Annotated in this window: 96 protein-coding genes and 4 pseudogenes (1 of these 100 only partly in view); 56 read left to right on the top strand and 44 right to left on the bottom strand. The window is 73.0% G+C overall.

Annotated features, from left to right (window positions below):
- A protein-coding gene (locus ABT023_RS05020) for a M1 family metallopeptidase (protein WP_502890593.1) crosses the window boundary here: on the top strand, nt 1-6 show its 3' end. 1,458 nt of this gene lie to the left of the window's left edge; the window shows 6 of its 1,464 coding nt (coding positions 1,459-1,464); its start codon lies beyond the left edge, outside the window; it ends in the stop codon at nt 4-6.
- Between the two features lie 49 nt (nt 7-55).
- On the opposite strand, the gene ABT023_RS05015 is transcribed toward ABT023_RS05020, so the two are convergent.
- Nucleotides 56-1,174, bottom strand: coding sequence for an LCP family protein (locus ABT023_RS05015; protein WP_350881825.1), 1,119 nt, complete (start codon nt 1,172-1,174; stop codon nt 56-58).
- A 138-nt stretch (nt 1,175-1,312) separates the two neighbouring features.
- Between ABT023_RS05015 and ABT023_RS05010 the strand changes: the two genes are divergently transcribed.
- A complete protein-coding gene (locus ABT023_RS05010; RefSeq protein ID WP_350881823.1) occupies nt 1,313-3,010 on the top strand; it encodes an FAD-dependent oxidoreductase in 1,698 nt (565 codons plus the stop codon).
- Nucleotides 3,011-3,130: 120 nt separating this feature from the next.
- Nucleotides 3,131-4,687, top strand: a complete 1,557-nt coding sequence (gene guaA / locus ABT023_RS05005; protein ID WP_350881821.1) for a glutamine-hydrolyzing GMP synthase — start codon at nt 3,131-3,133, stop codon at nt 4,685-4,687.
- Between the two features lie 7 nt (nt 4,688-4,694).
- Here guaA and ABT023_RS05000 read toward each other — a convergent pair whose 3' ends face one another.
- The gene (locus tag ABT023_RS05000; RefSeq protein ID WP_350881819.1) at nt 4,695-5,066 is read right to left on the bottom strand and encodes a PspC domain-containing protein; all 372 of its coding nucleotides are present in this window, start codon (nt 5,064-5,066) and stop codon (nt 4,695-4,697) included.
- A 144-nt stretch (nt 5,067-5,210) separates the two neighbouring features.
- Here ABT023_RS05000 and ABT023_RS04995 point away from each other — a divergent pair, with 144 nt between their 5' ends.
- The 3 genes from ABT023_RS04995 to ABT023_RS04985 all read left to right on the top strand — a co-directional run bounded on the left by ABT023_RS04995 (nt 5,211) and on the right by ABT023_RS04985 (nt 8,455).
- Entirely contained in the window at nt 5,211-6,158 is a 948-nt protein-coding gene (locus ABT023_RS04995) for an NUDIX domain-containing protein (protein ID WP_350881817.1), read from the top strand.
- Nucleotides 6,159-6,284: 126 nt separating this feature from the next.
- Complete coding sequence (locus ABT023_RS04990; protein ID WP_350881815.1) at nt 6,285-7,190, top strand: NUDIX hydrolase; 906 nt, start codon at nt 6,285-6,287, stop codon at nt 7,188-7,190.
- A gap of 344 nt (nt 7,191-7,534) precedes the next feature.
- The gene (locus tag ABT023_RS04985) at nt 7,535-8,455 is read left to right on the top strand and encodes a CDP-alcohol phosphatidyltransferase family protein (RefSeq protein WP_350881813.1); all 921 of its coding nucleotides are present in this window, start codon (nt 7,535-7,537) and stop codon (nt 8,453-8,455) included.
- Nucleotides 8,456-8,517: 62 nt separating this feature from the next.
- Here the strand turns inward: ABT023_RS04985 and ABT023_RS04980 are convergent, their stop codons facing one another.
- The 3 genes and pseudogenes from ABT023_RS04980 to ABT023_RS04970 all read right to left on the bottom strand — a co-directional run bounded on the left by ABT023_RS04980 (nt 8,518) and on the right by ABT023_RS04970 (nt 12,372).
- Nucleotides 8,518-9,771 carry a phosphatidylserine decarboxylase gene (locus ABT023_RS04980; RefSeq protein WP_350881811.1) on the bottom strand — a complete coding sequence of 418 codons (1,254 nt, stop codon included), beginning with the start codon at nt 9,769-9,771 and terminating at the stop codon, nt 8,518-8,520.
- A gap of 583 nt (nt 9,772-10,354) precedes the next feature.
- Nucleotides 10,355-10,537 (bottom strand): annotated as a pseudogene (locus ABT023_RS04975) (hypothetical protein); the annotation flags it as partial.
- Complete coding sequence (locus ABT023_RS04970; protein WP_350881809.1) at nt 10,534-12,372, bottom strand: PspC domain-containing protein; 1,839 nt, start codon at nt 12,370-12,372, stop codon at nt 10,534-10,536. The gene ABT023_RS04970 and the pseudogene ABT023_RS04975, both read right to left, overlap by 4 nt.
- Nucleotides 12,373-12,565: 193 nt before the next feature.
- On the opposite strand from ABT023_RS04970, the gene ABT023_RS04965 reads away from it, so the two are divergent.
- Together ABT023_RS04965 and ABT023_RS04960 are read left to right on the top strand one after the other, a co-directional pair.
- Complete coding sequence (locus tag ABT023_RS04965) at nt 12,566-13,804, top strand: PspC domain-containing protein (RefSeq protein WP_350881807.1); 1,239 nt, start codon at nt 12,566-12,568, stop codon at nt 13,802-13,804.
- Nucleotides 13,805-13,806: 2 nt separating this feature from the next.
- On the top strand, nt 13,807-14,487 hold the full coding sequence (locus ABT023_RS04960; protein ID WP_350882108.1) for a response regulator: 681 nt from the start codon (nt 13,807-13,809) through the stop codon (nt 14,485-14,487).
- A gap of 21 nt (nt 14,488-14,508) precedes the next feature.
- On the opposite strand, the gene ABT023_RS04955 is transcribed toward ABT023_RS04960, so the two are convergent.
- A complete protein-coding gene (locus ABT023_RS04955; RefSeq protein WP_350881805.1) occupies nt 14,509-15,243 on the bottom strand; it encodes a PIG-L deacetylase family protein in 735 nt (244 codons plus the stop codon).
- Nucleotides 15,244-15,678: 435 nt separating this feature from the next.
- Here ABT023_RS04955 and ABT023_RS04950 point away from each other — a divergent pair, with 435 nt between their 5' ends.
- From ABT023_RS04950 to ABT023_RS04930, 5 genes are all read left to right on the top strand, one after another.
- The gene (locus tag ABT023_RS04950) at nt 15,679-17,319 is read left to right on the top strand and encodes a peptide ABC transporter substrate-binding protein (protein WP_350881803.1); all 1,641 of its coding nucleotides are present in this window, start codon (nt 15,679-15,681) and stop codon (nt 17,317-17,319) included.
- Between the two features lie 148 nt (nt 17,320-17,467).
- Nucleotides 17,468-18,394 (top strand): ABC transporter permease, encoded by a 927-nt coding sequence (locus ABT023_RS04945; RefSeq protein WP_350881801.1) that lies wholly within the window; start codon nt 17,468-17,470, stop codon nt 18,392-18,394.
- Nucleotides 18,395-18,469: 75 nt separating this feature from the next.
- Nucleotides 18,470-19,453 (top strand): ABC transporter permease, encoded by a 984-nt coding sequence (locus tag ABT023_RS04940; protein ID WP_350881799.1) that lies wholly within the window; start codon nt 18,470-18,472, stop codon nt 19,451-19,453.
- 26 nt (nt 19,454-19,479) lie between these two features.
- Nucleotides 19,480-20,508 carry an ABC transporter ATP-binding protein gene (locus tag ABT023_RS04935; protein ID WP_350882106.1) on the top strand — a complete coding sequence of 343 codons (1,029 nt, stop codon included), beginning with the start codon at nt 19,480-19,482 and terminating at the stop codon, nt 20,506-20,508.
- Nucleotides 20,501-21,514 (top strand): ABC transporter ATP-binding protein, encoded by a 1,014-nt coding sequence (locus tag ABT023_RS04930; protein ID WP_350881797.1) that lies wholly within the window; start codon nt 20,501-20,503, stop codon nt 21,512-21,514. Before ABT023_RS04935 ends, ABT023_RS04930 begins: the two co-directional genes overlap by 8 nt.
- A 216-nt stretch (nt 21,515-21,730) precedes the next feature.
- Here the strand turns inward: ABT023_RS04930 and ABT023_RS04925 are convergent, their stop codons facing one another.
- A complete protein-coding gene (locus ABT023_RS04925; RefSeq protein WP_502890592.1) occupies nt 21,731-22,108 on the bottom strand; it encodes a chorismate mutase in 378 nt (125 codons plus the stop codon).
- Nucleotides 22,109-22,400: 292 nt separating this feature from the next.
- Nucleotides 22,401-24,251, bottom strand: coding sequence for a bifunctional metallophosphatase/5'-nucleotidase (locus ABT023_RS04920; RefSeq protein ID WP_350881793.1), 1,851 nt, complete (start codon nt 24,249-24,251; stop codon nt 22,401-22,403).
- Nucleotides 24,252-24,445: 194 nt separating this feature from the next.
- Here ABT023_RS04920 and pcrA point away from each other — a divergent pair, with 194 nt between their 5' ends.
- Nucleotides 24,446-26,836 carry a DNA helicase PcrA gene (gene pcrA / locus ABT023_RS04915; RefSeq protein ID WP_350881791.1) on the top strand — a complete coding sequence of 797 codons (2,391 nt, stop codon included), beginning with the start codon at nt 24,446-24,448 and terminating at the stop codon, nt 26,834-26,836.
- A gap of 123 nt (nt 26,837-26,959) precedes the next feature.
- Here the strand turns inward: pcrA and ABT023_RS04910 are convergent, their stop codons facing one another.
- A complete protein-coding gene (locus ABT023_RS04910; protein WP_502890591.1) occupies nt 26,960-27,751 on the bottom strand; it encodes a M23 family metallopeptidase in 792 nt (263 codons plus the stop codon).
- Nucleotides 27,752-28,025: 274 nt separating this feature from the next.
- Nucleotides 28,026-28,739 carry a M23 family metallopeptidase gene (locus tag ABT023_RS04905; RefSeq protein ID WP_350881789.1) on the bottom strand — a complete coding sequence of 238 codons (714 nt, stop codon included), beginning with the start codon at nt 28,737-28,739 and terminating at the stop codon, nt 28,026-28,028.
- Between the two features lie 390 nt (nt 28,740-29,129).
- Between ABT023_RS04905 and icmB the strand changes: the two genes are divergently transcribed.
- The 3 genes from icmB to sucD all read left to right on the top strand — a co-directional run bounded on the left by icmB (nt 29,130) and on the right by sucD (nt 32,091).
- Nucleotides 29,130-29,534 (top strand): coenzyme B12-dependent isobutyryl CoA mutase small subunit, encoded by a 405-nt coding sequence (gene icmB / locus ABT023_RS04900; RefSeq protein WP_161685713.1) that lies wholly within the window; start codon nt 29,130-29,132, stop codon nt 29,532-29,534.
- A gap of 488 nt (nt 29,535-30,022) precedes the next feature.
- Entirely contained in the window at nt 30,023-31,201 is a 1,179-nt protein-coding gene (gene sucC, locus ABT023_RS04895) for an ADP-forming succinate--CoA ligase subunit beta (RefSeq protein WP_350881785.1), read from the top strand.
- A gap of 2 nt (nt 31,202-31,203) precedes the next feature.
- Complete coding sequence (gene sucD, locus ABT023_RS04890) at nt 31,204-32,091, top strand: succinate--CoA ligase subunit alpha (protein ID WP_350881783.1); 888 nt, start codon at nt 31,204-31,206, stop codon at nt 32,089-32,091.
- Nucleotides 32,092-32,148: 57 nt separating this feature from the next.
- On the opposite strand, the gene ABT023_RS04885 is transcribed toward sucD, so the two are convergent.
- The gene (locus ABT023_RS04885) at nt 32,149-32,409 is read right to left on the bottom strand and encodes a DUF4190 domain-containing protein (protein WP_350881781.1); all 261 of its coding nucleotides are present in this window, start codon (nt 32,407-32,409) and stop codon (nt 32,149-32,151) included.
- A 203-nt stretch (nt 32,410-32,612) separates the two neighbouring features.
- On the opposite strand from ABT023_RS04885, the gene ABT023_RS04880 reads away from it, so the two are divergent.
- Nucleotides 32,613-33,905: a cell division protein PerM gene (locus ABT023_RS04880; RefSeq protein WP_350881779.1), complete on the top strand. Its 1,293-nt coding sequence runs from the start codon at nt 32,613-32,615 to the stop codon at nt 33,903-33,905.
- A 54-nt stretch (nt 33,906-33,959) separates the two neighbouring features.
- Here ABT023_RS04880 and ABT023_RS04875 read toward each other — a convergent pair whose 3' ends face one another.
- Nucleotides 33,960-34,574, bottom strand: a complete 615-nt coding sequence (locus tag ABT023_RS04875) for a DUF4190 domain-containing protein (RefSeq protein ID WP_350881777.1) — start codon at nt 34,572-34,574, stop codon at nt 33,960-33,962.
- Nucleotides 34,575-34,603: 29 nt separating this feature from the next.
- Nucleotides 34,604-34,906, bottom strand: coding sequence for a CD225/dispanin family protein (locus ABT023_RS04870; protein ID WP_350881775.1), 303 nt, complete (start codon nt 34,904-34,906; stop codon nt 34,604-34,606).
- A 225-nt stretch (nt 34,907-35,131) separates the two neighbouring features.
- Between ABT023_RS04870 and purN the strand changes: the two genes are divergently transcribed.
- Nucleotides 35,132-35,752, top strand: a complete 621-nt coding sequence (gene purN, locus ABT023_RS04865; protein ID WP_350881773.1) for a phosphoribosylglycinamide formyltransferase — start codon at nt 35,132-35,134, stop codon at nt 35,750-35,752.
- The gene (gene purH / locus ABT023_RS04860) at nt 35,749-37,320 is read left to right on the top strand and encodes a bifunctional phosphoribosylaminoimidazolecarboxamide formyltransferase/IMP cyclohydrolase (protein WP_350881771.1); all 1,572 of its coding nucleotides are present in this window, start codon (nt 35,749-35,751) and stop codon (nt 37,318-37,320) included. Before purN ends, purH begins: the two co-directional genes overlap by 4 nt.
- 35 nt (nt 37,321-37,355) lie before the next feature.
- On the opposite strand, the gene ABT023_RS04855 is transcribed toward purH, so the two are convergent.
- The 5 genes from ABT023_RS04855 to ABT023_RS04835 form a co-directional block, all read right to left on the bottom strand.
- Nucleotides 37,356-38,387 carry an ABC transporter ATP-binding protein gene (locus ABT023_RS04855; RefSeq protein WP_350881769.1) on the bottom strand — a complete coding sequence of 344 codons (1,032 nt, stop codon included), beginning with the start codon at nt 38,385-38,387 and terminating at the stop codon, nt 37,356-37,358.
- Nucleotides 38,371-39,408, bottom strand: a complete 1,038-nt coding sequence (locus tag ABT023_RS04850) for an ABC transporter ATP-binding protein (RefSeq protein ID WP_350881768.1) — start codon at nt 39,406-39,408, stop codon at nt 38,371-38,373. The genes ABT023_RS04855 and ABT023_RS04850 overlap by 17 nt, the downstream gene beginning before the upstream one ends.
- A gap of 7 nt (nt 39,409-39,415) precedes the next feature.
- Complete coding sequence (locus tag ABT023_RS04845; protein ID WP_350881766.1) at nt 39,416-40,372, bottom strand: ABC transporter permease; 957 nt, start codon at nt 40,370-40,372, stop codon at nt 39,416-39,418.
- A gap of 36 nt (nt 40,373-40,408) precedes the next feature.
- On the bottom strand, nt 40,409-41,347 hold the full coding sequence (locus ABT023_RS04840; protein ID WP_350881764.1) for an ABC transporter permease: 939 nt from the start codon (nt 41,345-41,347) through the stop codon (nt 40,409-40,411).
- Nucleotides 41,348-41,429: 82 nt separating this feature from the next.
- On the bottom strand, nt 41,430-43,034 hold the full coding sequence (locus tag ABT023_RS04835; protein WP_350881762.1) for a peptide ABC transporter substrate-binding protein: 1,605 nt from the start codon (nt 43,032-43,034) through the stop codon (nt 41,430-41,432).
- 467 nt (nt 43,035-43,501) lie between these two features.
- Between ABT023_RS04835 and ABT023_RS04830 the strand changes: the two genes are divergently transcribed.
- Together ABT023_RS04830 and mdh are read left to right on the top strand one after the other, a co-directional pair.
- Nucleotides 43,502-44,362 carry a bifunctional methylenetetrahydrofolate dehydrogenase/methenyltetrahydrofolate cyclohydrolase gene (locus ABT023_RS04830; protein WP_350881760.1) on the top strand — a complete coding sequence of 287 codons (861 nt, stop codon included), beginning with the start codon at nt 43,502-43,504 and terminating at the stop codon, nt 44,360-44,362.
- A gap of 147 nt (nt 44,363-44,509) precedes the next feature.
- Nucleotides 44,510-45,460, top strand: a complete 951-nt coding sequence (mdh, locus tag ABT023_RS04825; protein WP_350881758.1) for a malate dehydrogenase — start codon at nt 44,510-44,512, stop codon at nt 45,458-45,460.
- Nucleotides 45,461-45,539: 79 nt separating this feature from the next.
- On the opposite strand, the gene ABT023_RS04820 is transcribed toward mdh, so the two are convergent.
- Nucleotides 45,540-46,361: an MBL fold metallo-hydrolase gene (locus tag ABT023_RS04820; RefSeq protein ID WP_350881756.1), complete on the bottom strand. Its 822-nt coding sequence runs from the start codon at nt 46,359-46,361 to the stop codon at nt 45,540-45,542.
- A gap of 136 nt (nt 46,362-46,497) precedes the next feature.
- On the opposite strand from ABT023_RS04820, the gene ABT023_RS04815 reads away from it, so the two are divergent.
- Nucleotides 46,498-47,715, top strand: coding sequence for an NADP-dependent isocitrate dehydrogenase (locus ABT023_RS04815; protein ID WP_350881755.1), 1,218 nt, complete (start codon nt 46,498-46,500; stop codon nt 47,713-47,715).
- A gap of 320 nt (nt 47,716-48,035) precedes the next feature.
- Here ABT023_RS04815 and galT read toward each other — a convergent pair whose 3' ends face one another.
- Entirely contained in the window at nt 48,036-49,112 is a 1,077-nt protein-coding gene (gene galT / locus ABT023_RS04810; protein WP_350881753.1) for a galactose-1-phosphate uridylyltransferase, read from the bottom strand.
- A 35-nt stretch (nt 49,113-49,147) separates the two neighbouring features.
- Nucleotides 49,148-50,677 (bottom strand): adenylyl-sulfate kinase, encoded by a 1,530-nt coding sequence (gene cysC / locus ABT023_RS04805; protein ID WP_350881751.1) that lies wholly within the window; start codon nt 50,675-50,677, stop codon nt 49,148-49,150.
- 301 nt (nt 50,678-50,978) lie between these two features.
- Here cysC and ABT023_RS04800 point away from each other — a divergent pair, with 301 nt between their 5' ends.
- From ABT023_RS04800 to ABT023_RS04785, 4 genes are all read left to right on the top strand, one after another.
- Nucleotides 50,979-51,902: a polyphosphate polymerase domain-containing protein gene (locus tag ABT023_RS04800; protein WP_350881749.1), complete on the top strand. Its 924-nt coding sequence runs from the start codon at nt 50,979-50,981 to the stop codon at nt 51,900-51,902.
- A 6-nt stretch (nt 51,903-51,908) separates the two neighbouring features.
- The gene (locus ABT023_RS04795) at nt 51,909-52,586 is read left to right on the top strand and encodes a DUF4956 domain-containing protein (protein WP_350881747.1); all 678 of its coding nucleotides are present in this window, start codon (nt 51,909-51,911) and stop codon (nt 52,584-52,586) included.
- Nucleotides 52,586-54,247, top strand: a complete 1,662-nt coding sequence (locus ABT023_RS04790; protein WP_350881745.1) for a CotH kinase family protein — start codon at nt 52,586-52,588, stop codon at nt 54,245-54,247. The genes ABT023_RS04795 and ABT023_RS04790 overlap by 1 nt, the downstream gene beginning before the upstream one ends.
- Before the next feature lie 218 nt (nt 54,248-54,465).
- Nucleotides 54,466-55,110 carry a hypothetical protein gene (locus ABT023_RS04785; protein ID WP_350881743.1) on the top strand — a complete coding sequence of 215 codons (645 nt, stop codon included), beginning with the start codon at nt 54,466-54,468 and terminating at the stop codon, nt 55,108-55,110.
- Between the two features lie 354 nt (nt 55,111-55,464).
- Here ABT023_RS04785 and ABT023_RS04775 read toward each other — a convergent pair whose 3' ends face one another.
- The 5 genes and pseudogenes from ABT023_RS04775 to ABT023_RS04760 all read right to left on the bottom strand — a co-directional run.
- Complete coding sequence (locus tag ABT023_RS04775) at nt 55,465-57,297, bottom strand: ABC transporter ATP-binding protein (protein ID WP_350882102.1); 1,833 nt, start codon at nt 57,295-57,297, stop codon at nt 55,465-55,467.
- Nucleotides 57,298-57,446: 149 nt separating this feature from the next.
- Entirely contained in the window at nt 57,447-59,318 is a 1,872-nt protein-coding gene (locus tag ABT023_RS04770; protein ID WP_350881741.1) for an ABC transporter ATP-binding protein, read from the bottom strand.
- Between the two features lie 116 nt (nt 59,319-59,434).
- A complete protein-coding gene (locus ABT023_RS04765; RefSeq protein ID WP_350881739.1) occupies nt 59,435-59,947 on the bottom strand; it encodes a methylated-DNA--[protein]-cysteine S-methyltransferase in 513 nt (170 codons plus the stop codon).
- Nucleotides 59,944-60,312, bottom strand: a pseudogene (locus tag ABT023_RS29060) (DNA-3-methyladenine glycosylase family protein); the annotation flags it as partial. The pseudogene ABT023_RS29060 and the gene ABT023_RS04765, both read right to left, overlap by 4 nt.
- An 87-nt stretch (nt 60,313-60,399) precedes the next feature.
- Nucleotides 60,400-61,422: pseudogene (locus ABT023_RS04760) on the bottom strand (bifunctional transcriptional activator/DNA repair enzyme AdaA); the annotation flags it as partial.
- A gap of 221 nt (nt 61,423-61,643) precedes the next feature.
- Between ABT023_RS04760 and ABT023_RS04755 the strand changes: the two are divergent.
- The 5 genes and pseudogenes from ABT023_RS04755 to ABT023_RS04735 all read left to right on the top strand — a co-directional run.
- Nucleotides 61,644-62,054 (top strand): annotated as a pseudogene (locus tag ABT023_RS04755) (hypothetical protein); the annotation flags it as partial.
- A 180-nt stretch (nt 62,055-62,234) separates the two neighbouring features.
- On the top strand, nt 62,235-62,969 hold the full coding sequence (locus ABT023_RS04750; RefSeq protein WP_350881735.1) for a Type 1 glutamine amidotransferase-like domain-containing protein: 735 nt from the start codon (nt 62,235-62,237) through the stop codon (nt 62,967-62,969).
- Between the two features lie 39 nt (nt 62,970-63,008).
- The gene (gene ychF, locus ABT023_RS04745; RefSeq protein ID WP_350881733.1) at nt 63,009-64,094 is read left to right on the top strand and encodes a redox-regulated ATPase YchF; all 1,086 of its coding nucleotides are present in this window, start codon (nt 63,009-63,011) and stop codon (nt 64,092-64,094) included.
- A gap of 433 nt (nt 64,095-64,527) precedes the next feature.
- Nucleotides 64,528-65,154, top strand: coding sequence for a histidine phosphatase family protein (locus ABT023_RS04740; protein WP_350881731.1), 627 nt, complete (start codon nt 64,528-64,530; stop codon nt 65,152-65,154).
- A gap of 7 nt (nt 65,155-65,161) precedes the next feature.
- The gene (locus ABT023_RS04735; RefSeq protein ID WP_350881729.1) at nt 65,162-66,058 is read left to right on the top strand and encodes an alpha/beta hydrolase; all 897 of its coding nucleotides are present in this window, start codon (nt 65,162-65,164) and stop codon (nt 66,056-66,058) included.
- Between the two features lie 321 nt (nt 66,059-66,379).
- On the opposite strand, the gene ABT023_RS04730 is transcribed toward ABT023_RS04735, so the two are convergent.
- Entirely contained in the window at nt 66,380-67,099 is a 720-nt protein-coding gene (locus ABT023_RS04730) for a SanA/YdcF family protein (protein WP_350881727.1), read from the bottom strand.
- A 107-nt stretch (nt 67,100-67,206) separates the two neighbouring features.
- On the opposite strand from ABT023_RS04730, the gene ABT023_RS04725 reads away from it, so the two are divergent.
- A complete protein-coding gene (locus tag ABT023_RS04725; protein ID WP_350881725.1) occupies nt 67,207-67,818 on the top strand; it encodes a hypothetical protein in 612 nt (203 codons plus the stop codon).
- A gap of 31 nt (nt 67,819-67,849) precedes the next feature.
- Here the strand turns inward: ABT023_RS04725 and ABT023_RS04720 are convergent, their stop codons facing one another.
- The gene (locus ABT023_RS04720) at nt 67,850-68,263 is read right to left on the bottom strand and encodes a GntR family transcriptional regulator (protein ID WP_350881723.1); all 414 of its coding nucleotides are present in this window, start codon (nt 68,261-68,263) and stop codon (nt 67,850-67,852) included.
- Nucleotides 68,264-68,500: 237 nt separating this feature from the next.
- Between ABT023_RS04720 and ABT023_RS04715 the strand changes: the two genes are divergently transcribed.
- Together ABT023_RS04715 and ABT023_RS04710 are read left to right on the top strand one after the other, a co-directional pair.
- The gene (locus tag ABT023_RS04715) at nt 68,501-68,731 is read left to right on the top strand and encodes a DivIVA domain-containing protein (RefSeq protein ID WP_350881721.1); all 231 of its coding nucleotides are present in this window, start codon (nt 68,501-68,503) and stop codon (nt 68,729-68,731) included.
- Nucleotides 68,731-68,988, top strand: a complete 258-nt coding sequence (locus ABT023_RS04710) for a hypothetical protein (RefSeq protein WP_350881719.1) — start codon at nt 68,731-68,733, stop codon at nt 68,986-68,988. The genes ABT023_RS04715 and ABT023_RS04710 overlap by 1 nt, the downstream gene beginning before the upstream one ends.
- A 93-nt stretch (nt 68,989-69,081) precedes the next feature.
- Here the strand turns inward: ABT023_RS04710 and ABT023_RS04705 are convergent, their stop codons facing one another.
- The 4 genes from ABT023_RS04705 to ABT023_RS04690 form a co-directional block, all read right to left on the bottom strand.
- Nucleotides 69,082-69,291 (bottom strand): hypothetical protein, encoded by a 210-nt coding sequence (locus ABT023_RS04705; protein ID WP_350881717.1) that lies wholly within the window; start codon nt 69,289-69,291, stop codon nt 69,082-69,084.
- Nucleotides 69,292-70,319: 1,028 nt separating this feature from the next.
- On the bottom strand, nt 70,320-70,682 hold the full coding sequence (locus ABT023_RS04700) for a PH domain-containing protein (RefSeq protein ID WP_350881715.1): 363 nt from the start codon (nt 70,680-70,682) through the stop codon (nt 70,320-70,322).
- Between the two features lie 127 nt (nt 70,683-70,809).
- Complete coding sequence (locus tag ABT023_RS04695) at nt 70,810-71,544, bottom strand: class I SAM-dependent DNA methyltransferase (RefSeq protein ID WP_350881713.1); 735 nt, start codon at nt 71,542-71,544, stop codon at nt 70,810-70,812.
- Nucleotides 71,545-71,630: 86 nt separating this feature from the next.
- Nucleotides 71,631-71,939, bottom strand: coding sequence for a 4a-hydroxytetrahydrobiopterin dehydratase (locus tag ABT023_RS04690; protein ID WP_350881711.1), 309 nt, complete (start codon nt 71,937-71,939; stop codon nt 71,631-71,633).
- Between the two features lie 183 nt (nt 71,940-72,122).
- On the opposite strand from ABT023_RS04690, the gene ABT023_RS04685 reads away from it, so the two are divergent.
- Nucleotides 72,123-72,563 carry a (deoxy)nucleoside triphosphate pyrophosphohydrolase gene (locus ABT023_RS04685; protein ID WP_350881709.1) on the top strand — a complete coding sequence of 147 codons (441 nt, stop codon included), beginning with the start codon at nt 72,123-72,125 and terminating at the stop codon, nt 72,561-72,563.
- 79 nt (nt 72,564-72,642) lie between these two features.
- On the opposite strand, the gene ABT023_RS04680 is transcribed toward ABT023_RS04685, so the two are convergent.
- From ABT023_RS04680 to ABT023_RS04655, 6 genes are all read right to left on the bottom strand, one after another.
- Entirely contained in the window at nt 72,643-73,707 is a 1,065-nt protein-coding gene (locus ABT023_RS04680; protein WP_350881707.1) for a succinate dehydrogenase/fumarate reductase iron-sulfur subunit, read from the bottom strand.
- Nucleotides 73,707-75,638, bottom strand: a complete 1,932-nt coding sequence (locus tag ABT023_RS04675; protein ID WP_350881705.1) for a fumarate reductase/succinate dehydrogenase flavoprotein subunit — start codon at nt 75,636-75,638, stop codon at nt 73,707-73,709. Before ABT023_RS04675 ends, ABT023_RS04680 begins: the two co-directional genes overlap by 1 nt.
- A gap of 10 nt (nt 75,639-75,648) precedes the next feature.
- Nucleotides 75,649-76,455, bottom strand: a complete 807-nt coding sequence (gene sdhC / locus ABT023_RS04670; RefSeq protein WP_350881703.1) for a succinate dehydrogenase subunit SdhC — start codon at nt 76,453-76,455, stop codon at nt 75,649-75,651.
- A 285-nt stretch (nt 76,456-76,740) separates the two neighbouring features.
- Nucleotides 76,741-78,228 carry a TldD/PmbA family protein gene (locus ABT023_RS04665; RefSeq protein ID WP_350881701.1) on the bottom strand — a complete coding sequence of 496 codons (1,488 nt, stop codon included), beginning with the start codon at nt 78,226-78,228 and terminating at the stop codon, nt 76,741-76,743.
- A gap of 156 nt (nt 78,229-78,384) precedes the next feature.
- Nucleotides 78,385-79,821 carry a TldD/PmbA family protein gene (locus ABT023_RS04660; RefSeq protein WP_350881699.1) on the bottom strand — a complete coding sequence of 479 codons (1,437 nt, stop codon included), beginning with the start codon at nt 79,819-79,821 and terminating at the stop codon, nt 78,385-78,387.
- Nucleotides 79,822-79,853: 32 nt separating this feature from the next.
- Nucleotides 79,854-80,402, bottom strand: a complete 549-nt coding sequence (locus ABT023_RS04655; protein WP_350881697.1) for a Uma2 family endonuclease — start codon at nt 80,400-80,402, stop codon at nt 79,854-79,856.
- A 277-nt stretch (nt 80,403-80,679) separates the two neighbouring features.
- Here ABT023_RS04655 and ABT023_RS04650 point away from each other — a divergent pair, with 277 nt between their 5' ends.
- The 5 genes from ABT023_RS04650 to ABT023_RS04630 all read left to right on the top strand — a co-directional run bounded on the left by ABT023_RS04650 (nt 80,680) and on the right by ABT023_RS04630 (nt 86,794).
- Complete coding sequence (locus ABT023_RS04650; RefSeq protein ID WP_350882100.1) at nt 80,680-81,732, top strand: ABC transporter ATP-binding protein; 1,053 nt, start codon at nt 80,680-80,682, stop codon at nt 81,730-81,732.
- Nucleotides 81,733-81,900: 168 nt separating this feature from the next.
- The gene (locus ABT023_RS04645) at nt 81,901-82,905 is read left to right on the top strand and encodes an ABC transporter ATP-binding protein (protein ID WP_502890589.1); all 1,005 of its coding nucleotides are present in this window, start codon (nt 81,901-81,903) and stop codon (nt 82,903-82,905) included.
- On the top strand, nt 82,902-83,921 hold the full coding sequence (locus ABT023_RS04640; RefSeq protein ID WP_350881693.1) for an ABC transporter permease: 1,020 nt from the start codon (nt 82,902-82,904) through the stop codon (nt 83,919-83,921). Before ABT023_RS04645 ends, ABT023_RS04640 begins: the two co-directional genes overlap by 4 nt.
- A gap of 9 nt (nt 83,922-83,930) precedes the next feature.
- Nucleotides 83,931-84,917: an ABC transporter permease gene (locus ABT023_RS04635; protein ID WP_350881691.1), complete on the top strand. Its 987-nt coding sequence runs from the start codon at nt 83,931-83,933 to the stop codon at nt 84,915-84,917.
- Between the two features lie 134 nt (nt 84,918-85,051).
- Entirely contained in the window at nt 85,052-86,794 is a 1,743-nt protein-coding gene (locus tag ABT023_RS04630; protein ID WP_350881689.1) for an ABC transporter substrate-binding protein, read from the top strand.
- Between the two features lie 69 nt (nt 86,795-86,863).
- Here ABT023_RS04630 and ABT023_RS04625 read toward each other — a convergent pair whose 3' ends face one another.
- Nucleotides 86,864-89,008 carry a S9 family peptidase gene (locus ABT023_RS04625; protein WP_350881687.1) on the bottom strand — a complete coding sequence of 715 codons (2,145 nt, stop codon included), beginning with the start codon at nt 89,006-89,008 and terminating at the stop codon, nt 86,864-86,866.
- Between the two features lie 87 nt (nt 89,009-89,095).
- Between ABT023_RS04625 and mshB the strand changes: the two genes are divergently transcribed.
- From mshB to ABT023_RS04610, 3 genes are all read left to right on the top strand, one after another.
- Nucleotides 89,096-90,025 carry an N-acetyl-1-D-myo-inositol-2-amino-2-deoxy-alpha-D-glucopyranoside deacetylase gene (gene mshB, locus ABT023_RS04620; RefSeq protein WP_350881685.1) on the top strand — a complete coding sequence of 310 codons (930 nt, stop codon included), beginning with the start codon at nt 89,096-89,098 and terminating at the stop codon, nt 90,023-90,025.
- A gap of 17 nt (nt 90,026-90,042) precedes the next feature.
- Nucleotides 90,043-90,483 (top strand): hypothetical protein, encoded by a 441-nt coding sequence (locus tag ABT023_RS04615; RefSeq protein WP_350881683.1) that lies wholly within the window; start codon nt 90,043-90,045, stop codon nt 90,481-90,483.
- A 150-nt stretch (nt 90,484-90,633) separates the two neighbouring features.
- Nucleotides 90,634-91,029, top strand: a complete 396-nt coding sequence (locus tag ABT023_RS04610) for a hypothetical protein (protein ID WP_502890597.1) — start codon at nt 90,634-90,636, stop codon at nt 91,027-91,029.
- A 33-nt stretch (nt 91,030-91,062) separates the two neighbouring features.
- On the opposite strand, the gene ABT023_RS04605 is transcribed toward ABT023_RS04610, so the two are convergent.
- The gene (locus ABT023_RS04605; RefSeq protein ID WP_350881679.1) at nt 91,063-92,010 is read right to left on the bottom strand and encodes a GNAT family N-acetyltransferase; all 948 of its coding nucleotides are present in this window, start codon (nt 92,008-92,010) and stop codon (nt 91,063-91,065) included.
- A 79-nt stretch (nt 92,011-92,089) separates the two neighbouring features.
- Between ABT023_RS04605 and fdxA the strand changes: the two genes are divergently transcribed.
- Together fdxA and dapC are read left to right on the top strand one after the other, a co-directional pair.
- Nucleotides 92,090-92,416, top strand: a complete 327-nt coding sequence (gene fdxA / locus ABT023_RS04600) for a ferredoxin (RefSeq protein WP_350881677.1) — start codon at nt 92,090-92,092, stop codon at nt 92,414-92,416.
- Nucleotides 92,413-93,528, top strand: a complete 1,116-nt coding sequence (gene dapC / locus ABT023_RS04595) for a succinyldiaminopimelate transaminase (RefSeq protein ID WP_350882098.1) — start codon at nt 92,413-92,415, stop codon at nt 93,526-93,528. The genes fdxA and dapC overlap by 4 nt, the downstream gene beginning before the upstream one ends.
- Before the next feature lie 48 nt (nt 93,529-93,576).
- Here the strand turns inward: dapC and ABT023_RS04590 are convergent, their stop codons facing one another.
- A complete protein-coding gene (locus tag ABT023_RS04590) occupies nt 93,577-95,448 on the bottom strand; it encodes a M48 family metallopeptidase (protein ID WP_350881675.1) in 1,872 nt (623 codons plus the stop codon).
- Nucleotides 95,449-95,661: 213 nt separating this feature from the next.
- Between ABT023_RS04590 and ABT023_RS04585 the strand changes: the two genes are divergently transcribed.
- From ABT023_RS04585 to ABT023_RS04575, 3 genes are all read left to right on the top strand, one after another.
- Nucleotides 95,662-96,681 carry a prephenate dehydrogenase gene (locus tag ABT023_RS04585; RefSeq protein ID WP_350881673.1) on the top strand — a complete coding sequence of 340 codons (1,020 nt, stop codon included), beginning with the start codon at nt 95,662-95,664 and terminating at the stop codon, nt 96,679-96,681.
- Between the two features lie 94 nt (nt 96,682-96,775).
- Entirely contained in the window at nt 96,776-97,420 is a 645-nt protein-coding gene (locus ABT023_RS04580; protein ID WP_350881671.1) for an SIMPL domain-containing protein, read from the top strand.
- Nucleotides 97,420-98,064 (top strand): nucleoside/nucleotide kinase family protein, encoded by a 645-nt coding sequence (locus tag ABT023_RS04575; RefSeq protein WP_350881669.1) that lies wholly within the window; start codon nt 97,420-97,422, stop codon nt 98,062-98,064. Before ABT023_RS04580 ends, ABT023_RS04575 begins: the two co-directional genes overlap by 1 nt.
- A gap of 69 nt (nt 98,065-98,133) precedes the next feature.
- Here the strand turns inward: ABT023_RS04575 and ABT023_RS04570 are convergent, their stop codons facing one another.
- A complete protein-coding gene (locus tag ABT023_RS04570) occupies nt 98,134-98,691 on the bottom strand; it encodes a sugar O-acetyltransferase (protein ID WP_350881667.1) in 558 nt (185 codons plus the stop codon).
- Between the two features lie 142 nt (nt 98,692-98,833).
- Between ABT023_RS04570 and ABT023_RS04565 the strand changes: the two genes are divergently transcribed.
- Complete coding sequence (locus ABT023_RS04565; RefSeq protein ID WP_350881665.1) at nt 98,834-102,235, top strand: S8 family serine peptidase; 3,402 nt, start codon at nt 98,834-98,836, stop codon at nt 102,233-102,235.
- A 113-nt stretch (nt 102,236-102,348) separates the two neighbouring features.
- Here ABT023_RS04565 and dapD read toward each other — a convergent pair whose 3' ends face one another.
- On the bottom strand, nt 102,349-103,308 hold the full coding sequence (dapD, locus tag ABT023_RS04560) for a 2,3,4,5-tetrahydropyridine-2,6-dicarboxylate N-succinyltransferase (protein ID WP_350881663.1): 960 nt from the start codon (nt 103,306-103,308) through the stop codon (nt 102,349-102,351).
- 24 nt (nt 103,309-103,332) lie between these two features.
- On the opposite strand from dapD, the gene dapE reads away from it, so the two are divergent.
- On the top strand, nt 103,333-104,406 hold the full coding sequence (dapE, locus tag ABT023_RS04555) for a succinyl-diaminopimelate desuccinylase (protein ID WP_350881661.1): 1,074 nt from the start codon (nt 103,333-103,335) through the stop codon (nt 104,404-104,406).
- Between the two features lie 167 nt (nt 104,407-104,573).
- On the opposite strand, the gene ABT023_RS04550 is transcribed toward dapE, so the two are convergent.
- Nucleotides 104,574-104,741, bottom strand: a complete 168-nt coding sequence (locus ABT023_RS04550; RefSeq protein WP_350881659.1) for a hypothetical protein — start codon at nt 104,739-104,741, stop codon at nt 104,574-104,576.
- Between the two features lie 179 nt (nt 104,742-104,920).
- Here ABT023_RS04550 and ABT023_RS04545 point away from each other — a divergent pair, with 179 nt between their 5' ends.
- From ABT023_RS04545 to ABT023_RS04525, 5 genes are all read left to right on the top strand, one after another.
- Nucleotides 104,921-105,772 (top strand): LOG family protein, encoded by an 852-nt coding sequence (locus tag ABT023_RS04545; RefSeq protein WP_350881657.1) that lies wholly within the window; start codon nt 104,921-104,923, stop codon nt 105,770-105,772.
- A 4-nt stretch (nt 105,773-105,776) separates the two neighbouring features.
- Nucleotides 105,777-106,322, top strand: a complete 546-nt coding sequence (locus ABT023_RS04540) for an LOG family protein (RefSeq protein ID WP_350881655.1) — start codon at nt 105,777-105,779, stop codon at nt 106,320-106,322.
- Between the two features lie 79 nt (nt 106,323-106,401).
- The gene (locus tag ABT023_RS04535; RefSeq protein ID WP_350881653.1) at nt 106,402-110,115 is read left to right on the top strand and encodes an ATP-dependent helicase; all 3,714 of its coding nucleotides are present in this window, start codon (nt 106,402-106,404) and stop codon (nt 110,113-110,115) included.
- Complete coding sequence (locus ABT023_RS04530) at nt 110,112-113,492, top strand: ATP-dependent helicase (protein ID WP_350881650.1); 3,381 nt, start codon at nt 110,112-110,114, stop codon at nt 113,490-113,492. Before ABT023_RS04535 ends, ABT023_RS04530 begins: the two co-directional genes overlap by 4 nt.
- Before the next feature lie 248 nt (nt 113,493-113,740).
- Complete coding sequence (locus tag ABT023_RS04525; protein ID WP_161685538.1) at nt 113,741-113,944, top strand: cold-shock protein; 204 nt, start codon at nt 113,741-113,743, stop codon at nt 113,942-113,944.
- The last annotated feature ends 125 nt before the right edge of the window (nt 113,945-114,069 follow it).

Raw genomic sequence — 114,069 nt, 5'->3', positions numbered from 1 at the left:
CGCTGACCCGTCCCGTCCGCGCGGCGGCCCGGTGGACCGGCCGCCCCGGAGCCGGTCACTTCTTCACCACCAGCTCGGGGTGGGCGGCCAGGTACTGCTCGGCGCGGCCCGCCTTCAGCTCGGTGAGGAACTTCCGGCCGACCGGCTTGAGCTGCTCGCCGCGGTAGGCGCTGCCCTTGCCGACCCCCTCGCCGGGCAGGCTGACCAGGACGAGGCGGTCGGCGGGCAGCCCGCCGAGGGCGTACGCGAGGTCGACGATCCTCGGCCCGCCCGCGTAGATCAGGGTGTCGCCGAGCGCGCCGATCACCTGCTCGACCCGGTCCGGCTGCCGGGCCAGGCCCTCGCCCTGGATCTTCGTCACCAGCGCCCGGATGAGCTGCTGCTGGTGGCGCTGCCGGGCGTAGTCCCCGCCGTCCAGGCCGTAGCGCTGCCGGGAGTAGTCCAGCGCCTGCCAGCCGTTCAGGTGCCGTTCGCCCTTCTCGTAGACCATCTGCGGGCCGACGTAGCCGCCGCCGCCCGGCGCCGGGTCGCGGTGCCGGCCGTTGGGCTGCCGGTGCAGCGAGACGGTGCGCTGGTCGATGTAGACGTCGATGCCGCCGACGGCGTTCACCAGCTTCTCGAAGCCCTGGAAGGTGACCACCGCCCCGGCGTCGAGGCGCAGCCCGGTGTACCCGCTGACGGTGCTGCGCAGCAGCTCGTACCCCTGGGCGGCGCTCGGCTCCTTCGGCTTGCCGGGCACCCGGCTGCCGTAGCTCATCGCGTGGGTGAGCTTGGTCTTTCCGCCCTTGTACCCGGCCTTCGGGAAGGCGGGGATGTCGACCAGCAGGTCGCGGGGGAGCGAGAAGACGTACGCCCGGTCCAGTTCCTTCGTCACGTGCGCCACCAGCACGGCGTCGCCGTGCGGCTCCCAGCCGGGCACGCTGACCCGGGTGTCCACGCCGACCATGAGCAGGTTCAGCGGCCCGGTCACGTCGGCCCCCGGCGGCGGGGTGGGGCTCGGCGCGGCCTCCGACGGCGTGGGCGCGGCGGTGACCCGACCCGCCCCGCGCTCGGGCTGCCGGTCGGCGACCAGCCGGTCGGCCACCGTCGCGCCGCCCGCCACCAGGACCAGGGCCGCGAGGACCCCCAGCACCACCCGCCACCGCCGGCGTCCGGTTCCCGCCTGTCCGGCCATGTCACACCCCCGTCCGTACAACGCTCCGACCGAGTCGCCGGGTTGCGGCCGCTGAGCGACGGATCGCCGGCGGCGGGGTGCATGATGCCGCGAAAACGGGCGCTGGCGCGATAGCTACCCGTCGGTAATGATGCGTCCATGCGGTACGACGTGCTCGTCATCGGGTCCGGCTTCGGCGGCAGTGTCACCGCGCTCCGGCTGGCCGAGAAGGGCTACTCGGTCGGCGTGCTGGAGGCCGGGCGGCGCTTCGCCGACGACGAGTTCCCGGAGACCTCGTGGCGGCTGCGCCGGTTCCTCTGGGCCCCGCGCCTCGGCTGCTACGGGCTGCAACGGATCACCCTGCTCCGGTCCGCCGGCCGCGGGGCCGGCGGCGGGGTGCTGGTGCTGTCCGGGGCCGGGGTGGGCGGCGGCTCGCTGGTCTACGCGAACACCCTCTACGAGCCGCTCGACGCGTTCTACGCCGACCCGCAGTGGCGCGACGTCACGGACTGGCGTGCCGAGTTGGCCCGCCACTACGACCAGGCGAAGCGGATGCTCGGCGTCACCACGTACCCGGTGCACACCCGGGCGGACCGGGCGATGCGGGCGGTGGCCGACCGGATGGGCGTCGGCCACACCTACCACTCCACGCCCGTCGGGGTGCACATCGGCCGGCCGGGGGAGCGGGTCGCCGACCCGTACTTCGGCGGGGCCGGCCCGGAGCGCACCGGCTGCACGCACTGCGGGGCGTGCATGACCGGCTGCCGGCGCGGGGCGAAGAACACCCTGGTCAAGAACTACCTGTGGCTGGCCGAACGGCTCGGCGCGCGGGTGCACCCGCTGACCACGGTCACCGCCGTCCGCCCGGCCGACGGCGGCGGCTACCGGGTGGAGACCGTCCGCACCGGGGCCTGGCTGCGCCGGCGTCGCCAGGTGTTCCACGCCGACCAGGTGGTCCTCGCCGCCGGGGCGCTCGGCACCCAGCGGCTGTTGCACGAGATGAAGGCCACCGGGGCGCTGCCCGCCCTGTCGCCCCGCCTCGGCGAGCTGACCCGGACGAACTCCGAGGCGATCCTCGGCGCGTCGGTGCCCCCCGGGCGGGCCCGCGCCGAGGGGCTGGACTTCACCGAGGGGGTGGCGATCACCAGCTCGTTCCACCCCGACCCGCAGACCCACATCGAGCCGGTCCGCTACGGGCGCGGCTCGAACGCGATGGGGCTGCTCCAGTCGCTGCTGGTCGACGGCGGCCCGCACCGGGTCCGGCGCTGGGTGGCCACCCTGCTGCGCCAGCCCGGGACCGCCGCCCGGATGCTCACCGTCCGCAACTGGTCGGAGCGGACCGTCATCGCGCTGGTCATGCAGTCCGCCGACAACTCGCTGACCACCCGCTGGCGGCGCGGCCTGTTCGGCCGGCGGCTGGCCGCCGTCGCGGGCCACGGCGAGCCCAGCCCGACCTGGATCCCGGCCGGCAACGCCGCCGCCCGGCTGCTCGCCGAGGAGATCGGCGGCACGCCCGGCGGGGCGCTCACCGAGCCGTTCAACATCCCGATGACCGCGCACATCCTCGGCGGTGCGGTGATCGGCGTCACCCCGGCCGACGGGGTCATCGACCCGTACCACCGGGTGCACGGCCATCCCGGGCTGCACGTGGTGGACGGCGCGGCCGTCTCGGCGAACCTCGGGGTGAACCCGTCGCTGACCATCACCGCCCAGGCGGAACGGGCGATGTCCCTCTGGCCCAACAAGGGCGAGGCCGATCCGCGCCCGCCGCTCGGGGAGCCGTACCGGCGTCTCGACCCGGTGCCGCCGGCCCACCCGGCCGTCCCGGCGGACGCCCCCGGCGCCCTGCGGGCGTGAGCGGAAGGACGCCCTCTCGACGGCTCCGGCAGGTAATGGCTCCCCGCTCGCCGGAACATCCGCGCGGGAAGGGCCGCCCGCGCACCGGAGCGGGTGTGACTGTCGGTAGGCTTCCTGCACATGAGCACGCCTCGTCCCGTCCTCGTGGTGGACTTCGGAGCCCAGTACGCCCAGCTCATCGCGCGCCGGGTGCGGGAGGCGCGGGTCTATTCCGAGATCGTGCCGCACTCGATGCCGGTGGCCGAGATGCTGGCGAAGAATCCGGCCGCGATCATCCTGTCCGGCGGCCCGGCCAGCGTCTACGCCCCCGACGCCCCGCAGATCGACGCCGGGATGTTCAACGCCGGCGTCCCGGTGTTCGGCATCTGCTACGGCTTCCAGGCGATGGCCCAGGCGCTCGGCGGCACGGTGGCGCGCACCGGTAACCGGGAGTACGGCGGCACCCCGCTGCGCCCCCGCCTCCTCGAACCCGGTGTGTTGCTCCGCGACCTGCCGGCCGACCTGCCGGTGTGGATGAGCCACGGCGACTGCGTCACCGAGGCCCCGACCGGCTTCACGGTCACCGCCGAGTCGGCCGGCGCGCCGGTCGCCGCGTTCGAGGACCTGGCCGGCCGCCGGGCCGGGGTGCAGTTCCACCCGGAGGTCGGGCACACCGCGCACGGCCAGGAGATGCTCACCCGGTTCCTGTACGACATCGCCGGCATCGAGCCCACCTGGACGCCCGCGAACATCATCGACGAGCAGGTCGCCCGGATCCGCGCCCAGGTGGGCGACAAGGAGGTCATCTGCGGCCTGTCCGGCGGGGTGGACTCGGCGGTCGCCGCCGCGCTGGTGCACAGGGCCGTCGGCGACCAGCTCACCTGCGTCTTCGTCGACCACGGCCTGCTGCGGGCCGGCGAGGCCGAGCAGGTGGAGAAGGACTACGTCGCCGCCACCGGCATCAAACTCAAGGTGGTCGACGCGCAGGACCGGTTCCTCGGCGCGCTGGCCGGGGTGATCGACCCGGAGCAGAAGCGGAAGATCATCGGCCGGGAGTTCATCCGGGTCTTCGAGGCCGCCGCCCGGGAGATCGCCTCGCACGGCGACGTCGAGTTCCTGGTCCAGGGCACCCTCTACCCGGACGTGGTGGAGTCCGGCGGCGGCACCGGCACCGCCAACATCAAGAGCCACCACAACGTCGGCGGCCTCCCGGAGGACCTGAAGTTCGCCCTGGTCGAGCCGTTGCGCACGCTGTTCAAGGACGAGGTCCGGGCGCTCGGCCTGGCGCTGGGCCTGCCCGAGGCGATGGTCTGGCGGCACCCGTTCCCGGGCCCCGGCCTGGCCATCCGGATCATCGGCGCGGTCGACCGGGAGCGGCTCGAACTGCTGCGCCAGGCCGACCTGATCGCCCGCGAGGAGTTGACCGCGGCCGGCCTGGACCGGGGCGTCTGGCAGTTCCCGGTGGTGCTGCTGGCCGACGTGCGCAGCGTCGGCGTGCAGGGCGACGGGCGCAGCTACGGGCATCCCGTGGTGCTGCGCCCGGTCTCCAGCGAGGACGCGATGACCGCCGACTGGTCCCGGCTGCCCTACGAGGTGGTCGCCAGGATCTCCACCCGGATCACCAACGAGGTGGCCGAGGTGAACCGGGTGGTCCTGGACGTCACCAGCAAGCCGCCGGGCACCATCGAGTGGGAGTGACGCCGGCTCAGCCGGCCGTCGGCGGTACCGGCCCGTCCGGCGCCCCGCCCGCCCCGGGCGCGGTCGCCGGGGCCGGCGGCCAGGTCGGCTGCGGGCCGTACCCCGGGGTGGGCGACGGGCCGGGCGTCGCGGGGCCCGCCGGGTGCGGCCAGGCCGGTGCGCCGGCCGGCTCCTCCGGCATCAGGAACCACATGATCGGGTACGCCAGCGCGGCGAGCCCGCCGGTGAGCACGGTCGCGACGGCGAACGCCACCCGGACGAGGGTGGGGTCGACGGCGAAGTAGCGGCCGACGCCGCTGGCCACCCCGGCCACCATCCGGTCGGTGGTGGGGCGGCGGAGCTGCTTGTACGGGGCCTGGTGCGGCGGTGTCGAGGTCATGTCCCCAGGTTCCGCGCCGGGCGGCGCGACGACCTCGGTGACGGCCCGGATCGTTACCCTGACCGGCCCCTGATGATCCAGTCATCAGTCAGGAATCTGACTCTTTTCGATCCAGGTAACGCCGGCCGAGGAGAATTCCCCCCCGTGACCACCATGCTGGAGCCGCTCCGCAGGATCGCGGCATACGCAGTTTGTGCTGATTCAGTCGGCCGAGTGTTGCTGGTCCGCGCATCGGAGCGCTCCGGCACCCCCGGAACGTGGTCCCTCCCCGGCGGGGCGGTCGACCACGGAGAGGACCCGAACCACACCGTCGTCCGGGAGACCGCCGCCGAGACCGGGCTCTCGGTCGCCGTCGCCGGGCTGGACGACGTGCTCGCCGACATGCGGGCCCTGCCCGAGCGGGGCATCACCATCCACACCGACCGGCTCATCTACCAGGTCTCGGTGCGGGGCGGCACGCTGGCCGACCGGGTCGACCGGCCCACCGACCTGGCCCGCTGGTTCACCCGCACCGAGGCCCGCGAGCTGCCGCTGCGCGCGTTCACCGCACGCGCCCTCGGCCTGCCCGCCTCCTCGGCCGACGTGGTGCCCGACGAGCCGCCGGAGTTCCCCTCCTTCTACGCGGTCCCGGGCCCGGACGGGCTGCACCGGGCCCAGCGCTTCGCCGCGTACGCGGTGGCGACCGACCCCGAGGGCCGGGTACTGCTCACCCGGGTCTCCGACGGGTACCCGGGCGCCGGCTGCTGGCACCTGCCCGGCGGCGGCACCGACTACGGCGAGCAGCCGGGCGCGGCGCTGATCCGGGAACTTGTCGAGGAGACCGGCCAGCGGGGCCGCCTCGTCGAGCTGCTCGGCGTGGCCAGCCACCGCGACGCCGCCTCGCTCGGCCCCGAGGGCTACCCGATCGACTGGCACGGCGTGCGCGCCTTCTACCGGGTGGCGGTCGACCAGCCCGCCCCGCCCATCGTGACCGACGTCGGCGGCTCCACCTGCGAGGCCCGCTGGTTCGCCCGCGAGGAACTCGGCGCCCTGCCCACCGACCGGCTCACCGAGGTCACGGCCGAGGCCGTCCAGGCCGCCCGGCTCACCTGACCGTCCCGCCCGCCCGCCCGCGCGGGCCCCGGTCGCTCGTCGGGTTGTCGCCGCGACACGCCGTCACGGCAGGCGATAGCTTCATGATCGACCGGGTACGCGGTCCGGGGCGGACGGGGAGGGTGCATGGAGCAGCGGCGGCGGGTCGGGGCGTACGGGGTCTGTCGGGACCGGGCCGGGCGGGTGCTGCTCGTGCGGGGGTCCGACCGGGCCGACTTCCCGGGGGTGTGGCAGCTCCCCGGGGGCGGCCTGGAGCACGGGGAACACCCCGAAGCCGGCGCGCTGCGGGAGTTCGCCGAGGAGACCGGACTCGCCGTCGAGGTGACCGGCCTGCTCGCCGCTGTCGCGGACGTCACACCGCTACCCGGCGCGGGCGTCGAGTTGCACACCGACCGGATCGTCTTCGCCGTGCGGGTGAGCGGCGGTGCGCTCCGGGACGAGGCCGACGGCACCACCGACCTGGTGCGCTGGTCGAGCATCGAGGAAGCGGCCGGGCTGCCGCTGATGCCGTTCACCGCCGAGGCGCTCGGCCTGCCGGTCACCCCGCTGCGGCGGCCCGCACCCGGCACCGCGCCGTACCCCCCGCCGGCGGCCGACCGGCACCAGCGCTTCGCGGCGTACGGCCTGGTCACCGACCCGGCCGGCCGGGTGCTGCTCACCATGATTGCGGACGGTTACCCGGGCGCCGGCTGGTGGCACCTGCCGGGCGGCGGCACGGACCACGGCGAGCAGCCGGCCGGCGGGCTGCTCCGCGAGTTGGTCGAGGAGGCCGGCCAGCTCGGCCGGGTGGTGGAGCTGCTGATGGTCCACAACCTGCACAATCCCGCCGCGCTGGGGCCGGAGGGTCGGCCGCTGGACTGGCACGGGGTGCGGGTGGTCTACCGGGTGCAGGTCGAGAATCCGACCGAGGCGCGGGTCACCGAGCTGGCCGGGGGATCGACGGCCGCGGCGGCCTGGTTCCCGCCCGACCGGCTCGAAGGGCTGCCCATGACCGAGGTCGCGGGCCTGGCAACCGGACATCACGCCGTATAGCGCCCGCCCGCTCAGCCGACATCGAATGGCTCCGGTAGTCTGTGAAGAGGGTTGATGGAGGAACGGGCGATGAAGCCCGAGACAGGAATAACAAGGCGTTTCGCGCGGTTTGACCGAGGTGCAAGTACCGCCGGCAGCTATCGCCAAGCCCCACTCCCCTGTGCAATGGTGTACTCCGCTTGAACGGCTGCCGGGCCAGAAGCGGTCCGGCACGAGACAGCCGGACGCCCGCCCCCGTGGCGGCCAGTCGATCCGGTGATGGAGGAAACGTGCCGAGAGCCCCATGGCGCCGGCGTCGTACTACTGACAGTCCGCGCCCCGCAGGGCGTCGCTGGGCGGGCCCGTTGCGCCGCAGCAGCACGTTCGCCCGCCAAGTGCTGCTGGTCCGGGTGGGTCGCCGCGACGGCGTCGCCGCCGCAGGCACCGACCTGGCATCTCCCGAGCACCGCTACCTCGACCGGCAGCGCCGCCGGTACGGCCTCGACCGGTACGAGCGCACCGAGGTCCAGGCGATCGCGCCGGTGAGCCCGGCCCTCGCCCCCAGCACCCCCGTCGACGATGACTCGTCGATGTCGATCCCGCTGCTGCCGGGCGACCGGACGGCGGCCCGCCGGGCCAAGTTCGCGCTGGTCAACGCCTGCACCCTGGCCAGCCTGGTGCTCGGGATCAACGCCATCTTCCTGGCCATGCAGGGTGAGGTGCGCATCGCCGCGCTCCTCCTCATCGCCTGCGTCGTGTTCGACGGGCTCGACGGCGCGCTCGCCCGCAAGTTCGGGGTGGCCAGTCCGTTCGGCGCCCAGATGGACTCGCTGGCCGACATGTGTTCGTTCGGCCTCGCCGCCCCGGTCGTGGTCTACGCCTCGCTGGCCGGCGAGGCCCCGCCCGCCGCCGCCGCGGTGGCCGCAGCGCTCGTCGCCGCCTGCGCGGCGATCCGGCTCGCCCGGTTCAACGTCTCGCCGAAGGACGGCCGTTTCTTCTGCGGCGTGCCGACCACGATGGCCGCGGCCGTGCTCGCCCTGACCGTCGCCATCGGGCTACCGCTGCCCGGCCTGGTGCAGATCGCGGGGGTCGCGCTGTTGGCCGTCGCGATGGTCTCCAGCTTCCCCTACGCGAAGCTGGCCCGGCTGGTCAAGCTGCCGCCGTGGCTCTGGCTGGCCCCGGTGATCGGCGGGCTCGTCGACGTCCGGCTGACCTTCGCCCTGGTCGTGATGGGCTACCTGGTCAGCGGCCCGCTGCTCTGGCTGCACCAGCGCCGCACCGCCTGACCGACCGATCCACGCGAAAGGGGCGCCGCGGACAAGCGGCGCCCCTTTCGTCGTCTTCCGGATCAGCGCCAGCGGGCGATGACCGTGGACCCGCCGATGACCTTGTCGCCCGGCCCGACGAGCGGGTCGGCCGCGTCGGCCGGCAGGTAGACGTCGGTCCGCGAGCCGAACCGGATCAGGCCGAACCGCTCGCCCCTGGCCAGCAGCGACCCGATCGGTGCGCGCTGCACGATCCGCCGGGCGATCAGCCCGGTGCGCTGCGCGACGACCACCGTGCCGTGCTCGGTGTCCAGCACCGTGTACGCCGCCACGTTGTGCTCGGCGTCCGGCTTCATCGCGTTGACGAAGCCGCCGTCGGCGACGAAGTAGTCGACCACCTTGCCGGCCACCGGGGACCGGTTGACGTGCACGTCCAGCACCGAGAGGAAGACCGCGACCCGCAGCCACTCGCCGTCGCCGAAGCGCTCGTCGTGCAGCCGCTGAACCGAGAGCACCTGCCCGTCGGCGGCCGCCACGACGGCCGACGGGTCCTCGGGGACGTCCCGCTCCGGGTCCCGGAAGAACGCGGCCACGGGGACGGCGGCCAACGCCGGCAGTAGCCACAGCTTCGACTTCGGCCGGACGGCCCGGGTCAGCGCGGCGAGCCCGAGGGCGATCCCGGCGGCAGCCACGCCGTTGGAGTCGATGTGCATGCTCCGGGTCACCGGGACGCTGGACGGCCGGTGGGCCGGGGCGAGTCGGGCCGCGACGGCCGCGCTGGCCGGGGTGAAGCGGAGCCGGTGCACCCGTACCGGCGGGTTGTTGCGCAGCACCAGGTCCACCCCGACGCCGTGCAGCGCGCCCTGCCGCTCGATCTCGGCGGCGGCGCCGGCGGTGCGCCCCGGGGCCGCGGGCGCGGCGAGGCTGAGCACCGCGCCGTCGGCGAGGTATTTGGTCAGGCCGTCGATGGTCGTGCGGGCCTCCTCGGCGGTGCCGGTGAGCGGCTCGGCGGCGATCACCACCTCGGCGGCGTCGGCCTCGGCGAGGGAGTCAACCACCCGAACCCGGTCGGCGACCCAACGGCCCTGGGCCGTCACGTGCTCGTGCAGCGCGGCGGGCGTGGCCGTCGCGGACGGCACCACGGTGAGGGAGTCGCCGGGCAACAGGGCGTCGATCGCCGCGGCCAGCACCGCGGAATCCGGGGCCGCGCCGACCAGCAGGGCGGCCTTCGGGTCGTTGCGCCGGGCGAGCTCGGTGACGAGGGTACGGGCGGCGCGCTCGCCGATGCGGACCGGACCGGGCTGGCCGGAGGTTCGCACGGCGGGGGACTGGGTCATGTCGGACGGGCTCCTGACGGGGTAGAGACGGAATCGCGGCGGGACCGCCACGGCGACCCGGTCGGGTCGGCCGCAGAACGGGCCGGCGACCTGCCGAAGCGCCCACGGGCGCGGCCCGTGCCGGCCGGCGGAGGCGAAGCTCTCCACCGGCCAGCATATGCGCCCGGCGCGGGCGACCGCACCGCCGTGGTCAGCCGTCCGCCCGCTGCGACCCGCGGCGCGGCGCGTCCGGGTCGGACGGGTCGGCCGGCGCGGCCGGGTCGGACGTCGGCCCCACGACGGTCGGATCGGTCGTCGACCGGGGCAGCGGCTCGGTGACCCGCTCGACGGCAGGGCCGGGCGGTGGCCCGCCGGCGGGGTCGGCGTCCAGCGGATCCGCCGGCGTCCAGCGGGCCGGCCCGCCGTCGCTGACCGGCCGGTCCTCGATTGCGCCCCGCCATTCGTCGGTGACCGCCGAGGTGTGCCACTCGTCGGCCGAGGGCGCCTCGGCCTCGGGGAACGGCCGTTCGGAGCCGGTCCGGTCGCCGATGCCGGCGTCCACGGTGTCCGCCGGTGCCGGCCGTTCGGTGTCGCGCCGGTCGCCCCGGCCGGAACGAAGCGCGCCGACCAGGCCCAGCGCGCCGATCAGGATCAGCCCGCCGGCCAGGAACCAGCCGACCGGCGGGAGGTCCAGGCCGAGCAGCTGGGCGAGCAGCCACCACCCGGCCAGGGCGACGAAGACCAGGCCGAAGCCCAGCGACACGACATCGGTGCGATGGGCCTTCACCGGGTCACCTCCAGGTTGCCGGCGTTGATGTGGACGTACAGGCGCAGCTTCCCGCCCCCGGCGCCGTCCGCGCCGAGGTCGGTGCTCTCCCGGAGCCGGCCGTCCAGCCCTCCGGAGCGTTTGCCGAAGACCTTGGCGTCCCCGGCGTTGACCTCGGCGATCGTCGTGACGTCTACGTTCGCCGGCACCACCACGGTCGCCGTCCCGAATTTGATGTCGACGGTGATCTGGGTGTCCTGCTTGTCGAAGTCGATCCCGCGCAGGTCGAGCACGGCGTCGCCGAAGTTGTTCTCGTACCGGTCGGCCAGGTCACGACGGTCGGTGGGGGCCCAGGTGACGTTCCCGTCGATGCCCCGGATCCGGTCGTAGGACTCGGCGACGGTCGCGATGCCGAGCGCCGCCGCGGTGACCAGCCCGAGGGCGATCAGCCAGCGGGCGCGGCCGAACCAGGCGCCGACGAGCAGGCCGAGCCCGATCGTCGCCAGGGCCGCCGCGAAGTACGCCGCCGCGCCCACGTGGACAACGTCCAGCAGGTCGAGCACGGCGACCACCCCGAGCGCCAGGAAGACCAGCGAGAAGGTCACGGCACCCAGCGGGGAGCGTTCCCGGGGCGGCTTCGGGGGCTTGGCCGGGCGGGGCGGTGGGGGAGCCGGCTGCGGGCCCCTGGCGTACGGGCCGTGCGGGGCGAACGGCGGTCGGTAGCCGGCCGGTGGCTGGGGCGCGGCGACCGGCGGGTATCCGGTCGCGGGGAAGCCGACCGGGGGGAGGGCGCCGGTCGACGTGTCCGCCGGCGGCCAGGCGGGGAGCCCGACGGCCGGCCCGACCGGGGCGGCCGTCCACGCGGCGGCGGGCTGCTCGGGCGCCGACGTCCCGGACCGCTGCCCGGCGAACGGCGCCCAGGAGGGCTGACCGGGGACCGAAGGACCGACCGGCGGCAGCCCGGGGCCGGCGGGCGGGGTGAAGAGGCCGGGCGCGGGCCACGCGACCGGCGGCACCGGGCCGGGCGGGGTGGCGGCCGGCGCGCCGGGCACCGGACCGGGGCCGCCCCGGCCGAACGTCCCGCGCTCGCGGTTGAGCAGCAGCGCGCCGCCGACCAGGATGGCCGCGCCCAGCAGCACCGCCCGGAACGCGTCGGTGACGATGTACCCGAAGCTCACCGCCACCAGGATGCTCAGCACGATCACGGTGAGCGGGGACATGCTGGACCGGCCCCGGCCCAGCATGGACTCGACCGGGGAGGCGGTGTCGCCCTCGCCCGGGATGATCAGCCAGGCCGTGACGTACACCAGGATGCCGATGCCGCCGAAGAAGCCGAGCACGGCCAGCAGCACCCGCCACAGCACCGGGTCGGTGTTGGTGGCCCGGCCGATCGCCGCGCAGACGCCGGCCAGGTAGCGGCCCTCGCGGGGCCGGACCAGCCCGTACCGGGAGGTGAAGCCGGCACCCTCGGGCGGGGGGGGCGGCGCCGCGTACCCCCCGGGGGGTGGTGGTGGCGGGCCGCCCGGCCCCGGGCCGTGGGGCCCGGAGGACTCCCCGGCCGGCGGCGACCAGGCCGGGCCGCCCCCGGCGGTCGGCGGCGGCCAGCCGCCCGGCGCGGACGCCCTCGGGTCGGCGGCGCCGGGAGTGCCCGGTTCCGCCGGGGTTCCGGTCGCGGCGGCACCCGGTGTCGCGGGGGAGCCGGTCGCACCCGGCGCTCCCGGCCCGGCGGGTGTCGCCGGCCCGAAGGCGGTCGGTGCGGTCCAGCTGGCAGGCGTGGTGGGCGTCGGATCCGCCGGTGGCGGCCCGTCCGGCCAGGCCGCCCCGGGACGGGGCGGCGGGGCAGCTTCCTCGGTCATGCCTCGATCCTGCTGCCCCGACCGGCCGGGTGGCCTCAGGACCCGACCCTGACCCCACCCTGAGATCCGAGCGGCCGGGATGTCGGGGGCGTCCCCGTGGCCCGTTGGGGTCCCCGCGTGTGACGATCGAGACCGGCACGCCGGTCCGGCGCCCGCCCCGTCGCATCCGAACAGGGAGTATCCGATCAGCGCCGTGATCCAGCCGCCCCGGCTCTACCGGGCGCCCGAGCACCGGATGGCCGCCGGTGTCGCCGCCGGCATCGCCGACCACCTGGGCATCTCGGTGGTGCGGGTGCGGATCGCCTTCACGGTGCTGCTCGGCCTCAGCGGGCTCGGGCTGCTGCTCTACGCCGCCTTCTGGGCGGTCGTCCCGCTTCGGCCGGGCGACACCGCCGTCCCGCCCCGGCGGGACATCGGGCAGTTGCTGCCGTTCGTGGCGATCGGGCTCGGGGTGCTGCTGGTGCAGGTGATGGTCTTCGACTCGGTCGGCGCGGCGGGCACCGCCGGCTGGCTGGTCGCGATCATCGCGGTGGGTGCCGGGGTGATCTGGCACCAGGCCGCGCCGGAGCGCCGTCGGCAGTGGGGTGAGTCGATGCCGGTGCCCTGGCTGGGCGCGGTGGTGGAGGAGAGCGACCGGCGGGCCTTCGTGCTGCGGTTCATCGGCGGCGGGGTGCTGGTCGCGGTGGGCATCATCGGCGTCGTGGCGGTCTACTCGCCGGTGCAGAACTTCGACGTGGTGCTCAACGGCGTCATCTTCGCGCTGGTCGGGCTGGCCGGCGTGGGGGTGGTGGCGGCACCGGTGCTCTGGCGGACGTACAACCAGCTCCGCTCTGAGCGCGAGGGGCGCATCCGTGAGCAGGAACGGGCGGAGCTGGCCGCCATGGTGCACGACCAGGTGCTGCACACCCTCGCGCTGATCCAGCGCAACGCCGCCGACGTGACGACCGTGCAGCGGCTGGCACGTGGCCAGGAGCGTTCGCTGCGCAACTGGCTCTACAAGCCGGCCGCCTCGCCCACGGAACGGTTCGCGGCGGCCCTGGAACAGGCCGCGGCCGAGGTCGAGGACACCTTCGCGATCACCGTGGAAGCGGTGGTGGTGGGCGACCGGGACACCGACGAGCGGATCGGCGCGCTGGTCGCGGCGGCCCGGGAGGCGCTGGTGAACGCGGCCCGGCACGCCGGGGTACGGACCGTCTCGCTGTACGCGGAGGTGGAGCCGGACCAGGTGAGCGCCTTCGTCCGGGACCGGGGCAAGGGCTTCGACCCGGATACCGTGGAAGACCACCGGCACGGGGTCCGGGGGTCGATCATCGGACGGATGAGGCGGCACGGCGGCCGGGCGGAGATCCGCTCCGAGCCGGGTGAGGGGACCGAGGTCCGGTTGATCCTGCCGATCTCCCGCGACCAGTCCACGACGGAGAGGGAGAGATGACCATGGCCGAGCACGGGCCGGTCGAGGGGGCACAGGGCCGCCCCGAGCGGCTGCGCGTCTTCCTCGTCGACGACCACGCCATGTTCCGCGCGGGGGTCCGCGCCGAGTTGGGAGCCCATGTCGAGGTGGTGGGCGAGGCCAGCACGGTGGCCGAGGCGGTCGCTCGGATCGCCGCCACCGGTCCCGACGTCGTGCTGCTGGACGTGCACATGCCCGACGGCGGCGGCCGGGCGGTGCTGGAGGCGATGCGCCGGACCCACCCGCAGGTGCGGTTCCTGGCGCTGAGCGTCTCGGACGCGGCGGAGGACGTGATCGGCCTCATCCGGGCCGGCGCCCGGGGCTACGTCACCAAGACCATTTCCCCGGACGACCTGGCCGCGGCGGTGCGCCGGGTGGCCGACGGGGATGCCGTGTTCAGTCCTCGGCTGGCCGGGTTCGTGCTGGACGCCTTCGCCGCCCGACCGGATGCCCCGGTGGCCGACCCGGAGCTGGACCTGCTCACCAACCGGGAGCGCGAGGTGCTCCGGTTGCTCGCCCGGGGGTACGCGTACAAGGAGATCGCCAAGGAGCTCTACATCTCGATCAAGACGGTCGAGACGCACGTGTCGAACGTGCTGCGCAAGCTCCAGATGTCCAACCGTTACGAGCTGTCCCGCTGGGCGGCGGACCGTCGCCTGGTCTGACGCCGGCCGGGGCCGGCCCGGTCACTCCGTCCGCAGGACGGTGAACGCCTCCGCCAGCCGGCCCGGCGGCAGCCCGGCGTTGTCGGCGACCGTGGTGAGCCGGTCCCGGACCCAGGCCTCCACGTCCAGGTGGGCGGTCTGCGAGCGGTGCGCGCGCATCGCGGCGACCTTGCGGTCGTACCGGTCGGTGACGTCGACCACATGGTCCGGGCCGGGGCCGCCGGCGTACCAGACCTCGCGGACCACCCACGGCGCCAGCCCGGCGGCCAGCAGCTCGGGGTGTGCGAACCGGTTGCGCGCGTCCGGGTAGATCGCGCAGGTGGTGGCCTCGCCGACGGCCAGGTGGTCGGGGTGGCTCGGGCCGGTCAGTTGCTCCCAGCGGCGCAGCGGGGAGCTGGTCAGCACCCGGTCGGGTCGGAATCGACGGATCACCGCGGTGATGTCCCGGCGCAGCGCGGTCGTCGGGGCGAGGGTGCCGTCGACGTACCCGTCGAGGAACTCGACCCGGCGCACCCCGACGGCCGCGGCGGCGGCGTGCTGCTCCTCCCCGCGCAGCCGGGGCACCTCCGCGCGGGGCGTGTCGTCGAACCCGCCGGCGTCACCCCGGGTGACAATGAGGTAGGCCACCTCCGTCCCCTCGTCCACCCAGCCGGCTATGGTGCCCGCACAGCCGAATTCGACATCGTCCGGATGGGCAAAAACGGCCAGCGCACGGTGGATGCCGGCGAGCGCCGGGGCGGAGGCGGGGAAGCTCACAGAGCCGAGCCTACGCGTCGACCTGGGCGAGGGGAGTCGACCACGTTTTCCCTGGTCAGGGCGATGTTATCGGGTCGTATCATGATCTTTTCTCAAGTATCGGCAACGCTGCGACCAACTAACGGCTTGATAACGGCACCTTCACGTAACGGGCCGGTAGGTGTCACAGTTGCAGCACCTCACCCCCGGCGTGAGGCACCCACGCACGGTCCCGCGACCACGGAAGCCGCTGAGCAGTCACGGTTCGTGGTCGCCCGGCCCTGCGCGGAGCCGAGCCCGGTGTGGTGTGGTGGCCCGGCGGATCGGTGCATCAGGGGTGTCCCGATTTCTCTGCGTTAAACCGGCGGTGAGCGGTTGCGGTCGCCGGCGGTGTCACCCCCATACGTGCGTGAGAACTCACGACGGAACCAGGCTAGAAAGAGGAGGCCCCTCGGAATGAGAGTCTCGAAGCGGGCGAGTGGCGCGATCGCGTTGGGTGCGGCTTTCGCGCTCGTCGTGACCGGCTGCTCCAGCAGCGACGACGGCGGCGACGCCGGCAACAGCGCGGACGGTGTCATCACGATCGACGGCGGCGAGCCGGAGAACCCGCTGGTCCCGTCGAACACCACCGAGACCAACGGTGGCAAGCTCATCGACTGGTTGTGGACCGGCCTGGTTGAGTACCCCAACGACGGTGGCGCCCCGCGGAACGCCCTCGCCGAGTCGATCGAGACGACCGACTCGAAGGTCTACAAGATCAAGATCAAGCAGGACACGAAGTTCCACGACGGCACCGCCGTCAAGGCGAAGAACTTCGTTGACGCCTGGAACTGGGGCGCCTACTCGCCGAACGGCGCGCAGAACTCCAGCTTCTTCGCGGACATCCAGGGCTTCGACGAGGTCAACACCGCCGACCCCGACGGCGCGGACGGCCCGCAGAAGGCCCCGGAGCCGAAGGCCAAGGTCATGTCCGGCCTGAAGGTCGTCGACGACTGGAACTTCGAGGTCACGCTCGCCGCGCCGACCGCCGTGTTCCCGACCAAGCTCGGCTACAGCACCTTCATGCCGCTGCCGGACGCGTTCTTCGCGGGCACCGCGGAGGACTTCGGCAAGAAGCCGGTCGGCAACGGCCCGGTCAAGTTCGTGTCGTGGGAGAACAACGTCCTCATCAAGCTCACGCGGTTCGACGACTACCAGCTGCGCGACAAGATGAAGATCAAGGACGTCAACGTCAAGCTCTCGCAGAACGACGACGCCGTCTACAGCGAGCTGGTCTCCAACAACATCGACTTCCAGCAGCAGGTTCCGGTCTCCTCCCTCGCGGGTGACAAGTGGAAGACCGACCTCGGCGACCGGGCCATCTCGTCGGTCGCCCCGGTCACCGGCATCATCGCCTTCCCGATCTACGACAAGCGCTTCCAGAACCCGAAGCTGCGTCGCGCCGTCTCCCTGTCGATCAACCGGCAGGAAGTCACCGACAAGATCTTCTTCGGCAACCGCAAGCCGGCCGACAGCTGGGCCAACCCGTTGGCCCCGGGCGCGGCGCCGGGCAACTGCACCGCCTGCCAGTTCAACGTCGACGAGGCCAAGAAGCTCCTCGCCGAGGCCGGTGGCTTCAGCGGCGAGATGGTCTTCTACTACAACGCGGACGCCAGCCACAAGGAGTGGATGGAGGCCGTCGCGCAGCAGGTCAAGACCAACCTCGGCATCAACGCCCGCGCCGAGGGCGTGCCGACCTTCGCGGTGTTCCGGCAGAACATCAACGCCCACAAGATGAAGGGCCCGTACCGCGCCGGCTGGCAGCAGGACTACCCGGACGTCGAGAACTGGGTCAACCCGCTCTACGTGACCGGTGGCTCCTCGAACGACGGCCTGTACAGCAACAAGCAGGTCGACGCCCTGGCCAAGGAGGCCAGCGCCGCGCCGAGCCTGGACGCCTCGCACGCCAAGTTCGCCGAGGCCGTCAAGCTGATCGACGCTGACGCCCCGTCGATCCCGGTCTACTTCAGCGGCCAGCAGTCCGGCCGCTCGGACAAGATCAAGAAGATGGAGCTGACCAACGTCGGCGAGCTCGACATCACCTCGGTCGAGCTCTGATCCGTACGGTCTGACCCCGGGTCGGGCTCACCTACCGGTGGGTCCGGCCCGGGGCCGTCTCGCGAGGGGTGTACAACATCCCTCGCCACGTTGACGCCATCCGTGTCGGCCCCCTCGCCCGGCGCGCCCCCTGTCAGGAGGACCCCCCATGGGCCGTTATCTGTTGAGACGGCTACTGCAACTCGTCCCGGTCTTCATCGGTACGACATTCCTGATCTACTGGCTCGTCTGGTCCGTGCCGGGCGACCCGTTCGCCGGCAAGTGCGGCGACCGCCGGTGTCCGGACACGTACATCAACTTCATGACCGAGAAGTACCAGCTCGACGAGTCGATCTGGGTGCAGTACGCCACCTACATGAAGAACCTGTTCCAGGGGGACTTCGGCGTCACGTACAACAACATCGCCGTCGGCGACATCATCGCCGCCGCGTACCCGAACACGCTGAAGCTCGCGGTGGTGGCCCTGGCGATCGAAGCGATCATCGGCCTGTCCGCCGGTGTCCTGACCGGCCTGCGGCGCAACGGCTTCCTCGACAACCTGGTCCTCGTCTCCACCCTGTTCCTGATCGCGCTGCCGGTGTTCGTCGTCGGCTTCATCCTGCAGTGGCTGCTCGGCGTGAAGTGGGGCATCGTCAACCCGACCGTCTCCAGCGAGATGCGGCTGTCGGAGCTGATCATGCCGGGCTTCGTCCTGGGCAGCGCGTCCATGGCGTACGTCGCCCGGGTGGCGCGGACGAGCATCGCGGAGAACCGCCGGGCCGACTACGTCCGGACCGCGATCGCCAAGGGCCTGCCGATGCGCCGCGTCGTCGGCGTGCACCTGTTGCGCAACTCGCTGATCCCGGTGGTCACCCTGCTCGGCACCGACCTCGGCGCGCTGATGGGCGGTGCCATCGTCACCGAGGGCATCTTCAGCATCAACGGCATCGGCCGCTCCGTCCTCCGGGCGATCGTCACCAAGGAGAGCGCTACCGTTGTCTCCATCGTGGTGGTCCTCGTGCTCGTCTACCTCCTGATGAACCTGGTGGTGGACCTGCTCTACGCCGCCCTGGACCCAAGGATCCGCTATGAGTGAGCAGCGCGGCGAACGAATCCTGAACGCAGCGTGCCGTGACCACCGTCCCGGCACCCAGCGGAGCGAGGTGGCGGCATGAGTGACCCCAGTACCGCATCGATCGTCTCGACCCCGTCGGCGACCACGTCCACCGAGGCCGAGCCCGGCGCCCCCGTCGGCGCCGGCCTGCCGGAGAACGTCCGCAGGGAGAAGCCCCGCGGCCTGCTCGGCGACGCCTGGCGCGACCTGCGCCGCAAGCCGCTGTTCTGGATCTCGGCGACGTTCATCCTGATCTTCATCCTGATGGCGGCCTTCCCGTCGCTGTTCACCAACGGCGACGCGGTCAACGGCGCGCTGGCGAACAGCCGGGTCGAGCCCTCGGGCGACGCCTGGTTCGGGTACGACGTGCAGGGCCGGGACGTCTTCGCCCGGGTCATCTACGGCGCCCGCGCCTCGATCATCGTGGCCCTGGTCTCCACCATCGGCACGCTGCTGATCGGCGGCACGATCGGCATGATCGCCGGCTACCGCGGCGGCTGGGTGGACTCCCTGCTCTCCCGCTTCGGCGACATCTTCTTCGGCCTGCCCTTCGTGCTCGGCGCGATCGTCATCCTGACCACCTTCAACGGGGCGGGGTCGAGCAACAACGAGTGGTACATCATGGGTCTGGTCATCATGTCCCTGGTCGTGCTGAGCTGGCCGGTCGTGATGCGCCTGATGCGCTCCTCGGTGCTGGCCACCAGGGAGGCCGACTACATCGTGGCGGCCCGGGCGCTGGGAGCCGGCACCGGCCGGATCATCATCAAGCACCTGCTGCCGAACTGCCTGGCCCCGCTGCTGGTCTACGGCACCATCCTGGTCGGGTCGTTCATCGGCGCGGAGGCGACGCTGTCCTTCCTGGGCATCGGCCTGAAGAGCCCGGTGGTCTCGTGGGGCATCATGATCAGCGAGGCGCAGAACTACATCCGGGTCTCGCCCTTCCTGCTCTTCTTCCCCTCCGCGTTCCTCGTCACCGCCGTCCTCAGCTTCGTGATGCTCGGTGAGGCGGTCCGCGAGGCCCTCGATCCGAAACTGCGCTAGGGGAGATTGAGTTGTCCGACATTCTCGTGACCGAGCAGTCCCAGCCGGGCGCCGACGGATCCGGCCGCCCCTCAGGCCGCCTCCTGGAGGTCGAGGACCTGCGGGTGGAGTTCCGCACCCGGGACGGCGTCGCCAAGGTCATCAACGGGGTCACCTACCACGTCGACGCGGGGGAGACCCTCGCCGTGCTCGGCGAGTCCGGCTCCGGCAAGAGCGTCACCGCTCAGGCAGTCATGGGCATCCTCGACACGCCGCCCGGGTTCGTCACCGGGGGCCAGGTCCGCTTCCACGGCAAGGACATGCTCGCCATGTCCGGCGAGGAGCGCCGCCGCATCCGCGGCGAGGGCATCGCGATGATCTTCCAGGACGCGCTCTCCGCGCTGAACCCGGTCTTCACCATCGGGTTCCAGATCGCCGAGCAGTTCCGGGTCCGGCGGGGCATCGGCCGCGCCGAGGCCAAGAAGCGTGCCATCGAGATGCTCGACCAGGTCAAGATCCCGAACGCCAAGGGCCGGTTCAGCAACTATCCGCACCAGTTCTCCGGCGGCATGCGGCAGCGCGCGATGATCGCGATGTCGCTGGCGCTCGACCCGGAGGTGCTGATCGCGGACGAGCCGACCACCGCGCTCGACGTGACCGTGCAGGCCCAGATCATGGACCTGCTCGCCGAGCTCCAGCGCGAGCGGCAGATGGGCCTGATCCTGATCACCCACGACCTCGGCGTGGTCGCCGACGTCGCGGACCGGATCGCCGTCATGTACGCCGGGCGGATCGTCGAGGAAGCCGACGTCTTCGAGCTGTACGGCAAGCCGGCGCACCCGTACACCATCGGCCTGATCGACTCGATCCCGCGGATGGACGAGCGGGGGCAGCAACTTCGCACCATCAAGGGTCTGCCGCCGAACCTGATGAACATCCCGCCGGGCTGCCCGTTCAACCCGCGCTGCCCCATGGCGCAGCCGGTCTGCCGGGAGAAGGTGCCGCCGCTGCTGCAGATCGGCAGCAACCGGGCCAGCGCCTGCCACTTCGCCGAGGAGCTGGTTAACCGTGACTGAGAACATCCTCGAGGTCCGTGACCTGGTCAAGCACTACCCCGTCACCCAGGGCATCGTCTTCAAGAAGACCATCGGTCAGGTCAAGGCCGTCGACGGGGTCTCGTTCGAGCTGAAGTCCGGCGAGACGCTCGGCCTGGTCGGCGAGTCCGGCTGCGGCAAGTCGACGCTGGCCCGGGTCCTGATGAACCTGGAGCGGCCGACCGCCGGCAGCGTGCTCTACAAGGGGCAGGACATCTCCAAGCTGTCCGGCGGCGCGCTGCGCCGGCTGCGCCGGCAGATCCAGCTGGTCATGCAGGACCCGTACACCTCGCTGAACCCGCGGATGACGGTCGGCGACCTGATCGGCGAGCCGTTCGAGATCCACCCCGAGGTGGCCCCGAAGGGCAGCCGGCGGCAGAAGGTCAGGGAGCTGCTCGACCTGGTCGGGTTGAACCCGGAGCACATCCACCGGTACCCGCACCAGTTCTCCGGCGGCCAGCGCCAGCGCATCGGCATCGCCCGGGCGCTCGCCCTGCGTCCGGAGATCATCGTCTGCGACGAGCCGGTGTCGGCCCTGGACGTCTCCATCCAGGCCCAGGTGATGAACCTGCTGGAGAAGCTCCAGGCCGAGTTCGGCCTGTCGTACGTCTTCATCGCCCACGACCTGTCGGTGGTCCGGCACCTGTCGGATCGGGTCGCGGTGATGTACCTCGGCAAGATCGTCGAGGTCGGCACCGAGGACGAGATCTACGAGCGGCCGACCCACCCGTACACCCAGGCGCTGCTGTCGGCGGTGCCGGTGCCGGACCCGACCCTGCGCGACCAGAAGGCGATCATCCGGCTCACCGGTGACGTCCCCTCGCCGGTCAGCCCGCCCTCGGGCTGCCGGTTCCGCACCCGGTGCTGGAAGGCGCAGGACGTCTGCGCCGAGCAGGTCCCGCTGCTGGAGATCCGTTCCGGCTCGGACCACGCGAGCGCCTGCCACTTCGCGGAGAAGCGCGAGATCCTCGCCACCCACGAGGCCTGAGCCAACCGGGCTGACCGCCCCCGACCGCCTGCCGGCGTCCGAGCGACACCGGCAGGCGGTCCTCCGTCTCTCCCACCCACCCATCCGCCCGCGCGCCACCCGCCCGGGTGGTCACGCAAATACGCGGAAGCAGGGGCCTCATGGTCGCGCGGAGGCCACGCTTTCCGGGTATCTGCGCCGCCGTGACCGGTGGCGGGCACCTCGCGGGTACGGCCGTTACAGCGGGCCGCGGCCGGCGCGGAGCAGCAGCAGGGCGAGCTGGGTGCCGTCGGCGCCGAGGGTTTGGCGGAACCGTTCAAGGATCTCCCGTTCCCGGCTGAGCACCAGCCGGGTGCCGCCGGAGGCCATCCGGGTCGCCCCGACCTCCCGGGACAGGGCGGCCCGCTCCTGCCACAGCTCGATCAGGGTGCGGTCGATCTCGTCGATCCGCTCCCGGATGGCGACGATCCGTGCGCCCGCCGCCGAGTCGTCGGTCCCGGTCCGGGGCGTCCCGCCGGCCGTCGAAGCCGGCTCCGGCCTGCCGTCGCCGGCCTCGTGCTCGTCGTCCGGCCGGGACTGTGCCACGCTGCCGCTCTGCTCCACCACGTCTGTCATCATCGCCGTACCCCTCGGACGTCGGGCCCGGTGCCCGGATCCCGGGACGGAAAAGCCCCGGGCTCTCCAGAGCCCGGGGCTTTTCGTAGGTCTGATCTGATCAGGCGCGACCTACGGCTGCCGGACTCCCGGTGCCGTAGTAAAAGTAGAAGCGCTGACCGAACACGTCGTCGAGTATGCCCACCCGCCGACCCGATCCGCAAGGATTCCCGCCGGGTCCACGGGGATCCGCGGTGCGGGGACCCCTTCTCCGGGCCGGCGTCAGCGGGGAGAAGGGGCCCCTGCGCGTACCTCAGCCGAGGCGGGTGATCCGATCGGCCGGGCCAGGAGCCACCGGGGCGCCCGCGCCCACGTACGACACCAGGGCGTCGACGTCGAAGCCGGGGGCGGTGGTACGGCCGGTGCCAGCCGCCAGCTCGGTGAAGCCGTCGCCGCCGTTGGCCAGGAAGTCGTTCGTGGTGACCCGGTAGCCCGCCGCCGGGTCGACCGGGGTCCCGTTCAGCGCCAGGGCGCTCACCCGGGAGCCCGCCGGGGCGGTGCTGTCGTACGAGTAGGTCAGCCCGGCCGAGACCTGGAGGATCCGCTGGGCGGTCTGCCCGTTGAAGCCCGGGAACTGCTGCTCCAGCACGTTCTTGAGCTGGGCCCCGGTGAACGTCTGGGTGACCACCAGGTTGTTGAACGGCTGCACGCTGAACGCCTCGCCGTAGGTCACCTCACCCGGCGCCTCGCCGCCGGCCGACGCACCGTACGACAGGGAGGCCCGAACGCCGCCCGGGTTCATCAGGGCGATCTGCGCCCCGTCGCCGGCCGTGTACGCGAGCTGCGCGTCGGCGATCACGTCGCCGAGCGGGCTCTCGCCGTTGGGCCGGACGTCCCGGACGATGTCCGCGCTGATCCTCCCGACCACCCGGTTGGCGATCGGGGCGACCGCCGTGCGGTACTTGTCGGACAGCGCCTTCGCGCCCGCGTCGACCAGCGCTGGGTTGCGGGCGAACACGCCCGGGGCGCTCTGCTGCCAGGTGCCGTCGGCGTTACGGACGCCGTTCTCGACGACCACGTTTCGGGCGGTGATCCCGGTGAACCGGCCGGAGCGGCGGTCCAGCGAGTAGTCCACGTCGGTGATGAGCTGGCCGTTGGTGCCGGCGCTGGTGACGACGCTCTGCTGGCCGGCCGAGTTCGGCAGCGAGCAGGAGTAGAAGCGGTGGGTGTGGCCGGAGACGACCAGGCCGAACTCCGGCCGCAGGCCGCGCACGATGTCCACGATCGGGCCGGAGAAGTTGGCGCAGTCGGAGACGCCCGGGGTGCTCGGCGGCGGGGACTGCGCGCCGCCCTCGTGCACCAGCAGCACCATCGCCTTGACGCCGAAGAGCTTGAGCAGCCCGCCCCACTTGTTGGCGGTCTCCACCTCGTCCTTGAAGGTGACCGAGGTGATGCCGGCGGGGTTGACGATGCCCGGGGTGCCCTCCAGGGTGACCCCGACGAAGCCGACCGGCACGCCGTTGACGAGCTTGACGTCGACCGGGGGCAGGATCGGCAGGCCGGTCTTCTTGCTGACCGTGTTGGCCGCGAGGTAGGTGAACTTCGCGCCGGCGAAGCCGTCGCCGTCCTGGCAGCCGTCGACCGGGTGGCAGCCGCCCTTGTTGAGCCGGATCAGCTCGTTGACGCCCTCGTCGAACTCGTGGTTGCCGACCGAGCTGACCTGGAGGCCGATCTCGCCCATCAGCTCGATCGTCGGCTCGTCATGGAACGCGGCGCTGACCAGCGGCGAGGCGCCGACCAGGTCGCCGGCGCCGACGGTGGTGCTGGTCCGTCCCTCGGCCTTCGCCTCGGCGCGGAGCTTCTTCAGCCAGGTGGCGAGGTACTCGACGCCCCCGGCCGGGGTGCCGTTGACGGTGGCGCCGCTGCCCGCGGGCGGGTCGATGGCGCCGTGGAAGTCGTTGTAGCTGAGGAAGTTGCCCTTGACCTCGCCGCCGAGCGGCTTGGCGTAGGAGACCGAGACCGGGGCGAGAGCCGCCCAGGGGTCGGCGGCCGGGGCCGGCGCGGGCCGCGTGGCGGCCGGCAGGGTGGCGACGACGGCCAGTGCGAGGGCCGGCGCGGCGAGGTGACGCAGCACCGCCCGACCGCGCGAGCGCGGTTGACTCATGGTTTTTCTCCCAAATCGTGTACGGGGGAGGGATCCGGGGTTTCCCGGCCATCGTCGTGGATCGGGGACGGAGGCGCCAGAGCCGGTCGGGTGACGGGTTGGTCTCTTCGGGCTGCGCGCCGAGCCACGGGGGCGGCGGCGGGCGGGGCGGTGAGTCGGGAAGTGTCCGGCGGGCGGCATAGACTCGCCCTGCGATGCAGCCTCTCTTCGACATCCCCGCGTCCCCGCCCGAGCCCGAGCCCGCGTCGGCCCCGCCGCGCCGCGCCGGCCCGCCGGTCCGGCTCGACCCGCAGCAGCTGGTGGAGGGCCTGAACGGCCCCCAGCGTGACGCCGTCACGCACGCCGGCTCGCCGTTGCTGATCGTGGCCGGCGCCGGCTCGGGCAAGACCCGGGTGCTCACCCACCGGATCGCGTACCTGCTCGCCGCCCGGGACGTGCACCCCGGCGAGATCATCGCGATCACCTTCACCAACAAGGCCGCCGGTGAGATGAAGGAGCGGGTGACCCACCTGGTGGGCCCGCGCGCCCGGCTGATGTGGGTGTCGACGTTCCACTCGGCCTGCGTGCGGATCCTGCGGGCCGAGCACGAGCACGCCGGCCTGAAGTCGACCTTCTCGATCTACGACGCCGACGACTCCCGCCGGCTGATGCAGATGGTCGCCCGCGAGCTGGACCTCGACCCGAAGCGCTACCCGGCGCGCGGGCTGGCCGCCCAGGTCTCCAACCTGAAGAACGAGCTGGTCGACCCGGAGGAGTTCGCCGGGCGGGCCAAGGGCCCCAACGAGCGGGCGCTCGCCGAGGCGTACACGCTCTATCAGCGGCGGCTGCGCGAGGCGCACGCGCTGGACTTCGACGACTTGATCATGACCACCGTGCACCTGTTCCAGTCGCACCCGCACGTCGCGGAGAGCTACCGCCGCCGGTTCCGGCACGTCCTGGTCGACGAGTACCAGGACACCAACCACGCCCAGTACACCCTGATCAAGGAGCTGGTCTCCGGCACCGAGGGGATCGAGCCGGCCGAGCTGTGCGTCGTCGGCGACGCCGACCAGTCGATCTACGCGTTCCGGGGCGCGACGATCCGCAACATCCTGGAGTTCGAGCGGGACTTCACCGACGCCCGCACGATCCTGCTGGAGCAGAACTACCGCTCCACCCAGACCATCCTGAACGCCGCCAACGCGGTGATCGACCGGAACACCTCCCGCAAGCCCAAGCGGCTGTGGAGCGACGCGGGGGCGGGCGAGCAGATCGTCGGGTACGTCGCCGACACCGAGCACGCCGAGGCGGACTGGGTGAGCCGGGAGGTCGACCGCCTGGTTGACGCCGGGGCCGCCCGCCCCGGCGACGTGGCGGTCTTCTATCGCACCAACGCCCAGTCCCGGGTCTTCGAGGAGGTGTTCATCCGGATCGGCCTGCCCTACAAGGTGGTCGGCGGGGTGCGCTTCTACGAACGTAAGGAGGTCCGCGATGCGCTGGCCTACCTGCGCGCGGTGGTCAACGACGACGACACGGTCAGCCTGCGTCGCGTCCTGAACACCCCCCGCCGGGGCATCGGCGACCGCGCGGAGGCGTGCGTCGAGGCGCTCTCCGGCCGGGACCGGGTCTCCTTCGGCGCGGCGCTGCGCCGGGCCAAGGACGCCCCGGGCATCTCCACCCGGGCGGCCAACGGCATCGGCGACTTCATCGCGCTGCTCGACGGTGCGCGGGAGCTGGCCGAGACCGGCACCCCCGAGGAGGTGCTGGAGGCGCTGCTCACCCGCTCGGGTTACCTCAGCGAGCTGGAGGAGAGCCTCGACCCGCAGGACGCCGGCCGGGTGGACAACCTCCAGGAACTGGTCAGCGTCGCCCGGGAGTACACCGAGCGGATCGAAGCGCTGGGCGCCGAGGGGGAGCGGGCCACCGTGGCCGGCTTCCTGGAGCAGGTCGCGCTGGTCGCCGACGCGGACCAGATCCCCTCCGACGACCCGGACCACCAGGGCGTGGTCACCCTGATGACCCTGCACACCGCCAAGGGACTGGAGTTCCCGGTGGTGTTCCTCACCGGGCTGGAGGACGGCGTCTTCCCGCACCTGCGCTCACTGGGCGACACCCGGGAGCTGGAGGAGGAGCGCCGGTTGGCGTACGTGGGCATCACCCGGGCCCGCCAGCGGCTCTACCTGTCCCGCTCGGTGACCCGCTCGGCGTGGGGGCAGCCGGCCTACAACCCGCCGTCGCGGTTCCTGGAGGAGCTGCCGCCGGAGCTGGTCCGTTGGGAGCGCACCGAGGGGACGTACACCTCGTGGGCCGGGGGTGGCGGCGGCGTCGGCGGTCGCGCGGACCGCCCCGGCGGCTTCGCCGGGGGGACGCCCAAGGCGGCCCAGCTGGCCAAGCGGCTCGGCGTGGACGGCAGCCGGCTGACCACGGCCAGCGAGCTGCCGCAGGGGCCCAAGGTGGCGGCCGGGGACCGGGTCAACCACCAGCGGTACGGCCTGGGCCGGGTGCTCGCCGTCGAGGGGCACGGCCCCGGGGCGCGGGCGCAGATCGACTTCGGCGACCAGACGATGTGGCTGGTGCTGCGGCACGCCCCGGTCGACAAGCTCTGACCCGCCCGCCCGCCGGCCCGGCCGGCGTACTGCCGGACCGGGCCGTACTGCCGGGTTGCGCTGCCGGCCGGGCCGTGCCGCCGGGCCGGGCGCCGGGGCGCGGGCGCCTCGGGCGGCGGGCTGTCAGCAGGCCACGTCGATGCCCCGGGCGCGCAGGAACGGCGCGGGGTCGATCTGGTTCCACATCTGGCCCTGGTGCACCTCGAAGTGCAGGTGCGGGCCGGTGGAGTCGCCGGTGGAGCCCTCGTAGCCGATGACCTGCCCCGCCTTGACCTTCGCGCCGACGCCGACGGCGGTGCGGCTCTGGTGGGCGTAGTGGGTCAGGTAGCCGTTGCCGTGGTCGACGAAGACGGAGATGCCGTACCCGTCGCCGACGTCACCGGCCTTGACCACGGTGCCCGCGGCGGCGGCGCGGATCGGGGTGCCCGCGGGCAGGGCGAAGTCGATGCCGGCGTGCAGGGTGCCCCACCGTTGGCCGTAGCAGGAGGTGATCTGGGCGCCCGCCATCGGGATGACCCAGGCCGGCGCGGGCTTGTTGGTCTTCTTCGGCGTGGGCTTGGGCTTCGGCTTCGGCTTCGTGGTGACCTGCTTCGTCGGGCCGGCGCTGGCGCCAGCGCTCGACGGGCTCGGCGACGGGGTGGTGGGGCTGGCGGACGGGGTGACCGGGGCGGCCGACTCGCGGACGGAGCGGTCGGCCCGGGCGGCGGCCTCGGCGCGGTCCTGGGCGTCGATCGCCACGGCGGCCGGGGCCGGCTCGTCCCCGCCGCCCGTGGTGGCGACGGCGACGCCGGCGAGGCCGAGCCCGACCAGGGCCGCCGCGCCGATCACCAGGGCCCGTCCGCCGCGCCGGGGGCGCAGTCGGCGGCGGATCGGCGCGTCGGAGGTGCTCTCGTTGCGGTTGTTCTCTTCCTGCACGGCGGGGACCTTCACGTCTTCGAGGGGCAGGGACCTCGAAATCCTGGTGTTGCGCTGGTGGCCGGCGGGTAGGGGGCGGGGCTCCGCCGGCCCGCCCGCAGTCGGCTCCCGCCCGTTCCCTCCCGTCTCGGGCAACTTCGTCCCGATAAGTGATCATGATCGGCGTGTCGCCGGTCACATCTCCCGATGTGGCGTAGCAGACATTCAGCCCGCCGGACGACGAAAAAACCGCCCGGATCGACTGATCCGGGCGGTCAACGGGCGATGCTCAGCGTCAGGAGGTGGTCACGTCGCTGTAAAATGCCTCGACTTGCATCTTGATGTCCACTCCGCGGTCCTGGAGCCACGGCACCGGGTCCCGTGGCTCCCCGTTGACATGGATCTCCAGATGCAGGTGCGCGCCGTAGGAGTGGCCGGTGTTGCCGACCAGGCCGAGCTGGTCCCCGGCCTTGACCTGCTGGCCCTCCTTGACGGTCACCGCTGAGGAGTGGCCATAGATGGCCTCGCTGCCGTCGGCGTGCTTGACGATGACCGCGTAGCCGTAGCCGCCGAACCAGCCGGCCTTGGTGACGGCGCCGTCGTGGATGGCGACGAAGGGGGTGCCCTCCGGGGCGACCAGGTCGACGCCGGTGTGCAGCTTGCCCCAGCGCATGCCGTAGGGCGTGTTGAAGTCGTATCCCTGCAGGGGCAGCAGCCAGACGTCCTGCTCGGTGGAGGCCTTCGTCTCCGCCCGACTGTCCCGGGAGGCCCGGTCGTCGGAGTCGGCGCGGGCCGCGACGTCCTGGCTGGTGATGGACGCCTGCTTGAGCTCGTCGAGGACCGACGGGCTGACGCTCTTGGCGTCCGGCAGCGCGGCCGCGCCGAGCGCGACCATGCCCGCACCGACGAACGCGGTGGTGACGACGGCTGCGTAGCGGCTGCGCGGGGGGGTGGGTACGCGGCGACGGCCGCGATATCGATCGGGCTCAGACGACAGGCGCTGGCGCACGCACACCCTCCGTTGTCGGGGTTCCGAAGCGGTCGGCCGGCGCCCCGTGAAGCGGTGGTGAACGTCGGCTGGCCGCGTCGTCACCCGTCGGTGGACCTGATGACAACCGTGGTCACGTTAGCCAACCACCACGCCGGTCACAAGCCAGACGGGGTAATTGGCGTGTCGATCCGTCCGTTTGTGTCCACTATTGTCATGTCTCGTCACGGTCGACGTATGCCCTCGTAGCTGCCCGTTCGTCGCTCAGGGTGACGTCGCCCACCGGATGTCCGAACCTCGCCCGCACCCCTACGCTTTCCCCTGGTTCGGACGCCCGGATTCCCCGGTCTCGGCCCGTCGGGTTACCGTTCGTTCAGGTGACAGTCGTAGCGCCTCGAAAGGTGTCCGCTGATGAGCTCTCGTATCCGGGTCGTCGTCGCGAAGCCGGGCCTCGACGGCCACGACCGCGGGGCCAAGGTTGTCGCCCGTGCCCTGCGGGACGCCGGCATGGAGGTCATCTACACCGGTCTGCACCAGACGCCGGAGCAGATCGTGGAGACCGCCATCCAGGAGGACGCCGACGCCGTCGGGCTCTCCGTGCTGTCCGGGGCGCACATGACGCTGTTCCGGCGGGTCATCGAGCTGCTCGGTGAGCGGGACGCGCGCGACATCGTCGTCTTCGGCGGCGGCATCATCCCGGACGCCGATCTCCCCGAGTTGGAGCGGCTCGGCGTCGCGAAGGTCTTCACCCCGGGCGCGACCACCCGGTCGATCGTGGAGTGGGTCCGGGCCAACGTCGCCCAGCCGGTCGCCTGACCCGGCGGTCGCCACCCTCCCCCAGACACGGGGGAGGGGCCGGACGCACCCCTCACACGTCCGGCCCCTCTATGCACGATGCCCCGCCGCCACCCCTCGACCGACAGGGCATCGGCCGTCTCCCGCCGTCGCGCTGACCAGCAGCGCTCCGACATCTGACTCAACGAGGCCCTGGCCAGGGGGTTACGCGGCCCGCCGAACATCGTCGACAGGAATCCCACGGCCGGCCCCCACCCGCCCGTCGGCCCCGCCGGGGCCGCCTCGGCCCACCGGCGACCGCGCGGGGCTTCCCGGATCCGGGGCGCACGGGGGAGCGCCCGGCTGGTTGTGGATTAGGGCACACCGTGCACCCGCTCGGTTGCCGGCCGTGCCGACCTCGCTAGGCTGCGCCCAATGGCCTGTTTCAACTGATGACAGGCATCAAACTGTTTTCACACGCTGGTGGCGGCGCGACGGCGCGCCGCGGAGACGGGACGGGACGCGCAATCGTGGACCTGTACGAGTACCAGGGGCGGGACCTGTTCGAGCGGCATGGCTTGCCCGTGCTCGCCGGCGGCGTCGCCAACACCCCGGAGGAGGCCCGCGCGATCGCCGAACGCCTCGGCGGTCGTGTGGTCGTCAAGGCACAGGTGAAGGTCGGCGGCCGAGGAAAGGCCGGCGGCGTCAAGCTGGCCGAGGGCGCGGATGAGACGGTGGCCCGCGCCACCGACATCCTCGGCATGGACATCAAGGGTCACACGGTCCACAAGGTCATGATCACGGTGACCGCGGACGTGGCCGAGGAGTACTACTTCTCGTACCTGCTCGACCGGGCGAACCGCACCTTCCTCTGCATCGCCAGCGTCGCCGGCGGAATGGACATCGAGCAGGTCGCGACCGAGACCCCGGACAAGGTCGTCAAGGCCCCGATCGACGCCGTCAAGGGTGTCGACGAGGCGAAGGCGCGCGAGATCGTCGCCGCCGCCAACTTCCCCGCCGGGGTCGCCGACCAGGTCGTCGACGTCGCCGTCCGGCTGTGGCAGGCGTTCGTCGCCGAGGACGCCACGCTGGTCGAGGTGAACCCGCTGGCGACGACGAGCGACGGCAAGCTGCTGCTGCTCGACGCCAAGGTGACCCTGGACGAGAACGCCGGGTTCCGGCACCCCGACCACGAGGCCTTGATCGACCAGGCCGCGGTGGACCCGCTGGAGCAGGCCGCCAAGGAGAAGGACCTCAACTACGTCAAGCTCGACGGCGAGGTCGGGATCATCGGCAACGGCGCGGGTCTGGTCATGTCGACCCTCGACGTGGTCGCCTACGCGGGCGAGCGGCACGGCGGCGTCAAGCCGGCCAACTTCCTCGACATCGGCGGCGGCGCCAGCGCCGCGGTGATGGCGAACGGGCTGGAGATCGTCCTGTCCGACCCGTCGGTGCGCAGCGTGTTCGTCAACGTCTTCGGCGGCATCACCGCCTGCGACGAGGTCGCCAACGGCATCGTGCAGGCGCTCGCCCTGTTGGAGCAGCGCGGCGAGAAGGTCACCAAGCCGCTCGTGGTCCGCCTCGACGGCAACAACGCCGAGGCCGGTCGGGCGATCCTCGACGGCGCGAACAACCCGCTGGTACAGCGGGTCGACACCATGGATGGCGCGGCCGAGCGGGCCGCCGAGCTGGCGGCTGCGGGGGTCTGATCATGGCTATCTGGCTGACCAAGGACTCGAAGGTCATCGTGCAGGGGATGACCGGTTCCGAGGGTTCCAAGCACACCCGGCGGATGCTTGCCGCCGGCACCGACGTCGTCGGCGGCACCAACCCGCGCAAGGCGGGCCAGACCGTGGACTTCGACGGCACCGCGCTGCCGGTCTTCGCGACCGTCGCCGAGGCCATGGCCCAGACCGGTGCCGACGTCACGGTGATCTTCGTCCCGCCGCAGTTCACCAAGGCCGCCGTGATCGAGGCCATCGACGCGGAGATCCCGCTGGCCGTGGTGATCACCGAGGGCGTCCCGGTGCACGACACCGCCGCGTTCTGGGCGTACAACGTGGCCAAGGGGGAGCGGACCCGGATCATCGGGCCGAACTGCCCGGGCATCGCCTCGCCGGGCGCCTCCAACGCCGGCATCATTCCGGCCGACATCACCGGCACCGGCCGGATCGGCCTGGTCAGCAAGAGCGGCACGCTGACCTACCAGATGATGTACGAGCTGCGCGACATCGGCTTCTCGACCTGCGTCGGCATCGGCGGCGACCCGATCATCGGGACCACCCACATCGACGCCCTGGCCGCGTTCGAGGCCGACCCGGAGACCGACGCGATCGTGATGATCGGCGAGATCGGCGGCGACGCCGAGGAGCGGGCCGCCGACTTCATCAAGGCGAACGTGACCAAGCCGGTGGTCGGCTACATCGCCGGCTTCACCGCCCCGCCCGGCAAGACCATGGGCCACGCCGGCGCGATCATCTCCGGCTCGGCGGGCACCGCCGAGGCGAAGAAGGAGGCGTTGGAGGCCGTCGGCGTGAAGGTCGGCAAGACCCCGACCGAGACCGCCAAGCTGATGCGGGAGATCATGTCCGCGGGCTGAGCCGCCTGAGACGCCGAGGGGGTCGACCGGGCGGTCGGCCCCCTCGCGTCATATGGATCAGTCGTTGTTCCAGAACGGGTAGTTGCCGGTCGCCCGCAGGATCAGACTGCCGATGATGTTGATCACGCCGAACGCGATGGCGAGGTAGCCCAGCACCGGCGACTGGCCGTACCGTTTGGCGTCCCGGACAGACAGGTACCCGAAGACGATGCCGAGGACGCCGCAGCAGATCAGGCCCAGGACGATGCCGAGCACGCCCCACAGCGTGGTGCGGTCCCGGCCGGCGGCCGGTGGCGGCGGTGGATACGGAGCGTTCACGGCTACCTCCGAGCGGTCTGCGTCGGCCTGTCCGGTCGGCCGACGCCGGCCGGCACCCGGAAGAGGCCGCGACAGGGAAAGTTCGTCTCCTGGCCCGAGGCTAGACCGGATCGCGGGTGACAAGTCGGTGGATCACGAACTTGCGGCCGATCGGGCGCGGTATCGGACTGCCCCCGACGGCGCGGCGTGCCAGAGTAGACGCGATGTCCTCCGTCACCCCTGATCAGCCCCGCCGTCCGGCCGCCGGGGTGGGCGCCGACGACCGGCCCGCCGGCCGCCCACCGGGTTCCCGGGTGCCCGCGCCCCGGGCCGGGGAGGCCCGGCGCAGCCGGGCCCCGCTCGCGGTCGCCGCCGGGGTCGCCGCCACCTGGGCCGCGCTCACGTCGTACCTGCCGGTCGCGCTGGTGCTCGGGCTCGCCCAGCTCAGCGAGGACGCCGGCTCCGTCGCCGGGGCGCTGCGCGCCGGCCTGGGCGGCTGGCTGCTCGGCCACGGGGTCCCACTGGCCACCGACGCCGGCCCGGTCGGGCTGGCCCCGGTGGCGCTCACGGTGCTGGCGGTCTGGCGGCTGTTCCGGGCCGGCGTGCACACCAGCCGGGCGATCGGGGCCCGGGGCGGGCGCTCGCCGCGCCAGGCGCTCACCGCCGCAGGCGCGGTCGGCATCGGGTACGCGCTGCTCGGCACCCTCGCCGCGGTGCTGGCCGGCGTCGGCGGGCCGGCGGTCTCCCCGATCCGCGCCGGCGGGACCTTCGCGGTCTTCGGCGCGTTCGCGGCCCTGGCCGGGGCGGCCCGCACCACCGGCGTGGCCGGCCTGCTCGTCGAGCGGGCCCCCGCACCGGTGCGGGACGGGGTGGGTACCGGCCGGGTCGCCGGGTTGCTGCTGCTCGGGGCGGGGGCGGGAGTAGCCGGGCTGGCGATCGCCACCGGCGGTGGGGACGCCGCGGACATGATCGGGGCGTACCGCACGGGGGTGGCCGGGCAGGCCGGGATCACCCTGGTCAGCCTCGCCTACGCGCCGAACGCCACGGTCTGGTCCACCAGCTATCTGCTCGGCCCCGGGTTCGCCGTCGGTGCCGACACCGCCGTACGCACCAGCGAGGTCTCGCTCGGCGCGCTGCCGGCCGTACCGTTGCTGGCCGGCCTGCCCAGCGGGCCGGTGAACGGCTTCGGGGCGGCCCTGCTCGCGATCCCGGTCCTGGCCGGCATGGCTGCCGGCTGCCTGCTCGCCCGGCGGATGCTGCGGCGGGCCGCCGAGGACCGGGCGGAGGTGGCCTGGCGGGCCCTGCTGGTACCGGCGGCCCTCGCCGGCCCGGTCGCCGGGCTGCTGCTCGGGGTGCTCGCGGGGGCCTCCGGCGGGCCGCTCGGCGGGGGGCGGCTGGCCGAGATCGGCCCGGTCCCGTGGCAGGTGGCGGGGACGGCCACGGCGGTGATCGCGGCCGGTGCCCTGCTCGGCGCGGCCGCCACCCGCTCCCTGTCCAAGGGCCGGCCCTCTTCCTGACGCCGAGGGGCGCCCCGGAAACTGCCCGGAGCGCCCCTCGGTGGTGCCGTCGACTCAGGTGGTCGGCAGGTTGACGTTCGCCACGATGCCGAGGATGAACAGCACGATGCCGAGCCCGGCACCCACCGCACCGCAGATCAGACCGGCCTTGGCCTGGCCGTCGTTGCTGGCCAGGCCCTGGTTCGCCTTCTGTCGGCCGAGGTAGCCGGTGACCACCGCGGCGATGCCGACCGGGACGCCCAGGTACAGGCAGCAGACCAGCGGGATCGACGCGATGCCGAGGATCATCGACACCAGGCCGAGGGTGTTCTGCTGGCCCTGCGCCTGCGGGTAGCCGGCGTTCGGGTAGCCCGGCGCGGCCCCGTAGGGCTGCTGGGCGTACGGGTCCTGCCCGTAGGGCTGGCCCGGGGCGGGCTGGCCGTAGGGCTGACCCGACGTCGGCTGGCCGTAGGGCTGACCCGACGTCGGCTGGCCGTACGGCTGACCGGCGGCGGGCTGCTGACCGTACGGCGCCTGCGGCTGCTGGCCGTACGGGTCCTGCCCGTACGGCTGCCCCGATGTGGGCTGCTGCCCGTAAGGCGCCTGCGGGGGCTGGGCGTGCGGGTCGTGGTACGGCGGCTGGTTCGGGTCGTTGGGCTGCTGGCCGTACGGGTCCTGACCGGGCTGCATTCGCTGGTGCTCCTTGCCTGAGGCTGCTGTCAGTAGCTGGTGGTGCTGGTCTCCGCACCCATGATCGCCCCAATGCCGCCCAGCGCGCAGCACACGATGGCGATCACGTACCAGGCGATGCCGACGATCAGGGCCCACTTGGACCACTTCTTGGACTCGGCGGCCGCCGCCTGGGCCCCCGCGTAGTCACCCTGCTGGATGAGCGGGTTGACCTTCGACGCGTTGATGATCGCCGGGATGGCCAGCGGCCAGAAGAGGAAGATGGCCACGATGGACATCGTCATGTTGTTATTGATCTGTTGCGGCTGGGGGGACGTGTAGTTGGGCTGCATCGCGGCCTGCTCCTCAATCCATCGACACAACGCGCATGTCGGGTCACTGACGGGTGCGGGGCCAGGCTTGTGCCGGGCACCGAGCGACCGGCAGAGTACAGGGTGGGGGCGACAACGGCGGTCACCAATTCCTCGTTGTCCGGATCCTGATTGCCCACGCGGACGGCCGGTCCGGCCTGCCCGCCCACACGAGGGCGGCCCCGACCTGCCCGATAGGGTGGCGGCGTGACCGAGCCCGCGCCCGTCGCCCGCATCGTCGTCCTCGTCTCCGGCTCCGGCAGCAACCTCCAGGCGTTGCTCGACGCCACCGCCGACCCGGCGTACGGGGGCAGGGTGGTCGCCGTCGGCGCGGACCGGGACGGCATCGCCGGCCTGGACCGGGCCGCCGCCGCCGGGGTGCCGACCTTCGTCGAGCGGGTCTCCGACCACCCGACCCGGACGGACTGGGACGCCGCGCTCACCGCGCAGGTCGCCGCGCACCGCCCCGACCTGGTGGTCTCCGCCGGCTTCCTCAAGCTGGTCGGCCCCGACTTCCTCGCCGCGTTCGGCGACCGCTACCTCAACACGCACAACACCCTGCTGCCGGCGTTCCCCGGCATCCACGGCCCCCGGGACGCCCTCGCCTACGGCGTGAAGATCACCGGGGCCACCCTCTTCTTCGTCGACGCCGGGACGGACACCGGCCCGATCGTCGCCCAGGTCGCCGTGCCGGTGCTCGACGACGACGACGAGGATGCGCTCACCGAGCGCATCAAGTCCGCCGAGCGGCGCCAGCTCGTCGAGCAGGTCGGTCGGCTGGTCCGCGAAGGTTGGACGATCACCGGGAGAAAGGTCACCTTTCCGTGAGTGCCACTGAGGCCGAGCGCCGCCCGATCCGGCGGGCGCTGGTCAGCGTCTACGACAAGAGCGGCCTGGTCGAGCTGGCCCGGGCCCTGCACGCGGCCGGCGTGGAGCTCGTCTCGACCGGCAGCACCGCGTCGACCATCGCCGACGCCGGGGTGCCGGTGACCCCGGTCGAGTCGGTGACGGGCTTCCCCGAGATCCTCGACGGCCGGGTGAAGACCCTGCACCCGGCGATCCACGGCGGCCTCCTGGCCGACCTGCGCAGGGACTCGCACGCCGCCCAGCTCGACGAGCACGGCATCGCCGGGATCGACCTGCTGGTGTCCAACCTCTACCCGTTCCAGGCCACGGTCGCCTCGGGCGCCGGCGTCGAGGAGTGCGTGGAGCAGATCGACATCGGCGGCCCGGCGATGGTCCGCGCCGCCGCCAAGAACCACGCCTCGGTGGCCGTGGTCACCGACCCGGCCGGGTACCCGGCCGTGCTGGCGGCCCTCGGCGAGGGCGGGTTCACCCTGGCCCAGCGCCGGGTGCTGGCGGCCCGCGCGTTCGCCGCCATCGCCGAGTACGACGTGGCCGTGGCCGAGTGGTGCGCCGTCACCCTGGCCCCGGACGCCGGGGGGTGGCCGGAGTTCGCCGGGCTGGCGCTGCGCCGCGGGCCGGTGCTGCGCTACGGCGAGAACCCGCACCAGGCCGCCGCGCTCTACGCCGACCCGAGCAGCCCGGCGGGCCTGGCCCAGGCCGAGCAGCTGCACGGCAAGGAGATGTCGTACAACAACTACGTCGACGCGGACGCCGCGTGGCGGGCGGCGAACGACTTCGCCGACCAGCCGGCCGTGGCGATCATCAAGCACGCCAACCCGTGCGGGATCGCGGTCGGCGGCGACGTGGCCGAGGCGCACCGCCGGGCGCACGCCTGCGACCCGGTGTCGGCGTACGGCGGGGTGATCGCGGTCAACCGGCCCGTCTCCGTGGAGCTGGCCCGGCAGGTCGCCGACATCTTCACCGAGGTGCTGGTCGCGCCGGAGTTCGAGCCCGGCGCGGTGGAGGTCCTCCAGGGCAAGAAGAACATCCGGCTGCTGCGCGCCCCGGCGTACGCCCCGCTGCCGGCGGAGTGGCGGCAGGTCACCGGCGGCATCCTGGTCCAGCTGGCCGACCGGATCGATGCCGACGGCGACGACCCGGCCAACTGGCGGCTGGCCACCGGCGAGGCGGCCGACGAGGCGACCCTGCGCGACCTGGCGTTCGCCTGGCGGGCGGTGCGCGCCGTGAAGAGCAACGCGATCCTGCTGGCCAGGGACGGCGCGACCGTCGGGGTCGGCATGGGTCAGGTCAACCGGGTCGACTCGGCGCAGCTCGCGGTCACCCGGGCGGGCGCCGAGCGGGCCGCGGGCTCGGTGGCCGCCTCGGACGCGTTCTTCCCCTTCGCCGACGGCCCGAAGATCCTCATCGAGGCCGGGGTGAAGGCGATCGTCCAGCCGGGCGGCTCGATCCGCGACGAGGAGGTGATCGCGGCCTGCAAGGAGGCCGGGATCACCATGTACCTGACGGCCACCCGCCACTTCTTCCACTGACCCCCGTCCACCTGACCCGCCCGGCAAGCGGCGGGTCAGGTGGTGGTGGGTCGGAGCTCGGCGAAGTGGCAGGCCGAAGGGTGAGGGTCGGCCGCCCGGGGGACCGGGTGGGGTTCCTCGCGGGCGCAGACCTCCTGGGCCTTCCAGCAGCGGGTGCGGAACCGGCAGCCGCTCGGCGGATCCGCCGGGCTGGGCACGTCCCCGACGAGCCGGATCATGGTCCGGTCGTCGCGGGCGTCCGGGTCGGGCACCGGCACCGCCGACAGCAGCGCCTGGGTGTACGGGTGGGTGGCCCGCTCGTAGATCTCGTCCTCGGTGCCGACCTCGACGATCTTGCCGAGGTACATCACGGCGACCCGGTCGGAGATGTGCCGTACCACGGACAGGTCGTGGGCGATGAAGATGTAGGACAGGCCGAACTCGGCCTGGAGCTGTTCCAGCAGGTTGATGACCTGGGCCTGGATGGAGACGTCCAGGGCCGACACCGGCTCGTCGCAGACGATGATCTCCGGACGCAGGGCGAGCGCCCGGGCGATGCCGATGCGCTGGCGCTGGCCGCCGGAGAACTGGTGCGGGTACCGGTTGACGTGCTCCGGGTTCAACCCGACCACGTCCAGCAGCTCCTGCACCCGCTTGCGCTTGCTGCCCTTCGGCGCGGCGTCCGGGTGGATGTCGAACGGCTCCCCGATGATGTCGCCGACCGTCATCCGCGGGTTCAACGAGGTGTACGGGTCCTGCATCACCATCTGCATGTTGCGGCGCAGCCGGCGCAGCTCCGCCCCGGACGCCCTGAACAGGTCCTTCCCCTCCAGCGTGGCCCGGCCGGAGGTGGGCGTCTCCAGCCGCATCAGCAGCCGGGCCAGGGTCGACTTGCCGCAGCCGGACTCGCCGACCACGCCGAGGGTCTCGCCCCGGCGCAGCTCGAGGCTGACCCCGTCGACGGCACGCACGGCACCGACCTGGCGCTGGAACAGCACCCCCTGGGTGATCGGGAAGTGCTTGACCAGGTTGTCGACGGCGAGGATGGTCTCGCCCCGCACCTTGGCCGGGCTAGCGGGCGCTGTCATCACGGACCTCCTGCGCGAAGTGGCACGCGCTGGTCCGGCCGTCGCCGAGGACCAGGTCGTGCGGCACCACGTCGACGCAGACCTGCTGCACGTACGGGCACCGGGGGTGGAAGGGGCAGCCGGAGGGGATCCGCATCAGGTTCGGCGGCAGCCCCCTGATCGTCGACAGGGCCTGGCCGCGCACGTCCAGGCGCGGGATCGACTCCAGCAACCCCTTCGTGTACGGGTGGGCCGGCGCCCGGTACAGCGAGCGGACGTCGGCGTGCTCGACGATCCGGCCCGCGTACATGACGGCGATCCGGTCAGCGACGCCGGCCACCACGCCGAGGTCGTGGGTGATCAGGATCATCGCCATGTCCAGGTCCCGGCGCAGGTCGGCGAGCAGGTCCATGATCTGGGCCTGCACGGTGACGTCCAGCGCGGTGGTCGGCTCGTCGGCGATCAGCACCTTCGGGTTCAGCGCCAGCGCCATCGCGATCATGACGCGCTGCCGCATCCCGCCGGAGAACTGGTGCGGGTGGTCGCCGAGCCGGCTGGCCGCCGCCGGGATCCGTACCAGGTCCATCAGCTCGACGGTCCGGGCCTTGGCGTCGCCCCGGGACATCCCCTCCCGGTGGCGCAGCGTCTCGCCGATCTGCCAGCCGACCGGGAAGACCGGGTTCAGCGCGGACAGGGCGTCCTGGAAGATCATCGCGATCTCCTTGCCGCGCACCTGGCGACGCTGTTCCTCCGACCGGCCGAGCAGGTCCTGGCCCCGGTAGAGGATCTGCCCGGAGCGGACGTGCGCCGGGGGGGTGTCCAGGATGCCCATGATCGCCTGCGCGGTGACGGACTTGCCGGACCCGGACTCGCCGAGCACGGCCAGGGTCTCGCCGGCGTTCAGGTGGTACGAGACGCCGTTGATCACCCGGGCCACCCCCTCGCCGGTGCGGAACTCGACGTGCAGGTCCCGGACCTCCAGGAGGTGCCCGCCCTCGGGCGTCGGAGAGGCCGGCGTCGGCCTGACGGCGGAGTCGCTCATGAGTGGATCACCGCAGCTTCGGGTCGAAGGCGTCACGGATCGCGTCGCCGAGCATGATGAAGGCCAGCACGGTCAGCGCGAGGAAGGTCGAGGGCACCACCAGCGGGGTGGCGGACTCCCGCATGTGCACCCGGCCGGCGTCGATGTCGATCCCCCAGGAGATGGTCGGCGCCTTGAGGCCGATGCCGAGGAAGCTCAGCGTCGCCTCGGCGGAGATGAACGAGCCGAGCGCGATGGTGAGCACCACGATCGCCGGGGCGAGCGCGTTCGGCAGGATGTGCCGCCACATGATCCGGCCGTTGCCGGCCCCGAGCATCCGGGCGGCGGCGACGTAGTCCTGCTCCTTGGCGGTGATCACCGAGGAGCGGATCACCCGGGCCGCCGTGGTCCAGCCGAGCACCGCCAGCACGAAGATCACCGCGAGCAGCCGGACGTTGTCGCTGCTGGCGCTCACCCGCTTGAGCAGCACGATCGCGGCGAGCAGCAGCGGGATGCCGAGCACGATGTCGATCACCCGGGAGAGCACCGCGTCGACCCACCGGCCGAAGTACCCGGCGAGCATCCCGACGACCACCGCGATCAGCCCGGTGAACAGCGCCGAGAGCGCGCCGACCAGCAGCGACGCGCGGGCGCCGTACACCGCCCGGGCGTACGTGTCGCAGCCCTGGAAGTCGTACCCGAAGATGGCCCCGCCGGACGGCCCGGCGTGCTGGCGGGAGAGCACGCAGTCGCGCGGGTCGTTGGCGGTGAACAGCGCCGGGACGACCGCCATCGCGGCGACCAGCACGACCAGGAACAGGCTGATCCAGAAGATCGGTTTGCGGCGCAGGTCGCGCCAGGCGTCGCCGGCCAGGCTGCGCGGCTTCCGCGGCACGCCGACCTGGTTGGGCGCGCCGGGCTCGCCCGACGGCCCCCGTCGCGCGGCCTGGTTCTCGGTGGCCGCCACGGTCTCGAAGTCGCTCATGCCGCCACCTCGCTGCGCTCACTCGCGCACGCTGCTTCACTCATAGCGGATCCTCGGATCGAGTACGGCGTACAGGACGTCCACCACCAGGTTGGAGACGAGGTAGACCACGACGAGCACGCTGACGATGCCCACCACCAGCGGGCCGTCCTCGGTGCGGATGCCGCGGAACAGGTTGAACCCGACGCCGGGAATGTTGAACACGCCCTCGGTGATGATCGCGCCGCTCATCAGGTTGCCCAGCTCGACGCCGAGGAAGGTGATCACCGGGATGAGCGAGTTGCGCAGCACGTGCACGCCCACGATCCGCCGCTTGACCAGGCCCTTCGACCGGGCGGTGCGGACGTAGTCGGCGCGCAGGTTCTCCGCGACCGAGGTCCGGGTCAGCCGCAGCGCGGTGGCCAGCGACAGCGAACCGAGCACGATGCCGGGCAGCAGCAGCGCGTACAGGTCGGGATCGGCGCCGGCGGTGGCCGGGAAGAGCTGCCACTTGACACCGAGGAGGTACTGGGCGAGCGGGGCCAGCACGATCGTGGGGATGCCGAGCACCAGCAGGGTGAGCACCAGCGTCGCGTTGTCGAAGACGCTGCCCCGCCGGATGCCGGCGATCACCCCGGCGGTGACCCCGAAGACGATCGTCACCGCCATGGCGATCAGGGCGAGCTTGACGGTGACCGGCCAGGCGGCGGCGAGGATGTCGCCGATCTGCCGGCCGGTCAGCGACTGTCCCAGGTCGCCCTGGAGCAGGTTCTTCAGGTAGTCGAAGTAGCGGTAGAAGAAGCCGCCGACACCGGTCCGGTCGAGGTGGAACTTCTCCGTCAGGTATGCCCGCTGGGCGGCGGTGACCGGGCGTTCCCCCGCGAGCGCCTGGATCGGGTCGCCCTGACCGGCGAACATCAGCGCGTAGACGATCAGCGTGGTCCCGAAGAAGGCGAGGACCATCTGGAGCAGTCGCCGCAGAATGAAGCGGAGCATACTGAGCAGTCTTCCTGAAAAGGGGCAAAGCGGTGGCGGGTCGGGTCACCTCGCGGTGACCCGACCCGTCTTCCCGGGGGAGCTACTTGATGGCTTCGATCTTCAGCAGGTCGATGCGGTCGAAGAGGTCCATCTCCACGTTCATGACCTTGGTCGAGTGGCCGAAGTTGTTCTGGCCGTACCGGAGCGGGATCACCGGCATGTCCTCGGCCAGCAGGTCCTCCGCGGCCTGGTACTTCTTGACCGCCTCCTCCTCGTTCGCGGCCTTGGCGCCCTCGGCGAGCAGCTTGTCGAACTCGGGGTTGCTGTAGCCGTAGTAGTTCGACGAACCGTTGGTGCTGTACAGCGGGCCCAGGTAGTTCTCCATCGACGGGTAGTCCATGACCCAGCCCATCCGGAACAGCCCGACCGGTTGCTTGGCCTTGACCTTGGTCAGCAGGTCCGCGAACTTCGGCTCGGCGTTGCCCACGCAGTCCACGCCCAGGTTGGCCTTGAGCTGGTTGCAGGTCGCGTCGATCCAGTCCTTGTGGCCGCCGTCGCCGTTGTACGACAGCTCGATCTTCTTCGGGCCGCCCGCGGCCTCGTACGCCGCCTTGGCCTTGGCCGGGTCGAACTCGCCGGCGGCGCCGATGGTGTCCTCCCGGTAGCCCGCGACGACCGGCGAGACGAACGAGCGGGCCGGCTGCTGCGAGTCCTTGAAGATCGACCTGGTGATCTCGTCCCGGTCGATCGCCATGGAGATCGCCTTGCGCACCTCGGGCTTGCTGAACTCCTTCTGGAACGTCGGGAAGGCCAGCACCTGGAGCGACGAGGCGGGGCTCTGCTTGAACCGGTCGCCGAGGTCGGTGCCGGCGGTCGACAGGTTCTCGGTCGGGATCGTCTTGATCACGTCGAGGTTGTCCGACAACACGTCCGCGTACGCGGCGGTCGGCTGCTGGTAGATCCGGAACTCGACGCCGGCCACCTTCGGCTGCTGGCCGGGGAAGGCGTCGTACTTCTCCACCTCGACCTTGGCGTCGTGCTGCCACGAGCCCTTCATCCGGAACGGGCCCTGGCCGATCGGGGCCTGCTCGTACCCCTCGGCGAGCACGCCGGGGGCGGAGAACGCCGCCTTCGGCAGCGGGTAGAACGCCGTGTAGCCGAGCATGGTACGGAACTCGCTGTACGGCTGGGCCAGCGTCACGGTGAAGGTCAGGTCGTCGACCTTCGCCAGGCCGGTCAGCGTCTTCGCCTTCGGCTGCTCGCCCTGGAGGTCGTCGTAGCCGGCGATCTTCTCGAAGAAGTAGCTGGAGTTCTGCCCGTTGGGGGCGTACGCGCCGTGGTTCCAGGCGTCGATGTAGTTCTCGGCCGTGACCTTCTCGCCGTTGTGGAAGGTGTAGCCGTCCTTGAGCTTGACCGTCCAGACCTTGTTGTCCGACGACGTCACGGACTCGGCGGCCACCTCGTACGGCTTGTTCGCCTCGTCATAGTCGACGAGCGGGCTGAACAGGGCGCTGAGCACCTGCGAGCCGCTGGTCTCGTTGGTGTTGGTCGGCACCAGGTGCTGCGGCTCGGCGATCTCGATCCGCACGGCCGCACTGGGGTCGCTCTCGCCGGATCCGCCGTCGCCGCCCGAGCCGCAGGCCACCAGGCCCAGGGTCACCGCGAGCGGGAGGGCGGTCCAGGCGGCAAGCCTACGAACACGCATTCGGTCTCCTCATCTCCATTACGCTGCGCGGTCAGGCCCGGCGCTGGGTAACGCTGCGCAACGATCGGTAACGGTAGGTCGCGGGATGGGCGATCGACAACGGAGCCGCTGCGAACCGGTGACGGAGCGGGGTCTGCGGCCTTGCCCGCAGCCGGACGCCCTGCTACGCCCTGTCGGAAAAACGGGCTTTGAGCAGCCTTCGAAGGCGCGGATCGGGCCGAGATGGCACCCATTGCCCACCACGCGTCCGTCGACCGCCGAGAGTCCGGTTTGCGGCCCCGGCGGGCCGGCCGCCCGGATCGGCCGGTGACGTGGTCCACAGATCGTCACAATCAGTGACAATGCCCACGTGGGCTCATCGTCACGGATCGTGGTGCGCCGGCCCCGGCCCCGGTCGGGCCGGCCGCCCCGTCGCGGCCGGCGCGGGTCCCCGGATCGACGTGCCCGGGGCGTGAGACGATCTGGATGTGACGGCGACGATCCTGGACGGCAAGGCGACTGCGGCGGAGATCAAGGACGAGCTGCGGACGCGGGTCAAGGCACTGGCGGAACGCGGCATCACCCCGGGACTGGGCACCGTCCTGGTCGGGGCGGACCCCGGTTCCCAGGCGTACGTCAACGGCAAGCACCGCGACTGCGCTGAGGTTGGCGTCGCCTCGCTTCGTCGCGAGCTGCCCGCCGACGCCACCCAGCAGCAGGTCGACGACGCGTTGGCCGAGCTGAACGCCGACCCGGCCTGCCACGGGTACATCGTCCAGCTCCCGTTGCCCGGTCACCTCGACACCCAGCGCGCGCTGGAGATGATCGACCCGGACAAGGACGCCGACGGGCTGCATCCGGTCAACCTCGGCCGCCTGGTCCTCGGCTACCCCGGCCCGCTGCCCTGCACCCCGCGCGGCATCGTCGAGCTGCTACGCCGGCACGACGTGGCGCTGCGCGGCGCCAATGTCGCCGTCGTCGGCCGGGGCAACACCGTGGGTCGCCCGCTCGGCCTGCTGCTCACCCGGCGCAGCGAGAACGCCACGGTGACCCTCTGCCACACCGGCACCCTCGACCTGGCCTCGCACACCCGGGCGGCGGACGTCGTCATCGTCGCGGCCGGGGTGCCGGGGCTGCTCACCGCGGACATGGTCACCCCTGGCGCGACGGTGGTCGACGTCGGCATCACCCGGGTGATCGGCGAGGACGGCAAGGGCCGCTACACCGGCGACGTCGCTCCCGAGGTGGCCGAGGTGGCCGGGAAGCTGGTTCCGATGCCCGGCGGCGTCGGCCCGATGACCCGCGCCATGCTGCTCACCAACGTCGTCGAGCGCGCCGAGGGCAACTGAGCCACCGTCCGGTCCGTGGCTGCCGTCCGGGGGCCGGCGGCGGGGCCGCGACCCATCCTGTCGAAAGGTCGCCGGTTATGCCCCGATCGGTGCCAGGATGGCTGATACGGGCCGGTAATCCGCCGGGTATCAGGGAGTGGGACGACCATGGGTAAGAAGGTCACTGTCGTCGGGGCCGGCTTCTACGGCTCCACCACCGCGCAGCGCCTGGCCGAGTACGACGTCTTCGACACCGTGGTGATCACCGACATCGTGGAGGGCAAGCCGGCCGGCCTCGCCCTGGACCTCAACCAGTCGCGCCCCGTCGAGGGCTTCGAGACCACGGTCGTCGGCGTCACCACCGGCCCGAACGGCGAGGGGTACGAGGCCATCGCGGGCTCGGACGTCGTGGTGGTCACCGCCGGCCTGCCGCGCAAGCCGGGCATGAGCCGGATGGACCTCCTGGAGACCAACGCCAAGATCGTCCGCCAGGTCGCCGAGAACGTGGCCCGGCACGCCCCGGACGCCGTGGTCATCGTCGTGTCCAACCCGCTGGACGAGATGACCGCGCTGGCCCAGCTCGCCACCGGGTTCCCGAAGAACCGGGTGCTCGGCCAGGCCGGCATGCTCGACTCCGCCCGGTTCACCAACTTCGTCGCCGAGGCCCTGGCCGTTCCGGTGCGGTCGGTGAAGACCCTGACCCTCGGCTCGCACGGCGACACCATGGTGCCGGTCCCGTCGAGGAGCACCGTCGACGGCAGGCCGCTGCGCGAGGCGATGCCGGCCGAGCAGATCGAGGAACTGGTCGTCAAGACCCGCAACGGCGGCGCCGAGGTGGTCGCGCTGCTGAAGACCGGCTCGGCGTACTACGCCCCGTCGGCCGCCGCCGCCCGGATGGCCAGGGCCGTCGCGGAGGACTCGGGGGAGGTGATGCCGGTCTGCGCCTGGGTCGACGGCGAGTACGGCATCTCCGGCGTCTACCTCGGCGTCGAGGCAGAGATCGGCGCCGGCGGCGTCCGGCGAATCATCGAGACCGACCTGGACCCCGACGAACTGGCCAGCCTCAAGTCCGCCGCCGAAGCCGTCCGCACCAAACAGTCCGACATAACTGACATGTGACCCAACCCGCGGCCACCTTTCCCCGATCATCAAGAAGCTTGTGTCCCACCAAGCCCGGATCCTGACGGAAACTCCTTGATCAACGCTGCTGGTGGGGCAGCGCCAGGAAGGGCTCGCCCAGGTGCGGGGTGGCCAGGGTGGTCGGGGGGTGCGCGAGCAGGGTGCGCAGCAGGGCCGTGCGGGTGTCGCGGGCCGTGGCCGGCTGCTCGTCGTGGGCGTACGCCAGGCCGGGGTCGACGAGCTGGACCGCGTGCACCAGCAGGTCGCCGGTGACCAGCACCCGCTCGCCGCCCGCGTCCACCAGCACCGACTGGTGACCGGGGGTGTGCCCCGGCGTGCTCAGCACGCGTACCCCCGGGGTCAGCGGGGTGTCGCCGTCGAGGACCCGGAGCTGGCCGGCGGCGCGCAACGGCGCGACCAGCCCGTCGCCCAGCCCCGGATTGACCGACCCCAGGGCGTCCAGCTCGGCACGTTGCACCAGGTAGTCGGCGTTGCCGAACCAAGGTGTGCCGGCCGCGCCGGTGACCGCCCAGCCGACGTGATCGGTGTGCAGGTGGGTCAGCACCACCGTGCGGACGTCGGCGGGGTCGATGCCGGCGGCGGCCAGCTCGGCCGGTAGCCGCCCGGGTACCGGGGCCCAGCTCGCGGCGGGGGAGCCGGCCGGGCCGATGCCGGCGTCGACCAGGGTGACCGGGCCGTCCCCGGCGCGCAGGGCGAAGCAGCGGAACCGCAGCCACCACCGCCCGTCGTCGGTGACCGCGGCCGGGTCCCGGTCGTCGGCCGCGCGCCAGTGCTCGGCCGTGGCGCTCGGGAACGCCTCCTCGCGGGGCTGGAAGAACGGGCCCTCCCCGTCGACCAGCGCGGTGACCGTGATAGACCCGAGGGTGCGGCGCGGCGGCATCCGGTGATGGTGCCAGCGATCTCCCGTGCCGTGCACCCCGTTTTCCCGGCCCACCGAGGCCGGCTGGGGACTGCCGGCCAGTTTCCAGTACGCTCGTACTGCTTGAGCACGTGTCCCCTGAGAGGAGCGCCGGTCGATGGCGAAGATCAAGGTAAACAACCCGGTCGTGGAGATCGACGGCGACGAGATGACCCGGATCATCTGGAAGCAGATCCGGGAGCAGCTGATCCTGCCCTACCTCGACGTCGACCTGCACTACTACGACCTCTCGATCGAACACCGCGACGAGACCGACGACCAGGTCACGGTCGACGCCGCCAACGCCATCAAGGAGCACGGCGTCGGCGTCAAGTGCGCCACCATCACCCCGGACGAGGCCCGGGTGGAGGAGTTCGGCCTGAAGAAGATGTGGCGCTCGCCGAACGGCACCATCCGCAACATCCTCGGCGGCGTCGTCTTCCGCGAGCCGATCATCATGTCCAACGTGCCGCGGCTGGTCCCGGGCTGGACCAAGCCGATCATCATCGGCCGGCACGCCCACGGCGACCAGTACAAGGCCACCGACTTCGTCGTCCCCGGCCCGGGCACGGTGACCATCACCTACACCCCGGCCGACGGTTCCGCGCCGGTGGAGATGGAGGTCGCCAACTTCCCCGGCGGCGGCATCGCCATGGGCATGTACAACTACGACGAGTCGATCCGGGACTTCGCCCGCGCCTCGTTCCGGTACGGCCTGGACCGCAACTACCCGGTCTACCTGTCGACCAAGAACACCATCCTCAAGGCGTACGACGGCCGCTTCAAGGACCTCTTCGCCGAGGTGTTCGAGAACGAGTTCAAGTCGGAGTTCGCGGCCGCCGGCATCACCTACGAGCACCGGCTGATCGACGACATGGTCGCCGCCGCCCTCAAGTGGGAGGGCGGTTACGTCTGGGCCTGCAAGAACTACGACGGTGACGTGCAGTCCGACACCGTCGCGCAGGGCTTCGGCTCGCTCGGCCTGATGACCTCGGTGCTGCTCTCCCCGGACGGCCGCACCGTCGAGGCGGAGGCCGCACACGGCACCGTCACCCGGCACTACCGGCAGTACCAGAAGGGCGAGAAGACCTCGACCAACCCGATCGCCTCCATCTACGCCTGGACCCGGGGCCTGGCCCACCGGGGCAAGCTGGACGGCACCCCGGCGGTCACCGAGTTCGCCAACACCCTGGAGCAGGTCATCGTCGACACCGTCGAGGGCGGCCAGATGACCAAGGACCTCTCGCTGCTCATCTCGCGGGACGCCCCGTGGCTGACCACCGACGAGTTCATGAACGCGCTGGACGAGAACCTGGCGCGTCGGCTCGCCGCCTGACCTTCCGTCCGTTCCCCGCGCGGGGAACGCGTCACCGACCGAGCCCGCCGGCCCCGTGCCGGCGGGCTCGATCGTGTCCGGGCTCCGTCGTGTCCGGGCGGTGGCCTTCGCTGTGCGCCTGCCGTCACCGAGCGTGAGATTGCTCGTTGAGCCTGGTGGACGTGGTGCCAGTCGCGTCCAGGAAGGTTGACCGCGGGTCGCCTCGCGGCGCGAGTGCCGACAAGCCAGCCTTCCCGGCTGTCGCACACAGCCAGCCGTCCCTTCCCTGCGGGGGGCCCGTTCCGGGCCCCCCGCGCCCTGTGTCCCTGCCGAATTACCGGTCAGGCGGCGCGGAGCAGCTCGGCGGCGCGTTCCGGGGCGATGTCGTTGATGAACACCCCCATGCCGGACTCCGAGCCGGCCAGGTACTTCAGCTTGTCCGCGGCACGCCGGATGCTGAACAGCTCAAGGTGCAGGTGCCCAAGCTCGCGGTCGATCCGTACCGGGGCCTGGTGCCAGGCTGCGATGTAGGGCATCGGCAGGTCGAACAGCCCGTCGAAGCGGCGCAGCACGTCCAGGTGGAGCGGGCCGAAGGCGTCCCGCTCCTCGTCGGTCAGGGCGGGGATGTCCGGCACCGGCCGGTGCGGGGCGACGTGCACCTCGAACGGCCATCGGGCCGCCGCCGGCACGTACGCCGTCCAGTGCTCGTTGGTCGTGACCACGCGCGTCCCGGCGGCGCGCTCGGCGGCGAGGACATCGGCGTAGAGGTTGCCGCCGCCGGTGCGCCCGGCGTGCCGACGGGCCGCGCCGAGCATCGCCCGGGTACGAGGCGTGACGAACGGGTACGCGTAGATCTGGCCGTGCGGGTGGTGCAGGGTCACCCCGATCTCCACGCCCCGGTTCTCGAAGCAGAACACCTGCTCCACCCCGGGCAGCTCGGACAGCGCCGCCGTGCGGTCGGCGAGGGCGTCCAGCACGGTGCGGACCCGGTGCGGCGGGAGGCCGGCGAACGACGCGTTGTGGTCGTCGGTGAAGCACACCACCTCGCACCGCCCCTGGCCGGGCCGGACCGGGGTGAACGGGGTGATCTCCGCGGGTTCCTCGGCGGTCCGCCGGCTCAGCGACGGGAACCGGTTCTCGAACACGGCGACGTCGTAGTCCGGCGCCGGGATCTCGCTGAGCCGGTCGCCCCGGGACGGGCAGAGCGGGCACTGGTCGGCCGGGGGCAGGAAGGTGCGGGTCTGCCGGTGCGCGGCGACGGTCACCCACTCGTCGGTCAGCGGGTCGTACCGGAGCTGGGACGCGGGCGGGGGCGGCGGCAGCTCCCGCCGGTCCGGCTGGTCGCGGACCGCGTCGTCCCGCTCGTCGAAGTAGATCAGCTCCCGCCCGTCGGCCAGCTCGATCGTCGTACGCTTCACTCCGCCGTTTCCTCTTCCCGTCGGCGCGGCCGGCGTCAGGTGGACTGGAGGCGGGGCTCCACCCACCCGGTCTCGGTCAGGTGATGCATCACCGCGTGCACCGCCTCGTCGATCGACAGGTCGGTGGTGTCGACCACCACGTCGGCGTCCGCCGGCACCTCGTACGGGTCGTCGATGCCGGTCATCCCGGTGAGCAGGCCGGCCCGGGCCCGGGCGTACAGGCCCTTGCGGTCGCGCTGTTCGCAGACCTCGATCGGGGTCGCCACGTGCACCAGCACGAAGCCCGCCCCGGCCGCGTGGGCCATCTCCCGGGCGGTCGCCCGCGCCGCCGCGTACGGGGCGATCGGGCAGCAGACGCCGACGCCACGGTGCCGGGCGATCTCGGCGGCCACCCAGCCGATCCGCCGGACGTTGAGGTCCCGGTCCGCCTTGCTGAAGGTCAGCCCGGCGGAGAGCTCCCGGCGCACCACGTCGCCGTCGAGCAGGGTCACCGTCCGGTCCCCGCCCTCGCGCAGCACGTCCGTCAGGCCCCGGGCGATGGTCGACTTGCCGGAGCCGGAGAAGCCGGTCAGGAACACCACGAGCCCCCGGTGCCGCCGGGCCGGGCGGGCCCGGGCGAGTTCCTTGGCCACCGCCGGGGGGGTGTGCCACTCCGGCAGCGGGAAACCCCGGTCGAGCAGGTCATCGAGCTCCGCCTGGCTGAGCGCCAGCCGCCGGTTGCGCGGCGGGATGTCCTCCCGCCAGCGCCACTGCCCGTCCCGGTTGTCGTAGGCCAGATCGCGGGGGACCAGCACCCGCAGGCCGGCGCCGGAGAGCATCTCGCCGGTGGAGAGCAGGTGGGTCACCCCGTACGCGGCGGCCACCCGGGCCTGGATCAGCGCGTCGCTGATCTCGTCGCGGCGGCGGGACAGCGGCACCGCGACCAGGGTCGCCGGGGGCATCCGGTCCCGGGCGGCGAAGACCGCCCGGACCAGCGCCTCGGAGGGCAGCCCGTTGGTCGTTCCCTCGGCCACCGGAATCATCACCAGCAGGTGCGCCCCCAGGGTGCGGACCGCGTGGGCGATCTGGGCGAGCTGCGGGCGGTGCAGGGGGCGGTCGGCGAGGACGCCGAGCACCCGGCCCGGGGGCAGCAGCGCCCGGATCTCCTCCGGGCTGCGGCGCAGCCGCTGGAACGGGCCATGGCCGCCGTCGCCGAGCCGCCGTACCGGGCCGCCGATCCCGGCGACGCCGTCCCGGGCCGGCCAGACGTCGGTGACCTCCAGCGCGGCGATCGGGGCGCCCTCGCCGTCGGTCAGCACCAGCGTCCGGCGCTGCGGGTCGGCCGGGTCCAGGCCGTCGGCGAGCGCCGCGGGCACCTGGAGGGTCACCGGCACCTGCCAGGGCGTGCCGTCGGCGAGCCGACCCCGCCGGCCGACGCCGACCAGGTCGGCCCTGGTCATGAAGCCGGCGAGCGGCGTGTACGCCCCGGTCAGCAGCAACTCCAGATCGGCCAGTTCCCCGGGCCGCGGCGTGTACGCCGGAGCGTCCCGCAGCACCTCTTCGGGCAGCACCCACCCGTTACTCATCGCACCCCCCACTACTGGCCGGCACACAGTTTCTCAGTCGACCGGCGATCGGTCGAGAGCGCCATTCCCCCTACCCGGGGTGGAGTATGCCGGGACCGCTCGGCCGACGCCCCCGGCGAAGCGCCGAGATGCCGTCGGTCACGGACGGCGCGAGGCGGGCGGGGCGGCGATCTCCGCTGCCGTTCACCTGCGGTCCAAAGCTCATCCACAGCTTGTTCATACGCCGTTTCCATGACCGTTCGCTTTCCTTGGCCTCCAGCCGTTCCGTCACCCGAGGAACCCGACCGGAGGAAGCGTGTCCATGCGTCTACGGTTCAACCGCCGAGCCCGTCCCCCAGACCCGGCTGCTGACCACCGAGGCGACCCGACACCGGATCCCGGCCCCTCGACGGCCGGCCCGGACCACGCGGGTCACGCCCTGCGGGCGCCGAGCAAACTGCACGCGTTCAACCGGTACGAGATCAAGTACCTGGTCGCGACGACGAAGGTGCCGGCGCTCCGGCGTGAACTGGCCGACCGGCTCGCCCCGGACAGCCACGGCGACGACGGCGGGTACGGGGTGTGGAGCGTCTACTACGACACCACCGACCTGCGGTTCTACTGGGAGAAGATCGAGGGGCTGCGGTTCCGCCGCAAGCTGCGGGTACGCCACTACGGCGACCGCTGCACCGTCGACGACGACACCACCGTGTACGTAGAGATCAAGCAGCGGGTCAACCGGGTCACCCAGAAGCGCCGGATCGCCCTGCCGTACCGGCTGGCCCGGCGGCTCTGCGACGAGCGGGTGGCGGTCGAGCACGACCCCGCCCAGCGGGCGTTCGTCGAGGAGGTGCTCGAACTCGTCGCCGGCCTCGATCTGCGCCCGGTGGCGATGACCGGCTACCAGCGCGAGGCGTTCGTCGGGCAGGACGCCGACCTCGGGCTGCGGGTCACCCTCGACCACCGGATCCGGGGCCGGGACCGCGACTTCCACCTCGGGGCCGACGCCGAGAACCGGCTCATCGTCCCGGCCGGGCTGTCGATCGTCGAGATCAAGGCCAACGAGCGGGTCCCGTACTGGCTCACCGACCTCGCCGCCCGCGCCGAGCTTCAGGTGGTGCGGGTCTCCAAGTACTGCCAGAGCGTCGAGGCGTTCGGCCGGGCGCCGCGTTCGGTCTTCCACGTCCAGGACGACGACCCCGCCGCCGGCCTGGCGACGGTCACCCCCACGAGAAGTGAGGCCTGAGCACCGATGGACATCACCTTCCAGGACCTGTCCGGCACGTTCAGCGTCGGCGACATCGCCCTCGTGTTGTCGCTGTCCTTCCTCTTGAGCGCCATGATCGGCTGGGTCTACCGGGCCACCCACCGCAACGTGTCGTACAGCCAGTCGTACGTGCAGACGTTGATCATCCTCGGCATGCTGATCTCGCTGATCATGCTGGTGGTGGGCTCCAACATCGCGCGGGCGTTCGCCCTGGTCGGGGCGCTGTCGGTGGTGCGGTTCCGCAACGCGATCAAGGAGACCCGGGACGTCGGGTTCATCTTCCTGGTGATGGGCGTCGGGATGGCCTGCGGCACCCGGTTCTACACCCTGGCCGTCGTCGCCGCCGTCGCGATCAGCCTGATCATCGTGGTGATGCACCGGTTCAACTGGTTCGCCCTGAACGTGCAGCGGCAGGTGGTCAAGGTCCAGGTCCCGGCCGGCGGCGACCACACCGCCGACATCCAGGACGTGCTGGTCCGCTACACCACGGAGTTCGAGCTGGTCAGCCTGGAGACGATCCGGGCCGGCGCGCTCACCGAGCTGATGTACACGGTCCGGCTCAAGAAGGGCAGCGAGCCGGGCGAACTGATCTCGGCGCTCGGCGAGCGGACCTCCGGCCAGCGGGTGACGGTGCTGACCGGCTACGACCAGACGGACCTGTGATGTCCGGGCCGCTGCGCGCCCGGTCCCTGCTGCCCCGCGCCCTGCGGCGACGCCTACCGGCGCGGGTGCGGCAGAACTGGAAGCTGCTGACCACCTGCGTGGCGTTCGTCGCCGTCCTGACCCTGGTGCTGGGCACGGCGCGGATCCGCCCGTACGTCACCAGCGCCGGCGACACCGGGGCGGACGCGGTGACCGTGGACATCGCCGGCACGACGGACCTCTTCGACGCGACCGCCGCCCACTCGATCCGGCTCACCTTCCGGGACGCCGACTACGAGCGGATGCTCGACACCTACTGGAAGGAGGGGGAGAAGGACTACGTCGAGGCGGACCTGACCGTCGACGGCACCACGATCCCCAGCGTCGGCATTCGGCTCAAGGGCAACTCGACGCTGAGCGCGCTGACCTGGAAGGGCGAGAGCAAGCCGCGACAGGGCGGCGGCGACGTCCCCGGCGGGGGTGCCGCTCCCGGCGGCGTACGCCCCGCCCCGGGCGCCGGCCAGCAGCAGGGGCAGGGCCAGGGTCAGCAGCCGGCTCGGGGTGGGTTTCCCGGCGGGGGGATGGCCCGGACCTCCCTGAAGGCCGAGGAGCCGGAGACGTTGCCCTGGCTGATCAGCTTCGACGAGTTCGTCGACGGCCGCCGGTACCAGGGGCACCGCGAGGTGGCCGTCCGGGTTTCCGGCATGGGCGGCGGCTCCACCGTGCTGAACGAGGCGCTGTCGCTGTCCCTGCTCGCCGGCGTCGGCGAGGCGGCCCAGCGGTACGCGTACTCCTCGTTCACGGTGAACGGCCGGCCGACCACGGCCCGGCTGCTGGTCGAGCACCCCGACGAGCACTTCGCCGGCCAGATGGACGGCACCGGGGTGCTCTACAAGTCCCTGGCCAGCAGCAGCTTCACCGACCAGGGTGACGACCAGACCGACTACCAGGACGACTTCAAGCAGATCACCATGCAGGGCAGTCAGGACCTGCAACCCGTGATCAACCTGATCAGATGGGTGAACTCGGCGAGCGACGAGGAGTTCGACGCGCAGCTCGCCGACCGGGTCGACGTGGAGTCGTTCGCCCGCTATGTCGCCCTCCAGAACCTGCTGCTCAACTTCGACGACATGTCCGGGCCGGGGAAGAACTACTACCTCTGGTACGACCTGGGGACGAAGAAGTTCAGCGTGATCAGTTGGGACCACAACCTCACCTTCAGCGGCGACGCCGCCCAGGGGCCGCACGACAGCGGTGGCCGCGGCATGCCGGGCGGGATGCGGATGCCCGAGGGCGCGCAGGCTCCTGAGGGGGCGGAGCCGCCCGGTGGGGCGGGGCTCCCCGGTGGCGTGCAGCCGCCGGGCGGCGCGGACGCGGGGCGGGAGGGCGGAGACGCCGAGCGAGGCCGGCCCGGCGGCATGATGTCGGACCACAAGCTCAAGGAGCGCTTCCTGGCCAGCGACGCCTTCAAGGGCGTCTACGAGGACGCGTACCGCACGCTCTACCAACAGGTGTACGCCGACGGGCGGGCCGCCGGGTCGCTCGACGCGATCACCACGGTCCTCAAGACGGTGGACGGGGCCGACGTGACGGTTGTGGACGCCGACGCGGACCGGCTGCGCACCGTCGTGAAGCAGCGGACGGAGAGCCTCCGGGACAACGAGGTGATCACCGGCGGCTGAACCCGACGAGGGCGGGGTCCGGCGGGCACCACGCCGGCCCCGCCCTCGTCGGGTCCGGGCCTCGTCGGGTCCGGGCCGCCCCGGCCGCCCCTCCGTACCCGGGTGACCCCGTCTCCGTCCGTCGGCATTCCCCGGGGCGGTCGGAATGGTAGGACTGGTCGGAATGGTAGGGCTGGCCGGATGGACCCGGCCGGGCCCGCTACGGCAGGCTGGGGGCCATGGTGGCGGACACGGGCCGGGCGACGCCCCGGCGGTACCCGAAGAGCACCCGGCACTGGGCGACCAGCCTGGCGATCGCCGGGACGGCTGCGGCGGCGACCACCACGGTGGCCCAGTCGATCGGCGACTACCACTGGTGGGCCGGCTTCGTCCTGGTCCCCGGGGCGCTGACCGCCGCGGGTGGCGGGGTGCTGCTGGCCCGCGGCGGCGGGCGGGCGTTCGTCGGGTACGTCGTGGCCTGCGTCGGCCTACTGATCTTCACGGTCGGGGCGCTGCTGATGACCGGCACGACCGGCCGGGGCTGGCCGACCCTGGTCACGCTGCCCTGCCTGGCGGTCGCCGGCACCTACCTGTGGCGGTCCGCCGACCCGCTGGCCCGGGGGCTGCACCGGACGGTCGCCCTGCTCGCCCTGGCCGGAGCCCTGGTCGGGGTGACCCTGTTCCTCATCCGCGCCCGGCTGGTGGACCCGGGGCAGACCCACTGGTGGGGCGGGTACGTGCTGCTCGCCGGGGTGGTGGTCTGCGGAAACGCCGTCGAGCTGGCCCGGCACCGGATGCCGTACCGGCTCCAGGCGGTCACCCTGCTGGTCGGGCCCGCCGTGGTCGCCGCCCTGCTCGGCGTCCGCATGCTGCGCGGCTGGTGATGCCGGGCGGTGACCACGTTCCCCCTGGACGATCTACGGGTCAGTGACGAGGTGGCCCAGATGGGCCAGCACGTCCGGGTCGCCGACGAACCCCCGGGCCGGCCACGCCGGGACTCGTCGTACCCGGGCGGCGGCGTGCTGGACGGGTCGACCGGCAGCGCCGACTGGTCGGGTGTGAGAGGGTGGGAAGGGTCCGGCTCGCCAGTGTCGTCGAGCCGGTACCACACCGGCCCGGCACGCCGAGGAAGCGCTGCCGCCTGACCAGCCAGTCATCGGTCAGGCCGCCCACCCAGCGGTCGTAGCGGTGCTTCATGTGCTCCGGTACCCGAGGCGCTCGGCACCAGGGTCATGCTGTCAGACCAGGGAGTCGCGCCACTGCCGGTGCAGCGCCGCGTACCGGCCGTCGGTGCCGGCCAGCCGGTCCGGCGGGCCGTCCTCCACGATCCGGCCGCCGTCGAGGACCAGCACCCGGTCGGCGGTCTCCACGGTGGACAGCCGGTGCGCGATCACCAGCGCCGTCCGGTCCCGCAGCACGGTGGCGAGCGCCCGCTGCACCAACCGCTCCGTGGGCACGTCGAGCGACGACGTCGCCTCGTCCAGGACCAGCACCCGGGGGTCGGCGAGGAACGCCCGGGCGAACGCCACGAGCTGGCGTTGCCCGGCCGAGAGCCGGCCGCCGCGACGGCGCACCTGCGTGTCGTACCCGTCGGGCAGGGCGGCGATGAAGTCGTGCGCGCCGATCGCCCGGGCCGCGGCCCGCACCGCCGCGTCGTCCGCGCCCGGCCGGCCGAACCGGATGTTCTCCGCCACCGAGCCGCTGAACAGGTGGTTCTCCTGGGTGACCAGCACGACCGCCCGGCGCAGCTCGGCGTCGGCCAGGTCCCGCAGGTCGACCCCGTCCAGGTGGACCGTGCCGGCGTCCGGGTCGTGGAAGCGGGCCAACAGCTTGGCGACCGTCGACTTGCCCGCGCCCGTCGGGCCGACCAGCGCGATGGTCTGTCCGGCCGGCACGGTCAGGTCCAGGCCGGTCAGGATCGGCGCGTCGGCCCGGTACCCGAACGAGACCGACCGGAACTCCACCGCCCCCCGCCCCGGGCCGTCGGGCAGCGGCGTCGGGCGGGCCGGCTCGGGCACCGCCGGCCGCTCGTCGAGCACCCCGGCCAGCTTCTCAAGCGCAGCCGTCGCCGACTGGAGCGAGTTGTAGAACTGGCTCAGCTCCTGCATCGGCTCGAAGAACCGGCGCAGGTACAGCAGGAACGCGGCGAGCACCCCCACCTCCATCCCGCCGCCGAGCACCCGGGTCCCGCCGTACCCGAGCACCACCGCCACGGTCACGTTGCCGATCACCTTGATCCCCGGCGAGTACGTGGCGATCAGCCGGAACGCGTGCAGACTGGTCCGCCGGTAGTCGTCGTTGACGGCGGCGAAGATCCGCTGGTTGCGCGGCTCCCGCCGGTACGCCTGCACCGCGCGGATGCCGCGCAGCGACTCCACGAAGTGGACGATCAGCAGCGCCACCGCCTCCCGGGTCCGCCGGTACGCCCCGGCCGACGCGCGGGCGAACCAGCGGGACAGCCAGAACAGGAACGGGAACGCCAGCAGGGTCACCGCGGCCAGCGGCGGGTCCAGCCAGAGCAGGATGCCGGCCACGGACAGGATGGACAGGGCGGCCAGGACGAGGCTGTCCACGCCGCCGTCGACCAGTTCGGCGATGGAGTCCAGGTCGCTGGTGAGCCGGGAGATCATCCGGCCCGAGGTGTAGCGCTCGTGGAAGCCGACGGACAGCCGCAGGAAGTGGCCGTACACCCGCTGCCGCAGCTCCAGCAGGACGGCCTGGCCGATCCGGGCGGAGAGGGCGAGGAAGCCGCGCCGGGCCGCGTACTCGGTCAGCGCGGCGGCGGCGAAGGCCCCGGCGATCGCGACGAGCGGCCCGCTGTCCCCGGACCGCAGCGGATCGATCGCCCGGTCGATGCCGAGCATCACCAGGTACGGCCCGGACATGGCGGCGGCGTTCTGCGCCAGCAGCAGCCCGACGGCCGCCCCGAGCCGGCGCCGGTGCGGGCGCAGCAGGTCCCGCAGCAGCGCCCGGCTGCGGGTGCGCAGCCGGGCGAGCGCCTCGGGCGTCGCCTCCTCCGCCCGGCTGCGGTCGGCCTCCGGGTCGGTGGCCCGCCCCCGCCACCGGTCCAGGTCCGGCGCGGCCCGCGCCTGCCGGTCCGCCGCGCCCCGTGTCCGCCGGCCCGGTGCGCCCCGGCCGCGCCGGCCGGTTGCGCCCGGCTGGCCGCCCGGCCCGTCGGCGGGCTCGTCCTCGGGGGGACGGACCGTGGGGTCGGCGGCGGTCACGACAGCACCAGCCCTCGCTCGTCCGGTCCGGCGGCCGGCCCGGCCGGGCCCGCAGCCGACACCGCCGGGCCGGTCGCGGCGTCGGAGGGAATGGTCGGGGCGGCGGAGAGGACCGCCCGGTACGCCGGCACCTCGGCCAGCAGTCGCGAGTGGGTGCCGATCGCCGTGATCCGGCCCCGCTCCAGCAGCGCGACCCGGTCGGCCAGCGCCACGGTCGACGGCCGGTGCACCACGAGCAGCGCGGTGGTGTCCCGCAGCACCCGCCGCAGCGCCGTCTCCACCAGTGCCTCGGTGTGCACGTCGAGGGCGGACAGCGGGTCGTCGAGCACCAGCAGCGCGGGCCGGCCGAGCACCGCCCGGGCCAGCGCCAGCCGCTGCCGCTGCCCGCCGGAGAGGGTGAGCCCCTGCTCACCGACCCGGGTGGCCAACCCCCACGGCAGCTCGTGCACGAAGTCGGCCTGGGCCAGCGCGAGCGCCGCCCGGACGTCGTCCTCGTCGGCGTCCGGGCGGCCCAGGGTGAGGTTCTCCCACACCGACATGGAGAACAGCGTCGGCTCCTCGAAGGCCACCCCGACGAGCCGGCGCAGCGAGGCCAGCCGCAGCTCGCGCAGGTCGTGGCCGTCCAGGGTGATCCGACCGCCGGTCACCTCGTGCAGCCGGGGGACCAGGGAGAGCAGGGTGCTCTTGCCGGTGCCGGTCGCGCCGACCAGGGCCAGGGTCTCGCCCGGCTCGACGGTCAGGTCGATCTCCCGCAGCACCGGCGCGGGGGCGCCCGGGTAGCGGAACGACACCCGGTCGAAGACCAGCCGGCCGTGGACCGCCGGCCGGGCCAGGGCGACCGCGTCCGGCGCGTCCACGATTGAGGGACGGGTGTCCAGCACCTCCTGGATGCGGTCGGCGGCGGTCGCCGCCTCCTGGCCGTTGGCGATGATCCAGCCGAGCGACTGCACCGGCCAGATCAGCATCAGTTGCAGGCTGACGAAGGCGACCAGCTCGCCGATGGTGAGCGCGCCCCGGGCGGCGGCCATCGCCCCGGCGACCAGCACCACGCCGAGGGTCAGGTTCGGCACCAGGTCGAACAGCGCGGAGGTGCGGGCCAGCAGCCGCCCCTTGGCGACCCCGGTGTCGTGCAGCGCCCGGGCACCGGCGGCGAACCGGCTGGCCAGCTCGGGCCCCCGGCCGTACGCCTTCATGGTGCGTAGCCCCTGCGCGGTCTCCTCGACCAGCGTGGCCACGTCGCCCTGCTGGTCCTGCATCCGGCGCGACGTGCCGTGGTAGTACCGCCCGAACCGGCGGCTGATCAGGAACAGCGGCACGGCGCTGGCCGCGACCAGCGCCCCCAGCGCGGGATGCAGCCGGATCAGCAGCACCACCACGGCGGCGTACGTCACCAGGTTGAGCACCAGGAACAGCAGGCCGAAGGAGAGGAACCGGCGGATCACCGACAGGTCGCTGGTGACCCGCGAGAGCAACTGCCCGGTCTGCCATCGGTCGTGGAAGCCGGGCGGCAGCCGTTGCAGGTGGGCGTAGACGTCGGCGCGGATCGCCGCCTCCATGCCCACCGACGACGAGGACTGCGTCCACCGGCGGATGAAGATCAGCAGCGCCTCGGCCAGGCCGAGCAGCAGGGCCAGACCACCGAGCCGGACCAGGCCGGCCGGGTCGTGCCGGGCGATCGGGCCGTCGACCACCCGCTGCACCACGAGCGGCACGGCGAGGCTCGCGCCGGTGCCGGCCAGCGCCGCCGCCAGCAACCAGCAGAACTGGACGGTGTACGGGCGCAGGTAGGGGCGGAACCGCCAGAGGTTGCGCAGCGGGCGAGCGCGGTCGGCCGGTTGGGCCGGGTCGCCGTCGCTCTCGGCAGGCACCAGCCGACGGTAGCGTCAAACGGGACTGGCGCCGCTGTCAACTTTCAGCACGTCCTTCGGCACGCCTGAACCCTGCCCGCCCTCGGCCCCGGCCGGGTCGGTCGCGCCCGGCGCGCTCACCGTCCGGCGGGTGCCTCGTGGGCGAGCAGCCACCGCTTCACGTCCAGCCCCCAGCGGTAGCCGCCGAGGCCGCCGTCGGTGCGCAGCACCCGGTGACACGGGACGAACAGGGCGGCGGCGTTGCGCGCGCAGGCCGCCGCCGCGGCACGGACCGCCGCCGGCCGGCCGGCCAGCCCGGCGTACCCGGTGTAGGTGACCGGTCGGCCGGGCCCGACCTCGCGCAGCACCTGCCACGCGTGCGCCATGAACGCGCCGCCGGTGTGCTGCTCCACCGGCACCGTGTCGATCGCGGTCAGCTCCCCGTCCAGGTACGCGGCGACCGCCGCGGTGACCGGGCCGAGGTCGGCCCGCCGCCGGACCGGCCCCCGCAGGCCGGAGTGCACCAGCGGCAGCAGCGTCTCCGGTTCGGGGGTGAAACCGGCGGCCCGGACCGCGCCGTCGGGGCCGGTCAGGATGCTCAGCGGGCCGGCGGGGGTGTCCGTGACCGTGCCGTCGAGGGTGATGTTCATGCTGCTCTCCAGAGTCTGATCACCGCGTACGAGCGCCAGGGGCGCCAGCGTTCCGCGTACGCGTCGAGGGTCAACGGGGCGTCGGGGAGGCCGAGCGCGGCGGCACCGCGCCGCACGGCCAGGTCGGTGTGGAGCTGGACGTCGGGGTCGCCGAGGGCTCGCATGGCCACGTAGCCGGCCGTCCACGCGCCGATCCCGGGGACGGCGAGCAGCCGCCGAACGGTCTCCTCCCGGTCCCCGCCGGGGTCGAGGTCCAGCTCCCCGTCGACGACGGCCCGCGCCGCCGCCCGGATCGTCTCCCGTCGCCCCACCGGCATCCGGAACCCGCCGTCGGCGATCCCCAGCACCTCCTCCGCCGTAGGAAATCCCCGCCCCCACCCCACCCGACCATCCCGCCTGCCCGACCCCTCGGGTTGGTCACCCGACCCGGGGGCGGGGGGTTGGGGTGGGGGGAGGAGGTGGGTGAGGGTGGTTCGGGCTGAGGTGACCGAGACCTGTTGGCCGACGATCGCGCGGACGAGCATCTCGAAGCCGTCGACGGCGCGCGGGACGCGGATCCCGGGCTCCGCCGCCACCAGCCGGGCGAGGGCCGGGTCGGCGGCGAGTGTGCCGTCCACGGCGGCCGGGTCGGCGTCGAGGTCGAGCAGCCGGCGGCAGCGGGCCACCGCCGGGGCCAGGTCGCGCATGTCGGCCAGCCGCAGCGTGGCCGCCACGTGCCCGGCCGCCGGGGTCAGCGCCACCTCCGCGCCGCCGTGCGGCAGCCGCAACCCCCGGCGGTACGTCCCGTCGCGCACCTCCTCCACCCCGGGCAGGGCCCGCAGCGCGAGGAAGTCCAGCAGCGCCGCCGCGTGCAACGGCGGCCGGTACGCCAACCGCAGCGCGATCGTGCCCGGCCCGCCGGCCACCGGTGCCCGTCCCCGGGCGTCGCGCAGCTCCGACGGGGCGGCGGCATACACCTCGCGGACCGTGTCGTTGAACTGCCGGACGCTGCCGAACCCGGCCGCGAACGCGACCTCGGCCATCCCGAGTCCGGTCGTCTCGATCAGGATCCGGGCGGTCTGCGCGCGCTGCGCCCGGGCGAGCGCCAGGGGCCCGGCGCCCAGCTCGGCGCGCAGCATCCGGTGCAGGTGACGTTCGGTGTAGCCGAGCCGGGCGGCCAGCCCCGGCACGCCGTCCCGGTCGACAACCCCGTCGGCGATGAGCCGCATGGCCCGCCCCACCACGTCCGCCCGGACGTCCCACTGGGGTGAGCCCGGGGCGGCGTCCGGGCGGCAGCGGCGGCAGGCCCGCAGCCCGGCTCCCTGCGCGGCGGCGGCCGACGGGAAGAACCGGACGTTGTGCCGCTTGGGCGTCATCGCCGGGCAGGACGGCCGGCAGTAGATCCCGGTCGACGTCACGCCCGTGTAGAACCAGCCGTCGAATCGCTGGTCACGGCTGTCGACCGCCCGGTAGCACCGCTCGAAGTCCAATTCCACGACACCGATACTGCCCCGCCGCCCGACCCTCCGGCTCGCGGAAATCGGACCTGGCCGTGGGGTGGGCAGGGGTCCTCGCGACATCGCCCCACCTCGGCCGGCCCGTCCCGGCCGGGAACGGATTTCCGGGCCGAAAGTGTCGGTAGGTGCCGGTACGGTCCCCGCCACCAACTCAAGAAGGGTGCGGCGATGGCGAGCGTGGCCGGGCGAGGTGTCCGCTGATGCGGTCGGGGCGGGCGCGGCTCGACCGCACGGTGGTTCAGGGCTTCTACGACCGGATGCGGGCGGTCGCCCCGGCGGCGTACGGCGCGATGGAGCGGGACCGGGCCGGTGACCCGGGGCGGGCGTTCCGGGACACGGCGTGCGGCCGGCTCGCCGCGTCGCTCGACGCCGCGGGCCTGCGCGCCCTCGGCATGTGGGCGCACCACTGGTGCATGCGCTTCTACGACGACGACACGCGGGTGGGGCTGCGCCTGGTCCGGGAGATCGCCGGCCGCTCCGGCCTGGGCTGGACGGTCGACGAGGTGCGTTGGATGCTCGGCGAGTCCGCGGCGGCCGGCCCGCACGCCGCGTACCGGTTCACGCTGCCGGCGTCGGCGGCCCGTGAGCTGCCGCCGACGGCCCGCGGTGAGTTCACGACCCACGAGCTGTCCGGGGCCACCGGCCGTGAGCTGCCCACCGGGGAACGACCCGGGACCGCACGCGGCCCGGCGGGCTCCGGGCCGGGCGCCGGGGAGCGACGCCTGCTGGCCGGCTGACCCGGTGCGGGGTGGGGCACAATGCCGGGGCAGAACCCTGAGGAGAGGACCGCCGTGCCCGCCAGCGAGCCGACCATCGTCGCCACCAGCATGGGCTTCTTCAGCCGCCGTCGAGGCCCGAACGACCTGCGCCCCGGGCCGGTGTTCGAGCTGGCCGCCGAGCTGGCCCAGGCCGGCCCCGAGCCGCGACTGTGCTACCTCGGCCAGGCCGTCGGCGACCGGGACGCCTCGATCGCCGCCGTTCACGCGGCGTTCGCCGGCACCCGGTTCCGGGCGTCGCACCTGGCGCTGTTCCCCATGCCGAACGTGGACGACCTCCGGGCCCACCTGCTCGCCCAGGACGTGATCTGGGTCGGCGGCGGCAGCGTGGCCAACCTGTGCGCGGTGTGGCGGGTGCACGGCCTCGACGAGATCCTGCACGAGTGCTGGCAGGCCGGGGTGGTGCTGGCCGGGGTCTCCGCCGGCTCGATCTGCTGGCACCTCGGCGGCGCCACCGACAGCTTCGGCCCCCGGCTGCGCGGCTTCACCGACGGCCTGGGCTGGCTGCCGTACGGCAACGGGGTGCACTACGACAGCGAGGACCAGCGGCGACCGCTGATGCACTCGCTGGTCGCCGACGGCACGCTCCCGACCAGCCACTGCACCGACGACGGGGTCGGGCTGGTCTACCGGGGCACCCGGCTCGTCGAGGCGGTCGCCGACCGCGAGGGCGTCGCGGCGTACGAGGTCGCCCGGTCCGGGGACGGCGGGGTCCGGGAGACCCGGATCGAGCCGCGTCTGCTGAGCTGACCGCAGACGGCCGGTGCCGGCCGCGTAGACTGGCCGCCCGTGAGCCTCACCATCGGGATCGTCGGCCTGCCCAACGTCGGCAAGAGCACCTTGTTCAACGCGCTGACCAAGAACGACGTGCTCGCGGCGAACTACCCGTTCGCCACGATCGAGCCCAACGTCGGCGTCGTCGGGCTGCCGGACGAGCGGCTGAACAAGCTGGCCGAGATCTTCTCCTCGCAGAAGGTGCTGCCGGCGCCGGTGTCGTTCGTCGACATCGCCGGCCTGGTCCGGGGCGCCTCCAAGGGGCAGGGCCGGGGCAACGCGTTCCTGGCGAACATCCGCGACGCGTCCGCGATCTGCCAGGTGGTGCGGGCCTTCTCCGACCCGAACGTGGTGCACGTCGACGGCAAGGTCTCCCCGGCCGACGACATCGAGACGATCAACACCGAGCTGATCCTGGCCGACCTCCAGACCCTGGACAAGGCGCTGCCCCGGCTGGAGAAGGAGGCCAAGCTCCGCAAGGACCGGGCCGCCGCCGTGGCCGCCGCGAAGCAGGCCGTCGAGGTCCTCGACGGCGGCACCACGCTGTACGCGGGCGCCGCCGCCGCGAAGATCGAGCTGGAGCACCTCCGCGAGCTGCACCTGCTCACCACCAAGCCCTTCCTGTACGTCTTCAACGTCGACGAGGCCGAGCTGGCCAACGCCGAGTTCCTCGACGAGTTGCGCGCCCTGGTCGCCCCGGCCGAGGCCGTCTTCATGGACGCCAAGATCGAGTCCGAGCTGGTGGACCTGCCCGAGGAGGAGGCCCGCGAGCTGCTGGAGTCGATCGGTCAGGCCGAGCCCGGCCTTAACCAGCTCGTCCGGATCGGCTTCCGCACGCTCGGGCTCCAGACGTACCTGACGGCGGGGCCGAAGGAGTCGCGGGCCTGGACCGTCCCGGTCGGGGCGACCGCCCCGGAGGCCGCGGGGGTCATCCACTCCGACTTCCAGCGCGGCTTCATCAAGGCCGAGGTGGTCTCCTTCGACGACCTGGTCGCGGCCGGATCGATGGCGGCGGCGAAGGCGGCCGGCAAGGTCCGCATTGAGGGCAAGGAGTACGTCATGCAGGACGGCGACGTCGTGGAGTTCCGCTTCAACGTGTAGTCCGGTCGCGGTCGACGTCTGAGCTTCAGGCCGGGCCCTCGCGCCGTGCCGAGCATCCGGCCCAGCGCCCAGGTGGCCGGACATCTGGCGGCCGAGGTACGCCATCTCGCTGCTCGGGGAGGAGCACGAGGCGGCCCACCGTTCCATGCCGATGGCGAACCACCGGTGGACGAGCGCGACCAGGCCCCCGACCCAGAGCAGCGTCAGGAGCCCGACGACGGGACCGCTGTGCCGGGCGGGCGGGGAGGAGGTGGAGGACGCCATGGTGCCCAGCCTGAACCGGAACGCCTCCAAGGGCATCAGCCGGCGTACTCAGCCGACGAGCCGGGCTTCGGCGTCGTCGGGGCCGCCGGCCGGCCCGCTTCGATGTCCGACTCCGACCGATACGCATTCGTTGATCGACAGGTCAGCGAACTCGCTGCATGATGACCTGATGCGAACTCGGCTGCTCTTCGTCCGACACGGTGAGTCGGTACACCAGGTCGAGGGGGTGGTGGGCGGCCCGCACGGCTGCCGGGGACTGACCGAGGTGGGCCACCAGCAGGCGGGCAGGCTGGCCGGGCGGCTCGCCGACGAACTCGCGGTCTCCGGCCCCGTGGCCGTCTACTCCTCCGTGCTGCGCCGGGCGGTCGAGACCGCCTGGCCCATCGCCTCGGCGCTGGGCGTCAGCCCGGTGGCGGACTGCGGGCTGTGCGCCTGGCACACGCCGCCGTACGCCGACGGGCTGTCGACGACCCGGTTCCAGACCGACCACGCGACGGCGGGCGGTGGGGTGTTCCGGCCGTTCGAGGAGGGCAACGAGACCTGGGCGGAGCTGATCGTAAGGGTCAGCCGCGCGATCATGGACATCGCGCACCGGCACCGGGGGGGCACCGTCGTGCTGGTCGGGCACACCGAGACGGTCGAGGGCTCCTTCCACGCCCTCGCCGCCCAGCCGATGTTCAGGGCGTTCGACGTGGCGGTGGCCCCGGCCTCGACCACTGAGTGGACCACCGACGACGACCCCACCGGCTGGCCGCCGGCCCGGTGGACCCTGCGCCGCTTCAGCGACGTCTCCTGACGGGGGCATGGTGGAGCTTGAGTTCGATGGCGGCGGGGTGCGGTTGGCGGCCACGCTGGACCTGCCGGTCGGCCCGGTCCGGGGCGGGATCGTGGTCCTGCACGCGGCCGAGGCCGGGCACCGGTCGTACTTCTGCTACGAGCACCTGGCCCGGCTGCTGCCCGGCGCGGGGATCGCGGTGCTGCGCTTCGACCGCAGGCCCCGGGTGGACGGCCACGACGTTCCGCTGGCCGACCAGGCCGCCGACGCGGCGGCGGCCGTCGGTGTCCTGCGTCGGCAGGTCGGCGACGTGCCGGTCGGGCTGTGGGGGCTGAGCCAGGGCGCGTGGGCGGCCCCGCTGACCGCCGCGCTCCGTCCGGACCTGGTCGCCTTCCTCGTGCTCGTCTCCTCCAGCGGGGTCAGCCCCGCCGCCCAGATGCGCTACGGCACCGCCGAGCAGCTCCGCCTGCACGGCTACGGCGACGTCGACCTGACCGAACTGGGCCGGGTGCGGGCCACCATGGAGACGTACCTGCGGGGCGACCTTGACCGCGCGACCGCGCAGGCGGCCATCGACCGGGCCGCCGAGCGCCCCTGGTTTCCGCTGGTCCACCTGCCGCGCGAGCTGCCCGACGAGCCGGGCACCTGGCGGGACATGGACTTCGACCCGGTTCCGGTGTTCGCCCGGGTGACCTGCCCGGTGCTGCTCTTCTACGGTACGACTGACGCGTGGGTCCCGATCGACGCCAGCGTCGCCGCCTGGCGGCGGGCCACCGCCGGAGCCGCCACCCCGCCCACCGTCTGCCGGCTCGACGGCTGCGACCACTTTCCCACCCTCGGCGAGGGCGCGGACCTCGACAGCATCAGCCCGCAGTACGCCGCCACGATGTTGAGCTGGCTCGACGCCCTGCTGCCCGCCGGTTAGGGCGTGTTTCGAGGTGCGGGAGACGCACGGCCACGTCTCCGGCGGCAGGCAAGCGCCACCGCCCCCAACCGGAAACCGACCGCTGCCCTGACGGCGAGCGGAGACCTACCAGCTCAGGAGCCTTCTGGGCCGGGCGGCCTACCGGGAGAGCCGGGCGGCCTACCGGGAGCCACCGGGGATCGCCCAGGAGTGCAAGATCGTGCTCGATCCCGGAAGGTGTGGCCTCCTACCCGCAACGAGGCCACACCTTCCCTGATCGAGCACGATCTTGTTCCCCGATGCAGCCCGATCCACCGCGTCCGGCGGATCCGGCGGCCGGGGTCAGGTGCGGCGCAGCGCGTCCTCGACGCCGGTCTCCCGGCTGCCGAGGTGGGCCGGGTCGCGGCCGGACAGCAGGTCGACGGCGGCCTTCACGCAGGCGCCGTACTCGCGGGTGGAGCTGATCCGCCACGTCCGGTCGTACTCGCGGGCGGTCTCGTCGCCGACGCCGCTGGCGTCGACGCCGAGCTGCCGGCACACCGCCACGGCGCGGGGCAGGTGGAAGGACTGGGTCACCACCGTCGCCCGATCCACCCCGAAGATCCGCTTCGCGCGGGCGCACGAGTCGTACGTGTCGAAGCCGGCGTAGTCCAGCACCACCCGCTCCGCCGGCACGCCCTGGTCGAGCAGCCAGCGCCGCATCGCGGTCGGCTCGTCGTAGTCCGGGTTCATGTTGTCGCCGGAGAGCAGGACGGCGCGTACCTTGCCGGCGGCGAGCAGCCGCCGCGCGATCTCCAGGCGGGCGGTGAGGAACGGCGATGGGGTCCCGTCGGGGTGGACCTTGGTGCCCAGCACCAGGGCGACCGGCGCGTCGGGGACGTCCTGCTCGGCGAAGATGTGCCCTTCCGCGCCGCCGCGGATCCACTGCACGCTGGCCACGGTGCCACCGGTCAAAAGCGCCGCGAAGACGACGGCAGCGACGACGGCACGGCGCAGACAGCGCGTACGCCTGCCGTCGGCCGGGCGCAGCCAACGGATCAGAGTGGAGAGTCGGACGCGCATGGGGCAAGTATCCCAGGGCCGCCCGACAACTGATCTTGCCTGCCGATCGTGCCCGGCTGCCGCCGACCCGCGCCTGCCAGGTTGCCGCAGAGCGGCACCATGACGAGGTGGATCAGGGCGCGCGATTCCAGCGGAAGACCGCCGCGCTGCGTCGTACCTGCCTGGCGTGGGGCGTGTTCGGGGTGGCGGTCTGGGTGGCGGCGCAGGCGAGAGAGGCCAAGTCCGGCTACCACTGGCCCGCCACGGTCTCGTTCTACGAGCCCCTGGCGTACCTCATGGTGCTGCTCGCCGGGGCGGCGTGGGTGTCGCTGCTGTGGCCGTTCCGGCTCGACGTCGGCGCGGACGGTCTGACCGTCCTCGCGAGGGGGTCCACCACCGTCCTGCCGTGGGCGTCGGTCGAGTCGATCACCGTCGTCAAGGTCGGGGACGGCTGGGGGAATCCGCCCCTGGAGATCCGGCTGGCTCCTGGGACGCGGCTGGGGGGACGCTGGGCCACCAGGAAGAACGGCCGTCGCGTCTACACCCTGCTGGACCTGGACGACTTCACGGTCCCGCCGGAGGAGGTGCTCGCCGTGCTCCAGCGGTACGGGGGAAGCCGGATCGACGCGGAGGACTACCTCCGCCACCGCCACGGCAAACGGATGGTCGCCGCGTGGCTCGCCGACCCGTCCGTGTTCGACCGCTACCGGCCCTCGGACTCCGACGAGGGTGATCGCTGATCCACCCCGTGGCGGCGGTGCCGCCGGCGGGTCAGGACGGTGGGCGGGTCAGCTCGACCTCGTCGCCGGGCAGGACCTCCACGTCGCCCTCCGGGCCGCGCACCTCAAGGACCGGTACGCCCTCGTCGAGTTGCATGGCCCGGCGCTCATTCACGCTGGGTACCCGCGCGATCACGGAAGCTCCCGGCGGCAACTCCACCCGCCGCCGCTCCGGTGCCGCGCGGACGTAGCTGCCGTGTCCGCGCACCGTGACGACGAGTCCTTCGGAGCGCAGCAGCGAGATCGCCATCCGGACCGCCTCGCGGCCGATCCCGTACTCCTGGGTCAGCCGCGCCTCGCTCGGCAGTGCGGAACCGGGTGCCAGCTCGTCGGATTCGATCCGTTGCCGAAGAAGTTCGGCGAGCTGCACATAGACCGGCGTGTGCGAGCGCGGATCGATAGTCATGGCAAAGAGCCTTGTTCCCCCATGGCCCAGACTGGTTGTGCCCCTGTGCCCCGAGGCATATAGTCGCAGCTACGCTCAGTGCTCGACAGGAAACGTTCGGATGGTCCCCTGGTTGGTCGGACCTGTCCCGTGGCGGAGGGGTGGTTCATGGTGCGGGGTTTCTTTAGATGGTCTGGCGGGCCGGGGCGGCCGTCGTGGAGGCGTGGGGCGTCGCCCTGCCCGCGCTCCTCGACATTCGTGTCGCTGCTGCCCTGGCAGGTGCGGACGCAGCGGTTCCGGTCGGCCCGGTTCGGCCGGCGTGGCCTGGACCCGGGGGAGGTGCGGGCGTTCCTGGACCGGCTGGCCACCGAGTTGGCCGTCCACCACGACGTGCTGCGGGCGTCCCGGCTGGAGACGGCGCGGCTCGGCTCCGAGTTGCGGCGGCTGCGGGCCGAGCTGGCTCGCCGCCCCAACGCGGGCCGGCGCTGATGGCGGCCCGGGGGCGGTTCGTCATCCACCTGCCGGTGCTCGCCCCGGACCTGGTCGGCGCGGTGCGGCTCGCCCGCGTGGTGGCACGCTGGGCGGGCGTGCTCTCCTCGGCGGACCCGGGGGAGACCACCGTGTCGGCCGAGGACGAGCAGGGCGTACGGCATCGGGTCTTCTGCGACGTGCGCCTGCCGGGCGGTCGGCGCTGCCTGCTCCGGGCCGACCACGACGGCCCCTGCACCCGCCGCCCGAGCCGCTGACCCTCGGCGAACGGGTGCGCTGGCGGCCAGGCCGGCAACAGCCAGCCAGCCAACCAGGCGGGCGGCCGGCGGGGGGTCGGGCCGCGCCCCCGGTCAGCCCTGGGGGGTCTGCCCGCGCTGCCACACCTCGCCCTGGGTGCCGTGCCGCTCGGCCGCGTACCGCTCCTGGGTGCTGGCCGCCTCCCGGGCCGCCGCCGAGTCCTCCGGTGTGGACTGCCGCCGCCGGTCCCGCCAGGCGACCACGACGAACGCGGCCACGGCCAGCGCCAGGGCCGATCCGAAGATAACCATCACTGTCGTCATGTCCCCGACGGTAGGACGATCGGGCGAGGGTCGCCGACCCGTGCGTGGCCTGGTGGTAGCCGGGGCGTCGCGCTCGGTAGCGGTGGGGGAATGGTGGGGCGTAGTGTCATCGACACCTTTTCGCAGTCGAGGTTAGGACGCGCGATGCCAGTTCCGCAGCGGACGGGCAGGGTTCGACGGTTCTTCTGCCGGCTCAGGCTGCACATCCCGTCCGAGTTCACCGACTCCGGCGACCCGTGTCGCCACGAGCGGCGGTGCCGGCACTGCGGGCAGTTCTTCTCCGCCGAGGTGATACACACGTACGGCCGGGCCCGTAGTGCGACGGATCCCTGCGAGCGGATTGCCGACTGCGTCCGGTGCGGGCACGAGTCGAGGTGGCGCCAGCACAACCGGACTCGTTCCGTGCTGGTGGCTGATCTGCCCGCACCCCAGCGACGGTTTCATTCTCCCGAGCCCTGCGACTACGCACAGGTCTGCGAGGTCTGTGACGAGGTGACCCAGGTTCGGACCGAGCACGACTGGGACCGGGATGAGTGGGGCGGCAGGTGTCGCGTATGCCGGGAACTGTGGCTCGACGACGAGGCTTAGGGCGATCGTCGACCGACATCGCGTTCAGGTTTGTTCCCTGCGCGGGTGGGCCCCGGCGAACCCCTGACGTGGCCTGGGCCCGTACGAGGAGTGCGCACGAGCCCCACGATCGCGCTGGATCGTGCAGGACCCGGGAACAAGATCGTGCTCGATCAGGGAAAGTGTGGTCTCGTTGCGGGGAGGAGGCCACACTTTCCGGGATCGTGCACGATCTTGCACGCCTGGCCGATCGCCGGCCGTTCCCGGGAGGCTGCTCGGCCCCGGAACGCTCCGGAACTGGTAGATGTCCGCTCATCGTCAGGGCAGCAGTCGGTTTCGGTTGATGGCGCACGCGCTTGCCTGCCGCCGAAGACGTGGCCGTGCGTCTCCCGTAGGGCCTGGGGCGACCGTCGACAGGCTCTGCTCCTGACCCTCACCGGTGCTCTCCGCCCAGTGGGGGATCAGGAGATGTAGTGCAGGATGACGTTGTGTACGTGGTGGCTCTTCTCCGAGCCCCGGAACTCGACCTCGTACGTGTGCGTGCCGACGTGGATCGCGATCGCGCCGGTGGAGAAGAACGACCCGCCCCACGACTTGTTGCTCACCACGCTCACGCTGGTGATCTTCGAGTACGGGATGCTGGTGATCGCGTACCGCTTGCCGACGAAGGACCGGTCCTGGATGATCACGCGCCGGTCGGTGAGGCCGATGAACCCGGTGCCGGTGCCCACGGCGTCGTAGACAGCGATGATTTTCTCACCGTCGAGGAGGCCGCTCTGGATCTGCTGGAACTGCTCCTTGCGGTCGTACGTCGCGTTGGCCATGCGTCCCACGGTAGGCAGGTCGCGCCAGCCGCCCTGCCGCCGTCAGTCGCCCCCGCCCTCCACCGACTTCTGCGCCGCGCCCGCCGCCCGGGCCAACCGATTTCGACCCCGGTCGGCCCCGCCGCGCCTACTTCCGGGCGACGACGACCAGTTCCCCGTCACCCTCGCCCACGGCCTGCCCGTCCCAGCCGCCGTGCACCCGCTCGACGGTGAAGCCGGCGTCACGCAGGGACCCGCGCAACTCCGCCTCGCTGCGGAAGCGCAGGGTCGCCGAGCTGAGCCGCTCCTCGCCGCCCGGGAACACGTAGTGGTGGGTGAAGCTGACCGTCCGGTCGCGGACCCCGGTCACCTCCGTCCAGGCCCGCACCGTCCGGCCGCCCGGCAGGCGGACCGGCCGGGACGAGTCGGTCGGGTTCCATCGCTCCCACCGCCGCGCCGCCGGGTCACGAGAGTCGAACGCCAGCCGGCCGCCGGGCGCGAGCGCCCGCGCCAGGTCGGCGAGGGTACGGTCCCACTCCTCGTCGGTCACGAAGACCTGCGCCACATGGCTGGTCATGACGGTCACGTCGTACGCCCCGGCGGGTAGTCCGACGGACGTCCCCTCGACCCAGGTGACCCGGTCCGCGCCGGGCCTGCGCCGCGCCGCCGCGAGGGCGGGGCCGGCCGGGTCCACGCCGGTGACGGTGTGCCCGGCGGCGGCCAGGGCGACGGTGAGCCGGCCGGTGCCGCAGCCCAGGTCGAGCACGCGGGCGGCCGGGGTGTCGCCCACCAGCGACAGGAAGAAGTCGTCGTCGGGGCCCCAGGTGCACTCGGCGTCGTAGACCGGTACCAGCAGAGGATCGAGGAACTCGCCGTGCCGCACCGGGGAATGGTAGCGGCGGGACATGGGCGCGACGGAGCACCGCTACCCTTGCACCGTTCGGGGGGAGCAGAGGCCCCAGGAAGCTCTCAGGCGCTGGTGACGGCCCGGTACACGTCCTCGATGCGGGCCGCCAGCAGGACCTCGCCCTCGGTGAGCGGCTCGCCGTCGCCGTGCCCGACCCGGATCTGGGTCCGGTCGTCCCGGCGGCTGATCTCGGGCCGCAGGTGCAGGGCGTCGGCGACCACCTTGACCCGCTCGGTGAGCGCGGCGTGCTGGGTGTCGTTTATCACCAGCGTGCGCCGGAGCTGCTCGCCCTCCCGGGTCCATCCGGTCAACAGGGCCAGTGCGTCGCTCAGGTAGTCGTGCTTCGTCCGCCCCCTGAACAGCACGCGCATCACCGCACCTCCCAGGCGTCGTTGCCGGCTTGTGGCCAAATCGTCGCCGTCCCGTGTCTATGCCGGTGGCTCAAGTCTGTCGTCCGGACGAGGGTGTGTCCACGCCCACACTTCCTACTTCTACTGGCCTGGCGGACGGTCACGGTACCCAAACCGCCGATTGATCTGGCACCCTGGACGCCCGTGCAGACCGAACGGGCCAGCGAGGGCGGACAGACCGAACGACAGGAACCAAAGGTGATCGTCGGTGCGGCGATCATCGCGGACGGGCGGGTGCTCGCCTGCGCCCGGTCCGCCCCGCCCGAGGTCGCCGGAATGTGGGAGTTCCCGGGCGGCAAGGTCGAGCCGGGGGAGAGCGAGACCGCCGCGCTGGTCCGCGAGTGCGCCGAGGAACTGGCCGTACGCGTGGCGGTCGGCGACCGGGTCGGCCGCAACGTGCGGATGGCCCACGGCCGCTCCGTGCTCAAGGTGTACGCCGCCAGCCTGCTGCACGGCGACCAGCCGCAGGCCCTGGAACACTCCGCCCTGCGCTGGCTGTCCGCCCACGAACTCGACTCGGTCACCTGGCTCCCCGCCGACGCCCCGATCGTTGCCGCCCTGCGCCCGCTGCTCGCCGCCGACTGACCGGCGGAAGCGGGCGTACGGGCGAGATGCGGACGGGGGCCGCCGGCGTGTGCCGTGGCCCCCGTCCGTGTCGCCGTGCTCAGTGCTTGTCCTGCTCCGGGTGGGCGAAGTTCAGGTGCTCCGGGGGCAGCGGGAACGTCACGTCGTCGCCGAACGGCGACGGCGCGGCGGCCCGGTCGAAGGTGAGCTCCGTCAGCGGGAGCCTGCCGTTGTCGTCCACGGCCGGGGCGGTCGGCCTCGGCACCTCGCGGTGCCAGTTGACGCCGGCCTGGGCCTGGGCCTCGGCTGCCGGGTCGTGCGAGTCGCCGGCGTGCGAGTGCACCCCGCCGTGTGCGGCGTGGGAGTGCACCGCATCGCCGTGCTTCGCGCTGGTCACGAAGGTCTGAGGCACCTGACCCCTCCGAAAGATCTTGTTACCGAGCCACACAAGGGGATCGTACCTGCGGTCGACGACCCGTTCCTTCATGGGGATGATCGCGTTGTCCGTGATCTTGATGTGCTCGGGACAGACCTCGGTGCAGCACTTGGTGATGTTGCAGAAGCCGAGCCCCTGCTCCGCCTGCGTGTACTCCCTGCGGTCGGTCCGCGCGTCGAGCGGGTGCATGTCCAGCTCGGCGGCCCGGATGAAGTACCGGGGGCCGGCGAAGGCGTGCTTGTTCTCGTCGTGGTCCCGGATCACGTGGCAGGTGTTCTGGCACAGGAAGCACTCGATGCACTTGCGGAACTCCTGCGAGCGCTCGACGTCCACCTGCTGCATCCGGTAGTCGCCCGGGGCCACCCCGGCCGGCGGTGCGAACGCCGGGGTCTCCCGAGCCTTCTCGTAGTTGAACGAGACGTCGGTGACCAGGTCCCGGATGATCGGGAAGGTGCGCAGCGGGGTGACCGTGACGGTCTCGGTCTCCTCGAAGGTCGACATCCGGGTCATGCAGCCCAGCTTGGGCATCCCGTTGATCTCCATGGAGCAGGAGCCGCACTTGCCGGCCTTGCAGTTCCACCGGCAGGCCAGGTCCGGCGCGTCGGTGGCCTGGAGCCGGTGGATGATGTCGAGGACCACCTCGCCCTCGTTGACCTCGACCTGGTAGTCCTGCAGGTCGCCGCCGCTCTCGTCGCCGCGCCAGACCCTGAAGTGACGCTTGGTGCCCATCAGTTCCCCGCCTCCTCGGCGTCGGCGTCCGAGACGAGGGCGTCGAAGTCTGCCAGCTCCTCGTCGGTCAGGTACTTGGCCAGTTCCGCGCGGTCGAAGAGGCCGATCAGCTCCGACCGCATCCTCGGCAGCGGCTTGTGGGTCAGCCGCACGGCGTCGCCGTTCAACGAGCAGACCAGGTTCACCCGCCGCCACATCGGGTCCATCGCCGGGAAGTCCTCCCGGGTGTGCCCGCCGCGCGACTCCTGCCGCTCCAGCGCCGCCTTCGCGGTGCACTCCGAGACCACCAGCATGTTGCGCAGGTCCAGCGCCAGGTGCCAGCCCGGGTTGTAGCGCCGGCCGCCCACCGCGCTGACCTTCGCGACCCGCTCGCGCAGCTCGGCCAGCCGCCCCAGCGCGTCGGCCAGCTCGCCCTCACGCCGGATGATGCCGACCAGGTCGCCCATCACCGCCTGAAGGTCCTGCTGGAGGTGGTAGGGGCTTTCCCCGGTGTCGCGCTGCAACGGCGCGAGCGCCGTCTCCACCGCGGCCTCCACCGCGCTGATCGCCACCTTCGGGCGCGCGGTGAGCTGATCGGTGTACGACGCGGCGTGGCCGCCCGCCCGCTTGCCGAAGACCAGCAGGTCGGACAGCGAGTTGCCGCCGAGGCGGTTCGACCCGTGCATGCCGCCGGAGACCTCACCCGCGGCGAACAGCCCGCGCACGCTGCCGAATGCGGCCCCGGAGTCCGGGTCCACCTCGACGCCGCCCATCACGTAGTGACAGGTCGGGCCGACCTCCATCGGCTCCTTGGTGATGTCGACGTCGGCCAGCTCCTTGAACTGGTGGTACATCGACGGCAGACGGCGGCGGATCTCCTCGGCCGAGCGCCGGGAGGCGATGTCCAGGTAGACGCCGCCGGCCGGCGTACCCCGACCGGCCTTGACCTCGCTGTTGATCGCCCGGGCGACCTCGTCGCGGGGCAGCAGCTCCGGCGGGCGCCGGTTGTTGTCCGGGTCGGTGTACCAGCGGTCCGCCTCCTCCTCGGTCTCCGCGTACTGCTTGCGGAAGACGTCGGGGACGTAGTCGAACATGAACCGCTTGCCGTCGGAGTTCTTCAGCACGCCGCCGTCGCCGCGCACCGACTCGGTGACCAGGATGCCCTTCACCGAGGGCGGCCAGACCATGCCGGTCGGGTGGAACTGGAGGAACTCCATGTTGATCAGCGTCGCCCCGGCGCGCAGCGCCAGCGCGTGCCCGTCCCCGGTGTACTCCCAGGAGTTCGAGGTGACCTTGTACGACCGGCCGACGCCGCCCGTGGCCAGCACCACCGCCGGGGCCTCGAACAGGATGAACTCGCCGGACTCCCGGTAGTAGCCGAACGCCCCGGCGACCTTCTCGCCGTCGAGCAGCAGCTCGGTGATGGTGGTCTCGTCGAACACCTTGATCCGGGCGTCGTACGAGCCCAGTTCCGCCTTGTCCTCCTGCTGAAGGGAGACGATCTTCTGCTGGAGGGTACGGATCAGCTCCAGGCCGGTCCGGTCGCCGACGTGCGCCAGTCGCGGGTACTCGTGGCCGCCGAAGTTGCGCTGGGAGATCTTCCCGTCCTTGGTGCGGTCGAAGAGCGCCCCGTACGTCTCCAGCTCCCAGATCCGCTGCGGCGACTCCTTCGCGTGCAACTCGGCCATCCGGAAGTTGTTGAGGAACTTGCCGCCGCGCATGGTGTCGCGGAAGTGCACCTGCCAGTTGTCCCGGCTGTTCACGTTGCCCATGGCGGCGGCGGCGCCGCCCTCGGCCATCACCGTGTGCGCCTTGCCGAACAGCGACTTCGAGATGATCGCGGTCTTCTTGCCGGCGAGCCGGGCCTCGATCGCCGCGCGCAGGCCGGCGCCGCCGGCTCCGATCACGACGACGTCGTAGTGGTGTCGTTCGATGCGATTCGTGGTGGTCATGTCAGGCCCTCTAGTTGATGAACCGCAGGTCGTTGAACCAGCCGGCCGCGACCGCCATGACGTAGAAGTCGGTCAGCGCCAGGGTGCCGAGGGTGATCCAGGCGAGCTGCATGTGCCGGACGTTCAGCCAGGACACGCCGGTCCAGGCCTTGTACCGCACCGGGTGCTTGGAGAAGTGCTTGAGCCGCCCGCCGATGATGTGCCGGCAGGAGTGGCAGGAGATCGTGTACGCCCAGAGCATGATCACGTTGACCAGCAGGACGATGTTGCCCAGCCCGAAGCCGAAGCCATCGGGCGAGTGGAAGGCCAGGATCGCGTCCCAGGTGTTGATCAGCGAGATGATCGCGGCGGCGTAGAAGAAGTAGCGGTGCAGGTTCTGGCCGAGCAGCGGGAACCGGGTCTCGCCGGAGTAGGTCTGGTGCCCGTCCGGGACCGCACAGGCCGGCGGCGACAGCCAGAACGACCGGTAGTACGCCTTGCGGTAGTAGTAGCAGGTGAGCCGGAACAGCAGCAGGAACGGCAGGGTCAGCGCCGCGTCCGGGATGATCCACCAGCCGGGCAGGAAGCGCCCGAAGTGCGAGGCCCCCTCGACACATCGTTCCGTGACGCAGGGGGAGTAGAACGGGGTCAGGTAGTGGTACTGCTCCACCCAGTACCACTTGTGCATGAAGACCCGGACCGTCGCGTACGCGATCCAGGCGCTGAGCCCGACGACGGTGATCAGTGGGGCTATCCACCAGCGGTCGGTCCGCAACGTCTTCGCCGCTATGGCTGCGCGTGCTCGCGCGCCCCGCGGCCTCGTTGCCGTTGATGTCATTCGAGTCGTCTCCCTGACGGGGCCCTGACGGGCGGCATCATGTTCCGGCCGGCACGCGGACCGGCGAACCTCGTACCCGCTGCCACGTCACGCGCAAGCCAACGACCGCACCGGTGTACCGGCGCAGCTAAATGACACACGTTACGCCGATCTCCGCTGGCCGTCCGCGCAAGGGAGCGTCCTGGGTGTCCGGTCCCCCGAAAAGCCCTCGCAACACGCTCGATATCCGGGGGTCAAGAACCTCACCGCGCCGGTCGGCCGGGACCGGCCGGTCGCGGCGTGGACTCAGCCGGAGGCGCCGCCGGTGAAGTTCCAGGCGGCCAGCCGCAGGGCCGGAGCGTCCCACCAGACGCCGTCGACCCGGTCCGGCTGCCGGACCGGGCGGCGGCCGATCCCGAGCACCGCGCCGGGCCCCAGCGCCCTGGGGTACGACTCGGTGAAGCGGAAGTCCCGTACCGCCCGGACCGGCACACCGCCCTCCACCAGCCAGACCCCGTTGCGGGTCAGCCCGGTGATCACCAGGCTCTTGGTGTCCAGCACCCGGGTGTACCAGAGGTCGCTGACCAGTAGGCCACGTTCCATCCCGGCGACCAGGGCGGCGGTCTCGGCGTCGAGCACCGGCCCGCCCGGCGTTTCCGGCCCGTCCAGTGGCCCGCCCGGCGTCTCCGCCCCGCCCGGCGGCCCGCCGCCGGTCGCAGTGGCACCCGCCACAGGGGTGCCCGTTCCCCGGGTGGCCCCGGCGGTGGACACCCCGCCGACGCCGGTGAGCCGTAGGTTGCCGGGGGTCGGGCCGAAGGTGGTCGCCCCCGGCTCCGCGTGCCCGGTGGAGCCCGCGCCGGCCTGCGCGCCGCTGCGCCGGTCGTGCGCCACGGCGACCGTGGTGCCCGCGTCCACCAGGGTCAGCGCCCGCCGGCCGGTGCCCTCGGCGTCGAACGGCAGACCGGAGCCGCCGAGCGGGTCGTCGACGAGCGTCACCGCCGGGTCGAACTGGGCGACGCCCGGCTCGACGAACGACTGCCGCTCGGCGAACCGCTTGCCGTTGAAGCCCCACATGGCGAAGTTGTGCAGCAGGTCGGCCACGGCGGCCGGCTCCAGCACCACCTCGTACCGGCCCGGCGGCAGCTCGACCGGGTCCACGGCGGCGCGGGCCTTCGTGGCGGCCCGGAACCCCAGCGCCGCCCCGTCGAGATCGGCGAGCCGGTCCGCGCAGAGCCGGGCCACCCCGTCCGCCGCGCCGGCCCGGGCGATGCCGTCCATCGCAGCCTCGGCCGCGCTGCCCTGCGCCGAATGGCCGGCCGAGTTGGCGAACGCCGCCGCCCGGTAGGCGGTGCGGCAGTAGCCGGCGGCCTCCAGCCCGCCGACGGCGGCCACGAACGCGCGCACCCGCTCGGCCCGCTCGTCGGGCTCGGCGAACGCGGTGGCCTCGTCCCACGCCGGGACGGCCGGCACCGACACGGGTGGGGTCAGCCCCGGCCAGGCCGGGTCGGGCGGGCAGAGCCGGGCCGCGGCCAGGGTCCGCTCGACCAGGGCGGCCAGCCCGTCCGGGGTGACCACGCTGCCGCTGCCGGCGGCCGTGCGCCCGTCGGCGTGCAGCCGCAGCCGCACCCCGACGCCCGACTCGGCCACGTTCTGGTGGATGAAGGAGTTGGCGAACCGGGTCAGCGCCAGCTCGGACCGGGTGACCACCACCTCGGCCTCGGCCCCCGGCCCGCCCAGCCGGCGGACCAGCTCGACCACCCGGCCGGCGAGGTCGAGCGCGTACCGCTCGCTCATGCGGTCACCTCGCTTCGCTCGGCGTCCGCGTGAGGCCTCACCGCACTGCGACCAGTGATTCGCTCGCTGCGCTCGCTCATGCGGTCACCTCGCTTCGCTCGGCGTCCGCATGAGGCCTCACCGCACTGCGACCAGTGATTCGCTCGCTGCGCTCGCTCATGCGGTCACCCCCACTCGGACGTTGCGGAATCGGGCCGGCGCGGCGGGGTGGCCGGTGTGGCCGGTCTGGCCGGGCTGGCCCTTGCCGCAGTTCGGCGTGCCCCACGCGACGGTCTCCGAGGAGAGCATGTCCATCGAGCGCCAGAACAGCGGCCCGATGCCGGTGTAGGTGGGGTTGCGCAGCATCCGCCCCCGCCGGCCCCGCTTCACCTCCCAGCCGATCTCGCAGCCGAACTGGAAGTTGAGCCGCTTGTCGTCGATGGACCAGGAGCGGTTGACGTCCATCAGGACGCCGTCGTCGGTGGCCGCGACGATCTCGTCGAGGGTGTGCGGGCCGGGCTCCAGGCCCACATTGGTCATCCGCACCATCGGCAGTCGGGCCCAGCCGTCGGCCCGTACGCTGCCGCCGTGGTCCAGGCCGGCGACGGCGGCCGAGTCCCGGCCGGCGAGCACCCCGACCCACCGGCCCTCGCGCACCGCGTCCCGCCGCACCGCCGGGGAGCCCTCGTCGTCGAAGCCGAAGCTGCCCAGCGCGCCGGGGATGGTCGGGTCGATGGTGACGTTCATCAGCTCGGAGCCGTAGCGCAGCGAGCCGAGCCGGGCCAGTTCCAGCCAGGACGTGCCGGCGAAGGCGGCCTCCCAGCCGAGGATGCGGTCCAGCTCGATGGCGTGCCCGACCGACTCGTGGATCTGCAACGCGAGCTGCTCGCCGCCGAGGATCAGGTCGGTCTCGCCGACCGGGCACTGCGGGGCGGTGAGCAGCGCCCGGCTCTCCTCGGCGATCCGGGCGGCGTGCGCGGCCAGGTCGAGCGAGGTGACCAGCTCCCAGCCGGTGGTGCCGTACTGGCCCCGGTAGCTCGGGTACGACCGGCGCTGCGTCTCGCCGTCGCCGATCGAGGTGGCCGAGATGCCGCCGCCGCACTCGCGGATGTGCTGGTCGATGCGGTGGCCCTCGCTGGAGACGAACCACTTCGTGGTGTCCCAGACCTGGTAGAGCCCCTCGGCCACGTCCGCGCCGTGGGCGGCCATCGTCGCTGTCGCGCCGACCAGCAGGTCGCCCTTGTCGGACAGGGCCACCCCGAGCGGGTCCACCTCACACCGCGAGGACCAGCTCGCGACGGTCGGCTCGGCCGGCACCAGGTCGATCGGCGGGCCGGGGACCCGCGCGCTCGCGGCGGCGATCCGCACGGCCCGCCGGCCGGCGTCGCGGGCCGCCGCGTCGGACAGGTCGGGCACGGCGTGGAAGCCCCAGCTCGACCCGACCAGCGCCCGGACGCCCAGCCCGAGGCTCTCGTCCTGGGTCAGCTCCTCGACGTCGCCGTTGCGGGCGGACATCGACTCGTACCGGCGGTGCATCACCCGGGCGTCGGCGTACCGGGCCCCCGCGTCCAGGGCGGCCTGCACGGCCGCGGACGCCGCGTCGAATCCGGTCATGGCCCGACCCTAGGGGACCGGACCGACATCCGTCAGGGGACGAGATCCTCCGGCCGGACCGTCGCCTGGACGGGCTCGGTCAGCTCCAGCACCTCACCCCGTTTGACCGCCGAGTGCTCCACGTAGTGGGCGTGCCGACGGTGGTACAGGCGCAGCGCGCCGGTGTCCTGCTCGATCAGCAGGTACCAGTCGATGCCGGCGGCGGCGTAGTAGTGCATCTTGAGCACCTTGTCGGTGGCCGCGTTGCTCGGCGAGATGATCTCGCAGACCAGCCGGACCTCGTGCGCCTCCACGTTGGGATCGTCGAGGTCGACCGGGTTCGTGACGACGAGATCGGGAATGGGCACCCGTCCGGGCCTGAGCCGGACGTTCACCGCCTCCAGCAGTTCCAGCCCGACGGCCTCGGCGGCCGGTTCGAGGATGTTGCCCAGCTTGCGTGAGATCCGCTGGTGCCGGGGGGTGGGGGCTGGGGTCACGTGGAGGCTCCCGTCGAACAGTTCGACCCGCTGGGACGTCTCGCCGAGGGCGAGGTACTCCTCCTCGGTCCACGGGCCGTCGTGGTCGAACACCGCCGCGGTCATGGTCACCTCCACCTCGATCCGGCGCGGATCGTCTCCCGGTTGCCGCCACCATGGTCGCACCCGAGGTGCGACCGGGGGGCGCGCGTAGTGTCGATGTCCTGGTGGGGGGTACCGGAGGTAGATGCCGAGTCGTTACGCTGACCCCCGCTGACAGCTCCCGTTTTGTAGCTTATTTTCAGCCTCAGTGATCTGTTGTAAGTTCTCTTCGTCACTGAGGGAGGCGGTCGTGGACAAGCCAGCACCAGCGCCGTCCGGGCAACCGGGCGACCGTCCCGGCGTGCCGGAGCAGCGCGGAGACGGCCCGTACCTGAGGGTGAGCGACCTGCGGGTGCGGTTCGCCACCTCCGACGGCACGGTCCGCGCGGTGGACGGCGTCTCCTTCGCCGTCGAGCGCGGGCGCACCCTCGGCATCGTCGGCGAGTCAGGCTCGGGCAAGAGCGTCACCTCGCTGGCGATCCTCGGCCTGCACGATCCGAAGCGCGCCACCATCACCGGCGGGATCTCCGTCGGCGGCCGGCAGCTCATCGGCCTGCCGGAGGAGGACGTGCGCCAACTGCGCGGCCGGGACATGGCGATGATCTTCCAGGACCCGCTGTCCGCTCTGCACCCGTACTACACCGTGGGGAAGCAGATCGCCGAGGCGTTCCGGGTGCACCACCCGGGGGCCGGCAGGCGGGAGGCCCGGCGGCGGGCCGTGGACATGCTCGGCCGGGTCGGCATCCCGCAGCCGGCGAAGCGGTACGACCAGTACCCGCACGAGTTCTCCGGCGGCATGAGGCAGCGGGCGATGATCGCCATGGCCCTGGTCAACGACCCGGACCTGCTGATCGCCGACGAGCCGACCACCGCGCTCGACGTCACCGTGCAGGCACAGATCCTCGACCTGCTCGCCGACCTCCAGGCCGAGTTCCACTCCGCGATCATCCTGATCACCCACGACCTCGGCGTGGTCAGCCAGGTCGCCGACGAGGTGCTGGTGATGTACGGCGGACGGGCCGTCGAGCACGGCTCCGTGGAGCAGGTGCTCCGGCGCCCGCAGCACCCGTACACCTGGGGTCTGCTCTCCAGCGTGCCGTCGTTGCACGGCGACTCGGACGCGGACCTGATCCCCATTCCGGGCAACCCGCCCAGCCTGATCAACCTCCCGTCGGGCTGCGCCTTCCACCCCCGCTGCCGGTACGCCGACCGCAACGGCGACCGCTCCCGCACCGAGGTCCCGACGTTGGGCCCGGCCGGCGAGGCGGGTCACCTGGTCGCCTGCCACCTGTCCGCGCGGGAGCGCACCCAGCTGTACCGCGAGGACGTCGCACATGTGGGGGTGGCACGGTGAGCGCGAGGAACGTAGCGGAGCGGAGTCCCGCAGTCGCGAACGAGGGTGCGTGGGTGAGCGCGAGGAACGTAGCGGAGCGGAGTCCCGCAGTCGCGAGCGAAGGCGTGGCGGTGAGCGCGAGGAACGTAGCGGAGCGGAGTCCCGCAGTCGCGAGCGAAGGTGGCTCAAGTGAGTGAGCCGTTGCTGCGGGTCAGCGGGCTGACCAAGCACTTCCCGGTGCGCGACGGGTTCCGGAGCACCGGCCTGGTCCAGGCTGTCGACGGCCTGGACTTCGAGGTGCGCCCCGGCGAGACGCTGGGCCTGGTGGGGGAGTCGGGCTGCGGCAAGACCACCACCGGCCGGATGCTGGTGCGGCTGCTGGAGCCGACCGCCGGGAAGATCGAGTTCGCCGGGCGGGACATCACCCACGCCGGGCGGCGCGAGCTGCGCCCGCTGCGGCAGGAACTCCAGATCATCTTCCAGGACCCGTACGCCTCGCTGAACCCCCGGCACACCGTGGGCCGGATCGTGGCGATGCCGTTGCAGGTCAACGGGATCAACCCGCCGGGCGGGGTGCGCAAGCGGGTCCAGGAGCTGCTGGAGCTGGTCGGGCTCAATCCCGAGCACTACAACCGCTACCCGCACGAGTTCTCCGGCGGGCAACGGCAGCGCATCGGCATCGCCCGGGCGCTGGCCCTGCGACCGAAGCTGATCGTCGCCGACGAGCCGGTCTCCGCCCTGGACGTCTCGATCCAGGCGCAGGTGGTCAACCTGCTGCGGGACCTGCAACGGGATCTCGGGCTGGCGTTCGTCTTCATCGCCCACGACCTGGCCGTGGTGCGGCACTTCTGCCAGCGGGTCGCCGTGATGTACCTGGGCCGGATCGTCGAGATCGGCGACCGGGCGGACATCTACGAGCGCCCGCAGCACCCGTACACCCGGGCCCTGCTGTCGGCGATCCCGGACGTGACGACGCTCGGGCCGGGCGGCCGGATCCGGCTGACCGGCGACGTGCCGACCCCGCTGAACCCGCCGTCGGGCTGCCGGTTCCGCACCCGCTGCTGGAAGGCGCAGGACGTCTGCGCCACCGAGGAACCGGCCCTGAAGCCCCGGGACGGCGGCGCCCAGTCGACGGCCTGCCACTTCCCGGAGTCCGAGCGGGCCGGCGTGAGTGGTGCGGAGGTGACGAGGTGAGCCTGTCCCCGGTCGAGGGCGTGGCGCTGGCGGAGATCGAGTCCACCGGCGACGGCGACGGCGACGGCGACGCGCCGAAGGCGAAGGGCTTCGTCGGCCGGTCGCCCGGCCAACTCGCCTGGGTCCGGCTGCGGCGGGACCGCACGGCCGTGATCAGTGCCGCGATGCTGATCTTCTTCGTGCTGCTCGCGCTCGCCGTGCCGCTGATCGAGGCGCTGTACGGCGTGGGCCCGCGCGAGCAGTTCCAGGACCGGCTCGACGGCTTCGGCATGCCGCTGGGCTACGCCGGGGGCATCACCGGCGAGCACTGGTTCGGGCTTGAGCCGGGCCTGGGCCGGGACATCTTCATCCGGATGGTGCACGGCCTGCGGACGTCGCTGTTCATCGCGTTCGCCGCCGCCGTGATCACCGCCGCGTTCGGCATCCTGCTGGGCACCCTCGCCGGCTACCTGGGCGGCTGGATCGACGCGGTGATCAACTGGATCACCGACCTGACGCTGGCCATGCCGTTCCTGGTCATCGCGCTGGCCCTGACCCCGACCGTCGCGCTGCGCTTCTACGGCCAGCGCGAGGCGGTGCCGCCCGCGTTCCAGATCGGCGTGCTGATCGCCATCTTCGCCCTGTTCGGCTGGACCAGCACCGCCCGGCTGGTCCGGGGGCAGGTCATCGCGTTGCGCGAGCGGGAGTTCGTGGAGGCGGCCCGGGCCAGCGGGGCCGGGCTGGGCCACATGCTCTTCCGCCAGCTCCTGCCGAACATCTGGGCGCCGATCCTGGTGTCGTTCTCCCTCGCGGTGCCCTCGTACATCACCAGCGAGGCGGCGCTGTCGTTCATCGGCGTCGGCCTCACCGACGAGACGCCGAGCTTCGGCCGGATGATCTACCGCAGCCTGGACTACCTCCAGACCGACCCGGCGTACGTCTTCTTTCCCGGCATCACGATCTTCGCGCTGGTGCTCGCCTTCAACCTCTTCGGGGACGCGCTGCGCGACGCGCTCGACCCGAAGTCGTCCCGGTAGGGGTTTTCCATGGCGCGATTCCTGGTCAAGCGGCTGCTCTCCGCCGTGGTCACGCTGTTCGCGGTGAGCGTGCTCAGCTTCCTGATGTTCTTCGCCCTGCCCCGGGACCCGGTCACCGGCATGTGCCCGAAGAACTGCAACCCGGAGCGACTGGAGCGGGTCCGTCAGGAGCTGGGCCTGCGCGATCCGTTGATCAGCCAGTACGCCGGCTACATGAAGGGCATCGTGACCGGTCGGGACCTGGGCAGCGCCCAGGGCGGCCGGTGCGACGCCCCCTGCCTGGGCTGGTCGTACGTGAACAACGAGGCGGTCAGCGACACCATCGCCCGGGTGCTGCCGGTGACCCTGAGCATCGTGATCCCGGCGGCGATCCTCTGGCTGCTGCTCGGCGTCGGCCTCGGCATGATCTCGGCGCTGCGCCGGGGCACCTGGCTGGACCGGGTGGCCATCGGCTTCTCGCTGACCGGCGCGTCGTTGCAGCTCTACTTCGTCGGCGCGGTGCTGCTGCTGGTCTTCGTCTACAACCTGCGGTGGCTGCCGGTGCCGAGCTACACACCGCTGTTCGACAATCCGGCGAAGTGGGCCAGCGGCCTGGTGCTCGCCTGGGTCGCGCTGGCCTTCCTCTACTCCGCCATCTACGCCAGGCTGTCCCGGGCGCAGATGCTGGAGACGCTGTCCGAGGACTACGTCCGCACCGCGCGGGCCAAGGGCCTGACCAAACCCAAGGTGTACGGGCGGCACGCGTTGCGCGCGGCGATCACCCCGGTGGTGACCATCGCGGGGCTGGACGTCGGTGGGGCGCTGGGCGGGACCGTCATCACCGAGACCACCTTCGGCATCCAAGGGCTGGGGCGTACCGCGGTGAACGCGGTCAGCGACGGTGACCTGCCCACCATCATGGCGACCGTGCTCATCTCCGCGGTCTTCGTGGTGCTGGCCAACGTCCTGGTGGACCTGCTCTACGCCGTGATCGATCCCCGGGTGCGGCTGCGCTGACCCGCCGGCGGGTCAGCTTCCCCGACCGCGGCGGAAGTTATCGAAAACCGTTACACAATTCGTAGTTTTTCTTCTTTACGATCCTCGGGACGTCGGCGTTTCCGCCCGGCGGCACCGGGTGGAGGGGGTAGCAGATGAGACCACGCGCAGCGGTCGCCGCAGGCGGCGCCATCGCACTGGTGGTGACGTTGGGGGCGTGCTCGGAGAACACGGGCGAGGGCACCACGGTGGACAACACCCGGCAGCAGACCGGAGTCATCGCCACCGACCCGAAGGACTCGAAGGGCCCGGCGGCCGAGGTGAGCGGGGCGCAGAAGGGCGGCACCTTCACCATCATCCGGGAGACCCCGATCTCCCACCTGGACCCGCAGCGGACGTACTCGTTCGCGGGCCTGATGGCCAACCCGCTCTTCTCCCGCTACCTGACCACCTGGAAGGATGACGGCAAGGGCGGCCTGGTCCTCGTCGGCGACCTGGCCGAGACCCCGGGCACCAACGTCAACTCCGACTGCAAGGTCTGGGAGTTCAAGATCAAGGACGGGGTGAAGTTCGAGGACGGCAGCCCGATCACCTCGAAGGAGATCGCGTACGGCATCGCCCGGTCCTTCAACCCGGACCTCGCCGGCGGCCCGACCTACGTGCAGGAGTGGCTGGCCGACAGCCCGGAGTACGACACCAAGTGGGACTTCAAGAAGAACCAGGCCTCGCTGCCGCCGGGGCTGACCACGCCGGACCCGAAGACCCTGCGCTTCGAGTTCGCCAAGCCCCGCTGCGACCTGCCGTTCGCGGTGTCGCTGCCGACCAGCGCGCCGCTGAAGGCCGACAAGGACACCGGGGTCAACCTGGACCAGCGACCGTTCTCCTCGGGCCCGTACAAGGTCGCCAAGAACCAGGCCGGCGTGCAGCTCACCCTGGACCGTAACCCCCACTGGGACGCCAACACCGACCCGGTGCGCCACCAGTACCCGGACCAGTTCGTGTGGAGCTTCGGCCCGACCGCCGACGCCGCGAACAACCGGGTGATCGCCGACAACGGCGCCGACCAGAGCGCGGTCGCCTTCAACTACGTGCCGTCCTCGCTGGTCGCCAAGGTGGCCCAGGACCAGGCGCTGAAGTCGCGGAGCATCCTCTCCCCGACGCCGAGCGCCAACCAGCTCGTGATCAACAACCAGCGGGTCAAGGACCTGAAGATCCGCCAGGCGCTGAACTACGCCATCGACCGCGAGGGCCTGATCAAGGCGGTCGGCGGGCAGACCGTGGCTCAGCCGATGACCACGCTGATGCCGTCGTCCACCATCGGCTTCAAGGCGTTCGACGCGTACCCGGCCGGGGCCAACGGCAACGTCGACAAGGCCAAGGAACTGCTCGGCGGCCAGACCCCGGAGCTGGTCCTCGGTGTGGCCGACAACACGGGCGAGCAGAAGATGGCGATCCAGCTCAAGGGCAACCTGGAGCGGGCCGGCTTCAAGATCACCGTCCGGAACATCCCGGACGACGCGAAGCTCGACGAGATCAAGAAGAAGGACAACCCCTGGGACCTGTACATCGGTAACTGGGCGGCGGACTGGCCCAGCGGCGCGTCCATCCTGCCGGTGCTCTACGACGGCCGGACCATCAAGGCCGAGGGCAACAGCAACCAGTCGTACCTGAACGACCCGGCGATCAACGCCGAGTTCGACCGGATCCTCGCCCTGGAGCCGGCGAAGCAGGGGCCGGAGTGGGCCAAGCTCGACGAGCGGATCATGAAGGAGCAGGCCCCGGTGGTGCCGCTCTACGTCGACGTGGCCTTCCTCGTGCACGGCTCGAAGGCCGGCGGGGTCTTCGTCTCCAGCGTCTTCGGGTACCCGTCCTTCGTGAACGCGCACGTCAAGCCGTGATCCTCGGCTGACCGCCGACGGCCGGGCCCCCTCGCACAGCGCCGTGCGAGGGGGCCTTTCCGTCCGCCGTCACCCGAGGTGGGTGCGGAGGAAGTCCAACTCCAGGCGGAGCAGGCGCTCCGCCAGGCCGCCCGCCGCCATGTGGGTGGCCCCGGTCAGCGGCAGCACCGAGTGCGGCCGGCCCGCGCCCAGCAGCGCCGCCGACAGCCGCAGCGTGTGCGCGGCCACCACGTTGTCGTCGACCAGGCCGTGCAGCAGCAGCAGCGGCCGGGCTGGCTCACCGGACACCGGCCGCTCGGCGGCCAGCTCCAGCAGCGAGTGGTGCGCGTAGACGTCCGCCCCGTCCTCCGGCATCCCCAGGTAGCGCTCGCTGTACGCGGTGTCGTACAGCGCCCAGTCGGTGACCGGGGCGCCGACGATCCCGCACCGGAACAGCTCCGGGTGGCGCAGCACCGCCAGCCCGGCCAGCCAGCCGCCGAACGACCAGCCCCGCACGCCGACCCGTCCCAGGTCCAGGTCGGGATGCTTGCCGGCGAGCGCGGTCAGCGCGTCGATCTGGTCGGTCAGCACCACGTCGGCCACCCGCCGGTGCACCGCCTTCTCGAACGACGGGGCCACCCCGGGGGTGCCCCGGTTGTCGATCGTCACCACCGCGAAGCCCGAGTCGGCCCACCACTGCCGCTCCAGCCAGGCCGACCGGGCCGCCACCACCTCCTGGTGCCCCGGGCCGCCGTAGACGTCCAGCAGCACCGGAAGTCGGGTGCCCTTGACGTGGTCGGTCGGGTAGAGCACCGCGCTCGGCAGCCGCCGGTCGGTCACCCGCACCATCGTCGGCCGGGGCGCGTACGGCGGGGTCGCGGCCGACGAGCGGAGCTGCGCCACCTCCCGGTCGCCGCGCCACACCGACCAGGTGGTCCCCGGCTGGTCCAGCGAGGCGGTGCCGACCACCAGCGTGTCCCCGCCCACCGCGGCGGTGTGCCAGCCGGGGGTGCCGCTCATCCGACGGGCGTCCACCCCGCCGCCGATCAGCGTCCGGACCCGGTACAGGTGCCGCTGGCTCGGCTCCCCCTCACTGGCCTCGACCAGCAGGTCGGCCGGGCCGTCGCCGGCGGGGAGCCGGCCCACCACCCGGCGCACGTACAGCGAGGGTGGGGTGAGCAGGGTGCCGTCGGCGAACAGGCAGCGGGCGTCGTACCCGTCGTGGGCCAGTTCGCCGCCGACCAGCACCCGGCCGTCCGGCAGGTGCGCCGGGGTACCGGGGATCGGCTCCACCCAGCGGGGGTCGGCCAGCTCCGCGTGCACCTGGGTCTCCCCGGTGCGCGGGTCCACCGCGAGCACCAGGCCGTGCTGCTGGGAGCGGCGCAGCACGGTGATCAGCGGGTTGCCGTCGGCCCAGTCGACCGACGTCAGGTACGGGTAGGTCTCCCGGTCCCAGTGCACGTCGACCCAGCCGCCGTCGAGGTCGAGCAGGTGCAGGCTGACCTCGGCGTTCGGCCCGCCGGCCTGCGGGTACGCGATGCTGGTCGGCGGGCTCGCCGGATCGGCCGGGTCGTGCAGGTGCCAGCGGGGCAGCCGGGACTCGTCGACCCGGGCGGCCAGCACGCCACGCCCGTCCGGCGCCCACCAGTAGCCCCGGAACCGGTGGAACTCCTCGGCCGCCACGTGCTCGGCCAGCCCCCAGGTGACCCCGGCGTCCTCGCCGGCCAGCAGGGTGTCGGTGCCGTCGGGCGACACCACCCGCAGCTCGCCCAGGCGTACCCCGTCGGCGGCGTCGGTGACGTATGCCAGGCGTTCGCCGGTCGGGTCCGGCCGCGGGTCGATGACCGGGCCGGCGACGGCCACCTCGACCACGTCCCCGTGCACCAGGTCGGCCCGGAACAGTCGGCCGGCCAGCGCGAACACCGCCACCCGGCCGGCCCCGTCCAGGGCGTACGAGCCGATGCCGGCGGCGCTGAGCCGCAGCCGTTCGCGCAGCGCCCGCTCCCCGGGAGAGAGGGCCGACGGGTCGACGCCGGCACCGAGCAGCCTCGCCGGGTCGGCGACCAGCCGCTCCTCGCCGCTGGTCGGATCGAGCAGCCAGAGCGCGTCGGCTGGATCCTCCGGACCGGCCGAGCGCAGGAAGATCACCCGGGCGCCGTCGTCGGCCACGGAGACGGCGCGCGGTGCCCCGTGAGAGAACCGGCGGGTACGGGCGGCCAGCTCCGGAAAGTCCACACGTCGGATCGTAGAGCGGGCCCGGCGATGATGTGGCCGACCTGCTCGGACGCGTCGGGAACGGCGGGGAATCCACCGCCGGTTAGAGTGACCGTCGTGACGACGCTGCCCGACCACCGCCTCCTGCTGGTCCACGCGCACCCCGACGACGAGTCCATCGGCACCGGCTCGACGATGGCCCACTACGCAGCCACCGGCGCCCACGTCACGCTGGTGACCTGCACCCTCGGCGAGGAGGGCGAGATCCACGTGCCGGGGCTGAGTCAGCTCGCCGCCGCCGAGGCCGACCAGCTCGGCGGGTTCCGGATCGGTGAGCTGGCCGCCGCCTGCGCCGCGCTGGGCGTCGCCGATCACCGCTTCCTCGGCGGCGCGGGCCGTTACCGCGACTCAGGGATGATGGGCCTGGCCACCAACGAGCACCCCCGGGCGTTCTGGCAGGCCGACCTCGACACCGCCGCCGGGTACCTGGTGGAGATCATGCGGGAGGTACGCCCGCAGGTGCTGATCACGTACGACCCGAACGGCTTCTACGGCCACCCCGACCACATCCAGGCGCACCGGGTGGCGATGCGGGCGGTGGAGCTGGCCGCCGCGGAGGGGATCGCCCCGGCCAAGGTCTACTGGACGGCCATGCCGCGCAGCGTGCTGGAGGCCGGCCTGAGCCACTTCACCGAGTCGTCGGACAACCCCTTCGACGGCATCGAGAGCATCGAGGACCTGCCCTTCGGCACCCCCGATCCGGAGATCGCGGCCCGGATCGACGCCACCGAGCAGCACGCCGCCAAGGAGGCGGCGATGCGGGCGCACGCCACCCAGATCCCGGCCACCTCCTGGCTCTACTCGATCGCCGGCAACTTCGGCGCCGAGTTCATGGGGGTGGAGTACTTCACCCTGGCGGTGGGGGAGAAGGGGCCGGGTGCCGGCCCGTACGGCTGGGAGGACGACCTCTTCGCCGGGCTCGGCATCGACGACGGCGGGTCCGGCCGAGCCCCGGTCTCGGCGGCCGGCGTCCGGTGACCCTGCCCGCCGCGCCGATGTCGGTCGTCCCGCCGCAGGCCCCCGCCCCGACCCCGCCGCGCCGGGCGCGGCGGCTGCTCGACGTCGCCCTGCGGGTCGTCGGCGGCCTGGTGGCCGTGGTCGGTGCGGTGGCAACCGGCCTGCTGGAGCTGATCCTGTCGACCGTCCGGGTCGGCGGGCAGCTGATCGGGGTGTCCGTGCTGGTGGCCGTCGTCGCCAACATCGCGCTGGGCTGGTTCGCGTACGCGGCGGTCGGCCGCCGGTGGGCGGTGGTCCTGCCGGCGACGCCGTGGTTCGTGCTGATGGGCGCGGCGGCCGTCCGGACCAGCGAGGGGGACCTGCTGCTCGCCGGGGACAACTGGGTCGGGCTCGCGCTGATCGTGGTGGGGGCGATGACCTTCGCGGTGATGGGGTTCCGGCAGGTCCTGGCGCCGCCGCCGGTCCGCCTGGACGGGTGATGACGGCGCTCAGCTTCCGGTGGTAGATATTCCTGCCAGGAGGCCCGCCGTAGCGGCGGGCGGTGCGGCGGGAGGCGTGCGGTGAAGAATCGATGGCTGTGGGTCGGGGTGCTCGCGGCGGCGCTGTTCGCGGTCAACGTGGTGGCCCGGATGGTCAGCAAGTTCGGTCTCGACGCCGACGACGCGGCGGCCGACCGGGTCTCGCTGGCGATGTTCCTGGTGATCGGGGCGATCCTCGCGGTGCTGGCGTTCCGCTGGGGGCAGGACCGCCCGGTGGCCCGCTGGGCCGGCGACCTGGCCCCCGCCGTGGGGATCGCGCTGCTGCTGACCGTCCTGGTCGGGCCGCTGCTGGTCGGGCAGAACCCGTTCGACGGCGACTCGGGCACCCTGCTGGCCCAGGCCGGGCTCTACCTGCTGGCCGCCGCCGCGGGCGTGCTCGTGGGCTACCTGACCCTCACCACGCTGGGCCGCGACCACCGCTCCCGGATGCTCAAGCGGTACGCCGAGATCAAGGCGGCGAAGCCGCACCGCCCGGTCCGCCGCTGACCACCCGCCCCCTCGGGCCCGCGCCGGCCCGGGTCAGGGGGCGACACGGGTGAGGTAGGTGTGGTGGGTGGTGAAGCCCAGCGAGCGGTAGAGGGCCACCGCCGGGGCGTTGCTCTGCTCCACCTGGAGGAAGGCGTCGGTGGCGCCCAGGGCCGCGCCCCAGTCGGCCAGGGCCCGGATGACCCGGGTGGCCAGGCCCTGCCGTTGGGCGTGCGGGAGGACCTCGATCAGGGTCAGGCCGAGCAGCCGCCGCGCACCGGTGACCGTGCCGCGGCCGACGGCGAGCAGTTCGCCGTCGGCGTACACCCGGGCGAAGCGGACCTGCTCCACGGCGGTGAGCACGTGCCGGGCGGCGTCCGGGAGGCCGCCCTTGCGCCCGGCGGCGACGGTGAGCCAGTCGTCGGACGGCGCGGCGGTCAGCTCGACCGGCGGTGGTCCGGCGTGGTCCGCCCGCAGCGTGGCCAGCGGCACGGTCTGCACCAGCACCGGCGGCCGGGCGCCCCAGCCGCGCTCGTCCAGCTCGGCGCCGACCGGCGCGGCGAGCGGCAGCGGAGTGTTGACCATGGCGGGCTGCCCGAGGTCGGCGTACCAGCGCTCGACGGCGTTCAGTGCGGCCGGCAGCGGCCGGTCCGGGTCGCCCACCGGCAGGGCCGAGTTCGCCCGGCCGGTCCAGCCCTCGGCGCTGCGCAGCAGCCAGTCGCCGAGCCGGCCCCGGGTCGGGGCCGGCCACGCCGCGTCGGCGGCCAGTTCCAGCGCCACCACCGCGGCGGCCGTCGGCCGGCGGGCCGGCGGCACCCGCTTGGCCCGGTGCACCTCGCCCACCGGGACCTGGAGCCGGCCCTGCGCGGTGGTCAGGGTGAGATGGGTCTCGGTCAGCTCCACCAGCTCGCCGAGGGCGTCCGAGAAGAGCGGCCGGCCTTCGCGAATCCCCACAATCCGGCGAACCACGATCCGGTGTCCCACATCCTGCTGTCGGAGCACGATCGACCCCCTCCCCGGCGAGATACTAGGCTCTAACCGTCGCGGGTGATCGCGGCGTGTCTTGCGGAGGAGAAGACCGGTGACCTACATCATCGCCGAGCCCTGCGTGGATGTGCTCGACAAGGCATGCATCGAGGAATGCCCGGTCGACTGCATCTACGAGGGAAACCGGATGCTCTACATCCACCCTGACGAGTGCGTCGACTGTGGTGCCTGTGAGCCGGTGTGCCCGGTCGAGGCGATCTTCTACGAGGATGACGTCCCGGAGCAGTGGAAGGACTACACCGGGGCGAACTACGAGTTCTTCGAGGACCTGGGCTCGCCCGGTGGCGCCTCGAAGATCGGCAAGGTGGCGAAGGACGCGACCTTCGTCGCGGGCCAGCCACCGCGCGGAGAAGGCCACTGAATCGGCCCGAGCCGGTCTCGTCACGGCTGCCCGAATTCACCTGGGACACCCTGGGCGCCGCGGCCGCAGTGGCCGCGGCGCACCCGGGCGGCCTGATCAACCTCTCGATCGGCACGCCGGTCGACCCGGTGCCCCCGGTGATCCGGCAGGCCCTGGCCGACGCGTCCGACGCCCCCGGCTACCCGCTGACCGCCGGCACGCCCGCCCTGCGGGCCGCCATCGCGGCCTGGGTGGCCCGGGTCTGCGGCGCGGGCGTCGACGGCCTCGGGGTGCTGCCCACCATCGGCTCCAAGGAGCTGGTGGCGTGGCTGCCCACCCTGCTCGGCCTCGGCCCCGGTGACGTCGTCGTGGTGCCGTCGGTCTGCTACCCGACGTACGAGGACGGGGCGCGGATCGCCGGCGCCACCACGGTGCGCACCGACTCGCTGACCGCGCTCGGCCCCGACCCCCGGGTCCGGCTGGTCTGGGTGAACTCGCCGGGCAACCCGACCGGCCGGGTGCTGCCCGCCAACCACCTGCGCAAGGTGGTCGACTGGGCCCGCGAGCGGGGCGCCGTGGTGGCCAGCGACGAGTGCTACCTGCCGCTGGGCTGGTCGGCCGCCGCCGAGCCGGTCTCGGTGCTCGCGCCCGAGGTCTGCGGCGGGTCGTACGACGGGCTGCTGGCGGTGCACTCGCTGTCCAAGCGCTCCAACCTCGCCGGGTACCGGGCGGGCCTCGTCGCCGGCGACCCCGCCCTGGTCGCCGAGCTGCTGAGGGTGCGCAAGCACGCCGGCATGATCGTGCCCGCCCCGGTGCAGGCGGCGATGATCGTCGCGCTCGGCGACCAGGAGCACGCCGACGCCCAGCGGGAGCGCTACCGGGCCAGGCGGGAGCAGCTGCTGGCCGCGTTCACCGGGGCCGGGTTCACGGTCGAGCACTCCGAGGCCGGGCTCTACCTCTGGATGACCCGGGGCGAGGACTGCTGGGCGACGGTGGACTGGCTGGCCCGCCGGGGCATCCTGGTCGCCGCCGGCGTTTTCTACGGCCCGGGAGGCGCGCGGCACGTCCGGGCGGCGCTGACCGAGTCCGACGAGCACATCGCGGCGGTCGCCGCGCGCCTCGCCCTGCCCTGAGTCGAGCGGGTGCACCGGTGCCCCGGCCGGCCGGGGCACCGGCGGCGGTCACCCGCCGATCCGGCGGAACACCGTCAGCAGCGCGTCCCGGCTGTGCTTCCCCAGCAGCTCGCTGGAGAACAGCTCCTGCATCTTCATCGTCCGCCCGCCGTGCAGGGCCAGCTCGGCCTTCAGCGGCACCTCCCGCCTCACCGCGACCGAGGTCATCTCCTCGTACGGCAGGAAGGTGTGTCGGGTCGCGAGCTCGGCCACCGGTACCGATCCGAGCAGCGCCCGCAGCCGCTCCTCGCCCTTGCTCGCCTTGCCCGGGTCGGCGATCAGCACCAGCCCACGGTCCAGGACCAGCACGTCGTGCTCGGTGCCGTCGACCTTGATGTTGGCCAACGCGCCGACGAGGTCGGCGTCGTGTCCGGAGACCCGCCGCTGCACCACCGTCGCGCCGGCCGGGTCGACGCCGGCCTCGGCGAGGCGGGCCAGCGCCTCGTCCAGGGTCTCGGGGTCGACCGCGAGCTTGGCGACCTCGGTCAGGTCCCACGGCTCGCCGTCCGGGCCGACCAGCCGGGCGGGGGTGGACCAGGACAGCTGCCAGTGCGCCTGGCCGGCGCGAATCGCGGCGTTGACCAGCAACGAATTCATCGGGCCGGCGAAGCGGGCGGCGGCCTCCTCGCGGGAGGAGTCCGAGTAGAACTGCTCGGCGAACTCGCCGAGCCGACCCGCGCGGACCAGGTCCAGCACCGTGGGCAGGCCGGGCTCCGCCGCGCCGGTGAACCGGCCCGCAGCCCGGTAGACGGCGTCGGCCTCGCGCTGTCCGCCGGCGGCGATCGTCGCCGCGATGAACTCGGGCCAGGCCAGGACCTGCCGTCCCTCGTGCGCGATCACGTCCGCCTGCAACGCCAGACCCGCCGCGCCGATGTCGGCCAGCAGGCCGGCGGCCGGCCGCTCGTCCGGCGCGGGCGCGTCGGCCGGCGCGTCGGCCATCGCGGCCACCCGAATACCGACGGGCGGGTGGGTGTCCCAGCGGGACGGCTTCTCGTCGGGCGCGTTCTCCCGCAGCGCGGTGATCTCGTCCCGGCGGGCGGCGAGCAGCTGGCCGAAGCCGCCGAACAGGTCATCCGGGGCGAGCCCCGCCGACCAGCCCGGCTCGACGTACCGGGCCATGTAGAACGACCAGGCGGCGCCCAGCGCCGGCAGGGTGCGCAGCGCGGACGTGGCTGCCTCCCGGCCGGCCAGCCGCACCGCGGAGCGGTCGGCCTCCAGCTCCTGGCGGCGCGACGCGGCGTTGTCCACCAGCAGGTAGAGCTTCGCGTACCCCCGGAAGACCCAGCCGATCGGGTTGCGCCCGCCGATCCGACCGATGGTCTCGGCGATCGCCAGCCGCCCCCGGTACGCCACTGCGCCGAGCCGGGTGTGCCGGCCCGAGTAGTGGCCCAGCTCGTGTGCCAGCACCGCGCGGAACTGGTCGACCCGCATCGCCTGGAGCAGCGGCAACCCGACGTACATGGTCCGCCGGCCGCCCACCAGGCCGAGCATGCTGCTCTGTTCGGCGACGGCCGCGTTCACCTCGGGCACCAGCCGGATCTCGTCCGGGGCGCGGGTGCCGACCTCGGCGGCCAGCTCACGCACTGCGGCCCAGAGCGCAGGGGCGGCCCGCTCGTCGAGGACCAGGCCCGGCGCGGGCTCGCTCTTGGTGCGGACGGCTCGCCAGAGCCCGACCAGTACGGCGCCGAGCGCCAGCAGGAGCGGGATCATGAGCTTGGCGGTGGCGAGACCGCTGGCCCACTGGTGGATCCAGAAGCCGAATGCGACGACGGCGGCGAGCTGGAGCAGCGCGACGACGTAGAAGCCGATCAGCATGAGCACCGAGGCGAGAGCCCGGTACGTCGCGGCGGACATGATGTTGCCCTTTCCCCGTACGGACACCCATGTGGTGTCCGGCGGGAGGGACCGTACTTCGTCGATCTTCGTTGAGCATCCACCGTCCGGTCAGCGCCGGGCGGCCTGAGATCCAGGACGCCGGGCGCTCGTCCCGGGAGACGGGCACACGAGGGGGCCGGCGTCGGGCGGGCGATATCCTCGGGGCCGAACGGGCCGAGGTGACCTCGACGCGTACCGACCGAGACGCCGAGGTGGGTGATGGGGGACAGGCCCGGTGGCAACCCGCGGGCCGCGGTGGTGGGCACCGGGCTCATCGGCGGCTCGGTCCTGCTCCGCCTGCACGAGCGCGGTATCGACGTCACCGGCTGGGACCCGGACACCGCCACCCGCGCGGAGGGACGCGCCCGGGGCATTGCCTTCCCCGACGAACTGGCCGACGCCGTCCGCGACCGGGACGCGGTGTTCCTCTGCGGCCCGCTGTCGAGCCTGCCGGAAACCCTGCTCATCGTCGCCAGGCACACCGGTCCCGACTGCGTGCTCACCGACGTGGGCAGCACCAAGGGCGGGATCGCCGGGTTCGCCGTGGCGCACGGCCTGTCCGACCGCTTCGTCCCGGGGCATCCGATGGCCGGGGCGGAGCGCGCCGGGCTGACCGCCGCCGTCCCCGAGCTGTTCGACGGCGCGGCCTGGGTGCTCTGCCCCACGGCCGAGGGCATCGAGCGTTTCCGCAGGCTCGCCGCCCTGGTCATCGACGTCTTCGACGCGCGGGTCGTCCCGATGGCGCCGGACGCGCACGACGCGGCGGCGGCCCTCGCGTCGCACATCCCGCACCTGCTGGCCGGCAGCCTGGCCGGCGCGGTGGCGGACGCCGACCTGCGGGACGCCGTGCTGGGCCTGGCCGCCGGCAGCTTCCGGGACGGCACCCGGGTCGCCGGCACCCCGGCTGCCCGGACGGCGGACATGCTGCTGAACAACCGCGACCAGGTGCTCGCCCAGCTCGGCCGGGTCACCGGGTTCCTCGACCGGCTCGCCGCCGCGCTCCGGTCCGGCGACGCGGCGGCCCTCGTGGGGCACTACGAGCGGGCGCGAGGGCTGCGGCTGGCCCTGATCGACCGCGGGTTGCCCCCGGTCGTCCGCGACTTCTCGCTCGGTGGGGGCGTCGACGGCGAACTGGCGTACCTGCTGTCGCTCGGCGCTGCCGGCGGGCACCTGACCGACTGCCGGGTGGCGGCGGGGACGGTGACCTACACCGGCCACCTCCCGGCCGCCCCGGCCTGAGCCGCACCGTCCCGTCCTCCCGAGAGGGTGCCGACGAGGGCCTGCTCCACGCGGGCGTCGGTGAGGTGTCCTTTCCTTCCTTTAGGGTGAGGGCATGGTGGACGGACCAATCGTGGCGGTACGCGGCGAGGCGTACCGGGAAGTCGCTCCGGAGCTGGCCCGGTTCACGGTGACCGCGACGGCGCGGGACCGGGACCGGGAGGCCGTGCTGACCCGGCTCGCCGAGCGGGCCGCCGCCGTGCGGGTGCTGCTCGACGCCGCCGAGCCGGCGGTGGACCGCCGGGAGACCGGCGACCTGCGGGTCTGGCCGGAGACGAAGCGCTCCGGCGAGCGGGTGGTGGCCTGGCACGGCAGCGTCGCCACGACTGTCACCGTCACCGACTTCACCGCGCTGGGCGAGCTGATGCTCCGCCTGGCCGATCAGGACCAGGTCGAGGTCGCCGGCCCGTGGTGGTCGCTGCGGCCGGACAGCCCGGCGTACCGGGAGGCGCGGCACGCCGCCATCGCCGACGCGCTGGCCCGCGCCCGGGAGTACGCCGAGGCGCTGGGCTCCCGGGTGACCGCGCTGCTGGAGCTGGCCGACAACGGGCTGGCCCCGCAGCCGATGATGACCCGCGCCGCGTTCAAGTCCGGCGGGCCGGCGGACGCCCCGCCGGAGCTGGAACTGGACCCGCAGCCGCAGAGCCTGCACGCGGCGGTGGAGGCCCGGTTCACGATCACCGCGCCGGTCCTCGGCTGATGCCGGACGCCAGGGTCCTTTCCCTCGGAGAGCTGGTGGCCCGCGCCCGGGACCTGGCCGGGGCCGGGCCCCGGCAGCTCCTCGGTATCGCCGGAGCGCCGGGGGCGGGCAAGTCCACGCTGGCCGAGCGGGTCGTCGCCGAGGTGGGTGCGACCGCCCGGCTGGTGCCGATGGACGGCTTCCACCTGGCCCAGGCGGAACTGCGCCGGCTCGGCCGGGACGCCCGCAAGGGCGCGGTGGACACCTTCGACGTCGGTGGGTACGTCGCGCTGCTGCGCCGGTTGCGCCGGCTGGAGCCGATCTCGGTCTGGGCCCCGGGGTTCCGTCGGGACCTGGAGGAGCCGGTCGCCGGCGCGGTCGAGGTACCGCCCGAGGTGCGGTTGGTGGTGACCGAGGGCAACTACCTGCTGCTGTCCGAGGACCCGTGGGACGAGGTGCGGCAGTTGCTGCACGAGGTGTGGTTCCTCGACCTGGACGCCGAGCTGCGGCACCGCCGGCTGACCGCCCGGCACGAGTCGTACGGGCGGTCGCCGGAGCAGGCGCGGGCCTGGGCGCTGGGCAGCGACGAGGCCAACGCGGCTCTGGTGGCGGACACCGCCGTGCGCGCCGATCTGGTGGTCCGGCTGGCCGACCCGCCCGCCTGAGGGACGGGGGCCGGCGGCAGTGCCCCCTGGGCGGCGTCCCGCACCGCGAGCCACGGCCCGGTTCCCGGGTCAGGCGATCTCGCGTACGACCCGGGCGGGGTTGCCCACCGCGACGACGTTCGCCGGCAGGTCGCGGTTCACCACGGCGCCCGCACCGACCACCGTGTTGTCGCCGATGCTCACCCCGGCCAGCACGATCACCCCACCGCCGAGCCAGACGTTGTCCCCGATCGTGATCGGCTGCGCCGCCTCCCACTTCTCCCGCCGGGGCTCCGGGTCGACCGGGTGGGTGGCCGTCAGGAGTTGCACGTTCGGTCCCATCTGGACGTCCGCGCCGACGGTGATCCGGGCGACGTCGAGGAAGACCGCGTTGAAGTTGACGAACCCGCGCGGCCCCAGGTGGATGTTCCAGCCGTAGTCGCAGTGGAACGGCGGGCGGACCCAGGCGCCCTCGCCTACCGAGCCGAGCAGCTCGCGCAGCGCGGCCAGCCGCTCCTCGGGGTCGGCCGCCGAGCTGCGGTTGAACGCCTCGTTGAGGCGGGCGGCCCGGTCCAGGTCGGCCAGGATCTCCGGGTCCTCGGCGCGGTACAACTCGCCGGCGAGCATGCGGTCCTTCATGGAGGTCATCGGCCGATCATCCCCCGGCCGGGCCTCCACTTATTGCCAAGTTTGTCACTTCTCTGACTTCTCTTCCGCATACCGAGTATGCAATTCTTCTCTGTGCCTGTGCGACCTCTGTCAGTGATGACGCCTCTCAAGGAGGAATCCGTTGCATCGAACAGGAAGAAAATCGGCCGGCCTGGCGCTGGCCCTCGGTCTGGTGCTCGCCGCGCCGCTGACCACCCCGGCCGGGGCCGCCCCGGCCGCGTCCCCCGCCTCCGCCACCCCCGCCTCCGCCGCCGCCTCCGCCTCCGCCTCCGCGACCGTCGGTGCCGCGTCGGCCGGCCGGGCCGCCGGACGCCCGGCCACGGTCACACTGGTCACCGGTGACCGGGTCACCGTCGCGGCCTCCGGCGCGGTGTCCGTCCGGCCCGGCTCCGGCCGCGACGACCTGCGCTTCCTGGTGCAGCGGGACCGGGGCCGCGTCACCGTGCTGCCCCAGGACGCGCTGCCACTGCTCCGCTCGGGCAAGGTGGACCGGCGGCTCTTCGACGTCACCGGGCTGATCGAGGCCGGCTACGACGACGCCCACCGGGACAGTCTCCCGCTACTGGTCTCGTACCGCTCGGGTGAGGCCCGCCGGGCCGTCGCCGGCCTCGCCGGAATCCGGGTGACCCGCGACCTGCCCGCGATCGGCGGCGCGGCGGTGACGGCCGAGAAGGCCCGCGCCGGCGCGGCGTGGGGCGCGATGACCACGGGCCGGACATCCGCCCGGGTCGACACGGCGGAGGGTGTCGACCGGCTCTGGCTGGACGGCCGGCGCAAGGTGACCCTGGACCACAGCGTGCCCCAGATCGGCGCGCCCGTCGCCCACGCGGCCGGGCTCACCGGCAAGGGCGTCACCGTCGCGGTGCTGGACACCGGCGTCGACCCCGACCACCCCGACTTCGCCGGTCGGCTCGCCGAGTCGCGCAACTTCAGCGAGGCGCCCGAGTCGGGCGACACGGTCGGCCACGGCACCCACGTCGCCTCGACCATCGCGGGCAGCGGCGCCGCCTCCGGCGGGAAGTACCGGGGGGTGGCCCCGGACGCCACGCTGCTCTCCGGCAAGGTCTGCGAGAGCACCAACTGCACCGACTCGGCGATCCTCGCCGGCATGCAGTGGGCGGCGGCGGAGAAGCACGCCACCGTGGTCAACCTGAGCCTCGGCGGAATGGACACCCCCGAGGTCGACCCGCTGGAGCAGGCGGTGCAGACCCTCACCGCGCAGACCGGCACCCTCTTCGTCATCGCCGCCGGCAACGACGGCTCCGACGCCTCGGTCGGCTCCCCGGCCAGCGCGGACGCCGCCCTGGCGGTCGGCGCGGTCGACCGCGACGACGAACTGGCCGACTTCTCCAGCCGGGGCCCCCGGGTCGGCGACGACGCCCTCAAGCCGGACATCACCGCCCCCGGCGTGGAGATCGTCGCGGCTCGGGCGGCCGGCAGCGACCTCGGCGAGCCGGTCGGCGAGAAGTACATGACGCTCTCCGGCACGTCGATGGCCACCCCGCACGTCGCCGGCTCGGCGGCACTGCTCGCCCAGCGGCACCCCGACTGGCGGGCCGGCGCGCTCAAGTCGACCCTGATGGCCTCGGCGAAGCCGCATCCCGGGCAGACCGCCTACCAGCAGGGCGCGGGCCGGGTCGACGTGGCCCGCGCGATCGGCCAGCAGGTCACCAGCGACCCGGCGAGCGTGTCGTTCGGCCGCGCCGAGTGGCCGCACGGCGACGACCCCACGATCGCCCGCACGGTGACCTGGCGCAACTCCGGGTCCGCGCCGGTCACCCTCGACCTCACGGTCGAGGCCACCGGACCGGACGGCGAGCCGGCCCCGGCCGGCCTGTTCCGGCTCGGCGCGTCACAGGTCACCGTGCCGGCCGGTGGTCAGGCGCAGGCCACCGTCACCGCCGACACCCGGGTGCAGGGCGCGGACGGCTACTACACCGGCCGGGTCGTCGCCAGGTCCGGCGCGACGGTGGCGGTCACCCCGATCGCCGTGCACCGCGAGGTGGAGAGCTACGAGGTCACCATCAGCCACGTCGGCCAGGACGGCAGGCCCGCCACCGAGTACGGCACCACCCTGGTCGACCTGGAAACCTTCCAGTTCCCCACGGACGTCTACGACGCCGACGGCACGGCGACCGTGCGCGTCCCGAAGGGCCGGTACGGGCTGGCCGGCTACCTGTTCGCCACCGACGCGAACGGCGAGCCCACCGGGGCCACCATGCTCGCCCGGCCCGAACTGGTCGTCGACCGGGCGCTCCGGCTCACCCTCGACGCCCGCACCGCCAAGCCGGTGCTGAACACGGTGCCGCAGCGCGGCGCGACCCCGCTGCTGGTGGACGTCAGCGCGGTCTTCTTCGCAGAAGACGCGAGCATCTACTCGTTCGGCCTGTGGAGCGACGGCTTCGAGGGGCTGACCAGCGGGCAGATCGGCCCGGCCAGCACTCCCGAGCGGTTCGTCGCCACGATCGGCAGCCAGTGGGCCGACGGGGAGGCGGCCAGCAGCCCGTACCTGTACGCGTTGCTGGAGGCGTTCCCCGGCTGGATGCCGACCGGCTTCGTCAAGCACTACCGCAGCCGGGACCTGGCCACCGTCGTGCACACCTTCCGGGACGCCTACCCGGGGCTGGAGGCCGAGCGGATGGTCCTGGGCGAGTTGGAGTACAACACGGGCGGCTCCGCCGTGGTCCTGCGCACCGCGACGCCCGGCCGCCGGGTCGAGCACTACAGCACCAACCACGTGCGGTGGGAGAGCGAGCTGGACTTCGGCACCCGCGACCCCGAGGGCTGGCTGGACACACAGGCGGTGCTGCGCTCGCCGCCGACGGCGTACCGGGGCGGTCGGACGTCCCACGAGACCTGGGGCGTCGCCCCGTTCGCGCCGTCCTTCCCGGCGCGGCGCTGGCCGTGGGACGGGATCACCCGCACGGGCGACACCGTCGTGGTCAACCTGCCCGTGCACAGCGACGCGGGCGGACACGCCGGCGGGTCGCTCAACGACCCCCAGTGGACCAGGCTGTACCGCGAGGGCAAGCTGGTCGGGGAGAGCGAGTACCCGGGGTACGGGGAGTTCGAGGTGCCGGCGGGCGCGGCCAACTACCGGGTGGAGACCTCGGCGAAGCGCGGCTTCACCGACCTGAGCACCGAGGTCACCAGCGCCTGGACGTTCCGCTCGAAGCACGTCCCGGGTGACGACTTCGCGGCGCTGCCGGCGATGGCGGTGCGCTTCGCCCCGGCGCTGCGCGCCGACAACAGCGCCCCCGCCGGGCGGTCCTTCACCGTTCCGGTGCGGGTGGAGCGGCAGGACGGCGCCCCGGCTGCCAAGGTCGCCGCGCTGACCGTCGACGCCTCCTACGACGGCGGGAAGACCTGGCGCAAGGCGGAGCTGCGCCGCCAGGGCTCCGGCTGGGCGGCCACGCTCAGACACCCGGCCGGCGCCGGCCACGTCTCGCTGCGGGCCACCGCGGAGGACACCACCGGAAACACGGTGACCACGCGGATCATCCAGGCGTACCGGCTGCGCTGAACCGGCGTCCGGGCCCGGCGGCACGTCCCGCCGGGCCCGGACCCGTGCCGTCCTCCGTCGGCGGTGCCGCTGCCCGGCCTCGCTGACCCGGGGACCGCGTCGCGCCTCGGTCGTCAGTCGTTGGCGTGCAGGGCGGCGTTCAGCTCGATGCCCCGGCCGGTGCGCGGCTTCGCCTCCAGCGCGCCGGTTACCGAGTTGCGCCAGAACAGCAGGCCGTCGACGCCGGACAGGTCGCGGGCCTTGACCACCCGGCCGTCCGGGAGGGCGATCTTCGAGGCGGCAGTGACGTAGCAGCCGGCCTCGACCACGCAGTCGTCGCCGAGGGAGATGCCGACGCCGGCGTTCGCGCCGATCAGGCTGCGCTCGCCGATGCTGATCTTCTCGGTGCCGCCGCCGGACAGGGTGCCCATGATCGACGCGCCGCCGCCGATGTCGGAGCCGTCGCCGACCAGCACGCCCTGCACGATGCGCCCCTCGACCATCGAGGTGCCGAGCGTGCCGGCGTTGAAGTTGACGAAGCCCTCGTGCATCACGGTGGTGCCGGCGGCGAGGTGGGCGCCGAGCCGGACCCGGTCCGCGTCGGCGATCCGCACCCCGGCGGGGACCACGTAGTCGGTCATCCGGGGGAACTTGTCCACCCCGTACACGCTCAGGTGGCGGCCGGCGGCCCGTTCGATCACCCGCAGCTCGTCCACCCGCTCCGGCGGGCACGGCCCGGCCGACGTCCAGGCCACGTTCGCCAGCTTGCCGAAGATGCCGTCGAGGTTCAGCTCGTTGGGCCGCACCAGGCGGTGGGAGAGCAGGTGCAACCTCAGGTACGCGTCGGCGGCATCCTTGATCGGCTCGTCCAGCGACCCGATCACCGTGACCACCTGGGCGGTACGCAGGCCGGGCAGCGCCCGCTCGCCGACCGCCCCCGGCGGCAGGTCGAGCACGTCCGCCTCGTCCTCGCCGGGGACCAACGGAAGCTCGCCGAGCCCCAGCTTGCCCGTCGGGTACCAGGTGTCGAGCACCTGCTCGTCAGCGGTGATGGTGGCGAGGCCGATGCCCCACGCAGGCTGTGCAGTAGTCACCTCTGTGACGGTACCGTGCGAACCATGGAGAACCCGCTGACCCCTGAGGTCCTCGCCGATCCGGTGGCGTTGACCCGCGTCCTGGTCGACATCGAGTCCGTCTCTCTCGACGAGAAGGCGATCGCCGACTGTGTCGAGGAGGTGTTGCGTGCCGTGCCGCACCTGACCACGTTCCGGCACGGCAACACCGTCATGGCGCGTACCGACCTGGGGAGGGACTCCCGGGTGGTGCTCGCGGGGCACCTGGACACCGTCCCGCTGAACAACAACTTCCCGTCGACCATGCGCGGCGACCTGATGTACGGCTGCGGCACCTCGGACATGAAGTCCGGCGTGGCGTACGCGCTGCACCTGGCGGTGACCCTTCCCGAGCCGAAGTACGACGTGACGTACTTCTTCTACGAGGCCGAGGAGATCGAGTCGAAGTACAACGGGCTCTTCCTGGTCGCCGAGGCGCACCCGGAGTGGCTCCGGGCGGACTTCGCGCTGCTGCTGGAGCCGACGCACGGGATCGTGGAGGCCGGCTGTCAGGGCACCATGCGTGCGGTGGTGACCACCACCGGCGTCCGGGCCCACTCGGCGCGCTCCTGGCACGGGGTGAACGCCATCCACGCCGCCGGCGAGGTGCTGCGCCGCCTGTCCGGGTACGAGGCGCGGCGGGTCACCATCGACGGCTGTGACTACCGCGAGGGCATGAACGCGGTCCGGATCGACGGCGGCGTCGCCGGCAACGTGGTGCCGGACCACTGCGAGGTCGAGGTGAACTACCGGTTCGCGCCCGACCGGACGCCGGCCGAGGCCGAGGCGCACCTGCGCGAGGTGTTCGCGGGCTTCGAGCTGCGGGTGACCGACGCGGCGGCCGGGGCGGCACCCGGGCTGGACGCGGCCCCGGCGAAGGAGTTCGTGGCGGCGGTCGGCACCACCCCGATCGGCAAGCTGGGCTGGACGGACGTGGCCCGGTTCGCCGCGATGGGCATCCCGGCACTGAACTTCGGCCCGGGGGATCCCAACCTGGCCCACCACCCGGACGAGCACGTCGAGATCAGCAAGATCCGCGACGGGGCGGTCACCCTGCACCGCTGGCTCACCCCCGCCTGAACCCGCCGCGCCCAAGGCTCGAAAGCCTGGCCGGGGGCGTGGTGCGGTCGGGGCGTGTGGTGCGGCCGGGCGGCCCGTCACCCTGATTCGGCGGGCGGGCCGCCCGGCCGGCAGCCGGGCCTTCTGGTCGGCCGACCCGAGTAGAAGGACTCGTCGCCGTAGGTCGGTCAGGCGGTCGGGGACAGGGACGACTCGGGGCGGGTGTCGGCCGAATCGCCGGTGAGGTCGGCGGTGCTGGCTTCCATCTGCCGGGCGCGGCGGCGCTCGGCCACTACGTCGTGGATCCGTCGCTGCATCTGCCGACGGATCCGGATCATCTCGCTGTTGCTGATCACGCTGGCTCCTCCCCCGAAGGCGCGTGCCGGGGCATACCCGGTATGTGAATAGTAAGACGTGCGTGCGACCGAATTAGTTGCCCCGGTCGTGGAGAATCTGTCCGCCCCCGTCGCTGTCCGCCCGCCACCCGGTACAGGTGCCGCACCTGATGGGGTGCCCCTCCACTACGGTTGCTCCCATGAGCGACAGCAACGGACGAGACCCGGGCCGCGAGCGGGGGCGGGAACGACACCGGGGCGCCGTCACGCTGCGCCGCCAGGCCATTCCGGCGAGCACCGCTGACCAGCGGCTGCTGGACTCCCGGGGGCGCAGCGACTGGAAGACCAAGGACGCCTGGCGGGCCCTGCGCATCCTGTCGGAATTCGTGGAGGGCTTCGACACCCTGGCCGACCTGCCGCCGGCGGTCAGCGTCTTCGGCTCGGCCCGGAGCAAGCCGGACAGCCCGGAGTGCCGGATGGCCGAGGAACTGGGCGCCGCCCTGGCCCGGGCCGGGTACGCGGTGATCACCGGCGGCGGGCCCGGCGTGATGGAGGCGGCCAACCGGGGCGCCAGCGACGCCGGCGGGCTCTCCGTCGGGCTCGGCATCGAGCTGCCGTTCGAGCAGGGCCTCAACGACTGGGTCGACCTGGCCATCGACTTCCGGTACTTCTTCGCCCGCAAGACCATGTTCGTCAAGTACGCCCAGGCGTTCGTGGTGCTGCCCGGCGGCTTCGGCACCATGGACGAGCTGTTCGAGGCGCTGACCCTGGTGCAGACCGGCAAGGTCACCCGGTTCCCGGTGGTGCTGATGGGGACGGAATACTGGCACGGCCTGCTCGACTGGCTGCGCGACACGATGGCGGTCGAGGGCAAGATCGGGCCGGTCGACCTGGAGCTGATCTGCCTCACCGACGACGTCGACGCGGCGGTCCGGCACATCGTTGAGGCCGAGGCCGCGCTCTCCGCCGAGCAGGAGGCGGTCCGCGAGGAGGCCGTCGCCCAGACCGCGGCGGACCAGCAGGCCGCCGCCGAGCAGGGCCGGGAGCGCTGAGCCGGTGGCGGCGATCTGCGTGTTCTGCGCGTCGTCCCGTACCCTCGACCGGCGCTGGCTGGACCTCGCCGCCGAGGCGGGCGCGGAGATCGCCCGCCGCGGCCACACGCTGGTCAGCGGCGGCGGCTGCGTCGGGATGATGGGTGCGGTGGCGGACGGGGCCCGGTCCGCCGGCGGGACCACCCTGGGGGTGATCCCGCAGTCCCTGGTCGACCTGGAGGTGGCCGACCTCGCCTCGGACGAGCTGCTGGTCACCGGCAGCATGGCCGACCGCAAGACTCTCATGATCGACAAGTCGGACGCGTTCCTCACCCTGCCCGGCGGGCTGGGCACCCTGGACGAGCTGTTCGAGGTCTGGACCACGGCCACCCTCGCCCTGCACACCAAGCCGATGGTGCTGGTCGACGTGGACGGCTTCTACCGCCCCCTGATCGACTGGCTGGCCGGCCTCGCCGACCAGAACTTCCTCAAGCCGGCCGGCCTGGGCCTTCTCACGGTCGTCGACAGCATCCCCGCTGCCCTGGACGCCCTCACCGCCCACCTTCCCTGACCCTCCCACCCCTGCCGCGCCCGCCCGGCGCGGGCGGTGGGGTGGGTGGGGTGTCGTAGGGACGTGGTGGGATGGAGGGATGCAGGCGTACCGGCTGGTGCGTCGGCCTGCCGAGGCGGCCCGGGGGGACCGCCGGTCGGGTGGGGCGGCGCGGGGGGACGGTCGGCCCGAGGGCGCGACCGGGCAGGAGCATCGGACCGGCGGGCCGGGCGGCGACGATACGTACGCCGACCAGCCTGCCGGCGGTCTGACGCGCGCCGAGGAGACTCCCGCCGGGCGGGCGCACGCCGAGGAGTCGCCTGCGGTGCCGGCCGAGGGGGCGGAGCCTGCCGAAGGGGCTGAGCAGGGCGAAGAAGCTGGGCCTGCCGAAGGAGCTGGGCGGGACCGGGGGTGGCGGGACGACTCGCTCCAGGCCGAGGTCGTGGCGCACACCGGTGGGCCGATGCTCGTCGTCGGCGGGCCGGGCACCGGGAAGACCAGCACGCTGGTCGAGGCGGTCGCCGCGCGGGTGGCCGAGGGCGTCGACCCCGAGCGGGTCCTGGTGCTCACCTTCGGTCGCCGGCAGGCCACCGACCTGCGCCGCCGGATCGAGGCCCGGGTGGCCGGTGACGGGCACCGCGTGCTGCGCGAGCCGTTGGTGCGCACCTTCCCGGCGTACGCGTACGGGCTGCTGCGCCGGGCGGCCACCGAGCGGGGGGAGCCGTCCCCGCGGCTGCTCACCGGCCCCGAGCAGGATCTGATCATCCGGGAGCTGCTCGACGTGGTCGGCGAGGAGCCCGACGACGACCCGGTCGGCTGGCCGGAGGACCTGCGCCCCGCCCTGCGTACCCGGGCGTTCGCGGCCCAGCTCCGCGACCTGCTGATGCGGGCCGCGGAGCGCGGGGTGGGTCCGGTGGAGCTGGCCCGGCTGGGGGAGAGGCTGGGCCGCGCGGACTGGCCGGCCGCCGCCCGCTTCCTCCGCGAGTACGTCGCCGTCCTCGCCCTGCGGGACGTCAGCAACCGCGGTTCGATCGCGTACGACCCGGCGGAGCTGGTCCGGGCCGCCACCGGGCTGCTGCTCGACGACCCGGAGTTGTTGGAGGCCGAGCGCCGCCGCCTCGCCCATGTGTACGTCGACGAACTCGCCGACACCGACCCGGCCCAGCTCGACCTGCTCGCCGTGGTGGCCGGCGGGGGAAAGTCCCTCGTCGCCTTCGCCGACCCGGACTCCGCCACGTACGCCTTCCGGGGCACGGACCCGGCCGGGGTCAGCGCCTTCCCGCACCGGTTCCGCACCGTCTCCGGGGCACCGGCCGCACAGGTCGTGCTGACCACGTCGTACCGGGCCGGTGCGGGGCTGCTCACCGCGACCCGGCGGCTCACCGGCCGGCTGCGCGGCCCGGCGGCCCACCGCCGGCTGCATCCGATGCCGGCAGCCCCGGCCGGCTCGGTCGAGGTGCGTACCTTCCGCTCGGCCACCAGCGAGGCCGCCTGGTTGGCCCAGGCCCTGCGCGCGGCGCACCTGCTCGGCGGCGTGCCCTGGTCGGCGATGGCGGTGCTGGTCCGCTCGACCGCGCGGCAGCTTCCGGTGCTACGCCGGGCGCTGCACACCGCCGGGGTGCCGACCGTGGTGCACGGCGAGGACCTGCCGCTGCACCTGCAGCCGGCGGTGGCCCCACTGCTGCTCCTGCTGCGCTGCGCGCTCGAGCCGGAGCGGCTGGACGAGGAGGCGGCGGTAACGCTGCTGCACTCGCCGCTGGGCGGGGCCGATCCGCTGGCCGAGCGGCGGCTACGCCAGGGGCTGCGCGCCCTCGCCCTGGCCGGTGGGGACCGCCGTCCCTCCGGCGAGCTGATCGTCGAAGCGCTGCGCGACCCGGAGGAACTGGCGGCCATCGACCGGCGCTGGGCGGAGCCGGCGCAGGCGGTGGCCGGCCTGCTCGCCATCGCCGGGGAGGCGGCCGAGCGGCCCGGGGCGACCGCCGAGGACGTGCTCTGGGCGGTGTGGGACGCCAGCGGTCTGGCCGAGCGCTGGGCCGGGGCGATCACCCGGGGGCAGGCGGCGACCGGCGAGCACGAGACCGCACGGCGTTGGCGGGCCGAGGCCGCCGACCGGGACCTGGACGCCGTGCTGGTGCTCTTCGACGCGGCGGCCCGGTTCGCCGACCGGCTGCCCGGTGCCCGTACCGAGGTCTTCCTCGACCACGTGCTCGGCCAGGACCTGCCGGCGGACACCCTGGCCGCGACGGCCGACCGGGGCGAGGCCGTCCGGCTGCTCACCGCGCACGCGGCCAAGGGGCTGGAGTGGGACCTGGTGGCGATCGTCGGGGTGCAGGAGGGCGTCTGGCCGGACCTGCGGCTGCGCGGCAGCCTGCTCGGCTCCGAGCGGCTGGTCGATGTGCTCGCCGGCCGCGGCCAGGGCGACGGCGGGCGGGCGGTCCTGATCGGGCAGACGTCCGCCCTGCTGGACGAGGAGCGCCGGCTCTTCCACGTGGCGGTGACCCGGGCCCGTCGCCGGCTGCTGGTCAGCGCGGTCGCCTCGGCCGCGGTCGGCGGCGACGACCACGAGGAGCAGCCCAGCCGGTTCCTGTACGAGCTGGACCCGACCGAGCCGCCCGGCCCTGCCGACGTCGACCCGGTCCCTGCCGACGTCGACCCGGCCGCTGCGGAGCCGACCGGTGGTTCCGGTGGAGGCTCGGTGGACGGTCCCGGCGACGGCCCGACCGGCGACCCCGGGCCGGCAGCCTCGGAGGTCGGTGACCCGGAGGTCGGGGGCGAGTACCGGCCCGTCACCCTGCCGGTGGCCGGGCCGCCCCGGGCGCTGACCCTGCCGGCGCTGGTCGCGGAGCTGCGTACCGCCGTGGCCGACCCGGCGGCGCCGCACCACCGGCGGCGCGCGGCGGCGGCCGAGCTGGCCCGCCTGTCCGCCGCCGGGGTGCCCGGCGCGCACCCCGACGACTGGTGGGGGCTGCGCGGCCTCTCCGACGACCGGCCGCTGGTCGACGAGGGGCAGCCGGTGAAGGTCACCCCGTCGGCGATGGAGAGCGCCCTGCGGTGCAGCCTGCGCTGGCTGCTGGAGCGGCACGGCGGCAGCGGCCCGGCCAGCGCCGCGCAGGGGGTGGGCAACCTGGTGCACGCCGCCGCGATGCTCGCCGAGGACGCCAGCGCGGACCGTTCCGCCCTGCTGGAGTACGTGGCCGCCCGGTTCGACGCGATCGAGCTGGCCGCCCGGTGGATGGTCGGTCCGGAGCGGGAGCGGGCCGAGGCCATGGTGGACAAGCTGCTGCGCTGGTTGGCCGGCAACCCGCGCCGGCTGCTCGCCATCGAGCACGAGTTCGCGGTCCGGCTCGACGACCCGCACCGGCCGGTCGAGTTGACCGGCCGGGTGGACCGGCTGGAGGTGGACGACGCCGGCCGGCTGGTGGTGGTCGACCTGAAGACCGGCAAGTCCACCGCCGTCACCGAGCACGAGATCGGCGAGCATCCGCAGCTCGGGGCGTACCAGGCGGCGGTGGAGTCGGGGGCGTTCCCGGAGTTCGGCGACGAGTCCGGTGGCGCGGCCCTGGTGCAGCTCGGCACCGGCGCGAAGGACGCCAAGGAGCAGAGCCAGCCGGCGGCGGGGCAGGGGCCGGAGGCGGGCTGGGCGACCGCGCTGGTGCGGCGCACCGCCGATACGATGGCCGCCGCCACCTTCGCCGCTGTCGCCAACTCGAAGTGCCGGGTCTGCCCGGTGCGTACGAGCTGCCCGGTGTCCGGGCAGGGGCGTCAGGTCGTCGAGCCGCCGACCCCCCGCCGCCCCGAGAACGAGAAACCGTGACCCAGCCCGCCCTGTTCAGCGCCGCGACCCCGGCGCCCCGGGCCGCCGACTCCGGCCCCCGGTACACGCCGGTCGAGCTGGCGAAGCTGCTCCGCCTGCCCGCGCCCACCCGGGAGCAGGCGGCGATCATCGCCGCGCCGGTCGAGCCGCTGCTGGTGGTCGCGGGCGCCGGGTCCGGCAAGACCGAGACGATGGCAGCCCGGGTGGTCTGGCTGGTCGCCAACGCATACGTCCGGCCGGAGCAGATCCTCGGGCTGACCTTCACCCGCAAGGCGGCCGGCGAGTTGGGCCACCGGGTGCGTACCCGGCTCGACCAGCTCGTGCGCCGGGTCGGGCGGCGAGGGCGGGACCCGCTCGACGACCCGTTCGCGGGCGAGCCGACCGTGTCCACCTACCACTCGTACGCCGGGCGGATCGTCACCGAGCACGGGCTGCGCGCCGGGTACGAGCCGTCCACCCGGCTGCTCACCGAGGCGTCCCGCTGGCAGCTCGTCGACCTGCTGGTGCGCAACTACGACGGCGACATGACCAGCGTCGACCGGATGCCCAGCACCATCACCGACGCCGTGCTGGCCCTGGCCGGCGAGCTGGACGAGCACCTGGTCGCCCCGGACGCCCTGGCCGCCTGGACCGGCCGGTTCTTCGCCGACGTGCAGTCCCGCCCCGGCCGGGTCTACGCCGACGTGCGGAAGTCCCTCGCCCTCCAGCAGACCCGGCTGAAGCTGCTGCCGCTGGTCCGCGCGTACGCCCGGCGCAAGGCGGACTTCGAGGCGATGGACTTCGCCGACCAGCTCGCCCGGGCGGCCCGGGTGGCCCGGGATCACCCGGCGGTCGGCGCGATCGAGCGGGACCGTTACCGGGTGGTGCTGCTCGACGAGTACCAGGACACCAGCCACGCGCAGGTGGTGCTGCTCAACGCGCTGTTCGGGGGCGGCCACCCGGTGACCGCCGTCGGCGACCCCTGCCAGTCCATCTACGGCTGGCGCGGGGCCAGCGCCGGAACCCTGGACCGCTTCCCCGCCGAGTTCGCCCGCCCCGACGGCGCGCCGGCGGCGGTGCTCGGCCTCACCACGAGCTGGCGCAACCGGCCGGAGATCCTCGGCGTGGCGAACGCCCTGTCCACCCCGCTGCGGGCGGCCGGTGCCCGGGTGCCCGAGCTGCGCGCCGCGCTGAGCGTCGCCGACCCGATCCCGCACCGCACGCCGGGTGGCCTGGCCGCCGGCACCGTGCACTGCGCGCTCCTGCCGACGTACGCGGACGAGGCGGACTGGATCGCCGACAGCGTGCTGGCCGTCTGGCGCGGGGCGGCCCGGATGCCGGAGGCGCTGCCCGAGCACATCCCGGTGCCGCAGCGGCCCACCACCGCCGTGCTGGTCCGGCTGCGCAGCCAGATCCCGGCGCTGTCGACCGCGCTGCGGGCCCGGGGACTGCCGGTGGAGGTGGTGGGCCTGGGCGGCCTGCTGGACACCCCCGAGGTGCGGGACGTGGTGTGCACCCTGCGGGTGCTCGCCGACCCGACCGACGGGGCGGGGTTGCTGCGGCTGCTCACCGGGGCGCGCTGGCGGATCGGGCCGCGTGACCTGGTGGCCCTGCACCGTCGGGCCCGGGCGATCGCCGCCGGCCGCCGTCGGCTCGCCGCCGACGAGGAGCCGCAGATCGCCGTCGACCTGCTCGACGAGGCCACCCTGGTGGAGGCGCTGGCGGACCTGGGGCCCGCCCAGGCGTACTCGGTCCAGGGCTATGCCCGGCTGCGCGCGTACGGCGAGGAGCTGGCCCTGCTCCGCTACCGGCTGGACCAGACGCTGCCGGAGCTGATCGCGGACGTCGAGCGGACCATCGGCCTGGACGTGGAGGTGGCGGTCCGGGCCGGTCGGGACGGCACCGGCGACGCCGGCCTCGCCCGGGGCCACCTGGACGCCCTCGGCGACGTGGCGGCCCGGTTCAGCGGGGAGTCCCCGGCAGCCACCCTGTCGGGGTTCCTGGCCTACCTCGCCGCGGCCGAGGACGAGGAGCGCGGCCTCGCCCCGGGCGAGGTGGAGGTGGTCTCCGGCGCGGTGCAGATCCTCACCGCGCACGCCGCGAAGGGCCTGGAGTGGGACGTGGTCGCGGTCGCCGGCCTGAGCCGGGGCGGCTGGCCGGGGCCGGTGCGCAACTCCGACCACTGGCTCGGCGGGCTGGGAGTGCTGCCGTTCCCGCTGCGCGGGGACGCCGACGGGCTGCCGGAGCTGGGCCTGGCCGAGGCGGACGACCAGCGCGCGGTGGCCCGGGCGCTGACCGACTTCGTCGACGACTGGCGGGCGCACGACGAGCGGGAGGAGCGCCGGCTGGCGTACGTGGCGGTGACCCGCCCTCGGCGGCTGCTGCTCTGCTCCGGCTACTGGTGGGGCGAGGGGACGAAGCGTCCACGCGGGCCGTCGGTGTTCCTGCGCGAGGTGCACGACGTGTGCCTGGACGGCGACGCCGGGCACCTGGTCGACCGGTGGACCCCCGAGCCGGCCGGTGACGCCACCAACCCCACCACCGAGGTGGTGCTGCGCGCCGAGTGGCCGGCCGACCCGCTGGGCGGGCGCCGCCCGGCGCTGGCCGAGGCCGCCGCGCTGGTTCGCCGCTTCCTCGCCGAGGATCCTGCGGCCTCGGCCGACGGGGTGGCCGAGGTCGAGGATCCCGAGGTGGCGCGCTGGCGGCGGGAGTCCGACCTGCTGCTCGCCGAGCGGGCCGAGCTGGCCACCGGGGCGGGGGCGGTCGAGGTGGCCCTGCCCGGCCAGCTCTCGGTCACCCAGCTCGTGGCGCTGCGCCGCGACCCGGAGGGGCTCGCCCGCGCCCTGCGCCGCCCGATGCCCGTCGAGCCGAACCCGTACGCCCGGCGCGGCACCGCGTTCCACACCTGGCTGGAGCGGCGCTTCGGCGCGGACCGGCTGCTCGACGTCGACGAGTTGCCGGGTGCGGCCGACGCCGACGCGGCGCCCGACGAGGCGCTGGCCGAACTCCAGGCGCGCTTCCTGGCCGGGGAGTGGGCCGACCGGGTGCCGGTGGAGGTGGAAGTGCCGTTCGCCACAGTCATCGCCGGGGTGGTGGTGCGCGGCCGGATGGATGCGGTTTTCGCCCGGCCCGGTGGCCGGTATGACGTGGTCGACTGGAAGACCGGGCGGCAGCCCGTCGGCGAGGAGGCCGAGGCGGCGGCGGTGCAGCTCGCCGTCTACCGGCTGGCCTGGGCGGAACTGGCCGGGGTGCCGGTCGACCAGGTCGGCGCGGCCTTCCACTACGTGCGGGACGGGGCGACGGTCCGCCCGGCGGACCTGCTCGACGCCGACGGGCTCACCGCGTTGATCGCGGGAGTGCCGGAGGTGCCGCCTGCGGTCCGCCGCCCCGGGCGATGAGAATTTCCGGCGGTGGGGTTCCCGCGGGCCGAATCCGTGGTACGGTATCCGGGTTGCAGTTTTGGTTACCAGAGACTCTGTGTGCGCCTGGCGGATTGTAGCCCCAGGCGCTCTTTGTTGTGTCCGGTGCTCTCCGGGCGGGGCGACCAGAAGCGACAGGTGGTCCGCGCATACCGGCGCGGTCCGCTCCTCCCTCTTCGGCTCGCAACAAGTGCGAGGCCGAACGTTCCGTCAAGGAGACAGAACACATGGCAATTGGCACCGTCAAGTGGTTCAACGCTGACAAGGGTTTCGGCTTCATCACCCCGGACGGCGGCGGCGCTGACGTCTTCGCCCACTTCTCGGCGATCCAGTCCTCCGGCTACCGGAGCCTGGACGAGAACCAGCGGGTCGAGTTCGAGATCACCCAGGGCCAGAAGGGCCCGCAGGCGGAGAACATCCGCCCGATCTGATCATCGGCAGCACTGTTCCTCGGAACAGGCACGACTGTTCGTCTGAACAGGCATCACCGTTCTTCGGAACACCCCATCGCGCCTCAGGCGCGGTGTCGCGGCCGGCCCGCCCCCGCGCGGGCCGG

It is taken from the genome of Micromonospora sp. NPDC002296, from assembly GCF_040296145.1.
In the GTDB taxonomy this organism is placed as follows: domain Bacteria; phylum Actinomycetota; class Actinomycetes; order Mycobacteriales; family Micromonosporaceae; genus Micromonospora.
The sequence above is the reverse complement of the archived record's forward strand: the minus strand, read 5'-3'. Positions and strand labels throughout refer to the sequence as shown.

What these genes read in the sequence shown, in the direction of transcription:
- ABT023_RS04710 (WP_350881719.1), top strand. Translation starts at nt 68,731, where the DNA reads ATGGCGGCCCGGGGGCGGTTCGTCATCCACCTGCCGGTGCTCGCCCCG.
- dapE (WP_350881661.1), top strand. Translation starts at nt 103,333, where the DNA reads ATGGAGAACCCGCTGACCCCTGAGGTCCTCGCCGATCCGGTGGCGTTG.
- ABT023_RS04675 (WP_350881705.1), bottom strand. Translation starts at nt 75,638, where the DNA reads ATGACCACCACGAATCGCATCGAACGACACCACTACGACGTCGTCGTG.
- ABT023_RS04875 (WP_350881777.1), bottom strand. Translation starts at nt 34,574, where the DNA reads ATGCAGCCCGGTCAGGACCCGTACGGCCAGCAGCCCAACGACCCGAAC.
- ABT023_RS04845 (WP_350881766.1), bottom strand. Translation starts at nt 40,372, where the DNA reads ATGAGCGACTTCGAGACCGTGGCGGCCACCGAGAACCAGGCCGCGCGA.
- mdh (WP_350881758.1), top strand. Translation starts at nt 44,510, where the DNA reads ATGGGTAAGAAGGTCACTGTCGTCGGGGCCGGCTTCTACGGCTCCACC.
- ABT023_RS04960 (WP_350882108.1), top strand. Translation starts at nt 13,807, where the DNA reads ATGGCCGAGCACGGGCCGGTCGAGGGGGCACAGGGCCGCCCCGAGCGG.
- ABT023_RS04990 (WP_350881815.1), top strand. Translation starts at nt 6,285, where the DNA reads ATGGAGCAGCGGCGGCGGGTCGGGGCGTACGGGGTCTGTCGGGACCGG.
- ABT023_RS04735 (WP_350881729.1), top strand. Translation starts at nt 65,162, where the DNA reads ATGGTGGAGCTTGAGTTCGATGGCGGCGGGGTGCGGTTGGCGGCCACG.
- ABT023_RS04535 (WP_350881653.1), top strand. Translation starts at nt 106,402, where the DNA reads ATGCAGGCGTACCGGCTGGTGCGTCGGCCTGCCGAGGCGGCCCGGGGG.
- ABT023_RS04970 (WP_350881809.1), bottom strand. Translation starts at nt 12,372, where the DNA reads ATGACCGAGGAAGCTGCCCCGCCGCCCCGTCCCGGGGCGGCCTGGCCG.
- ABT023_RS04680 (WP_350881707.1), bottom strand. Translation starts at nt 73,707, where the DNA reads ATGGGCACCAAGCGTCACTTCAGGGTCTGGCGCGGCGACGAGAGCGGC.
- ABT023_RS04665 (WP_350881701.1), bottom strand. Translation starts at nt 78,228, where the DNA reads ATGAGCGAGCGGTACGCGCTCGACCTCGCCGGCCGGGTGGTCGAGCTG.
- ABT023_RS04850 (WP_350881768.1), bottom strand. Translation starts at nt 39,408, where the DNA reads ATGAGCGACTCCGCCGTCAGGCCGACGCCGGCCTCTCCGACGCCCGAG.
- ABT023_RS04690 (WP_350881711.1), bottom strand. Translation starts at nt 71,939, where the DNA reads ATGCGCGTGCTGTTCAGGGGGCGGACGAAGCACGACTACCTGAGCGAC.
- ABT023_RS04855 (WP_350881769.1), bottom strand. Translation starts at nt 38,387, where the DNA reads ATGACAGCGCCCGCTAGCCCGGCCAAGGTGCGGGGCGAGACCATCCTC.
- cysC (WP_350881751.1), bottom strand. Translation starts at nt 50,677, where the DNA reads ATGAGTAACGGGTGGGTGCTGCCCGAAGAGGTGCTGCGGGACGCTCCG.
- ABT023_RS04980 (WP_350881811.1), bottom strand. Translation starts at nt 9,771, where the DNA reads ATGACCCAGTCCCCCGCCGTGCGAACCTCCGGCCAGCCCGGTCCGGTC.
- ABT023_RS04525 (WP_161685538.1), top strand. Translation starts at nt 113,741, where the DNA reads ATGGCAATTGGCACCGTCAAGTGGTTCAACGCTGACAAGGGTTTCGGC.
- ABT023_RS04585 (WP_350881673.1), top strand. Translation starts at nt 95,662, where the DNA reads ATGGGGGACAGGCCCGGTGGCAACCCGCGGGCCGCGGTGGTGGGCACC.
- ABT023_RS04700 (WP_350881715.1), bottom strand. Translation starts at nt 70,682, where the DNA reads ATGGCCAACGCGACGTACGACCGCAAGGAGCAGTTCCAGCAGATCCAG.
- ABT023_RS05000 (WP_350881819.1), bottom strand. Translation starts at nt 5,066, where the DNA reads ATGACCTCGACACCGCCGCACCAGGCCCCGTACAAGCAGCTCCGCCGC.
- ABT023_RS04580 (WP_350881671.1), top strand. Translation starts at nt 96,776, where the DNA reads ATGGTGGACGGACCAATCGTGGCGGTACGCGGCGAGGCGTACCGGGAA.
- ABT023_RS04575 (WP_350881669.1), top strand. Translation starts at nt 97,420, where the DNA reads ATGCCGGACGCCAGGGTCCTTTCCCTCGGAGAGCTGGTGGCCCGCGCC.
- ABT023_RS04630 (WP_350881689.1), top strand. Translation starts at nt 85,052, where the DNA reads ATGAGACCACGCGCAGCGGTCGCCGCAGGCGGCGCCATCGCACTGGTG.
- ABT023_RS04815 (WP_350881755.1), top strand. Translation starts at nt 46,498, where the DNA reads ATGGCGAAGATCAAGGTAAACAACCCGGTCGTGGAGATCGACGGCGAC.
- ABT023_RS05015 (WP_350881825.1), bottom strand. Translation starts at nt 1,174, where the DNA reads ATGGCCGGACAGGCGGGAACCGGACGCCGGCGGTGGCGGGTGGTGCTG.
- sucD (WP_350881783.1), top strand. Translation starts at nt 31,204, where the DNA reads ATGGCTATCTGGCTGACCAAGGACTCGAAGGTCATCGTGCAGGGGATG.
- ABT023_RS04950 (WP_350881803.1), top strand. Translation starts at nt 15,679, where the DNA reads ATGAGAGTCTCGAAGCGGGCGAGTGGCGCGATCGCGTTGGGTGCGGCT.
- ABT023_RS04800 (WP_350881749.1), top strand. Translation starts at nt 50,979, where the DNA reads ATGCGTCTACGGTTCAACCGCCGAGCCCGTCCCCCAGACCCGGCTGCT.
- ABT023_RS04740 (WP_350881731.1), top strand. Translation starts at nt 64,528, where the DNA reads ATGCGAACTCGGCTGCTCTTCGTCCGACACGGTGAGTCGGTACACCAG.
- ABT023_RS04840 (WP_350881764.1), bottom strand. Translation starts at nt 41,347, where the DNA reads ATGCTCCGCTTCATTCTGCGGCGACTGCTCCAGATGGTCCTCGCCTTC.
- ABT023_RS04945 (WP_350881801.1), top strand. Translation starts at nt 17,468, where the DNA reads ATGGGCCGTTATCTGTTGAGACGGCTACTGCAACTCGTCCCGGTCTTC.
- ABT023_RS04655 (WP_350881697.1), bottom strand. Translation starts at nt 80,402, where the DNA reads ATGACCGCGGCGGTGTTCGACCACGACGGCCCGTGGACCGAGGAGGAG.
- ABT023_RS05010 (WP_350881823.1), top strand. Translation starts at nt 1,313, where the DNA reads ATGCGGTACGACGTGCTCGTCATCGGGTCCGGCTTCGGCGGCAGTGTC.
- ABT023_RS04730 (WP_350881727.1), bottom strand. Translation starts at nt 67,099, where the DNA reads ATGCGCGTCCGACTCTCCACTCTGATCCGTTGGCTGCGCCCGGCCGAC.
- ABT023_RS04795 (WP_350881747.1), top strand. Translation starts at nt 51,909, where the DNA reads ATGGACATCACCTTCCAGGACCTGTCCGGCACGTTCAGCGTCGGCGAC.
- ABT023_RS04835 (WP_350881762.1), bottom strand. Translation starts at nt 43,034, where the DNA reads ATGCGTGTTCGTAGGCTTGCCGCCTGGACCGCCCTCCCGCTCGCGGTG.
- sdhC (WP_350881703.1), bottom strand. Translation starts at nt 76,455, where the DNA reads ATGACATCAACGGCAACGAGGCCGCGGGGCGCGCGAGCACGCGCAGCC.
- ABT023_RS04635 (WP_350881691.1), top strand. Translation starts at nt 83,931, where the DNA reads ATGGCGCGATTCCTGGTCAAGCGGCTGCTCTCCGCCGTGGTCACGCTG.
- ABT023_RS04615 (WP_350881683.1), top strand. Translation starts at nt 90,043, where the DNA reads ATGTCGGTCGTCCCGCCGCAGGCCCCCGCCCCGACCCCGCCGCGCCGG.
- ABT023_RS04610 (WP_502890597.1), top strand. Translation starts at nt 90,634, where the DNA reads ATGGTCAGCAAGTTCGGTCTCGACGCCGACGACGCGGCGGCCGACCGG.
- ABT023_RS04940 (WP_350881799.1), top strand. Translation starts at nt 18,470, where the DNA reads ATGAGTGACCCCAGTACCGCATCGATCGTCTCGACCCCGTCGGCGACC.
- ABT023_RS04705 (WP_350881717.1), bottom strand. Translation starts at nt 69,291, where the DNA reads ATGACGACAGTGATGGTTATCTTCGGATCGGCCCTGGCGCTGGCCGTG.
- pcrA (WP_350881791.1), top strand. Translation starts at nt 24,446, where the DNA reads ATGCAGCCTCTCTTCGACATCCCCGCGTCCCCGCCCGAGCCCGAGCCC.
- ABT023_RS04820 (WP_350881756.1), bottom strand. Translation starts at nt 46,361, where the DNA reads ATGCCGCCGCGCCGCACCCTCGGGTCTATCACGGTCACCGCGCTGGTC.
- ABT023_RS04545 (WP_350881657.1), top strand. Translation starts at nt 104,921, where the DNA reads ATGAGCGACAGCAACGGACGAGACCCGGGCCGCGAGCGGGGGCGGGAA.
- ABT023_RS04870 (WP_350881775.1), bottom strand. Translation starts at nt 34,906, where the DNA reads ATGCAGCCCAACTACACGTCCCCCCAGCCGCAACAGATCAATAACAAC.
- ABT023_RS04765 (WP_350881739.1), bottom strand. Translation starts at nt 59,947, where the DNA reads ATGAACATCACCCTCGACGGCACGGTCACGGACACCCCCGCCGGCCCG.
- icmB (WP_161685713.1), top strand. Translation starts at nt 29,130, where the DNA reads ATGAGCTCTCGTATCCGGGTCGTCGTCGCGAAGCCGGGCCTCGACGGC.
- ABT023_RS04785 (WP_350881743.1), top strand. Translation starts at nt 54,466, where the DNA reads ATGGTGGCGGACACGGGCCGGGCGACGCCCCGGCGGTACCCGAAGAGC.
- ABT023_RS04925 (WP_502890592.1), bottom strand. Translation starts at nt 22,108, where the DNA reads ATGACAGACGTGGTGGAGCAGAGCGGCAGCGTGGCACAGTCCCGGCCG.
- guaA (WP_350881821.1), top strand. Translation starts at nt 3,131, where the DNA reads ATGAGCACGCCTCGTCCCGTCCTCGTGGTGGACTTCGGAGCCCAGTAC.
- ABT023_RS04570 (WP_350881667.1), bottom strand. Translation starts at nt 98,691, where the DNA reads ATGACCTCCATGAAGGACCGCATGCTCGCCGGCGAGTTGTACCGCGCC.
- ABT023_RS04790 (WP_350881745.1), top strand. Translation starts at nt 52,586, where the DNA reads ATGTCCGGGCCGCTGCGCGCCCGGTCCCTGCTGCCCCGCGCCCTGCGG.
- ABT023_RS04920 (WP_350881793.1), bottom strand. Translation starts at nt 24,251, where the DNA reads ATGAGTCAACCGCGCTCGCGCGGTCGGGCGGTGCTGCGTCACCTCGCC.
- ABT023_RS04660 (WP_350881699.1), bottom strand. Translation starts at nt 79,821, where the DNA reads ATGACCGGATTCGACGCGGCGTCCGCGGCCGTGCAGGCCGCCCTGGAC.
- ABT023_RS04720 (WP_350881723.1), bottom strand. Translation starts at nt 68,263, where the DNA reads ATGACTATCGATCCGCGCTCGCACACGCCGGTCTATGTGCAGCTCGCC.
- ABT023_RS04880 (WP_350881779.1), top strand. Translation starts at nt 32,613, where the DNA reads ATGTCCTCCGTCACCCCTGATCAGCCCCGCCGTCCGGCCGCCGGGGTG.